Source organism: Psychrobacter sp. T6-5, assembly GCF_052258485.2.
GTDB lineage: Bacteria > Pseudomonadota > Gammaproteobacteria > Pseudomonadales > Moraxellaceae > Psychrobacter.
This window is the reverse complement of the sequence record NZ_JBQQEY020000001.1, coordinates 2537546-2652888: the sequence shown is the minus strand read 5'-3', so window position 1 is coordinate 2652888 and position 115343 is coordinate 2537546. Positions and strand designations below refer to the sequence as shown.

Sequence of the window (115343 nt, the reverse complement as noted above, 5' to 3'; positions counted from 1 at the left end):
TTTACGATGATTGAGGACGTTATTGAGCAATATTTTCCTCAAAATTTAGGGCAAGAGATATTATGAATTGTATATTACTGCCCGTTGAAAATTTCTCTGCAAACACGGCAAGTATCAATGCCCTAGCACAAGTCGACCATGTCAATAACATACTGGGCGCAAAAGTCGGTGACACACTCAAAATTGGGCAACTTGGTGGCAATCTTGGTACAGCTGTCATTGAGGGCATTGCTGCTGATAGCATTCAGTTATGTGACGTTCAGCTCACTATTACCCCGCCTGATAAACTGGATTTGACGGTTGTTTTAGCGCTGCCACGGCCAAAAGTATTGCGGCGTTTAATCATGGATATGACGGCGCTTGGCGTACGTGATATTGTGCTTGTCAACAGCTATCGCACGCAAAAAAGCTATTGGCAAAGTCCGATGCTCGAGCGTCTTGATGAGTTTGTATTAGAAGGGTTGCAACAAGGAGTTGATACCATTGCACCTCGCATTACGCTACAAAAACGATTTAAGCCATTTGTCGAAGATACGCTTACCAGTTTGGTGAGTAATCAAGCCATCGTTGCACACCCTTATGCTGAGCAGTCATTTTCTGAATTTCGACAATTAGATGCAGCATTAGAATTACCCAGTTTGCTCTGCATCGGCGCTGAGGGCGGTTGGATCGATTATGAGATAGCGCTACTCGCCGCGCACGGGTGCACGCCAGTACATATAGGGCCGCGTATATTGCGTACAGAAGCGGCGGTCAATGTTATGTTAGGGCAGTGGTTGCTCTAAATTGGTTTGGCATTCGTTACTATATTGGCCATTCACAAGATTATAGGAGTACAAAAACACAAGAGCTGTTTTTGGCACAACTTAGCTTTAGAAAATGACTAATAAGCCAAATAATTTCAGCATCTTGGGTTAGATAAATGTATTGATAATTAATCTCATTTCTATTAGTATGTTGTTTCCATAATTATGGTCCAACGAATCCCAACAAACAGGGGCTTTGACCATTTTATCTCACTATTTGCCGTATCTTTTTTATCGCATTACTATGGGGAAAACCATGCCACTGAACACCGTCCGCACTAATCTAGTCACCACCAAGCCTGCATTGTCTGCTGCCATATTTGGCCTGATGTTGGGAATGGTTGGCTGTAGCAATTCTTCTACAACCGAAGACAGCGTGGAGACAGAGACAACAGAGGCTGGTACTGAAACTGAACAGCAAGCAGCGAATGATGACGGTGCAACCAGTGCAGATGGTCAAACAATTACTATTTATTCTTCACGTAATGAGCAGCTGATTAAGCCATTGCTAGACCGCTATACTGAACAGACTGGTGTCAAAATCGAACTTGTCACAGACAAAACTGGTCCACTGATGGCGCGCCTGCAAGCGGAAGGTCAAAACACTCCAGCTGACATGCTACTGACGGTTGATGCTGGTAACTTATGGCAAGCAGCGCAGCAAGGGTTGCTACAACCAGTAGCGTCGTCTGTGCTAGAGGCCAATGTCCCTGCAAAGTATCGTGATCCAAAAGGTCAGTGGACAGGTCTATCACTGCGCGCGCGTACGATCTTTTATGACCCAAGCAAAGTCAGCGCCGATCAATTATCGACTTATGCAGATCTGGCGGATCCAAAGTGGAAAGGCAAACTATGCTTGCGTACTTCTAAAAAGGTATATAACCAGTCGCTTGTCGCCAGCATGATAGAGCATTTGGGTGAAGAGAAAACAGAAGCTGTTATCCGTGGTTGGGTTGATAATCTTGCCACTGACGTATTCAGCGATGACACCGCCATGCTAGAGGCGATTGCTGCTGGTCAGTGTGAAGTCGGTATTGCCAACAGTTATTACTATGGCCGTCTATTAGACGAAAAACCAAACTTCCCTGTGAAAATATTCTGGGCAAACCAAGGCACCACTGGTACACACGTAAACGTTTCAGGCGCGGGCGTGGTTGCAGGGTCAGACAATCCAGACGGTACGCTTAAACTGATTGAGTGGTTGTCATCTGATGAGGCGCAAGGTCTTTATGCCAGCTCAGACAAAGAATTTCCAGTCAAAGAAGGGATTGATGAGTCAGAAATGCTGAGATCTTGGGGTGAGTTCAAAAAAGACGATATCAACGTACAGAAATTTGGTGAGCTACAAACTCAAGCCATTCAAATGATGGACAAAGCGGGTTATAAATAAAGGACTGCCAGTCATCGTGATACCAAGCTCAAAATCATCTTTTTGAAGAACAGTTTTTAAAGAATAGTTTTTAAAAAAAAGCCTTTAAAGATAAGTCATTAAGAATTAGTTGCTAAAGTAATGACGATTTTGAGTTTGGTCTATGCTTAAAAAGCCTTGATGAGTGAGTATGACACGGTAATGATACTATGATCACAACGCCAGATGCGTCTGTTAGTCAAAACGATACAGTCAATGACAGTGCTAATGACACTCAGACGATCAGTCAAGACCATGCCCTTCGTAAACGTATTATCTCGAAATCAGTCTTAGGGCTGATTTCGTTGTTTATGCTGGTGCCGATTTTGATTGTGTTGTTATCGTGGACGCAACCAGTCGCAGACATTTGGACGCATATGGCAGAATATGTACTGCCACAAGTGCTCAAAAATACTGCGATTTTGTTGTTTATGGTGACTGTTATATCGGGCACTATCGGTACGGTTTTGGCTTGGATAACCAGCATGTACCGCTTCCCTGGTCAGCGGTTTTTTTCATGGGCACTCATGTTGCCGCTTGCCATACCGGCTTACGTATTGGCATTTGTCACCATTGGTATTGTTGATTTTAGTGGGCCGTTACAGACAGGGCTGCGCGATTTTGGTATCACGACAGCGATTCCTTCAATACGCAATGTATGGGGCGCTGGTCTCATTTTATCATTGGCATTCTATCCTTATGTGTATTTGCTGGCACGTCAGGCGTTTTTGTCGCAAGGTAGAAGGGCGATTGAAGCAGGGCAGATGCTAGGTTTGAGCCGTAGCCGTGTGTTTTTCCGGTTGGCATTACCACAAGCATTGCCGTGGATCATCGGTGGCTTATTGCTAGCAAGTATGGAAACATTGGCAGATTTTGGCGCGGTTTCGGTATTCAATGTCGATACTTTTACCACGGCTATTTATAAGGCATGGTTTGGTTTCTTTAGTCTAACCACTGCCGCGCAGCTGGCTGCATTGCTCATCGGTGTGATCTTTATCGTAGTACTGTTTGAGCAGTATTGGCAGGCCAAGCGCGGTAGTTCGATTACGCAAGGCAGCAATCAGCGTTTTGATGCCAGTACCCCTGCCAAAATAGGTATGAGCTTGCTGTGTACGTTTGTATTTTTGCTGGCTTTTTTAGTGCCGTTTTTGCAGCTGATTTATTGGACAGCGTTAAACTTTCGCCAAGATTTTGATGCACGTTATATTGATTTTGTCCTCAATAGCCTCATGATTGCTAGTATGACCACGCTTTTTATTGCCTTTTTGGCAGTGATTATTGCGTGGATAAAGCGGCAATATCCTGATAAATCGACCAAGCTAATGACCACATTGGCCAATTTAGGTTACGTTGTGCCGGGTACGGTATTGGCAGTGGGTATTTTTATCCCCATTGCGTGGCTAGACAATCAAATGATTGCTTTTGGTATTACCTCGACGCAAATACTCTCAGGCAGTGTCATCGTTATGCTATTGGCATTGTCGACGCGTTTTATGACGGTAAGTTTTCAGCCAGTAGATCGGCAGTTGCAACGATTGACCGTCAATCAAGAGGCGGCAGCTAAGTTGCTGAGTGACAGTGCTTACCAACGTTGGCGTCATGTGATGCTACCGGTGCTCAGCCCTGGGGTGCTCACAGCATTGTTAATGGGGTTTGTTGAAGTAATGAAAGAGATGCCGATCACATTGATGACACGCCGGCAGGGCTGGGATACGCTGGCGGTACGCGTGTTTGAAATGACAAGCGAAGGCATGTGGGGACGGGCGGCATTACCGAGCCTATTGATTGTACTGGTTGGATTGCTTCCTGTTTGGATACTATTGCGTCAAAGTGACAAACAAAGCTAACCGCGATTTCTTCGTATATATTTGCCATGTTTAATGGTGCTTGACCCAATTTATATTATAATTTTTACTGCTTTATCCAACATTGTATTTACTAATAGCGAACTGGGATTGTCTATGTACACTGATTCAATGAACGACTCATCAGACGCTCAGTCCGTAAAGACTGGAGCACGCATTACTCCTGTCAAACAATCACCAGTAGTGCAAACTCGGACAGCCCAATCTCAACATAACAAGCCTGTAGAACAAGCCGATACTGTGAGCACTATCGCGAGCAATCCTTATTTTAGCGTACAAAACTTAATCGTTGGCTATGACGATACCATCATCGTCAATGGTATGTCTCTAGTATTAGAGCAAGGAGAGATTGGATGCTTCTTGGGTTATAGCGGCTGCGGTAAAACCACGGCCTTACGAGCGATTGCCGGTTTAGAGCAAAGCCGCGGCGGTACTATTCATTTAAACAATCAGCGTCTAACGGAAAAAACAGCTCGCCAATCATTTGCCGTGGCGCCAGCCAAGCGCGGCATGGGGATGGTGTTTCAAGATTATGCGCTTTTTGGTCATTTAAGTGTGGCAAAAAACATTGCCTTTGGTCTTAATAAATGGTCATCTGCTGATAAAAAAGCACGAGTGGCGGAGATGCTAAGCCTAGTCGAACTGACTGAGCATGCGGATAAACGTCCAAATGAGCTGTCTGGTGGTCAGCAGCAGCGCGTGGCGCTTGCAAGGGCGCTTGCACCGAAGCCTAAATTACTACTACTTGATGAGCCATTTTCTAACCTAGACGTGGTATTACGCGAATCCTTGGCAATGAATGTCCGTGATATTCTCAAACGCACCAATACCACCGCAATCTTGGTCACTCACGATCAAAACGAAGCGTTTGCGTTAGCAGATAAAGTTGGGGTCATGAACAAAGGTAAGCTTGTGCAATGGGCGACCCCAAGCGAGCTGTATCATGAGCCAGTCAGTCCTTTTGTCGCTGAGTTCGTCGGCGAAGGCGCGATGATAGACGGTATCATCAAAGAAGGCCATGTGGAGACGGCGCTTGGCAATATTTATCGCCGTATGGAAGTCTACGATGAGTCAGGCCAACCGCAATATTGCGCGTATGATTATCCCAATGGCACACCAATCAAGGTACTCGTGCGCCCTGATGATATTATCCATGACGATGATAGTACGCAGACAGCCTTAGTTATTGGACGTGTGTTTCGCGGTGCCAACTATTTGTACCGTCTACAGTTAGATGATGGACAGACTGTGTTGTCATTGGTTGCCAGCCATCATAATCATGAAATTGGCTCACATATTGGTATTTTGCCGTTATTAGAGCATGTGGTGGTATTTGACGAAAAAGAAGTCAATGCCACCACTTGGTCAGAATACGATCGATCACTAAAGGTTGATGAGGATGTTTAGCACCCTTCAAAAATTTTGAGTGGTTGTCTAAATTTATCGTTTAGCCAAAATATGCAAATATCTTCCAAGCCATTTGTATGGCTCTAACTGTGAGTAACGTAACTCCATCCTTATCACCGCATCTGGGTCGTTATGACCGCCACGCTTAAGCGGTGCATAGTCATGAAATACTCGTAGACCACTGCTGCGTACCGTCTGATAATCATGCGCTTTGAGCCAAGACTCCACTTCTTCCTTAGCGACAGGATGATTGGGTGTCAGACTTTTTTTGTTGTCTGCCTTATAGTCTGTATTATCAAGTAAGTTAAAGTTGCCCATAATGAGGTTGCGATAATCAAAGCTTGCAGGGTTATAAAAGCACAAAGACAGCGCGCCATCATCGGTTAGATATTGATCAAAGAAGTCCATGACGGCAGCGGGCTCTGCCAACCATTCGAGTAGCGCGTGCGACATGATCAAATCAAACTTTTCTGTCTCTGTCTGAGCCAGTTTTTCTTCAAGCGCCTGATAAGGGCAGACGTACCATGTGATGTCTAGCGCTTGATCGATTTGTTCTGCACTCGCTTTTGCCTTTTCAAGCATATTTGCTGATATATCATTAATGACTATGCTATGACCTTGAGTAGCAAGCTCTATGGCAATTTGTGCAAGCCCTGCGCCCACATCTAAGATACGCAGCGGTCGTCCTAAGGCCTTACTCATCTGCGCACTGTATTCAAAAATGTCACGGCGTAATACCGCCAGTCTAATCTCTCCCTTTAATCCGCCGTAGACCTTTTTTTCAAAATGATCGGCAATGGCATCGAAGCTACGATCGGCACGTGTGTCTTCTTGCGCTGTGGCTTGGTTTAGGCCAAGTTGGTTGTTTTGATGTTCAGTTGTCATAAGGCGTTCAGATCAATAGATGAGAGGTTGAGAGCAATAAAAATATTCAGTATAGCCTAGCGTTTCAAACGTCTATTAATGACCCATTTAAAAACGACCTTGGCTAAAACAATAATGACAAATACGACGATAACAAATACCCACATACCGTTGCCTTGTAGGTTTTCTTGATAGGCTTTTGCTAAATATGCTGATAAAGCCATAGCGACTAAAAGTGTTCCCCAACGGACATAGGGTACAGCGCGATTGTTATGATTAGGAAAGCTAGCAACATAATCGCTCGAAAAGCTATATAGCACCATTGCTAAAATCCAAATAATCGCAAGAATGATATCCATAATAAAAGCAGCCTGTTAGGTCGTTATTTGAGTTCTATAAAAGATGAGTTAGTGTAACGCTTAGGATTTTTTTGTCCAGCGTCACTAAAAAAATAGCTTCATTGACATGATTTGAACCATAATATACTTATGAAAATAGTACGGTTATGAAAACCATTAGCTCATGTTAGAACAATTGGTAGGCTCTGTTCAGGTAGAATGGGCGGAGTATCTCATTGTTTCGCAGATGGTAAGTTTGTTTGCAAAAATAGCAAAATCAGTTAATCAAAAAAAACCTGCTACTAAAATTATTTTAATGTGTGTCAATAATTCAAAATATCACTGTGAATGAACCGCTTGGCTTGATTTTAATGGTAGCCAGAACCCCCTAAATCAGCAAATTTGTGCTAAAATAGCTTCTTTTATTAAACATTAAAACTATCGCTATTTTCCTATTGTTTTGCACGTGTAGCAGTGTTTTTTTATGGTATGTATTTTGGTCATGACTGCCCATTTATGTGGCAGTATTTTTATATGATCTATGGGTGCCATAAGCGATGTGTCAACGCTAGAAAAAAATGTGAGTGAAGGAGTGTATATGAGCGAATCGGTCAGTCCTATTGGCATCGTAGATGAACTAAAGCAGTCGTATTTGGATTATGCGATGAGCGTGATCGTCTCGCGTGCGCTGCCTGATGTGCGTGATGGGTTCAAACCTGTACACCGCCGCGTGATGTATGCCATGCACGTGCTATCAAACGACTATAATAAACCGTATAAAAAATCAGCACGTGTGGTCGGTGATGTGATCGGTAAGTACCATCCACATGGCGATAGTGCAGTGTATGACGCCATCGTACGTATGGCGCAGGATTTTAGCTTGCGCTACCCAATGGTTGATGGTCAAGGTAACTTCGGTTCGATCGATGATGATCCTCCGGCAGCGATGCGTTATACTGAAGTACGTATGACCAAGCTGACTCACCAGATGCTGGCAGACTTGGACAAAGACACGGTCGATTGGGAAGACAACTACGACGGCTCTGAGCGCATGCCAAGCGTGATGCCAGCGCGTATTCCTAACCTGTTGGTCAATGGCGCGACAGGTATTGCTGTTGGTATGGCGACCAATATGGCACCGCACAATCTGACCGAAGTGATCAATGCTTGTCTTGCCTATGCTGAAAACCCACAAGTCTCAGCTGAAGAGCTGATGTCACACATCTCAGGCCCTGATTTCCCTACCGGCGGTATTATCTATGGTCGCGCTGGCATTTTAGATGCTTATCGTACGGGTAAAGGTCGTCTGCATATTCGTGGTCGTTATCATATTGAGCCGATGAGTAATACTGGTGTCAACCGTGACCGCGAGCGTATTGTATTTACCGAAGTCCCTTATCAGGCCAATAAAGCCAAACTAATCGAGCGTATTGCAGAGCTGGTTCGTGATAAGAAAATCGAAGGCATTAGCGAGATTCGTGATGAGTCTGATAAAGACGGTATGCGTATCGCTATTGACTTACGTCGCGGCGAGACTGCCGAAGTTATTGTTAATAACTTGTTCTTGCAAACGCCGCTTGAGTCTAGTTTTAGTATCAATATGGTCGCGCTCGATAATGGTCAGCCAAAGCTATTGACTCTACGTCAGCTTATCGCTGCATTTGTCCGTCATCGTCAAGAAGTGGTGACTCGCCGTACGATTTATGAATTGAACAAAGCCCGTGTTCGTGGCCACCTGCTCGAAGGTTTAACGGTTGCACTAGCCAATATCGATGAAATTATTGCGACGATTAAAGCGTCAGCAAACCGTGGATTGGCACGCGAAAGCCTATTGAACAACACGTGGGGCTCAGGCAGTGTCGTTGCGATGCTTACCGCTGCTGGTAGTCAGTCTGTACGCCCCGAGTTTATCGAAGGCGAAGATCCTAAAGCGCCGTTTGGTCTGATCGAGGGCAAAGAGCGCTATCGCTTATCACTTGAGCAGGTCAATGCCATTTTAGACATGCAATTGCATCGCTTGACGGGTCTTGAGCAGGACAAATTGACCGAAGAGTACCAAGACTTACTGCGTGAAATCGCGCATTTAGAATCTATCCTTGGCGATTTTGATAAGCTAATGACTATTATCTCTAATGAGATGATTGAGATTCGTGATAACTTTGGTGATGAGCGTCGTACCGACATCATCGACTCACGTATGGATTTCAACCGCGAAGACCTTATTCCTGAGCAGACTGTTGTGATGACGGTGTCGCGTACTGGCTATGCCAAGACTCAGCCGATTGATGATTATGTCGCGCAAAAACGTGGCGGTAAAGGTAAGTCTGCAACCGCGATGAAAGAAGATGATGTGATTGACCATTTAGTCGTGACATCAACCCATTCGACTGTTTTGTGTTTCACGGACAGCGGGCGTGTCTTTAGCTTACGCGGATTTGAAGTGCCAATTGCCAGTCGCGGTGCTCGTGGTCGTCCATTGGTTAATTTGATTGGTTTAAATAGCGACGAAACCGTTACGACGATATTGCCAATTCCAAAAATTGTAGAAGATACATCAGTAGTAGCTGAGGTATCAGAGCATAGCAATGATGACGATTCGGTAGAAGATAGCAATCAAGCAGAGCCACCTTTCGTATTCTTTGCCACGGCTAATGGTACAGTGAAGCGCGTAGAGCTGAAGCAGTTTGCCAATATTCGTTCGAACGGCTTGATTGCGGTTGGTCTAGAAGATGGTGATAAATTGGTCAGCGCTCGCATTACTAATGGTAGCCAAGAAGTGATGTTGTTTGCTTCAAGTGGTAAAGCGATTCGTTTTGATGAGAATGATGCTCGCGCGATGGGCCGTACGGCGAAAGGCGTCCGCGGTATGCGTTTGGCTACTGATGAATTTATCAAATCATTGGTCGTTATCGAAGATGATGTACATGAAATCTTGATTGCTTGTGAAAACGGCTTTGGTAAGCGTACCCTTATCGAAGAGTTTAATACGCAAAACCGTGGCGGTGGCGGTGTAATCGCCATTAAGACCAGTGAGCGTAATGGCGCATTGGTACGAGCGACTAAGGTTGACGCTACCGATGACATTATTTTAATCTCTGACAAAGGAACGCTAGTACGTACGCCAGTTGAGCATGTCGCTAGCTCTGGTCGTAATACACAGGGTGTCACGCTCATTCGTTTGTCAAAAGATGAAAAATTAGTCGCTATGGCGCGTGTTGAGCACGAAGAGGGCGATGATGAATTAGTCGATGCGATGAAAGAAGATGGGACGTTTGATGTAGAAGGTCAAGAGCAGATAGATATCGATGCTGCAACTAACGATACCGCTTTGAGCGATGCCAACGACGTTATCGATATTGCCAACGATTATACATTGGATAATGATGCAGTAGACGATGACGAGTAATAGTCTTGGTAGTTAGCTTTTCAGTCTAGTTTCTGATCATTGTCCTAGAAAAAAGCCTCTGACGTTATCGTCGGAGGCTTTTATTTTTCATTCACTTTTTCTTAATAATGTACACAGGGTTTTACTTTTAAGGCTGTTGTTATGCTTACGACTAATCAAACTTTTCAGGGAACTGTCGCAGCGGTATCGTCGAGCTTTTTATTCTCGATGATGTTTTTGTTTGGGCTATTTATGCTGCCCTTAACGGGGACACAGGTAGCCTCATGGCGAGTGCTGATGATGTTGTTAAGTTTGGTCATCTTGCTCAGTTTGACCAAGCAATGGCAGCATGTCTTTGATTATATAAAGACACTTAAAACCTTGAAAGAATGGCTAATATTTATATTGCCTGCACCGATCTTGGGCGGCCAGATTTGGTTGTTTATGTGGGCACCCGTGAATGGATTTGGACTGGATGTCACCTTGGGCTATTTCTTATTGCCACTTGTGATGATTGTGCTTGGTCGATTTTTTTACCGTGAGAATATGAGTGTCTTGCAGTATGCGGCAGCGATACTGGCAGCACTCGGTATTGGCTACGACATTTTTCAATATGGTTCGGTGTCTTGGGTGACGCTATTTGTATGTTTGGGTTATCCGCCGTATTATCTATTGCGCCGCACGCTTGCTGTACCGCCCATTACTGGCTTGTTGTTTGATTTGACATTGCTGACGCCAGTGGTACTGATCATGCTTTATCTCACTGGTGGTTTTAGTGTGGCGGCACAAAATATGAAGTTTTGGTACCTACTGCCATTGCTGGGTGCATTTAGTGCACTAGCAATGTCCCTGACGATGATTGCGAGTAGCAAGTTGCCGGTCTCGTTATTTGGGGCACTGAGTTATATCGAGCCGCTGCTATTATTTGTGTTGTCCATTACCGTTCTGAGTCAAAGTCTTGATGAAGGTGGCTCGCTCTTTATGTACGGCATGATTACACTTGCTCTAGTAGTCATGATAATCGATAGTGCGATAGGCTATCTCGTTCGTCAGCGTAATGACCGCTTGCATGGATATAGAGAGCTTCAGATTGGCGGCTTTCCGCCGCGTCGTCATTTTATCAATCAGCGTATCGATGGTGTGCTAAAAGCGCATCGCTTTCGCAAAATTCGTCGTTATCAAAAAAAGATGGATAAGATACAGCAAAAACTCGAACAACTTGATGCAAAATAAGCACTTATATACATTAAATTTACTGGATGTAGAAATTAATGCACTAGATGCACAGTAGCATTGCTTATCTATGCCGACTTTGACATAATGCGGCCCATGATGTAGCAAGATACATTAAAAGCGTTTATCTTAGATTGCGCGACGACCTTATATGCAAAAGCCTCAGACGTTATCGTCTGAGGCTTTTGTTTTTTTTTAAAATTGCAAAGGATGTGCCCCCATCTCTAAAGGCTGTTGTGATGTTGACTACTAACCAAACCTCGCAGGGTACGATCACTGCTGTGGCTGCAAATTTTTTATACTCATTGCTGTTCCTATTTGGTTTGCTGTTGCAACCGTTATCAGGTACGCAAGTTGCTTCGTGGCGTGTGCTGACGATGTTTTTTAGTCTGGTGCTGCTAGTGAGTGTGCTAAAGCAGTGGCAGCATATTTTTGATTATCTAAAAACACTAAAAAACGCAAAAGAGTGGTTTTTATTTATATTACCCACTCCGATTTTGGGTGCGCAAATCTGGATGTTTATGTGGGCACCGGTCAATGGCTTGGGGCTTGAGGTGACGTTGGGCTACTTCTTATACCCGATGATCATGATCGTGGTTGGTCGCTTTTTTTATAATGAAGACATGAGCTTGCTACAGTGGGCTGCGATTATATGTGCAGGTCTTGGTATTGCTTACGATATCTTTGAGTATGGCGCAATCTCTTGGGCGACTTTGTTTGTGTGCTTGGGTTATCCGCCGTACTACTTGCTGCGTCGTAAACTGGCCGTACCACCTATCACAGGCTTGATCTCTGATCTTGTATTGCTGCTACCAGTCGTACTGGTTGCGCTATATATGAATGGCGGTTTTGAGGTGGCAATCACCAACCATAAGCTTTGGTATCTGTTGCCATTATTGGGCATCATCAGTACTGCTGCGATGTCACTGACGATGGTCGCGAGTCAAAAGCTACCTGTCTCGTTGTTTGGGACTTTGTGCTACCTTGAGCCAGTATTTTTATTCATATTTTCGATTGCGATTTTGGATCGCAACTTACATGAAGGCGGCTCCATGCTGATGTATAGTATGATTTTTATCGCACTGCTGATTATGATTGCTGATAGCGCCCTTGGTTATCTGGCGCGCAAACGTGAAGACCGTTTACATGGCTACAATGAGCCACAAGTGGGCAGTTTTCCACCGCGCCGCCGTCTCAAAAATCGCCGTATCAAAGGCGTGCTAATTGCGCACCGCTTTCGCCAAATCAAAAAATATCAGCAAAAGATAGATAAGATGACGCGCAAGATTGAAGCACTACATGTAGAATAATGCGGATGATGACCGTGTCCTAGATATATGTAGAGCTGACTTGTCAGGCCGTACTTTCGTCACAGTTCTACAAAGTTGCAGTGTCAAAGGGGCAAAAATTACGCTATTATCGAGAACAGTGGTGTCATGTTTAATTCAAAACGTGGCGCCATATCTAAGAGATTATGGCTGATTTAAAACAATATATAACTAGGACGGTTTATGTTAACTTTGCATCATTTAAACAATTCGCGCTCGTTTCGTATTTTATGGCTACTAGAAGAGTTGGAGCTGGATTATGAGCTGACAACCTATGAGCGTACTAAGGCGTATCTTGCACCTGAGAGCTTAAAAAAAGTGCATCCGCTTGGTCACACGCCGGTGCTTGAAGTGGGTGATCGCGCTTTGGCTGAGTCAGGTTTTATCATCGAATATTTGCTCAGACACTATGATAAAGAACATCAGTTTAAGCCCGCTGATGATAATGAAGCGGCGTGGGAAGATTATACTTTTTGGTTGCATTTTGCCGAAGCCACGGCGATGCCACAATTAGTCATGCGTCTGGTATTTAGTAAAGTCGTTGAACGATCGCCTATGCTCATCAAGCCGATCAGTAAAGGTATTCGTAAACAAGTTGAAGATGGCATGATCAACAACAATATTATCAACAACTTAAATCTGATGGAGCAGCATCTACAAAATAGTCACTGGTTTGCAGGGGAGACGTTTAGTGCCGCTGATATTCAAATGTATATCGTAGTCGCCGCATCTAATGCGCGTGCAGGTATGGATCAATCTAAATACGCCAATCTATTGAACTGGCTCAAACGCTGTCAAGAACGCCCCGCTTTTAAGCGTGCTGAGGCAAAGGGCGGAACACCGCAGTTTTAAAAGATACTTGTATAAACACTTAAACACCTCTCAATGCTTGAGGTGATATTAGATAAAAGGTTTTGTTTATTCATAAGCAAAGCCTTTTTTAGGATAAAACAATGACAGACTTGAATACATCGCATCATGCAAAAACAAAGAAAGACACAGATGCTAAGCAGTCGCTAGATCAGAACTTGCAAAGCAAGCAAACGGTTGATAACCAGCAAGTATCTATCAAATCTTGGTCACAGAAGCTGCTGGTTGTGATTTTGTGTGCCGCTAGTTTTTATGGTGGCTGGAAATCTTATGAATCTAATATGGTCAATGAATGTACAGCCAATGGTGGACAAATGGTTGACGGTCAAAAAACCATGATATGCCAACGGTCCTAACCCATGCCTCTGATAAATAGAAGACATGACCTATGCTAAAATTAACCTTTTTGGGCACCTCCGCAGGCGTGCCAACCAAGCAGCGCAATGTGACTGCTTTGGCAATCGAGTGTTTGAATCCTCATGCGTCTGGTTCATCAAAAGGCAACCAGCCGCATAGCAACAGTCAAAATAAAAAGTCGCGCCCGTGGCTGCTCATTGATTGCGGCGAAGGCACACAGCAGCAATTACTGCATACCAAGCTCTCCTTACGTCAATTGACGGCTATTTGTATTACGCACGTCCATGGCGACCACTGTTATGGCCTGCCAGGGCTGCTGGCGAGTGCCGCGATGTCAGGTCGCCGTGAGCCATTGACGCTCATCGCACCAAAAGCCATCTCGGCGCTGCTTGATGCCTTTATCCTACATACTGAACTATATCTGCCATTTACCCTCAACTTTGTGTCGATAGAGGATCTGTTGTCGCAAGAAGACAATAAGAGTAAAGTAAAAATTGACTTGGATAATCAACATCAGCTGATGATAGAGGTTTATCCGTTATCGCACCGTGTGCCATCTCATGGATTTGGTATCACGCAGACCATCAGCCGTCGCACGCTTAACACGGATAAGCTCGTAGCAAATGGTATCCCAGCAAGTGCGCTGTGGGGCAAGCTACAACAAGGTGAAAATGTCATCACTGAGGATGGTCAGCACTTGCATTCAGCAGACTATATTCATGATGATGTGCAGCGGACAAAAGTAGTAATAGCAGGGGACAATGACACGCCAGAGTGTTTGAGTGAAGCAGTTATGGATGCGGATTTGTTGGTGCATGAGGCCACTTATACGCACGAGGTCATGATGGCTATTCAAGCCCGCAACCCTGATTTTGATCCCATGCATAGCAGCGCGCACATAGTGGGCACATTTGCGCAAAAGATGAGCTTGAAAAACATCATTTTGACCCACTTTAGCGCTCGTTATCAGAACTTTGATAATCCAGATAGCGAAACGCCAAATATGGCATATATCCGCTTAGATGCGCAAAGTGTCTATCAAGGCAATCTATGGCTGGCAGAAGATTTTGCTCAATATACCGTCAATGGGTTTATCGATTTGGCAGATAATCAAGAGAGCAGTCAAAAGGAGAGTCGCGTGCAGTATGTAGGCTCTGCACGCAGCAATTAGGCATGACTGTAAAGAGGTAAGTTTAAAGATATGGCTTAGCGGCTATGATTTACGGTCTTCAATAGCCAATTGTGTTTTGCCGCTCCAATAACGACTGAATTGATAAGCAACCCGACCTGAGCGTCCACCGCGTTCAGATGCCCAGCGCAAGGCGTCCATTCTGATTTTGTCAGGTAGATTTTCGCCGTCCACATCCATTTCATTATCAGTATCAATGCGAGCTGAAATTTTCCGTTGCTCTAAACTTAGATAATGCTGCACAATCTGTAAGTAAGTCTGCTGATCCATAGGATGAAAGGTCAAGGACAAGCCAAATCGATCTGATAACGACACGGTCTCGTCAATGGTCTCGTAAGGATTGACTTCATCCGTCTGCCCATTATAAATATCAAGATTGTCCTTCATCATCTGTGGTAGCAAGCGGCGGCGATTACTGGTGGCATAGACCAGTAGCTTGTCTTGCTCAGAGTCTAGCGCGCCATCAAGCACACTTTTTAGCGCGCGGTAACTCTCATCTTGACCATTAAACGCCAAGTCATCACAGTAGACGATATAGCGACAAGCGCAGTCCGCTGGCAGCGCATTAATCGCGGCACGAATCTTGTCTAGCACCTGTAGATCATCACGCGCAATCTCGATAATCCGTAACCCCTCACTGTGATAGGCTTGTAGCAATGCGCGAATCAGTGAGGATTTGCCGGCACCGCGTGTCCCTGTCATCAGGACGTGATTGGCAGGATAGCCTTTTAGGAACTGGCGGGTGTTTTGTACCAGCTTTGCTTTTTGCACATCAATACCTTGCAAATCCTCCAAGCTCAAAAATAGATTGACAGACAAAGGCTGCAGGTGACCAGTACGTCCACCGACCCAGCGATACGCAAGCTGGCTTGGGTCAATCTCAATGGTAGGTGTGACGTGTTCTTGCAGATACTGACTGAGCAACGCTAATAAAGGGGCGGGCAGGGCGTAGTTGTTAGACTGTGACATAATGACTCTAGCGGTAAAGTGGCGGTTGGGTAAAACGATAGTGCGCGATTGCGACTCTATAATATGATGAGAGATGATACTTTGAAAAATAGTGCCAGTAATTTGCCTATTACACAAGCCTTGCAAGTACAATCTGGACAACTATTACCAGTCATCACCCAAGCATTGTCAGAGCGAGCATATAGTAAAATAGTGCATCAGCGTATCAGTCAGCAACAAATAGAGAAAGGGGCAGAACAAACCCAAGAGAGTCACACGCAAATTACCAAACAACGCAGCAAGCAAGGTTACTATCAAGGTCTAACGCGTGCACGCCATCTAGAGTATGGTAGTGTGATGATTAAATGGGAGCTGTGCGCCACTTCAGATAGACTTCAAAGTGTCTCAGATTTAACTCATGAAATAAGCGTGTTGCAAGCGTTATATACTTTGCAGAAAACGCAAGTTAGCTCTATCACACCACCTCTATTGGCCCATCACAATGTAGAGATCGATACATTAGGACAAAGCCAGCAGTTAACGGTATTGGTCATGCCGCATTATAAAAACGGCAGCTTAGCTAAGCTGTTGAATCACTATTTAGCGTTAACGGACAATCAAAAACATAACTTGATCAAAGAGTCTGCTCATTTAGTCTGCAACCTACACAACGCTGGCTGGCTTCATAATGATATTAAACCCAGTAATATCTTGCTCAGTGATAATCTAATGACTCACGCTGACAGTGATTGTATAGTGCCTGACTTACTATTGACCGATTTTGCATTAGCCCAAAGAAATGATCAACCAAACGCAATAAGTTTTTCTGGCGGAACACCAGCATATTTGGCACCTGAGCGCTGGCAAGGACAAAGAGCAATGATACAAAGTGACATCTATGCCTTCGGTATCATGATGGTTGAGATACTGATAGGGAAGCGACCATTTAATATAGACCCTCAAAGTCAGCAACCAATGACAGATTGGGCCATTCAGCACTGCCAACAGCCTATTCCAAAATTACCGTTAGAGTATATTTGCTATCAAAGTATCGTAGATAATGTATTGGCGAAGCGAGTAGAGAAAAGGTATCAAAGTATGGAAGCTGTATTAGGGGAGTTAGAAAAATTATAACTAGAAATGCTAAATGACAGACACAAAAAAACCTGCTAAAAGCAGGCTTTAATATTTGGTCTAAGATGTACTATCCGAAAATGGTGGGGCTGGAGAGACTCGAAACCTCTATGATTATTAATTTCAGGGTTTTGGGATTGTTAAGTACATGATATTGTTAGAATGTAGTGTTGAGTTAATCAGGTAGAGCTATCCCATAGTAATCCCACGTAAGATATAAGCAGATCGTGAGCGTGTCCAGCGCACCATCTTATTTTGATGTTTTTAAATTTTCTGGGGTGGTATGCAAACTAGGTAATATAGGTAATCATATTGATTTTATTAGGTTTTTTATGTAATTTAGAGGTAATTATTAAGTAATCCAATACACAGCTAAAAGGTATTAATCAAGAAACTATAAAATATATATAAATCATATACTTATACTATATATGTAATAATAATTACTTTTAATTACTATATTAAGGTATTTATAAATAATAATAATATCAAATACTTATATCTGATTTATTAAGCTATTACTATGATTACCTTCTATTGCTACCCCTGTGGTATTTTATTACTTAAACCTATAAATGAGGTATAAAAAAAGCCCTATATTTAGGGCTTTTTGCTGATTGCATTATTGGCTGTTGTCTAGTGCATTGGCTAAGTTGCGGATAATATGGCGCGTGTCACTGGGAATAAACTTTGCATAGTGTTTGTGGATCATGTCTGTATTTACGTGTCCCAGTTGATTGGCTAACCATTCGGCGCTGATAATGCCCGTTGATAGCACTTGGCTTGCATAAGTATGACGACCATTGTTTAAAGCGCGATAGGGTATGTCGCATTTATCCAGGTGGCGCTTCCAGCGTTTTTCAAGCTGAGGGTATGTGTAATGGCTGCCGGTGCGCGGGTTGTACCAAAGCCACGTTAGATGCTGCTCTTCATAGGTGTGATTATCTCGCTCAAGTACTTTGACTGCTTGAGGGGTTTGATCGGCTAACAATTTGCGTTGATTGTCCAAGGCATTCGCTACGATCGGTAGTAGTTCGATTTGCCGTTTGCGTCGCCGGTTTTTAGTTGCCTTATGAATGCCTTTCACAAAGCCACGTCTGATATATGCTGTTGCCTGATCAAAATCAATATCTTCTACGGCCAGTGGCATTAGCTCATGACTGGATAGACCGGACCATAACATGACTGTCCATAAGTTTCGAAAGGTTGTGTCCGTTTCGGTATTGATGATCAATGCGATCTCTTCACGAGTGAATGGCTCGATGTCTTTTGGGTCTTTTGCGTTAAGCTTGATGTACTGGCTTGGATCGTTAGGGTTTTTTTGATGACGTGCCCAGTAACTCCATATGGATCGCCATAAACCTAGTATATCGACAATCGTTTTCGGTGATAGATTGACTCTAAGCACTTTGTATACCCAATATTCAACATCTTCAGCACTGATTTTGCTAATTTGCTTATCTTGCCAGTATGGCGTGATGTGGTTGGCCACTTTGCTGGTGTAGGTCGTCCAAGTCGTTGGGGAGACTGTACTTTGCTCGGCATTCTCCCAAACGGGGATGTAATAGCCAAAATATGATGCTTGTCGCTTTGGTGATGATGGGAATACGGCATCACGGTTGAATATGCCCATTTGTATCTGTTGCTCAACCATATCCGCTATTTTTTGGGCGTTAGCCTTGTTTGCTGCGGTTGGTGGCGTGTTTAATAAGGTTTCGCTGTCTTTTTCACCGTTTATGTACCAAATAATGCGAATACTGGTTTTGAGTGGTTCAATACTGGCCACTTTGGATGCTCCTATGCGTAAAAACGTGTGTAGATAGATCTTAAAATGCTGATATAACTAGCTTTTACACGGATTTGACGCTATAATAAAGGTCTGGTTTGGTAACTATTGAGCCACTTAAAAGTTCTTGGTTTGGGGCTTTTGGCTCAAATGATTTGACGAAACAGCCCTCACAATTGTGAGGGCTGTTTTTTTGTCCATAGTATATTCATTTGATAAACCTGTCATCAATGATGATTGAGAACGGGTTGTCTAGATCCAGTTTCATTGTTTTTGCCTTCTTATGCGCCAGTCTGGTCAGTTCGTCTATGCCGTAGGGCTTGTTGTTATGTAAGATAACGCTACCTTCTGGCATTTTATTTACTGGGGATTTTCTACCCATGCGATCACGGTTCAGATGCTCATTGACCATACTTTCATCAGTTGCTATGCAAACGCTGTCACGACAACGATATAAACTTAGTGGTAATGGCATGACTACCTCCGTCCCTCTATATTGTTTTGACAATCGATACAGCGGGTGACACCGCCTAAGCGCTGCCGGCGCTCAGGAATATCTTCGCCACAATCGATACACTCTGCCAGTGATGGCTGATCAAAACGTGCAGCCTTGGCTAAGTTACGTTCTAACTCTTCTTGCGCTTGGTCGTTGGCGCGGTCAATAATGTCGCTCATTTAGTTTATTCCTATTTTGATTTCAGTTAATTTTTCGTATTTACGTTCTTGGTAGACTTCGACCTTGCAGCGCATTTCAATCTTGTCTTTGTTGATACTGTAATGCTTGCCTTGATAGAGGCCTCGCTGCTTGTGCGTTGGGTGCATCGAGCAGTCAATCATTTGACCGCTCACCGTGTCGAAGGTTAGCCAATGTAAAGGGCTTTCACGGTTGTAAGGGAATAGGGCGCGGACTAGGTTCATTTACTTAGCCTCACGCACTGGTACAAATAGGTCTTTGAACCTAAAAATATCGGTACTACTGAATGAGTATTCTTTTGGCACGCCATCTATACGAAAAAGGACTCTTCCAATTCTTACTTTAATATCAGTGACACGAATCGTATGCCGACTACCAATAGATTCCCATTGACTACCTTCAGTTATTTCTGCAAGCAAATCATCAAGGTTGATAAACTCGTTAAAAAACTGTTTTTGGCTCATATATTTTGTATGACCATTAAGGAATTTAATTGTTAGTCTCTCTGGATCATTCCTACAGTGACCTGGCCCAAGACATCTAACCTGCACGTTCTTATTTTTTCTGATAAAAAATCCTGTTAACGCTTTCATCGACTTGCCTCCGTTTTAATTGCCATATCAATAACTATGTTTTTTGCATTACCCATCAGCTCGAGGAATATCTCTTTTTGCTCGTCATCAAGATAGCCAGCGTTGGCGATGACTTCTTGCATGGAAAGAGCTAATTCGTGCTCACGTTGGACTGGTGGAATGATTCGGATAAAGGTTAAAGCCAATAGTTCAAAACTTGCGTTGTACTGAAGCTTTGATGCTTCTTGCTGCTGGTGATGTTCCATCGCCATTTGCATTAATTTGTTTAAGTTCATTTGCTAATCCTCTTTCTTTACTAGTTCATAATCGACCGTAAAATTGACTTTTACCGTGAACTCTTCCTTACATTTTTCGCAGTCCTCGATCCAATGATCACCGTCATAAGCCCAGTACTCAAACCAGTCAGTTGTATCATGTTGATGTCTACAGTGAGGGCATCTAAAAAATTGACTCATATGATTTTCCTTTTAAGTGAGACTTAGGTTTTTAGGCATTTCAAACACCCAGCAACGAATGCTACGGCCTGTGATTTGAGACGCTACCGTCTTGTTTGCTGCCACAAACTTGAATTGCCTAGACTGGCGTAGCGCGTGGTGCATGTCTGATTGTGGCGGTAGGTCATAGCGGTACTCATTCGCAAGCTGATAGATCTCTGGCATACTGATCGCCAATAGTTCTGGGTTTTTGCTGTGGTTGATATGCAAACGGCGGATATGATGACCAGCACCTTCGATTGCGTTGGGCGCTGCATTCAATCGTTCGAGTACATCAAAGAACTGGATATTGAGCGGATGCTCGGTTTCAAGCGTCTGATCGCGTTCGGTTGCCATATTGAATACTTCCTGCTTAACGGCCCCGTCCAAGCGTTGCAAATCTGGCAATACCAGTTTCATCGCATCAAACATGGCGAGTATCTGCGCGTGGCAATGAGCAACACGGAAAGCTTTGACACCGCTATCTTTTAACCAATTCTCATGCGCTATTTTGGTATCAAAAAACACCTGCAGTATCTTGTCTTCCATCTTGAGAATATCGACTAAAAAATGACTGACATCTTCGGTCTGTAGAGCCTCGATGCGTCTGGCTGCTGCTTCAGAATCTCGGGTCTGGTTGTCCAATGCAAAGAATAGGTGGCAGATACGGCTTAGCACTGCCTTGGACGCCACCACGGGCAAATTTTGACTGATGACGATAGTGCCGCGGAATGGTGGCTCGTAGACTTCGTTGCCGGCTGACTTGACGCCGCGTGTACCAATTGTGCCGCCGTCATATAGGTTTTTTAGTTCGTCCCAGTTGAACTGGCTATTGCGACCAGTGCCGGCACCGTCACGGTCAGACTCAATAAAGACGCTAGGCATATTTGAGGTTTGTGATAATGAGCGCAGACGACCAGCCTTGGTGGTTTTGTTGGGATCGATACCCTCATAGCCGTCACGACCTATCAAGCGCCAAAAAAAGCTAAGTAGGGTTGATTTACCAGTACCAGGCTCACCAACGATTTCTAGAAAAGGAAAGGACTTTTGACGGTCGCGTACTTGCTGGGCAAACAAGCTGCCCATGAAGCCGACTAGACTAATGACGCCTTGAACACCCCATCCAGATATGATGTCTGCCAACCAGTTAGCTGGATCTTTGGGGCGGTCACTGATTCTGATATTTGGACTGGCCGCTAATGTCTTTAGGCTCTTATTATTTGGCAGGTCAAAATAATCATCAGCATTGAGCGGGTAGCTCTGACCGTGACGAATAGCGATATCGTTAAAAATGTAAGTCTGATGGTCTTTGCTATAGCCGATAAAATCGATGGTTTCTACTGTCTTGATACCGTTAATCATGCGTCCCAACATGATGTCGAGCTGCTTTGAATTGCCTTGATAGATGACGCCAGGCGCGACTGATAATAGGCGCTTTTTAAATTCACCCGCTGCAGAGAGTTGGCTACCGGTAAAGGTATTTTTGGTGTCTGCTTGTGGTGTGCGAATACGAAAAAAGTACCATGACTCATCGGTGACCAGGTTTTGCTGATAGTAAAGAGCCTGCGGTTGACAGTTCATGATCTGAGTGACGGTCATGCAGGACTGCATCAAGTCGTCATGCCATAGCTGTACGGCTTCTTTTAATTCTTCTTCAGTATTGAATAGATCCTCTGTCGGTTCGCTGTCTGCATCCATTTGCTTGGCTTTATCAAAGCTCTCGCTGTCTACTTTTACCCAGTAGGTGCAACTATTGAAAAACATATAAAAGCTAGTGGTGCCATACTGGTTGTACGTCAGTAGCGCCTTATCCTTTGCTGTCTCAGCAATAAGCAGCTCACCATAAAAGCGGTAGCGTTCAAGGTCTGACTTGGTAAGTTTTCCCGCTTTGTGTAGGTCGTTCCAGTCATCACCGTTACTGTATTCGCTCGACTGAGCGGCGGTAGCGTCCCAACCGTTTTGACGTGCGGTAGCTACCAGTTTGTCAGTGGCTTTGCGTCCGGCATTATCAGGATCTAATGCGATTACCAGCTTGGGTAGGGGCTTGCCAAGCTCAATCATTCGCGCTTTGATCTGCGCTAATGTATGCGCTGGGAAGTTACCAGCGGTGATATTGCTGATAGCATGTAGACCGTTCTCAGTCAGTGCCATGGCGTCAAAGATGCCTTCGACTATCCATAGCTCTTTCACATATGACCAGATGCCATGCTGTAGGTGCAGCTTTGGCGGTAACCAAGCATGACCCCCAAACTTAAAACCGTCTTGAACTCTTGCTTTTTTTATTCCTGCGGCGGGTTCAATCAGGCGTTGCCAATAACCAATAGTGTTTCCTTCGCTAGTAACGTTAAAGCGCACAGTTGGGCAAGTAAAACCTGTCTTATAATCTTTGAATACTTCTTGAGTGTAAGCGCCTTGCCATTTGACAATATCAAAGCCACGTCCCGACTGAAGGTAAGCGTCAGCCGTGGCATTTGGGTTGCTGGGTGTTGGTGGGTTTTTCTTCGTCCAATTGGCGAATATTTCAGGGTAGATATCACGAGTAGATGCTTGATAATTGCACTTATTAGCACGGCCACACTGAATCGTCCACGGTGCATCTGCACCGGTAAATAGTTCTTTTTTATTACATGATGGGCAGCGGCCATAACGCAAAAACTGACGGTCGCTGGAGAATTTAAGACCATAATCTTGTACGAGGCGAGTGATTAGCTCGCTACGGGTATCATCTTGCATGGGTTGCATAATATTGCTCGTCTGGTTTGGTATTTTGTTTAGGCACTTGCGCTGATTGGTTTGTCTTTCTGCACGTCTGGCTTGACTATCGAGCGTACATACTCTTGCTGAGTGACGAATATATGTCCGCATTCGTCGTTTTTGCAGCGGTGTTCTATGTCGCGTAAGTAGTCAGTAATGACGCGGGTACGCAGGATTAAACAGTTGGAATGACAAGCTGGACAGCGCATATAAGACCTCTTTTAGTGTTTGACGATGAGTTGTAACTCTTTATCTGTTTCAGCGAGTGCTTGTCTCAGTGCCCAAGCGACAAACTCATCGACGCTTACTCCATGCTCGGCAGCCTTACGTTCAAGTAAGCGCTGCTCTGCAGGGGTTGGGTGGATATAGACATCGTTAGGCATGGCTAGTGACTCCTGAGGTACTGACCGGTGCTTGCGTCATCGCCCAAAAGTGACCTAATGGCATCTCGACTGTGTTTTGTGATGGCAGTATCATAGCGATAGGTTGTTCACGAAATACCAGGTCATGGATCTTGCTCATGGCAAGCTGTCTGACCAGTGTGGCCATCTCGATACCCGAACGCTCGGAGTGGGCCAGTAATATCTGGTAGTCGTAGTGATCGACACTGATTTTGATCGGGTTATCGCGTAGTTTTTTGGTGTTTGGGTTCATGGTTTGGTTTCCTTCTGGGTTTGGTTTTAGTGTTGCTTTGACTGCTTTTTCGACTGCTCTAGCTCTAGACCAGCCTGATAGCGACGGTATGCAACATAGCTCATGGATCGAACTTCATTACCAGCTGTGCTTACCAACTCTTCATGTTCATTTGGCGTTAGCCGTAGCTGTATGGGTTTGCGTTTACCATCTTTTAGATGTGGCAGCTCTCCCTTGGGCGTTGCCTGTAATGTTGTTTCAGTCATTTGGTGGTATCCTATAGCTAATTGAAAGCGTGTTAACGTGGTACGGTTTAATAATACAGTCAAACGAACGTATTTGCAATCATATTATACATTCAAACGAAAATATAAGGGGTGTGCTGTGGAGTCAATTGAAGTGGGGAAGCGCTTAGAAGCAGAGCGTCAGCGTTTGGGCCTTATGGCAGTTGAGGTTTATGAAGAGCCAACTATCAGAATTGCTCAAACAACATATAAAAACTATGAGACAGGCAAGCGTGATATGCCTTCATCATTGTTAATTAAGCTATGGAATATTGGGTTTGATGTGATGTATGTCTTGACTGGTCAGCGTTTAGAGGATATTGCGCTTGATGTAAGATCTCATAAGGATCTGCCGTCATATCATCAGAGATTGATTAATCTACCCGACATACTGGATCTAGAAAGCCCTTCAGATAGGCTGTTGGGTGCGATGTATCATGCAGAGGAAGCGTTGGTACAAGCCGGGGCAAGTGCCAATGAAGACTATGACTATAAGATACTGGCAACATTGGGACTGGGTTTGATCGATACAGTCAAATGAGGCAATCGAGTAAATGGTAGGTACAAAAAAACCAGTCACTCGGACTGGTTTCTCATACTATTGAGCTATTAAAACGCATTGTCTGACATATCTTTTTGACTGTGTACCAAGTCAAGTAGGTCGCTGCTGGTCATACTGATACGGGCATTCGGGTCTGCTACGTGCAGTGTCTCTGCCATATCAATGATGATGGCTCGCAAAGATTGAATGGTATCTTGCTGCTCTATGTGCACTTCTTCAAGATGCATAGACCTTTCTATCCACCTCCTACTGGCATCGCATTTGTCTATTTCATCTGCTGTGTCGTTAAAAGTAACTTGGGATAGTTCGAGTGCAATCTCGTCTGTCTTAGACTTTTCTAGTGGAATTGCCTTGTTAGTATGACCATACTCTAAACGTATTGCATCAATTGTTTTACCATCCAATTCGGAATTAGAAGTGATGGTCGAAGGTTGTAGCAGCTTGGGTTCTTCTAAATCGTAGAGTGCATCAACAATCTCCATATGCGTGATAAGTTTGCCACAGTGTGACTGTATGAGCTGCTGTACCTGATAGATATCAAGTGTCATCATTGTTGGATGAGTAGGTGTATGGTCGGTTTTGATACTATGCTGACGTTCGCTGACAAATAGCGCATTAAACAAATTGCGTATGATGCGTTCGTGATTTTCACTGATGTCGGCTTTCATTATGTAGTCACGCAGACTTTTATTTGATTGTATAGTCATGATAGTACCCCTTATACCTTTGCTATGGCGGTTTGGCTAAGCGATCTGACAAATACCCAGACGCGACGAGACCGACCTATTAAAGCACTTGCGATTACTGTATTGGCACGATAAAAGCGTGGTGTGTCGCTCAGGCGTAGCGCCTTATATAACAGGCTGGTCTCTGGTAGCTGCCAAGATTCTGCTAACTCGTAAACCTCGGGGATGCTAATCGCTAGCTCGTGTTGCTTGTCACTATGATTGAGATTGGCGATGTTTTGTGTAGCGATAAAGCCCCAAAACTGATCAAGCGCGTGCTGTAGTTCTGGGGTCATGACTGGGGCTGGGTTGGTAGTACGGGCAGGGCTACCTATGATGTCATGTAGGGCATTGATTACTTGCTGCTCGCTGTGCCCTGTAAACTGTGCCATCTCGGGGATGGTCATCGAGCGTGAGTAGCGCATCCAGTCGGCATCGGTAATAGCGGGTGGCTGCTCGATAACTGGTGTACTGACCTCACGGTCTAGGATATCAAGTACCCACTTGCGGAAATCTTTGGCAATCTTGGTACGGGCAAACATAGCGATTAGGTGGCAGCCGCGTAGGGAGAAAATGCGAGTATCTTTTTCACTGTTGCCATTACCAAAACCCTTGGTGGTCAATTTGACCACCGTTGTCATCGCTGATGTAAACTCTTCTGCATTGCGACTATAAATTTTGGTTACAGAACGCACATCGGCATAATCTAATGCTTTCGCTATATCTGCTGAAGTCATCCAAATCTGTCCGTTCTTAGTGACGAGCTGTAAGGTGTTACCGTTGAATGACAATGTGGCAAGCGCTTGGCTGCTATTACCTTGATTACTTGCTGTGTTATACTGTTGCATACTAATTAACTCCTAGAGTTATTTGGTTAGGATAATCAACTTTAGTTAGGTTGATTGTTTGGTTGTTAAAGGTAGACCGAGTACTTTGGCGAGTGCGGTCTGCCTTTTTTATGCGCTTACATAATTGCAAATGACGATATAGCAACTGCTGACTGCATAGGTAAGTATTGATCTGCTGAGTGGTATTCGGTCTATTTAGCATTATCTTTTTCCTTTTGTGCGGCTTTACGTGCTTTGTCCAGATGCATCGTAATTTCGGCTGATAGCGTGCGGTAGTTTTCGGCGCCGTGGACTTTTAGCCAGTGGTGTAGCTCAGGGTCTAGCTTGAGCTTATAATCAACGGTTTTTTTTGCTGCCATTTTGATTTCCTTGTATTAGTGTTAATATTAAACCCTATAGGGTTGTTAAATGCCTACATTGGAGGCATAAAGGAATGTTACGCCTACAAAGGAGGCGTGTCAATATAATTGTGAGATAAATATGAGCGGCAACAGACCACCTGATTTTAGAGTCCGTATTCCTGAAGAGTTAAAAGAGAAGATAAGAGTGTCGGCTAAAGAATATAGTCGTTCAATGGGTGCTGATATCATTGCGCGTCTTGAAGCCAGTTTTGCCACTGAAGAGTCACCGCCAAAGCCCATAAGCGTACCGTTTGATGATAGCTTTCTTAAAGATGCGGGGCTGACTCGTGAGCAGTTCGGGGCGTTTGTGCGGAAAAGTATTTCCGATAGTCTAAAAGATGACAAAGGGAGTGAGTGATTGTGAGTTTTATTACTTATCTCGTTATTCTGCCTTTTACTTTTTTATGGCTATTCTTGATATGGTGGTTGATTAAGCCTAAATACTTTCCTTTTTACACTTTACAAAAGATTCCTAGTCGGGCGGTTGTGCTAGGAGTAAGTTTTATTGTTTACATCGCTTTAACGATGGTACTAGTATCAACAATCGATACATCCCAACCATCCGAAGAAGTTACCGCCACCGCCTCAGACGTTATGGCTGTTTTATTCTCATTGTTACTTATGGTGCTTTTGGGTTTTTGGAGTAGATACGCAGCCAATAGGCGCAAAAGACTTGACTACCAGTTGCCAGTTTCGCAACCTCCACAGCCACAGCCACAGCCACAGCCACAGCCACAGCCACAGCCACAGCCACAGCCACAGCCACAGCCACAGCCACAGCCACAGCCACAGCCACAGCCACAGCCACAGCCACAGCCACAGCCACAGCCACAGCCACAAGACAATGAACCACGCCAACGCGCTCCCAAAGAGGAAGCTAGTCATACGATGGTTTATGTAGATAGTAAAGGGAATTTGTCAGAACGTGAGATTAACTTGCGTGGCGTAGAAGCCAAGAACGGTAAGTTATATGTCAATGCGTATTGCTTTAAGCGTAAGCGCTTGCGTACCTTTGTCGCTAAAAATATCATATCACTACGTGATTATGCGACAGATAAGACATTTACTGATGAAGATGAAATTTATAATGAGTTACTGGCTTGGATAACTACAACCCAGCCTCACACTTAATGCCAGTACTATAACCACTGCCTGATAGGTCATGTGTCACTTCTACAACTGTCCATTGATGCTCATCGATATAAGGTCTAAAGCCTCTCACTGTCGCAGGGCTATCAGCAATAATATCAGGACGCGCTACTGCTAACGTCAAATCAAAGTTCGCCACTTGGCGGGCTTTTTTGTTGGCGCTCGCTTTTGCCTTGGATACTGCCTCTGATTTACTCTTAGCGGGTTTAGTCAGTACATGAGACTTGTCATTGGGTAGGGCGTCCATCGGTTTGGACTCACCATCTTTGACGCTGATATGCTTAGTCTTACCAGTTTTATCATCATGATAGCTCGATGTCGTCTCGTCATAGTCGCTGGTACGATCAGCACGACTATAGCGATGGCTGTCACCAGACTGACGAGTGATAGTGACTGCTCCCAATGCCGCCCCTGAAGGTGATCTTGCATTGGCAATCGGTTTGATAATCAGCCGTCCCGCCTTAATCGTACACATCAAATCATGGTCATCACAAAGCCTGGTCAATAGGTTGATATCACTCTCACGGTGCTGATCGATATGATCGATCATTATTGCTGACACTGCATTATCAATGGCCAATATCAAGTCATGACGTTTGGCCACACTCGATGCTATCTCCCCAAGCTTGTGCTGATGATAGCTGTCACTGCGCTTTACCTTCAGAGATGACTTGAAATCGGCTGACTTGGCGCGGATCTGCAGCTGGTCAGGTGTGCCACTGTGCTCGGCTTGGTCAATGGTAAATGTGCCTTTGTCTATCATATCGCCAGTATCAGGCATCGCGAGCCATAGCCTTATCTCATTGCCATTGGTAGGCAAGGGCAGCGCCGCGTCATGATCAGATAGCGTCAGTGATAATTCATCTGCTTCAGTACCACGCTTGTCTGTCATTGATAAACTAATCAGACGCTTCTCAACCTGCGCTGTACGATCGATGCCTTCGATTGTGAGTTTGAATAAGTTAGTCATACGTCTGCTCGATCCTGATCTAAGATGGCTACTTGCTCACGCTCGCTATCATCTGCCAGTTTGAGTGCTAAGCTAAAGCTAATTTTACGAGCAGTACCATCTGATAATAAGTGTGATTGAGTCTCGCTGATGTCAGTGATATAGCACATGCCATAGTAGTAACCATTGCCATTCATAAGCGCATAGGTTTTACCAGTTGCTGCCATATCTCGTAATTCATCTAATGAGACAATACCTTTTGTGATTTCTGGGTACAGCGTACCTGATAGTGATATGTCGTCGTTATCTTGGCCAATATACTGCATATGCGGTCTGGTACCGACAGCGTTGCCGGTGCCAAAACGATAGCCAGATTTGCGCGATATCTCATCAAATGCGGCACTGGTGGTCTCAAATACAAACAATCCTAAACTGGCTAACATAAAATAATCCTTATATGCCCTTAATCAATATCAGATAAGCGGCTACTCTGACGTGCCATTTGATTGCGTTGCTCTGCTGCCAATGCGCGCTGGACTTCACGCGCTACGGCTTGCGGATCGGTTGCGCCATGAATGTTGATAGTGATATTGCCACTACTCATACCGCCCATCATCGCCATACTAGACTGGCCACGAGGCGGCAAGATAGATTTTCGGCTGTCGATACTGATCGGTGCATAATCATTGATTTGGCCAGCGATAGATTTGGTGGCACTGACGGGGATGCCAGCATTGGATAATATGCCACGTCCCAAGCCTTGCATCATATAACCGCCATAGCTGTCAAAGACTCGGCTAGGGCTGTGAATGTCCATTCCTTTTGAACCAGTAAATGCACCTTTGATACGTCCAACGATATTACTGATTGAGTTGATCACCGCTTGCGCCCTGCCTAAGATGCCGTTTTTTAGCCCTTCGAGCATATTGGCGCCGTACTGTCTGAAGGTCGCACCCAGTCCAGCCAAGTAACCCCAGACGGCAGAAAACGCTGCCGTAAAGGCACTGACTGGACTAAAATTCGATATAAAGGATCTAAGCGCCTGAATACCCGTATTGAATATGGCTTTGATGCGCTCCCATAGCGCCGCAAACATCGGCCCTAGGGTGTCCCAGTTCTTATAAATGGTAAAAGCCAGTACTGCTAATGCTAGGCATAGTGCCAAAATAGGGTTGGCCATTAGCGTGAGCGTCAACGCTCTGACAGCACCACCAATCATACCGAATGCTTTGGCCAATAGCCCCAACGGTGTCAGTGTCGTCGGTAGTCCCATCGTGATCAGTGATGCACGTAGTAGTGCCATAGGTCCCAAGATGGTTAGCATGATCGCGCCTAGGCCACCAATGACGACTGCACCAATGGCTAACGTGGCGAACATTGTCCCTAGTACTGACATTAGCTGTGGATGAGCATTGGCGAACGCGGTCAAACGTTGGGTCATGATAGTGATTGTCTGAATAAACTCACGTAGCGCACCGCCGTTGGCATCAAAAATAGAGGTTCTAAGGGCATCAATGGCTGATGTCATTGACTTAAAGTCACCAACGGTATTGTCGCTCATGGTTTTTGCCAAGTTACCAGCTTCGCCTTGGGCGTTTTGTAACTCACCAATGAGATTTTGTAGCGCACCGCTACCAGCTTGATCAACGAGAATGGCTAAAGCACCACCGGCTTCTTCTCCTGCAATACCTTTGAACAATTCTGATTGCTCTGCATTACCCAAATTTTTACTTTTATCATGAATCTCTTTTAATATATCTGGCATTTGGCGCAAGTTGCCATTTGCATCGGAGGTCTTAATACCTAGTCTATCAAGTGCCTCAATCGTTGCTTTTGGGCCTGCTGCCATTCTAGACATAATAGCCCGCATAGCTGTACCGGCCATGCTCGCTTGGATACCTGCATCGCCAAGCTTACCAGCCATTGCTGCTGATTGCTCTAATGACACACCTAGTAGTGCGGCGCCTGGTGCGGCATACTTCATGGTTTCGCCAAGCATTTCAATATTTGTGTTTGAACGGGTGAAAGTACCTGCCAATACATCGCCAAGCTTACTCATTTTAGAGGGGTCAATCTTCATGCCTGAGAGGATATTTGACGCGATATCAGCTGTTCGGTCTAACTCCATGCCACCAGCTAAAGCAAGATCAAGCATCCCCGGCATAGCAGCTTTTACAGATTCAGGGGTAAAACCAGCCATTGCTAAGAATGTCTGTCCAGCAGCGGCATCGGCTGACGTAAAACTAGTAGACGCTCCCAACTCTTTAGCTTGTGCAACAAGCGCTTGATACTGTGGACTGTTTTTATCTAGACGAGTGACCGCCTGAACTTTACTCAGGTTCTGTTCTAATTCAATACCTGGTTGAATGAACCGTGCACCGGCATAGGTTGCTGCTGCACCGCCTACGGCTAGTCCTAGGGCTTTATTACGCATGTCACCCATTTGCTGTGATTGACGTTCAAGCTGTCGAACCTCGTTCATCCGCCGCCGCTGCTCTGCCAGCTGCTGATTGGTGCGCTCGATATTACGCGCAAGCTCACGCTCATGATCAGATAGATTATTGGTGCTAATACCTGCATCTGATAAACGACCACGTAGCTGCTGTAAATGCTGCCGTTGACTATCAAGGCGAGTATTCAAGCGCTGTGACTCACGCCCTGCAGCCTCGAATTGACGTACCAAGGCTGCGCTAGGATTGGCCGTATCGCGCATTTGCTGCTCTAACTGCTGTAGTCGGGCACGGCTACGGACAGCGGCCTCTGAGGTATCAGCTAAGGCTTGTTTTTGTTGTCTGAAGCTATTGATCAAGCCTTGCTGTGACTGAAGTTTACGCGCTGCTTGTGCTGTCTCACCAAACTGACGACCTAAGCGATCGGCTTGGCTACTGAGTGAGCGCATGGGTGCAGTCATGCGGTCGATAAGTTCTATCTGTGCTCGAAAGCTTAGGTCTGCCATGTATTTGCGCCCACTTTATTGTTGATATCAATGATGCTGATGTTGTCCTGGTTCCCTCATTCGTGAGGGAACCAAGCTATCATTCATCAGGGTTGTTACGGATACGCGCTCGTTCGCGCCAATCAGCAAGCTCTTCGATAGTCATGTGATACATCGCGTCTGGTGTCCAGCCGAACACCAAGGCGATGTCTGCCATGCAGTCTTCTACGCGGTTGGGATAGCTGCGGTTTCGGTTTCGGCTTGCAACTGATGTTTCGCTTTGGTAAAAAAACCTGCAATAGTTAACCCCACATCCATCAAATCAGCGGCATCCATGTTTTTAACTTCATGCTCATGGATGACAGGGTTACTGATGCGAGGGAGTACTACGGCTAGGGCATCGACTTTGGCCATTGAAATGTCAATGAGTGACTGGCCACGCAAGTCACCACCCATCGGACGACGCAGGGTAAATTCTTTAATCTCTTTTTGCTTGTCGCCAGTACCACGGATGATAGGGTAGTCAAGTTCGATAGTTGGCATTTCTACGTTGTTGCTCATGGTGTATCCTTAATTAGTCGTTTTAATAGGTGTTTTCATCAAATAGGTGTCTGGTTTGGCCACTTAATTTGTATGATCAGTTTAGACGGTGGCAAACATTCCCATGGCTTCACGGATCTCTTTTAGTCGGTCTTCGCCATTGACGATACACTTCATGGCCATGGCATCAATTTCAATGATGTCTTCACCGTCTACGACCAGCTTGTAGTAAGCCAGTGCATACTTGAACGACTCTTCTGTGTCGTCGCCTAGCTTGGCGCTACCAGGGTCGATTTCTTCTAAGCGACCACGGCAATAGATATCGACCGCTGACACACTGCAGTCATCATCACGCTGATACGCACCTGAATACGACAAGACGACCTTATCAACACCAGCACGCGCAAAGTCGCGGTACAAATCTGCTTCGTGACCACCGCATTTGATGGTCATCTCCATGGCTTCTTGGCCCAAGTCAACCTTGACCGGCATATCCATACCACCAGCACGATACTCTTCAAGCACGCGAGTCAGTTTGGGCAGCTCAATCTCTGGGATCTGACCTTGATAGCGTTTTTGGTTACCAAGGCCTTTGTAAGCCATGAAGTTCTTTAATTTACGAGGTAACATAGGGGTTCCTTTTTAGTAATAGGGTCGTCAGATGGCTATTAGGCCGCTGCTGCTACCAAGTCGGCAAAGTTGACCAGGTATGTATCTGTGATCGTCTGATTCAGGTTAAGGTTTTCGAGATTAGGCACTGGGGTAAAGTCATAATCTAGATACAGCTTGCCTTGCATGAGCAGCGTTTCGCTGTTTAGCTCGGTGTTGTACCAGCACTTTGCACCGATTAAATAACCGAAGTTGACCATCTCCTGCAGCTTGGTATTGATGGCACGAATGATGTCACGCACAGTCGTTGGTGAGAGCGGTTGATCTATGAACTGAAAGCAGCCATTGATGATCGTATCGAGCAAAAACTGCGAGGTACGCACGACCGGCTCAAACATATACTCAGGCTGATCAGAGCAGGTATGACTGCCCCAAAATCGAAAGCCATTGTGTTGAATGAGGCTGGTCACATCATTCGCGTTTAGGTAGCCGACTTCAGTATCAGGATCTTCTAGATCCCAGGTACGTGGATATTTGATACCACTAACAGTATCAATGGCAACGTTGGACAGCGACTTGACGAAGCTATACCGGTGCGTCTTGTCTAGGTGAGCGCGTAGAGCTGCGGCCACGGCGATGATTGGGGTTACGTTGGGCATTTTGGTTTCCTTTCAGTTATAAAGTTATTAATTAAAATCAAATATTTACTAGCGAATTAGACATACAAGGCCGCCCGCACGCCAACATTGTCGTAACTATCCGCGCGCGAATAATGGAAGTAGACAAACCAGACGCCCGAGAGCGCACCACTACCCCAAGCGCCACCCGACATAGGGCACAAATAATCCACGCGATCGTCATAAAAACGGTCATGACCAAATAGGTCTGTGCCAGACGTACTGCTAACGCCAGTAGCAAGAGGAATGCCCGCGCATGAGGCTTGCCATTCTTTACCTGTCATCGCACTTGAGAATACCTGCTGTATACCGTTGCCCATCTCCAAAACACGAAGCGTACCTGTGAGCGCACCAATACTAGCACCCAGTGACTCGTAGTTTGCTGCGATACCCGCTGCACCCCATGCGTCATTGGCAAGCGTCGCGCCACTGGTCAGCGCTGACGCCTTAGCAGACGTTTTCAGCGCGTAGAATGTACCTGACAGCTGCGTGACACCTAAGCAAATCTCGTACATATTGCCGTTTAAATCAGCCACACCATTGTTTTGACCGTTATGCGTGGTTTTAGCAAACTGAGTTGCTGAACCTGTTTTGCCTGCGTTTAGATAACCCGTTGCAGTATATTTAACGGTTGCATCATTAACGTCACCCAACGCGTCGTTGTTACAACCCTTGGGATAATTAGCGACGCCCGTTGGGTCATACCATGCACAGTTATCAATACTTGTTGCTGCTTGCGCATGAGCCATACTAAGTAGTGATAACGCACGTTGCACAAATAATGTCGTGACAAAAAATGCATTACCGCGCGTCTTAACCGCATCAATAGCACCTGCATACGTGTTCTTTGGTGAGCCTGTTAACGCACTAAATGGGGCATTTGAGCTAGACGATGATAAAGGGATGCCGTTTTTGATTGAGCTTGCAATGCCGCCGTTATTACTCGCTTGGTATTTATCAACAAAAAATCCATCTTTGATTTGTCCATTATCATAAAATGCGCGATGCAAGGCATACCCTGCGGCATTTGCTGCTGCCACGTCTGCAAAGTCATACTTAGACTTAACATCTAGCGAGTTTGCGTCGTACTTATCCGCGCGTGGACTATCCGCATGACCCCATCTGTAATAAAACTGTGGGATCCAGCACATAATAGAGCCGTCTGTATGCTGGTAGTTGCCGTAGTTTTCGTGTCCTACGGTTCGCGTACCTGTCATCTCTGACATGCCAAGCGGCAAGGTGTCCGTAATGCCTACGCCAAAATTAGCCGATCCTTGTATGCCAATATTGTTAACGGTTAGGTTGATATCAGGCTCCACTGGCACACTCGCTGCGCTTGTCGCGGATTCGTCATAACCATCGTTATCTGTAAATGAAGCTTTGGCGGTAATAGCTTTACCTACCTGAGCTGCTTTTAGTGTGTAACTCTTAGCAGTAGCGCCTGATATTGCTACATTATTAGCAAACCATTCATAAGATATATTATCAGGTACACCATTGGCATCTGTGACGGTGGCAGTCAGTGTTTCCCCAACCTTGAACGTCCCGTTGATAGTGATAACAGCGGGACGGGGTCGGGCTGCTACTTTCCCAGCTCACCAAAAGCCCCTTCAATCAACATCAACTCACGAGCAGCGAACGTATCGCGATAAGCGGCAATATCTTCTTTCACCGTAATCAACGTGCCGTCTTCAGCTCGCGGGGACGCATAGACAAATGCGCGGCGCTTTTTGGCGATCTCAATCAGCTTACGTGTCATATCTGGCGTATCAATTTCAGGTGCAATCAAAATCTTTGGCGTCACGCCAAGGCGAGATTGGCAGCTCAGTAGCGTATCTACTGTCGTCAAATCGACTGGCTCAGATACTCGCAATACGACCACACTTGTATTTTGGATAGATTTAATCGTACGTAAGCATTGATGCAATAACTGGTCATCGCTACCTGCGTTAGCGACATCAGTCGTGGTAATGCCAGTCAGTAGTACTGGCGTATCAAGAGGATAAGCGGTGTCATCAGCGTCAGCGCTAGTACTGATAAGTGCTATCGTGCTCGTGCTGACAGACTTGATAATTGGCGTGATATTACTGGTTTCAGTAGCAGTGACGCCGTGATGGTAAGTAGTTAATGCCATGGTCTAGATCCTTTTTTTGTCCAAAATAAATAATGTTTTAAGCAGTACGTAACCACTTGCCGACCACTTTTGATGGCTGAATGTTGTTGTGAGGTTTGTCGCCACCTGCCTCATCTACGTAACCAGTCTCATAGGTGCCCGTGGTGTCGACAGCTCGATCGGTTTCCTGTGAGTCATCATGAGCAATTTTGGTTCTAGTGGATATGCCCAACGTATGACCGTGACTTGCTGACTCTTCAAGCGTCAGCGTGTGCTCGTTTTCACCGAACTCATTACCAATAGTTTTATAGTCGCTAGGATCGCTTGCCTTTTTAGATAGTCCGACTAGCGTACGACCTTCTGCGAATCGCTCCCACGTACCATAGCCGTGATGGGTAGCCACAGCAGACGCGTCTGAATGATTGAGGGTTGTCTGGTAAATATCGCCAACTTTATATGGCTGTAAATCTAGAAGCCCGGCAATGCCATCTTCGATTTCTTTGATACGACCTGAAAGTATTTCAAACTGGGTGGCCATAAGCTCATCCTGTAATTGATTGATAATATCGTGTAATTCACTCACTAAAGATTTCAAAGCAAAGCGGTCGGTAACCCAATCGCGAGTAGCGATAACCACATTGCCATCCATTTCAATGACAACAGTCGCAAGGTTGTCTGCAGTAATCGTAAATATAAGCTCCATGTCACCGCCAGCGCCTTCAGTGAGCGTTGGGCGATAGCCGCCATGGAAGTTGCCCACATAGACAAGCTTGCCGCTACTATCTGCAATCCCAACTTCATGTAAGTTAAAGCCACCTACAGTGGACGGGACAACTGCAGATACTTCAGCTGTCGTGTCATTGACGATCTTGATAGAGGTTACGGCTACTTTTGCTCTTTGATTCACCAGGCTAGTCTGAGTCAAACGCGAATCAGGTAGATATGGCTGATCGTTAGCATCACCCAATACAACATCCGTTAATGCCAGCTGTGAACCAGCTTGGGCATTGGCAATAAATGACTTGCCATAGTCAGTGAGTAATACATAGTAGTTGGCCATTATTGTTACCTAAGCGTTTGGAGTTGATAGATAAGTGACATTGCCAGTCCGGCAAGCGCCAGCAACATAAAATTGCGAGCCATTGACCACACTGGCATCAATAGAGAACTGATCACGGGCAGATTTAACACTGTCCAGCGCGGTATAGATCTCTTGTTGCTGTTGAACGCTCACGCGACCGCTAGTGATTTTTACAGTAAAGGTATAAGGCGTGCCTTTTGGATATAGCTCATGCCATGCAAGCAAACTATGACCTATCCCTAGGTTTTCCATTGCTTGCGTCAGCGTGTTTTTAGTACCGCGCTGCGCGTTAAAAGCCCGTGCACCTTTTACTACGTCACGCTTTTTTGCTTCTGGCCATTGACCGTCCCAGTACTCGACGCGGCGTGACCAAGCAAGCCACGGTAAAAAAGCTTCAGGGCATCTATCAGCATCAATCAAACGAGCAAAAGTAACAGGTAACGCATCAATGCGCTGCGTCTGGTCATCCAATGCTTGTTCGAGCTTGGTGCTGTTTTTTGGTAGTAGCGCATTAGACATCACGGTACTCCACAGCACTGATCGTCACGTCGATACAGTTGGCATATTTGCCATCTGGTAAACTGATATCAGCAGTAGGTTGTAAGAGGCTGACACGTTGGACACCCGCTTGATGTAAGGCGTGATATAAGCCAGATAGCGTGACGTCATAACCTAAGTAGCGGACTTGCTCGATATATTTATCAAGCTGTGCACGGGCTGCATCAATCACCACGTCTTTATCTGGGCCCGGATAGAGTGTCAGTTCCGCTTGTAGGCTCCAATCCTCTGGCTGACCAGCCGCAATACGCACGCTATCGGTAAAAGGCCGGCGCTCATCCGTATCAACGGCCAGTCTTACTTGTTCACGTAGTGCATCGCTAGCGATAGCATCACTATGGCTTTGGACATAGACCGTCACGCGACCAGGGGAGGCAGTGACAACACTTGCATCACGAACATCACCATCAGCAGACAGTGCCCAAAATAAATAAGCGCCTTTACTACCTGCAGAGGCTCGTTCAGGCTCTAACTGGACACGGCGACGTAATGCAGTGTCAGACTCCGTGACATCAGGGATCGGTGGGACAGCATTAGGATTACCAGGCTCAACCAATAGACGAGTCACACCAACGCCAGCGGCAAGATGATCAAGCGTTGTACCAGTGGTATAAGCAAGCAGCATTGATTTCGCTGTCTGGTTAATATGATTGGTCTTAGACATCAGACGATAAGCAAACAGCTCAAGGATCTTGGTCAATGGCTCGCTTTCAAGCGTTAAAGCAGCGGCAAGCTGTGGATCTTTGGCTGTCAATTCAGCTTTAAGATCGGCAAGCTCTGCTTCAAAGTCTAAAGGCGTTAAAATATCAGGGGCAGGTAGTCCAGATAGGTCGATACGACTCATAGCGCACCGCCTAATGACAGATAAGTACGTTCAATCTTTTTGCTAATCACATAACGATATTCAATCATTAAACTGGCCACGCCTTGTGAGGCACTGTCGTCAGTCATCAGCTCAATGCGAGTTGGTGTAACACGAGTTTCCCAGCGCATGAGCGCATGAATAACAGAGGCGCGAAGCTGCATAATAAAATAGGCGTTAATAGGTGCGTCAATTAAGAATGGCAGTAATGAACCATAATCGCGGCGCATGACACGACTGCCGATAGGGGTCATCAATATGTCGCGGACGCTTTGTAAGATATGGTTGGTCTGGTCAATACGCTGACCAGTACTGCGTGACATGCCTTTGACATTGATCACAGTGACGTTGTTATCTTGATTAAGCATTAACGCCCCCAGTAGTGTCTGAGCCAGACTTAACGTTTTTATGACCGTGGTCTAAATATGGTTGGTCATTAATAACTAACTTTCCGTTCTGATTGATCGTTTGACCGTTCAAGGTATAAGACTGGCAACCAATAGAATAGGACTCGCAATTAACATCAAAGTTATTACAATCAAAAGAAACATCGCTAGCAGATACTTGCACGCGGTTGGAAATAAGCGTAGTAGTAGAATCATCAGGTAAAGTAACCCCTAGGTTATGTGTCGCGTGGTTATAGATAAATGTCGCGCCATCGTCACAATGGATCTCAAACGTATCAGCATTGGCAGACGGCATTGGCTGATCATCATAATCAAACGATGTCGTTACCAGTCCAGTCGACAGCTCACCAGTCTCGCTAATAACTAAGACTTGCTCACCAACACACGGTGGATTCCAAATTTTGACCTTACCGATGCGAGCTGCTGAAAACTTTAGCCAGTCAGTCTGTAGACCATCTATCTGCACCCGGCAACGAGCATTAGCATGATCAACGTCTGTGACAATGCCTCGATTGATAAAACTTTGGAGCCGGCGCTCGTTTTCGATAGGGGATGTATTCATGACGTTATCGTCACTCATTGCGATTTTTGATACAAAACAAAAAAGCGTGGATTGAGTAAATACACGCAAAAAAGAGCAGGGCATCTAATCAGCGGTTAATGACTCGCGTAGCACTCGAATAATGATATGTCTGTCAGCACGAGAGATACCGACCAGCTCGCGTTTGGGGTAGGGGAATTTCTTAGAACTATCAGGACGGACAGTACTGCGCTGGCCCTCGTGATGGATGCGTGCGATCTTAGCGGCACTGCCTTTAAAACCAATTTGGGCATAGCGACTGGTTGCATTAAATTTAAGATGACGCGCTTTGGTCAGCTCACGAAACATGGGATTGTTAGAAGCTTTCAGTGGATCTACAAAATCGCTACCATCAGGATCAGTTTGTGCGCGGATACGCTCTCGATTGACCGCTCGCATTTCCATAGCTAGGGTGCGATTGACTTTTTTTAACTGCTTATTATCTAGCTGACTCGCTATTGCGGTCGCCCATTCAGGTAATGCAGTGGCTAGTTCAGTTAAGTCACTCATTGCTATAGATTAGGATTATGTAAAGGTTTTGGCGGGTGTAGAATTGGACGTGGACAAGCATTAAACACGTAGTTGCCAGTGTCATCAGTAGATACCTGGACAACTTCTTCTACTTTAATAGTAAAGACTACTGTGGTTGTGTGGTTGCTCAACACATAGGATTCAAATTCAATCGGTGATGGCCCATTTGGGGGGACTGGATCTTGATTCTCTTGATACCATGCCAAAATAGCGACAATGACTAAATTGGCGTCAATGCTCTCAGGGAACTCATCAACCTCGACTAGCAATTGATAGTGTTGACGGTGGCTCAATGATTGACCAGTCCATTTCAGTGAGCCCTTTTCTACGCTAATGATTAACCGGTCAGGGTTCTGGGCAAAGAACTCGACTTTATCAGTTAAAAATCGGCGTAGGCTGTCATCAAATATCATGCGACAAGCTCTCTATCCCAGTATTTCTTGCGATCGCGCATTTTAGTATCGTACTGGTTCTTTTTATAACCAGGCCCATTGTATACTTCAGCGAATAGTGCCCAATCACCCGTGCGAATGGCATTTAATAAGCGAGGATCACTTTCTATAAATCTGACAAAAGCTTCTAACTGTTCAGGCTCGCCTTTGGACAGCGTTAGCACAAAATCAACAGCTGACTTATAGCCCAGTCGTTCCCAATGAAAGCCCATAATCTGAAACATGCCCCAACTTGCTGACTCTAAGCCTAGGTCTTTATCGATGCGACGTGCTTTCTTTAGACGGTCGTGCTCAGCAGTACCGCCACTATAACCACCAGTACGAGTATTGACCACATCGGGGCTAGTACGAACATGATCAAGCGCTTTGTCACGGCCAAACTTTTTGTCTAGCAATCGATGCATAATATGGCGCTCAAACAGTATTTTAATACGCCATTGTTTGTCATCTTTATCGAATAAGAACCCAGCACCGTGTGACTCTACGTCACTAACAGAACGTATAGAAGACTCATCACAACGTAAACGGCGAGCAGCGACTTTATAATCACAGTCAATCAGTGTCATCGGTTGGGTAGTGCTCATACAAGATTATCCTTTTTTGATTGATTAATAGCGCTAATGAACACGCCATAACGCGCCCAAAAGGCTCTTAATTTAAAATAAGTAGTAGCGGTTGCAGCAGCAGCAAGCATACGAAATATTGGTAGGGCCCACACACCGTCCCGACCAGTGGTCTCATCAAATGCCAAGCCGACACAGCTCAGCGCGAAAAATAAAATAGTGAGCGTAACCAGTGAGCCAAGCTCGCGATGATATTTAATGATTGTCATAGCACAAACGATGGCAATGACAATGATAGATAAAGTCGATAACGTCTCAAGAATGATCATGATTGTCCGCCTCGTTGGCTGGTTTATCTTTGAATAAAAAAGGGAAAAAATGACGCAAAGCCGCCATCAAAAGGGGCCGTACATTGTCATTCACAAAGTCATAAAAGGTGACAAACAACTCACGACCGACCATGCCATAAATGATGGCGTAGCCAGTGGCATAGTTACCACCCGTCAATAGTTTTGCAGTGATATCCGATAGCATCACTGCAAGCAATACGCCCGCCGTCGCATTTTGAGATCGCATCCAAAATGGCTCGGCGCGGATCAACAAGAGACGGATACAAGCGCCACCAGCAGCAGCCCAGATAACAGGCAAAGTAATCAACAACCATTGCAGATGGTTACTCATAACATCATCGATCGTTAATACCTGAATTTGAGTTACGTCCATAATTGAATGACCTGCTTTTGTGTACGTTCGGGCGCGTCTGGCAATTGGATATCAACACCGGTAGGCAATACAAGATCGTAACCAACCAGATGCGGATTGAGATCCATAACTTGTTCAGTAACGCCGCCAGTGAAGCTGAAATAGCGTAAGCAGATCAAATCTACTGTGTCGCCTTGCAATGTCGATATAACACGCATTAGATGAGCTCAATGGTTGAATGCGGCTCATCTTTGATATCAGCAATCGCATTGCGTGCATTGCGATAACACGTATCGATTTGCGGTGTGAGCTCTTTAGTACGGGCAGTAGCATCTTTGCCTGTGTCATAGTCACGATAGTGTTCAGTCAGTTGTGCCTTTGCTAAGTTATAGACGGCCTTTTTGAAGCTAAAACACTTGTCTGTATCATTAGTCAGGTCGTAATCTTCTAAAGTAAGAGAGCCGTGCTCGTGTAGTGCGTTGGCAGTCCAAGCCTTTAATTCACGACAGACGCTATTTGCAGAATCAGTCAACGCATATTCCATCCGCGCTGGTGTTACTGTTCCGTCGAGCTTCATGGCGTCAGCGAAGTCTTTGACAGAGATATCAGGCATAAATGCAGGAGTAATTACTATGTTATCTACGACTGGATTGGTAGAACTAAAACCCATAACAACTCCAAGGATTGATAAGGAAAATAAAATAGGTTGAGGCGGTGGTCATATCGGTCATATGCAGTATCAACTGAATGCGTCAATGAGCCGCCTCGGCTCGCGGCTACGAGTTGTTTTCGTCCGATTGCTCAGACAAATTTGGTTCTGGTACCGCTTTTTCTTCTTCCGGTACCGCTTTTTCGTTAACTGGTTCTGGTACCAATTCTGACGCTGGTACCGCTTTTTCTTTAAGCTGTTTTTCGAGACGTTTAATAGAGCCTTTTACACCACTATTTTCGTCAAACTTCAGCGCATTTTGAAAGTTATCTAATGCAAATACTGGATTGACAGCCTCAGTCAATTCACCGACTTGGCGTGATAGCTTTGCGCGTACCTGGTCAGGCATGTCAGCATCAGCGGTGATAGTGGATGCGCGTAGTACTTGAGCGATTTGCTCATCATCGATTTCATTGCTAGTTGCTAATTTCTTAGCAGTGTCAGCAATTTCTTCAGCGACGACAGTAGCGAGCGTACGTTGATGCGCGTCTGGCATTTTCAAATCATGCTTCATCGCGTATTCAGCGATATCAAGCGCACGGCCAAAGTTGCCAATGTCGATATGCCATAGCATTAAAGTAGTCAAGAGATTGTCTTGATCACCTTTGCCGGCTGTTAAAGTTGCATTGATCCATTCGTCATAATGACCAACCAATTCGCGCTTCAGCTCAATTTTTGCTTGGATAGATTGCTTAGACTTTAACGCCTGCTTATCTTCACGCAATTTTAGTTGCAACATGCGATAGGCTTGATTAGGTCCCGCAGTGATATTGGTTACTTCTTTTTGTGATAGAGCTTTCTGGCGGTGGCGAGCCGCTGGGCTTGTCTTGTCTGTCATAATTCCCGTCCTTCGTTAAATTTCATCCGTCCCATTGTTCAAAAATACGTTAACGCTTTTTTTTAGTGCGTCGGTTGTTACGTGGGTTATGAGGGATAAACATCCAATGTGCGTGTAAATCCAAAATACTTGATGGCCACATCTTATTTTCCTTATCAATAGTAGCTAGCAGAATGGTATTGCGCTCACATGCTTGTTCTAAATTAATCAGTGCCATTCTTAACGAGTCTGCCAAGCTCAATAATGTTTTATGTAGCTTGACAGTAGCTAAGAGCCACCGATTAATCAGAGATTCAAACATTTACACAAGCTCAACGTTTTCAATCAAGCAGCCTGCCTTATAGTTCTCAACCACATACGCTTCATTATCTGATTCATAAAAAGCAACGCGACTATATTCAGGCTCATCTTTATGATGACGGCGACGACTATCTTCTTGATAGTAGATAGACAAGTTGTCTAATGGAGTAATCAGGATGGCATCAGCCGGGAAGTTGGGCGGGGTAGATTCAATCTGCACACCACCGACTTTATCGAGCATTAATAGACTATTAACAGCAATAACCTCTGATGGGGTATTGTTGTCGTTGACCATGTTGAAGTCACGACTCTGTTTTAAGTCACGGCCGAGGATAACTCGCAATCCGCTATCATCGCGCACGATAGGGTCAATCAGCTGATCAACACAATCTTTTACTAGCGCATCAAGGTTTTTGTAGCTAGTTGCAGTCGCACCTACTGTCACTTGACCAGTACCAGCTTCAGATTCTGTCATCACTGACTCTGGAGCATTAGAGCGCCATTTTTGTAACCAGCCAATGTTAACGTCCTGCAATAAAGGATTAACATCAATGTCAGTCTCAACAGCTACTTCAGTACCGTTAAAGCCAATTGTGATACGGTCAAGTGCTTGTTGCTTTAATACAGCATCACGAATTTTCTCTTGGAATTTGGGATCACGTGCCCAGCTGTCAATTTTGTTGTACTGAATAGCAGTGTCGAAATCTGTGTGCTCACAGACATAAGTGTAAAGAAGACCGACTTCACCGACATTCTTTGGTTCACGACGCTTGCCAGATTTGGTATTTGTACGGCTTGCAATACCACCACTAATACCAAGCCCCAACGCCTCACCTTTTTGGTCAGTTACTGGCGTAATATTAATTTTTTTCAAAAACTCGCTTGATTCTTGAATTCGCTCTTCAACCTTCTGTTGAACTGAAGGGACGACGGTATATTGATCAGTTGCATTCGGTACGCCATTTAACTGTGCTTGGTTTTCAAGATAGCCGTTAAATTGCTGACGGGTAGTATTTTTCATATTGGGGAAGTCCTAATGTATTAGTAGTCAGTTATGTATTGCTTTTAGGCGTTATTAGCAGTCAGATTTGACGTAATCAGATGAGCCGGTTGCAGCTGGACGCTGGGTATAATTGTCTTCAGGCGTATTATCAAGATTGTCTTGCACGCTCTTCAAAGACGTTTCAACTTCGTTTTGCTTTTCAGCAAAATCAGATACCGTCGTGTTTAAATGCCCAACAGAGGCGTTGATCGTGTCAATAGAACTTGCCATTGTTTGCAGGACATCTTGGAAGCTTTTGATGGTTGCTGGCAGTTCAGCAAAAGCTTGTGCGGTGGCTAGCTCTTTGTCTTTATCTGTTTTAGGTGTGACAGGGGCGGCAAACATATCTTTGACGGTTGCAAAGACTGATTTTGGCTCTTCTTTATATTCCCAAGCGCTTTCGGCAGTGGAAATGTAGGTGTCAGGGTTTTGTTTGCGAGCAGATAAAGGGCTGTCGTCGGGGTTCTGTTGGCAAAACTTCATATAGCTGGTGCCAAGTGAGGCAGGACTATCGGTACAAGCTAAACCAACCATATAAGCTTCTTTGGTATCAGCAAATTCTGGATAGAACTCAATAGAGAAATAAACCTTTTGCTTCGACTTGGCGAGTGCGATTAGTTCAGGGGTTGGATCAACTTCTGCCAATAGATATAAATGATCATCAACTTCTTCAGTCGATAGCGATATCACATCGCCGTAACAACGAAAGTCAGAGTTTGGGAACATTGCACGGTAATGTTCTAAATTCACCCGTGCGCCGTATACTTCTGGATTATAGCCAGCGGCCATTTGAGTAATGTGGTCACGAGTGATTTCACGGCCGTCTGTAGTTTGGCCAGCTCGTGCAACTCGAAAAGTCTTGGTAGTCATAGACGGTCCATGATTCAAATAATGAGAGTTTAGGGGTCGTAATTTCAAAGCTTTACTTTGACCTATTGCGACAGGCAAAAACAAAACAAAAAAGCGTGGATTGAGCAAATACACGCAAAACAAGCATGATATAGAGAGGCTGATAAACCAAAGTAGCGTCATACCCTTATGAGCTGCGTTAATGTCTGCCCTTATCACCCTACCGACTGGCGAAAATCCAAAAACTGTTGCCCGTGGTCTCTATTGGCAGGGTTGGAGTATCAGCGCGATTAGCGAGATGGTCAGTACGCCGCGCACGACCGTAGATGGTTGGAAAAAATCAGACGGCTGGGATGAGGCAAAACCTTTAGATCGAGTAGAGTCCACGCTCGAAGCGCGTATGGTTCAGCTGATTAATAAGGACGATAAGACTGGTAAAGACTTCAAAGAAATTGATCTGCTTGGTCGTCAAGTAGAGAGAATGGCCAAGATCCATAAATATAAAGAGTCTGGCAAACAGTCTGACCTTAATCCAAATCTATCTAATCGTGGTCGCAAGCAGGGCCAAAAGAACCCTTCAAACGTCATTCAGATTGATGACATCGATAAATTCAAAGATTCATTCAGAGATTGTTTGTTTGATTATCAAAAAGTCTGGTATAGCGCAGGTCTCACTAATCGTATCCGTAACCTATTAAAGTCACGCCAAATTGGTGCAACCTGGTACTTCGCGCGTGAAGCTTTTCTTGATGCCATTGAAACTGGCCGTAATCAAATATTTTTATCCGCATCCAAGGCTCAGGCGCGAGTATTTCGCGAATATATCATTGCATGGGCGATGGAAACTGCAGGGATAGAACTGACCGGTGATCCGATCACGTTAAATATAGAAGGGCCCGAAAAAGACTACAGCGCGACCTTATATTTTTTAGGCACCAATAGCCGCACTGCACAGTCGTATCACGGCAACGTCTACATGGACGAATATTTCTGGATTCATAAGTTTATTGAATTTAGGAAAGTTGCATCAGGTATGGCTATGCACAAAAAATGGCGTCAGACATACATATCGACACCATCATCCAAGCAACATCAAGCATATAAGTTTTGGACTGGCCAACTGTATAACCGTGGCCGTAAAGGTGATGATCGCATCGAAATAGATGTGACGCCGCATAATCTGAAAAATGGCAAAGTCTGCGGTGACAAGCAGTGGCGTCAAATCGTCAATGTGTATGACGCGATGAAAGGCGGTTGTGATCTATTTGATATTGATGACTTGCGGATGGAATACAGCGAGGACGAGTTTAATAACTTGCTCATGTGTGAATTTATTGATGACACGTTGTCCGCTTTCAGTGTCAGCGAACTACAGTCATGCATGGTCGATACGTTAGAGATATGGGATGACTGGAAGCCTTACACGCCAAGGCCACTTGGTAATCAGCCAGTATGGCTTGGCTATGATCCGTCATTGAGCCGTGATAGCGCGGGACTTGTAATATTAGCAGCACCAAGTACACCAAACGGCATGATACGCGGTATAGAGCGTTTGCAGTTTAAAAACCCAGACTTTGAAGCACAGGCGAACGTCATCAGAGAGATGACAGAGAAATATAACGTTGAATATATAGCGATTGATGTGACCGGTCTTGGCATTGGTGTTTATCAGTCAGTGATTAAGTTCTACCCGCAAGCCGTCAAACTACACTATAGCCCAGAGCTCAAACAGCAGTTTGTTCTGAAGACTAAAGACGTTATCAAGAAAGGTCGTCTATCTTTTGATCATGAGTGGACTGATGTAGTAGGGGCTTTCACATCGATTCATAAAACAATTACCAATAGCGAAAGGGCAGTGACTTACAAGGCCGATCGCAATGAAGATACTGGCCATGCTGACTTAGCGTGGGCACTTATGCATGCACTACATAGAGAACCTTTGGCAATTGCTCAAGGTGATGACGAATCAGCACTGGAGATATATTAATGAATGAAACTGAAAACCTTGATGCAGTAGATATGCCTGGTATGGAGGCTTTCACGTTTGGCGATCCAATACCAGTTATGGAGCAGTGGCAAAGTCTGTACTGGGGTGAATGTCACAATCATCAACTATGGTATGCGCCGCCGTACGATCCAGATGCTTTGTCTAAGACAATGAGAGCATCGCCACATCATAGTAGTGCTATCTTTGTTAAGCGCAATATCTTAGCCAGTACTTTTATACCGCATCCTCTACTATCACATCGTGATTTCAGTAAGCTTGCACTAGATCATTTGACGTTTGGCAACGCATACGTTGAGCGAGTACAGTCACGATCTAAAAAAACTATGAAGCTAAACGTACCGCTTGGTAAGTACATGCGTGTGGGTACTGATGGCAAAAGCTACTACTTTGCGACGCATAGCTGGGCCGAACCCCATAAGTACAAAGCAGAGAATATCTGTCATATTATAGAGCCTGATGTTAATCAAGAAGTGTATGGTGCACCTGAATATTTGTCCGCATTGAATGCAGCCTGGCTTGATGAGTCAGCGACGTTATTTAGACGTAAGTATTACTTGAATGGTAGTCATGCGGGGTACATCTTATACATCAATGATCCAGCAACGAACAAAGAAGATATCGACGCAATTCGTAAAGCTTTGAAAGACAGCAAAGGCCCTGGTAACTTTCGTAATCTATTCATGTATTCGCCCAACGGTAAAAAGGATGGAATCCAAATCTTACCGATCAGTGAAGTCAGTGCCAATGATGACTTCTTTAAAATCAAAGAAGCGAGTCGAATAGATATTGCAGCTGCTCATCGAGTACCACCTCAACTGATGGGAGCGTCGCCGACGAATGCGGCAGGCTTTGGTGATCTAATCAAAGCAGCCAGAGTTTTCGCAGTCAATGAACTCATGCCTTTACAACAGACCATGCTACAAATTAACGATTGGCTAGGTGAAGAAGTCATCAGATTCAAAGACTACTCGCTACTCAAAGATGAAGATTAAATAACCAGTTTTAAGATCAATATATCCGCTCTAAATCGAGCGGATTTTTTTGGCTTTCAAAAAACGCAATCGAAGCCCCGCCTCGCCCACGATAAAAAAACATGGTTTTCGACGACCATGACGATCCTGGCGGTGGCTTTAGCGTAACTAGATTAAGGGCAGGTAACTAGCTGTTTGAAGTGACGAGATATGACGGATATTTATGCTCAATCCCACGCTAAAATATATGGGATGTAGAAGTTAAGGAGCTGTACGTGAATAAACACAAGGTTTGCGGGCGATAGGTCAGTTCTGTGCAATCCCACGGTCTATCCCATCGTGGGATTGAACTCAAATTGCAGACATAAAAAAACCTGCTCGAAAGCAGGTCTAGTATAGGTTTGAGAACTTTTATCACTATCCGAAAATGGTGGGGCTGGAGAGACTCGAACTCTCACACCTTGCGGCGCCAGAACCTAAATCTGGTGCGTCTACCAATTCCGCCACAGCCCCATTTTCCGTTACTCTATCATCAAAAGCGATTAATTTCAAACGCTATCTAGACAGTTAACTGATTCGGTAGTGCGTCTCAGTGGTTGGCTATTATATAGAGTTTGAATTTTTGGTCAACCCCTATTTGCGATTATTTTTAATTATTTTGCATTTATTTTTATGTATTTTTATAAATAATTGATATTAATGGATTTTTAATATTGCGTTTTAAGCCTTTATTTACTCTTTGGATGGCACTCTGGGTGCAGAGATATCTAATTGCTGCAATTTACGAGTTAGGGTATTGCGCCCCCAACCAAGTAAGCTTGCCGCTTCTATTTTTTTGCCACCACTATGGTTGAGTGCTGCTGTCAATAAAACTCGCTCAAACTCAGGCGTGGCCGTCTGTAGAATATCAGTTTCGCCTGTATTGAGAGACTGCTCAGCCCAGATAGCAAGCGCTTTTTGCCAATTTGGACTGGCAGGAGCTTGAGTGGCTTGATTATTTTGGCTGTGGTTATTCAGGGTATCGTTATTTTGCAGTTGAGGATTCACTGTATTTGCTTGTGGTGACGAGTCGTGTTCTTGATACAGCTCTGAGTCTAGAGGCGTGTTTTCTAATAGCTCTGGTGGCAAATCTGTCGCCATTACCGTGTCACCAGTTGCCATCACTGTCAGCCATAGGCAGACATTCTCAAGTTGACGCACATTGCCGCGCCAGTCAAAGGTCTGCATCATCTGTAAGGCTGCAGGATGCAAATGTTTCGGTGTTGTGTTCATTTGCTCAGCTGCAGACTGCATAAAGTAGGTCGCTAATGCAGGAATGTCTTCGGGGCGTTTGCGCAGTGGTGGTAGCGGTAGACGAATGACATTGAGACGATAAAACAAATCCTCACGGAAACGATTTTGTTTGACTAATTCTTCCAAGTTCTGGTGAGTGGCGGCGATGATACGGACATCTACTTGGATCGGCTGCTGTCCACCGACGCGGTAAAACTCGCCATTGGCCAGTACGCGTAACAGACGTGTTTGGGTACTAAAGGGCATGTCGCCAATTTCATCCAAAAATAACGTACCACCATTAGCCTGCTCAAAACGTCCTTGGCGAGTTGTCGTTGCACCAGTGAACGCGCCTTTTTCGTGACCAAATAATTCAGACTCAATCAAATCATGTGGGATGGCTGCCATATTGAGTGCGATAAATGGTTGCTGTTTGCGCGGTGAATGCTGATGCAAGGCACTGGCGACCAACTCTTTACCTGTTCCTGACTCTCCGGTGATTAAGACCGAGATAGGAGACTGTGCCAATCTACCAATAGCACGAAACACGGTTTGCATGGCTTGTGACTGACCAATGATACCGCTCGGATTGCTATTAGCTTTAGAGGCAGTTGTCACGTCAGCTTTATTTTTGCTGTGTTTAGAGGGTGTACTGGTAGGCGTTTCAGGTTTTATATCACCGTTGGCGCGCGCGTCAGTCGCGATATGGGTATCAGACTCGTTCGAATAATGGGCTATCGCCATATTTGGCTGGTAGTTGATCGCTTTATAGATAGTGGCAACAGCATCATCTAGGTCAAAGGGCTTTGGCAAGTATTCAAATGCACCCGTTTGATAGCTATTAATCGCAGAGGTGAGGTCTGAGTGCGCTGTCATGATGACAATCGGCATGTCCGGAAAGTGCTGGTGTACCCAGTCACTAAATGACAATCCATCCATCATTGGCATACGAATATCAGTCAATATTACATCTGGCAGCTGTGTGGCTGATTCTTGCTGTTTTAGCGCATCATTGAGCCGAGTCCATGCTGCCTGCGCTTGGGTAAAACTGATAACGGTCAATCCAGCATCTTCAAACGTATCTGCCAATACCATACGCAGCGCTGCATCATCGTCGATTAACCAGAGCGTTGCAGGCTGATCGCTGGGTGCATTATTGACGGTGACTATTGGAGAGTGTGCATCGCTTTTAGGGTTTTGGTTGTCACTGTATTGGGTCATGTATCGGGCCTAATGAGCAATTGTTATTGTCGGTTTGGGATTGGATGTCTTACAATTTAGCAGTTTTATGCCGCCGTGTGTTCTATGATTCAGTGACGGGCTGGGTAAAAGGCAGATATAGTGTAAAGCGTGTTTGTTTGCCGTTCGTCTCCTCTGTAGAGCTCACATCAATCATACCATGATGATGGCTGATAATATCTTGTACGATAGATAAGCCAAGGCCAGTACCTGCTGCACGACTGGTCACCATCGGGAAAAATATTTGTCCGATAAGTGCCGGATCAATGCCTGAACCATTGTCAGTAATAGTGATTTGTAGCACTTGCTTGTGCTGCTGCCCGACAATCGTGTGCTGAAAGGCAACGCGCGTTTGAATGTGCAAGGTTGGCTGATAAGCAGTCTCTCTATCGGTCTGTACGTCGGTTAATGATAACTCCTTAGACGCAGAGAGCTTGTTCTGCTGTAGCGTTTGCTCAAACTCAGTCATAGACTCACACGCATTATTCATAATGTTTAAAAATACCTGAATCAATTGGTCTTTGTCAGCACACAACTCAGGCAATGACAAATCATAATCTCTCTGTATCGTCACTTGTGGGTATTGACTGACTACCAAGGTCAAAACATGCTCTAGTGGCTCATGGACATTCAGCGTTTGCCAGTTTGGCAGCTGGTTTGAGCCAAGTAGCTGAGCAATCAGGTGCGTCAAACGGTCAGTTTCTGAGATGATAATGTCGGTATAGTTACGCAGCTTTTGATTCATTTTTTGCAAATCATCATTTGTGCCAGTGCTAGCGTCCTGTGAGATACCAAGCGCGTTAGAGTGACTGTTGGCCGCTGTCGTATTCGCATCACTGAATTTAATGAATTGCCTTTGCAATAACTGCGCTGCACCCCGAATGCCCGCAAGTGGGTTTTTGATTTCGTGTGCGACCGACCGTAGCATGTGACGAGCAACCGCATATTGCTGCTGCTGCCGCTGCTCCTCTGAGATGCGACTTTGGCGGTCTTTGCCCCACATCTCGATAATAAAATACGACTGCTGCTCGTAGATAACAGGTGTCACGCTATAATCGACTGAGAGTATTAAGTTGCCATTCAAAGGCGTTTGGATGACATGATCATGGTCAATAAAAGGCTGCTGGTAGTTTTGTGCTTGATTGAACCGTTCCGTCAAAGAGTAGAGGGGTTCATCCAGAGGTTTATTTTCACTGTCATCACTGACATTGTCGATAGAAGCGTTTTCTTTTAATTTTAATTCATCGGGTGCCAATAGCGTCAAGATAGACTGGTTGATTAACCTCCCACTACTAATAGCCAGTAATTGCTCCGCTTGAGCATTTAAACGGGTTATCGATAACTGATCATTGACCCACAAAATAGCAGTGAATAGATGCTGTGATACGAATGCTAAATCAGGGGTAGTTTTGGTGGTGATAAAATCAGCAGTCATGGATATTGCCCAGAAAAATAGGATGTTTGAGTCAATATTTAACCATAAATCAAGACTATAGAGCGGCAAAACTGGTGATTTTTGCAAAAAAAACGTACAATGCGCTCAGCCAATTTATCTCTAGCAAGGTCAGCCATGTCCAAAACTTCTACCGAGTCAGTGAATACGACAACGACAGCCCCCACGTCAGCCGTAAAAGACACTGCCACTATCTTTAATCCTGCAAAGCCATCAGTGGCACAAGAGCAGAGTCAGGCAGATATCAGTCAAGCACCTGCTGACCAGCCTTATCATCATAAAGCCAACCACAATCAAAACCGCAGTATTGCTCAAAGCAGCGATGCTACTATGTCAACCAGTGCAGCGCCAGTGAGTGCAGCGCCAAAGATTGGGTTTGTGTCACTAGGTTGCCCCAAAGCTTTGGTGGATAGTGAGCGTATTATCACTGAGCTGAGCCGTGACGGTTATCAAGTCGCCAGCGACTATGACGGTGCGGATTTGGTCGTGGTCAATACCTGCGGCTTTATTGAGTCAGCGGTGCAAGAGTCGCTTGATGCGATTGGCGAGGCCATTAGCAAAAACGGTAAAGTGATTGTCACCGGTTGCCTAGGCAAAGAAGCGGAAAAAATCCGTGAAATGCATCCCGCTGTACTCGCAGTGACAGGCGCGCATGCCTATGATGAAGTGATTACAGCCGTTGCACAGCACGTGCCAAGGCCAAATCGCAGCTTGGATGCCAACTATGATCCAAAAATAGATTTGATTAATGAAGCGGGTATCAAACTGACCCCAAGTCACTATGCATATCTAAAAATCTCAGAAGGCTGCAACCACCGCTGTACGTTCTGCATTATCCCAAGCTTACGCGGTGATTTGGTATCGCGCCCGATCGATAATGTGATGAACGAAGCACTGGCGCTCAAAAAAGCTGGCGTGAAAGAATTACTTATCATCTCGCAAGACACCTCTGCTTACGGTCTTGATCTCAAGTATAAGACCAGTTTTTGGAACGGCATGCCGCTCAAGTCTAAATTCTATGACTTATGCCAAGCATTGAACGATTTGGGCATTTGGGTACGCCTGCATTACGTCTATCCGTATCCACATGTAGATAAAGTCGTTGAGCTAATGGGCGAGAAGAAACTGCTTCCTTATCTCGATATTCCGTTTCAACATGCCAGTCATCGCATCCTAAAAGCGATGAAACGTCCTGCACACAGCGAAAACACCTTGGCGCGTATCAAAGCGTGGCGTGATATCTGCCCTGATATCGTGATTCGTTCAACCTTTGTGGTTGGCTTCCCGGGTGAGACTGAAGAAGACTTTCAATGCTTGCTTGATTGGCTAGTAGAAGCGCGCCTTGATCGCGTGGGGGCATTTACGTATTCAGAAGTAGAAGGGGCGGTGGCTAATGATTTGCCAGATCATGTGCCTGAAGACGTCAAGCAATCTCGCTATGAGCGTTTAATGGCGCTGCAACAAGATATCTCAGCACAAAAACTACAAGAAAAAGTAGGTAAAACCTTAATAGTATTGGTCGATGAGATTGATAGTGATGAGAATATCGCTATTTGTCGTAGTTATGCTGATGCGCCTGAAATTGATGGTCATGTCTATGTTGATGATATCACTGCTCAAGTTAAAGTAGGGCAGTTTCTCACCGTGACGATTGATGATGCCAGCGAATATGATCTATTTGCCAGTTATCAAGGTTAGATGTTCGACAAGATATACGAGTGAAAATTGCCCAATGGCGGGCAGTTTTTGCTACAATTAGCGCAATTTAGCCTGTTTAATACGCTTGTCTTTAAGCGCAGCGTTACGGGCAAACTTGATTTGTGTTTTACCCATAATTTTCTTTATAATTTCATGATAATAAGGTGACCTCATGTCTGACAAAAACCCGCGTTACGCTCGTATCTTGCTAAAACTCTCTGGCGAAGCCTTAGCTGGTAGCAAAGACATGGGTATTGATACCGAAGTGCTCGACAAAATGAGCCTGTCTATCGCTCACTTGCGCGGATTAGGTGTTCAGGTCGGTATCGTGGTCGGCGGTGGTAACTTATATCGCGGCGCGCAATTACAAAAAGAAGGTTTGGTTGGCCGTGTGACGGGTGATCAGATGGGTATGCTAGCCACTGTCATGAATGGGTTGGCGATGCGTGATGCGCTTGAGCGTCGTAATATCAAAACTCGTTTGATGTCTGCATTGCCAATTGGTGAAGTCACCGAAAGCTATAGCAGTCGTAATGCGATTCGTTATCTCAAAAATGGTGAAGTTTGTATCTTTGTTGCTGGAACAGGCAACCCATTCTTCACTACTGATACGGCTGCTTGTTTGCGTGGTATCGAGATTGAAGCTGGCTTGATTCTCAAAGCGACCAAGGTCGACGGCGTTTATGATAAAGACCCAAGCCTACACGATGATGCAGTCAAATATGACGGTCTGACCTTTGATGAAGTGTTAGAGCAAAAACTTGGCGTGATGGACTTAACTGCTATCGCGCTATGCCGCGAGCATAATGTACCGCTACAAGTGTTTGATATGACCAAACCTAATGCATTATTGAATGTCATCATGGGTGAAAACGAAGGCACACGCGTTTTTCATTAATTAATTCCCTGCATTGATGTAGCGTTGATCGGTCACTTTAATGAGTGGCTAATAACGAAAAGTAGCTAATAATAAATATCCCAATAGCAAATAAAAAATTTGTCGATAGCGATAAATAAGGACACACAATGATTAAAGAGATTAAGCAAGACGGCGAAGCACGCATGCAAAAAACGTTGGAAGCGCTTGAGAGTACTTTCAGTAAAGTTCGCACTGGACGTGCACACCCAGGCATGTTGTCAGGCGTGATGGTCAGCTACTATGGTTCTGATACACCGCTAAACCAAGTAGCCAGCGTCAACGTTGAAGACTCACGTACGTTATTGGTTCAACCGTTTGACCGTACGATGGTACAAGCAGTAGACAAAGCTATTCGCGAAGCAGATTTGGGCCTAAACCCGATGACGGCTGATGTGATTCGTGTGCCAATGCCAGCGTTGACCGAAGACACCCGCCGCGATATGCAAAAACTTGCTCGCGGAGAAGCAGAGAGCAGCCGTGTGTCTATCCGTAATATCCGCCGTGATATGATGAATGACATCAAAGACTTGGCTAAAGAAAAAGAAATCTCAGAAGATGATGAGCGCCGTGCTAACGATGACATCCAAAAAATCACTGACAAATACATTGAAACTATCGATAGTCGCCTGAGTAAAAAAGAAAGCGACTTGATGGAAGTTTAATAAGAGCAGTTTTGCCATCCATCATTTATGGCAAAACTTAGTTCAGAGTATTATCTACATTTTAACAGCCAATACCTTGCAGTTATTGGCTGTTTATTATGATATGGATAATATGATTTATTAATGTGAGTGCAGTTTACTGATATTTTTCAAATATACTGTAAGCTATGAAAATTTTGATCGCTAAGTTATGATAAATTTGTGAATTATTTACATGGCGCTTTTTAATCGCCACTGCACACGTTATTATTATTTTACCTTAACAATAAGCAAGTTTGCCTATGTCCACTTCAGCCGTTACGGCTCCTAACATTCTTCCTCGTCATATCGCTATTATCATGGATGGTAATAACAGATATGGCAAAGCCAATAATCTAGGTAAAGGTCAAGGTCACATAGCTGGTAAAACTGCGTTAGATCCTATCGTAGAATATTGTGTCGAGACTGGTATTGAAGTACTGACTGTTTTTGCTTTCTCTAGCGAAAATTGGCAGCGACCACCTAGTGAAGTTGCACTATTAATGCAGTTGTTGGCATCGACCATTAGTGAGCAAATGCCGCGTATGAAAAAATACCGCATTCGCTTACGTTTTATCGGTGATCGCAGTCAGCTTAGTGAAGAATTGCAAGCATTAATGACGGATGCCGAAGCAGAAACTGCAGGCTTTGATGCCATGACATTAGTCATTGCGATTAGCTACGGTGGACAATGGGATATTGCTCATGCAGCAAAACAGCTGGCACAACAAGTGCAGGCAGGTGAGTTGAGAGCTGAAGATATTAGTGCAGAAATCCTCGGTGAGCAAGTACAACTGGCAGACGCTCCAGCAGTAGACATGCTTGTTCGTACCGGTGGTGATTACCGAATATCGAATTTTTTATTATGGCAATCAGCCTATGCGGAGTTGTTCTTCACGCCAACTTTATGGCCAGATTTTGTTCCAGAAGAGCTGGCTTCGATGATTGCTGAGTTTGCACAGCGTCAGCGCCGGTTTGGTAAAACCAGCGAGCAGGTAGGGATAGAGCAGCATAGTCGCTGATGCAATAGTAGCCATAAAAATTCAGACAGTATTCTCTAGGTCGCTAATACCGCTTGCTTACGAGATGATAAACCGTTTTAATGAGGGTCAATGCTATTAATGGGCACAGGTCTATCAACTGTTATAATGCATTTTTTTTGACTGTACCTTCTTCATTACTATAAGGCTCGATAAGTATGTGGCAACGAATTAGAACGGCAATTGTTCTCGTTATTATCGTTGGTATTGCAATGTTTGCGAGCCAAACCCCTATTTTATTCGCACCGCTTTTAGCCGTTGGCGTCATTATCGCAGCTCACGAATGGGCGAAGTTGATGCCGAAGTGGCGTCAACCTATTGTCTTTGTGCTATTAGTTTTAGTGATAACTGTCGTATCGCTTATTTTTAAGGTGACTTGGTTATTCTGGTGGACGGCCTCGCTTATAATATGGCTGATGGCACTGTCTTGGGTGCGGGCATTCCCAACAAAGACAAAATGGTACGGAAAACATCTAGCGTTGTTGGGTGTGGTTATTTTGACAGCCTCTATTACTGCGATTTTTTACCTCTGGCAGCTATCAGCATGGTGGCTACTCTATGTATTTTTATTGGTCTGGTGTGCTGATAGCGGTGCTTACTTTGTTGGTCGTAAGCTTGGCCGCCGAAAAATGGCACCCAATGTCTCACCCAATAAGAGTATGGAAGGATTGGCCGGCGGTTTGATTACAGGTCTACTGGTAGTCGTTGCGATCAGTGTGTTTAAGCTACAACTGACGGGTGCAGCGCTAGTCGCCTTTGTGGCTCTATCGGCGCTAACGATTCTGGCTTCTGTGCTTGGTGATCTTTTTGAGTCAATGCTCAAGCGCCGTGCTGATGTCAAAGACTCTGGTACCATCTTACCAGGGCATGGTGGTGTACTTGATCGTATTGATTCATTGCTATCTGCAACTCCGATATTTGCGCTTGGCTTTTGGGCGATACAGCAGCTTGGTTTGATTGTGGTATAAGACAAAATCACTTAGCTGATTTTATAATGTGATAAGTAAGCTAAGTGATGGTTTTGGCTCATCTGTTACAGCAGTCTTATTTATTACTATATAGCCTTATTATCCTTTATATTTTTTAAACCTCATTTATTCTTTTCTTATTCTCTAAATATTAAATATCATAGGCATTAATGGTTATGACGCAACGCATCGCCGTACTAGGCGCGACAGGCTCGATTGGCGATAGCACGTTAGCAATATTAGCGGCGCAACCGCAATACTATGAAGTCTACGCATTGTCAGGCTACCACCGTTTAGATAAGCTGTTTGCGCTCTGTCAGCAGTTTTTGCCTAAGCGCGTCAGCGTGCCAACAGCAGCTGTGGATGATTTTGCCAAAAGGCTTAAAGCCGCAGGAATTGATAGTGATGTAGTAGGGGGCGAGGAAGGTCTAGTAGACATAGCCACTGATTCACAAACTGATACTGTCGTTGCTGCCATCGTAGGTGCGGCAGGACTGCCTTCTACTTTAGCAGCAGCACGCGCAGGTAAGCGTATTTTGCTCGCCAATAAAGAAGCGCTGGTGATGGCAGGGCAGGTAATGATCAATGCAGTCAAAACACATAACGCTACGTTGTTACCCCTCGACTCTGAGCACAATGCTATTTTTCAGTGCTTACCACTCGCTATTCAGCAAGACAACACCCAAATTCATCAGTCAAATCATGGTGTACGTAAACTGTGGTTAACAGCCTCTGGTGGGCCATTTTTACAGCAGTCTTTTGAACAGATGCAGCAAGCAACTGTCGCAGAGGCAGTCAAGCACCCTAACTGGTCAATGGGCCAGAAGATATCTGTCGACTCAGCCACAATGATGAATAAAGGACTTGAGCTGATCGAGGCTTGTCATTTATTTGATTTGCCTGAAAATAAGATAAATGTGGTCATTCATCCACAAAGTATCATTCACTCAATGGTAGAATATAGCGATGGCAGCTTTTTGGCACAGCTTGGCAGTCCAGATATGAAAACCCCAATTGCCCATGCGCTCAGTTACCCTAGCCGTATTGATAGTGGCTCGCAGCCATTAGATTTATATGCACTTAGTGGTTTAGAGTTCATCGAGCCTGATTTACAAAAATTTGCCTGTCTACGCCTTGCTCGTCAAGCAATGCAAGCAGGTACGCAGGCGACTATTGTACTAAATGCAGCCAACGAAATTGCAGTGGCAGCATTTTTAGACGGAAAAATTCGCTTGACTGACATTGCTGATATCAATGAGCGTGCCTTAAACGATATACATTTGCCACCATTAACTGAAACGGCTGATATAGAAGATATATTAGCCATTGACAAGATAGCGCGTCACCTTACTGATAAGCTTGTGGCAAATTTGGCATAATCGTAGCAATCATTAGCAATAGACAGCCTCTTGGTTAAGAGATGGTGCTAATAAACGGTATTAGCTACGATGTTAATGTTGATAAAAGATGCTAAGCAACAATACTGAGAAAAGATCATGACGTTTTTATTAACGCTTCTTGCGGCAATATTTGTCTTAGGTCCACTCATTGCCTTACATGAGTGGGGGCACTATATCGTGGCACGGATGTGCGGCGTCAAAGTATTAACATACTCTATCGGTTTTGGCCCTAAACTGTTTGGTTGGACCAGCAAAAAAAGTGGTATCGACTATCGTATCTCGGCATTGCCACTCGGCGGCTATGTCAAAATGCTTGATGAGCGTGAAGGCAATGTCGCAAAAGATGAACAGCATCTTGCGTTTAATTATCAGCATCCGCTCAAGAAGATTGCGATTGTCGCCGCTGGCCCTATCATGAATTTCATCATTGCTATTGCGCTCTTTTGGGTGTTGTTTATGACGCCATCTGAGCAGTTGGCTACCAAAATCGGACAAGTACTGCCAGATACCCCTGCTGCGATGGCGCAATTACCTGTCGGTGATAAGATTATTGCGATTGATGGACACGATGTACAGACGTGGGAAGGTATCAATTATCGCCTTGCAGGACGGATGGGCGAGACGGACAATGTGAGTATTACACTACAGTCAGATGCTCAAACCAATCAGTCGACTAAAACCTATCAAGCACCAGTCACACAATTTATGCAGGGTGATGCACAAGGTAAAGATGCACTAACCAGCTTTGGTATGTTACCGTGGCAGCCACAGATTGCCCCGATCGTCGGTGAATTGGCGCCTGATGGTGCGGCTAGCCGTCAAGGTCTACAGGTGGGCGATCGTATTACTGCCATCAATAATCAAAATATTGACGATTGGATTAGCGCCACGCGTATTATTCGTGATAATCCCGAGGTGTTACTTGATTTTACCGTATTGCGTGATGACAAGACGGTGCAATTGCAAATTATGCCGCAAGGTAAAAAAGACAATTTGGGTAATGATTACGGACAAATTGGCGCCATGGTTGATCAGACTGAGATTGTTATTCCTGATGCTTACAAAACCACCGTGGTTTATGGCCCTGGCGAGTCATTGGTTAAATCATTTGAGAAGACTGAGCAACTAGCCGTGATGACGGTAAGCTCGATGGGGAAAATGCTCTCAGGTATGATTGGTCTGGATAACTTGTCAGGTCCGATTACCATTGCCAAAGTTGCTAAGCAAAGCTTTGATATCAGTTGGCAGATGGTATTATCGACGGCTGCATTGATTAGCCTGAGTCTTGCTGTATTGAATCTTTTACCGATTCCAGTATTGGATGGTGGTCATATCGTTTATCATTTTATCGAACTGATTCGCGGTAAGCCGCTCTCTGAAGGGGTACAAATGGTGGGGTTAAATATCGGTTTACTCTTACTGGCAGGTTTCATGGTGTTAGCAATTGGTAATGACATCAGTAGGCTGTTTTGATCGGTTAATGAGTAATATAATCAATAAAGCACGATATACTAATGGTTTAATGGCGCTTGCGCTTTGATTGTTGCTATTATATGCAAGATACTTTGTGGCATATCCTCTGTACTAATCGTAATTTTTAGTTTATTTTGTGATGCTTTTTATATAAAGTGTTCTGAGTCAGCCATGCATGGAGTTGCAACTTTATGCAAATGGGCTAGACAACATGTGCTTTTTAACTTAACTTTAGCAAGTTTTTTATTGACGGATAGTGTTTATGCGTACGCCTTTATTTATGAGCGCGGCTGGGTTGCCGTTAGTTGTAGCGATGATGAGTATGCCGGTACAGGCTGCAGAATTTGTAGTGACTGACATCGGTTTCAATGGCTTACAACGCTTAACCCCTGATAGCCTCTATCCGGTTCTACCTATTACGGTAGGAGATACGGTAAATGACAGTAGCTTAGCTGCCAGTATCAAGGCACTGTATGCGACTGAAAACTTTGCTGATATTCAAAGCCGTGTCGAAGGTGGCAATCTAAGGTTTGATGTTATTGAACGTCCAACCATTGCCGAAGTGAATTTTGAAGGTAACAAGCTCATTCCTAAAGAAGGGCTTGAGCAAGGCCTTGGGAATGCTGGGCTGTCTGTCGGTAATGTACTGAAGCAATCGACCCTGCAAGGCGTTGCTAATGAGCTACAACAGCAGTATATCAGCCAAGGTTACTACAACAGTAATATTGAAGTAGATCAGACGGTACTTGATGGTAATCGCGTCAAGCTTGATGTGCGCTTTATCGAAGGTAAGCCTGCTAAAGTTGTTGATATCAATGTGATTGGCAACAAACACTTCAGTGATGAAGAAATCAAAGACGTCTTTGCCGTAAAAGAATCATCATGGACACGCTTGCTATCAAAATCTGATCGATATGCACAAGAAAAACTGGCTGCCAGTTTAGACAATTTAAAAGCGTTGTATCAAAACGATGGTTATGTGCGTTTCGCAGTAGATAACGCGGTACTTAATATTAGTGAAGATAAACGTAGTGTGTTCATCGAAGTCAGTTTGAGTGAAGGTGAGCAGTATCAGTTTGGTGACGTCAATTTCTTGGGTAAGCCCACTTTTGATAACAACGAACTCAAAGAGCTGGTTACTTTTGCGCCTAATGAAAAATACTCACAAGCCAAACTGGATGACACAACAGCCGCGCTCAAAAGACGCTATGGTAACGAAGGGTATTATTTAGCCCAAGTTAGACCCGTACCACGCATTAATGACGACACCAAAATGGTTGACGTGGATTATTATATCGATCCTGCACGTCCTATTTATGTTCGCCGTATCAACTTCACAGGCAATTTAAAAACTCAAGATGAAGTATTGCGCCGTGAAATGCGTCAATTGGAAGGTTCTCTTGCCTCTAGTGAAAAAATTCAGCTATCGCGTACACGTCTTATGCGTACCGGTTTCTTCAAAGCTGTTAATGTTGACGTAAAACCAGTACCCAATCAGCCAGATCAAGTAGATGTCAACTATACAGTAGAAGAGCAACCTTCTGGTAGTTCAACGATTGCGGCCGGTTACTCGCAGAGCGGCGGTGTTACTTTTCAGTTGGATTTAACCCAAAATAACTTTATGGGCACTGGTAACCGCGTTAAAGCCGCACTATCACGTTCAGAGACACGTGATTCGTATAGTTTAGGATATACCGATCCATACTTTACAGAAAATGGCGTCTCGCAAGGTGTGAGTGCTTACTATCGCGAAACCAAATATGATGATAGAAACGTCAGTAATTATGTCACTGATGCTTACGGTGCTACGCTAAATTATAGCTATCCTGTGGATGAGACCAAGCGTGTCAGTGCTGGTCTAAATGTCGACAATACGACAGTACGTGGTGGCCGTTTCCTCGGCATATCAAACGCACAAGAAATTATCGATGACGGCGGTACTGTTGAAGACTTCACTGGAGATTTCGAAGGTCGTACTGGCTTTAAAAATGATTATCAAACCTATAACTTACTATTGGGCTGGGACTACAGCACACTAGATCGCCCAGTGTTTCCGACCAAAGGTATGAGCCACACTGTTGATGCTACCATTGGTCTTGGCGATTCTAGCTATCAGAAACTCGTTTATCGCGGCAACGTGTATTATCCGCTTTATAAAGATTGGATCGCGCGCGGTTATACCAAACTGGGCTATGGTAATGATTTGCCATTCTACGAAAACTTCTACGCGGGTGGTTATGGTTCAGTACGTGGTTATGAGTCTTCAACGTTAGGACCTAAATCACAAGCTTATTATGATGCTATTAACGATCCCGCTAATCAGACGTATAGTACAGAAGAGGTTGGTGGTAATGCGTTAGTTAGTTTTGGTAGTGAGCTGATTTTGCCGATGCCGTTTAAAGGGGATTGGGCAGATCAAGTGCGTCCAGTACTATTTGCTGAAGGTGGTCAGGTATTCGATACGAGTGACAAAGAAGACCGTACCTTCGTTAATCCTGGCACCGGTGAGGATACAGGTGTACCACTATTGACCCAAGACAATAATTTCCGTTTTAGTGCAGGTGCAGGTGTGACTTGGTATACACCAATTGGTCCAATTTCACTCAGTTATGCCGTACCTTTTGGTGATAAAGAAGGCGACGAAACTGAAAAAGTCCAATTCCAGATTGGTAATACATTCTAGATCGCTAATATTATCTAAATATATCTAATCGTTCTCAAATATTTGTCTAAGTAAGTTAGAATGTCATTAGTTCCCAGTAGGTCGTCAAAACACATTGTTATTTTGGCGACCGTTTTATATATAACAATAGTCTATTAATAGTCATTATGATAACGATTGAGCAACTTATCACTCGGATTGAGCAGCGCCAGCCCATTATCAATAAGGCTGATATTAGTGCTGAGCAGTTACGTCACCCATTTAACAGTGTTGGAAGTTTAACTACTGCTGACCAAAAGCAGCTAAGCTTTTTGGCAGACCCTCACTATATCTCTAGTTTGTCCAGTAGCCAAGCAGGTGCAGTATTGGTCACCCAAGAGTATCGTGACCAAGTACCTGATTCGGCCTTAGCGTTGGTTGTCTCTAACCCATACCTAGCTTATGCCAGCGCTAGCCAACTATTTGCCCGTCAGTCACTATCTGCTGGAATCCATCCTAGCGCTGTGATCTCTGATAGCGCTGTGATTGGTGATGAGGTCAATATTGGTCCTTTTTGTGTCATTGGCGACTGTGTGCAGATAGGAGCGCGTAGCTCACTTGATGCCCATGTGGTGATTGAAGCGCATTCTGAGATCGGTACTGACAGTGTTATCAAATCGCAAGTGGTTATTGGCCATGATTGTGTCATTGGTAGCTACGCAAGATTGCATGCGGGTGCGAGCATTGGTGCCGAAGGGTTTGGCTTTGCTCCTACCAACAATCCTAGTGTTTCAGGCTGGGAGCGGATCGCTCAGCTAGGCCGTGTGATTATTGGTGATCATGTGCGTATTGGTAGCCACACCTGCATCGATCGCGGCGCCATTGATGATACGGTTATTGGCAATCATGTTATCATTGATAATTTGGTTCAAGTTGCCCATAACGTACGTATCGGCGACGGCACTGCCATTGCCTCCCAAACAGGTATTGCCGGTAGTACGACTATCGGTAAACGCTGCATTATTGGCGGTGCTGTCGGTATCACAGGGCACATCGAAATTACAGATGATGTGGTTTTATCAGGTATGACCATGGTTACCAAGTCTATAAAAACTGCTGGTTCTTACTCTTCTGGAACTGCTGCTATGCCAACTGCTAATTGGCGCCGTGCAGCGGTACGCTTTCGTCAGCTTGGTCGTGATTAATGCGAACACATACAAACAATAAACATCCAAAACATAGCAAGGAAGCCTCATTATGAGCAATAACCATATAGATATCCCAACTGATGAAGACATCAAAAGCTTGGCTGAGCAAGGTCTTACCCTGCCACTAACGTATCATACAATTAAGCATTATTTACCACATCGTTATCCTTTTATGTTGGTCGATAGAGTGGTCGCTTGTACACCAGGAGAGTGCATTACGGGTATCAAAAATGTGACCATTAATGAAGAGTTTTTTAATGGGCATTTTCCTGACGAGCCAATCATGCCAGGGGTATTGATGGTAGAGGCAATGGCACAGGTTTCAGGCATACTTGGGTTCATTAGCGCAGGACTGACTTCAGAAGATGGCTATCTGTATTTGTTTGCTGGTGTGGATAAAGTGCGGTTTAAACGCCGAGTGATTCCTGGTGATCAACTCATTATTCGTGCCAAAACAGTAATGCAGCGCCATGGTATTTATAAGTTTGATTGTACGGTACATGTCGAAGACGAACTTGCTGCGAGTGCTCAAATCATGATTGCGCGTCAAGAACAGCAAAAAATCAAAGACAGTAAAAGTGCCTAAGTTGGTAATAAGTTAGCATTCATTAGGCGCTATATCGAATCGATCTTCACAATTATAATGAGCTATTATATTGATATTTAACAAAGCAGCGGATATTAGCCTCATTCATGAAGCCAAACCAGCTGCATTTGGCTGACTATTTATTTGCATTAAATGATACAAGGGCCCACATCATGAGTCAGATTCACCCTACAGCACTCATCTCGCCATCTGCACAGATTGATGAGACTGCCATCATTGGTCCCTACTGTATCATTGGTGATGAAGTGTCAATTGGACCACATACTGTATTGCATAGGCATGTCGTTGTAACTAGGTTGACTCGTATTGGCGCGCACAACCAGTTTTATCAGTTTGCGAGTGTTGGAGAAGATCCTCAGGATCTAAAGTATGCAGGTGAGCGTACTTGGCTCGAGATTGGCGATCACAATACGATTCGCGAAGCTTGTAGCCTACATCGCGGTACTGCACAAGATAGTGAGCTGACCAAGATAGGTAGTCATAACTTGTTGATGGTCAATACTCATGTGGCGCATGATTGTGTGATTGGCGATCATAATGTGTTGGCAAATAATGTGGGCGTTGCAGGTCATGTGACTATCGGTAGCCATACAATCATCGGTGGTAATTCAGGTATTCATCAGTTTTGTACAGTAGATGATTACAGCTTAATTGGCGGTGCCAGTTTGATTTTAAAAGACGTCGCAGCGTTTACGATGGTGTCTGGTAATCCAGCAAAAGCTCATGGCCTGAATATCGAAGGCATGCGCCGAAAAGATTGGTCGAAAGAAACCATTGATGTCTTACGCCAAGCGTATCGTACCGTCTTTAGATCGGGTCTGACCACAGCAAAAGCGTTGGAGGTTCTGCAAGGTGAGCTGCTATCTCAAGAGCCAAAAGTTCAATTGCTGATTGATTCACTACAAAAAAGTCGTCGCGGGGTGGTGCGTTAAACGCATATTGAACCACTATAGAATCTAGGCTAGATAGTCGTTTTTTACAGTTTTAATCTGCCTAAATTCTATTAATAAAAGATAATAATGTTAAAAGCCATAACCAATTGTTATGGCTTTTTATATTTATGAGTACTTGACTTTTTTGGTCGCTTAGCAGAAACTGAGCGTTTATGATATTGTAAACAATTCTTTCTTAATGTTACGGGGCACTTCACATCGAAGTGTTCACTAAATAGTTTGATAGTAGTAGTCACTATTTATGATGATCAAGGAGGATTGTCAGTAGCGTTATTTGAAGTACGAGGACGCAAAAAATGGCTATCAATAAACAAGAACATGCACAATGGAGCTCAAGTTTTGGCTTCGTGTTAGCGGCAGTAGGTTCAGCAGTAGGTTTGGGAAATATATGGAAATTTCCATATATGGTGGGCGAGAGCGGTGGTTCAGCTTTCGTTATCGCTTATTTATTCTGTATCGCGCTAGTCGGTTTTCCGATACTAGTTGCTGAATGGCTCATTGGTCGCCGTGGACAAAAAAACCCAGTCAACACGTTTGCGGATGTGGCTGCTAGCGAAGGTAAATCTCGTAGCTGGACCATCGTTGGTGCTACTGGTATTTTGGGTGGCTTTTTAATTCTATCCTTCTATAGTGTCATCGGTGGTTGGGCACTTAACTATATTACCAAAGTTGCGTCAGGCAGCTTTACAGGCCAAGACAGTGACTCAGTGGCTGCGACCTTTGATGCGATGCTAGCATCAGCCGGTACATTGACGATTTGGCACACCGTATTTATGATTTTGACTGCTGTCATCGTTGGTATTGGTGTAACGAGTGGTATCGAAAAAACAGCCAAGATTTTGATGCCACTATTGGGTGTGATCCTTTTCGTTATCGTTGGTTATAACATAATGAATGGCGGTTTTGGTGAGGCAGTTGCTTATTTGTTCACGCCAGACATGAGCAAGCTGACGGCTGACGTTATGCTTGCAGCATTAGGTCATGCCTTCTTCACGCTATCGATTGGTATGGGCATCATGGTTGCTTATGGTTCGTATTTGGGCCGTGAAGTGAACTTGCTAAAAACTGCACGTACTGTTGTTATCTTGGATACGGTTATCGCTTTGGCGGCCGGTCTAGCCATCTTCCCAATTATCTTTAGTAATGGTCTAGATCCTGCATCAGGTCCTGGTCTGATCTTCGTCAGCTTACCGATTGCTTTTGGTAGCATGGGTGCGGGTACTATCATTGGTGCATTGTTCTTTCTGCTTATCACCTTTGCAGCTGTCACCTCATCTATCTCATTACTAGAGCCAACGGTTGAGCTGCTAGAAGAGCGTACGTCGATGAGCCGTACCGTATCGACTATCGTTGCCAGTACTGTGATTTGGCTATTAGGTATTGCCGCATTGCTATCGTTCAATCTATGGTCTGAATTTACTATCATGGGTAATGGTATCTTTGATGCGCTAGATAAGATTACCAGTAAGTTCCTGTTACCTCTAACAGGTCTTGCGGCCATCGTATTCGTTGGTTGGAAAATGGATCAGCGTAGCATTCAGCAAGAGCTTGGTTTATCTAATGCTACATGGCAGCTTTGGCAAATTGTTGCAAAATTCATCGCGCCAATCGCTGTGATCGTGGTATTTGTTACCTCACTGATGGGCTAATAGTTATTTATAATGATTTAGACATGTAAATCATCAAGCGATAAAAGCAGTTCATAGAAAAAGGGCTTAAGAATTATCTTAAGCCCTTTTTTATGTCTAATAATATCAATAAACACTAAAATGGATTAACGCAAGTTTAACTTAGGAACGGTTTGTCCACGCTTACTATAGAATTCATTGACGAATTCATCAAACTGATCTTGCTCAATGGCATCTCTGATACCTTGCATCAAACGCTGGTAATAGCGTAAGTTGTGAATGGTGGCTAGCTGAGCACCCAGCATCTCTTTACATTTATTAAGATGATACAAATAAGCACGGCTAAAGTTTTGGCAAGTGTAGCAGTCACATTCAGGATCTAATGGGCCTTCATCGTTACGATACTGGCTATTACGAATACGTACCACACCAGCATTGTCTGCATCGCCCGTCACGAAATAATGACCATTACGCGCGTTACGAGTTGGCATCACACAATCGAACATGTCCACACCGCGGCGTACGCCTTCAACTAAATCCTCAGGCTTACCAACGCCCATTAGATAGCGCGGCTTATCTGCTGGCATATCATCAGGCAGGTAGTCTAGGACGTCTATCATCTCTTCTTTTGGCTCACCAACCGAAAGACCGCCGATAGCGTAACCATCAAAGCTGATATCTAGCAAACCTTCGAGTGATTGCTGACGCAAATCGGGATACATACTGCCTTGTACGATACCAAATAATGCGTTGGTGCTGCCCAGTCTATTGTGCTCATCAACGCAGCGTTGTCCCCAGCGTAATGAAAGCTCTAGAGACTTTTTCGCTTCATCATGAGTCGCTGGATAAGGGGTGCACTCATCGAACTGCATGACGATGTCTGAGTTCAAGCTGTACTGGATTTGCATGGATTTTTCAGGAGAAAGGAATACTTTGGCGCCATCGATAGGCGATTTGAAGTTAACCCCTTCTTCGGTAATTTTACGCATGGCACCCAGACTGAATACTTGGAAGCCACCTGAATCCGTCAAAATAGGCTTGTCCCAATGCATGAACTTATGCAAGCCGCCAAATTTGTCGATCACTTCCGTACCTGGGCGTAACCAGAGATGAAAAGTGTTGCCTAAAATGATATCAGCACCGATGGCTTCGATATCACGTGGCAGCATACCTTTGACCGTACCATAAGTACCAACCGGCATAAAAGCAGGCGTTTGCACATCGCCATGATTGAGATGAACGGTGCCGCGGCGTGCACGAGTTGCACCGCTGGCTGTTTTATGTAAGACAAATTGCATATGTTAACCGATATATGAGCTATGAAAATGGCGCTAATTATAGCATTATTAGGGATTTTTTGGATATTGATATTCAGGCCGTCAATATAGCCAGTCAGTGCGTTTTTTTAATTAATGCAATATGTTCATAACCAAAAGACACAGACAGTGCTTCAAAACACACAGACAACCCCTGCGTTGCGCTGGTAAAGTAAAAGTCATAATGGTGACGTATTTAGAACCATCAGAGCATACTTTACGAAAATGGAGAGGTTATATGAAAAAGACAGGTTATTTATTATTAGTTGGCGGGATATTATTGATATCAAAAGGGGCAATGGCTGCTGATCCAGAAGAGCCGGAGTATACGTTATTGGCACAATCAGATGACTTTGAGTTACGTCGTTATGATGAGCAGTTAATCGCCCAAACGTGGGTAAGTGGTGATCAACACGCGGCGAGTCGTGCAGGTTTCAAAATCCTAGCGGACTATATTTTTGGTAATAATACCGCACCAACTGGTGGTAGTAGCAAAATTAGCATGACAGCGCCTGTCACTATGCAGCCTGATAACAAAGGGGATAGTGAGTCACAGAAGATCGCAATGATTGCACCAGTCAGTATGCAACAAGATGACGGAAAGTGGCGCGTACAATTCACGATGCCTAGTAAATACACGATGGAGACGTTACCAAAACCGAATAACCCAGACGTTGAAATCGTCGAAGTACCCGCTCAAAATTACGGCGTTATCAAATTCTCAGGATTTACTGGAAGTGATAAAGTAGATAAGAAGACACAAGAACTGCGAAATTGGATGCAAAGCAAAAATTTAACGCCTACAGGTGATCCCGAATTGGCACGTTATGATGAGCCATGGACACTGCCATTTTTACGTCGTAATGAGGTAATGATTGCGTATGAGCAAAAGTAATATAAGGGTATTAGGGCATATAGTCATTGTTCTTAGCCATTTATATTATTGACCGCAAAAAAAAGACAGCAATTGCTGTCTTTTTTTTATCTGATATTTTGGTTATTCGATTTAGTTTTTTTGCTCACGAATGATATTCAGCATACGGCGCAATGGTTCTGCTGCGCCCCATAGTAGCTGATCACCAACGGTAAAGGCACCTAAATACTCAGGGCCCATTTTAAGCTTACGTAAGCGGCCTAATGCAACTGTTAATGTACCAGTCACTGCGACTGGTGTTAAGCGGTTCATAGTGGCTTCTTTATCGTCTTCGACCAAGTCTAACCACTCATTGCCGCTATTTTTTAGGACGGCTTCAATCTCTTCTAGAGGGATATCTTTTTTGAGCTTGATGGTTAGACCTTGCGCGTGGCAACGCATTGCCCCGACGCGTACACACATACCATCGATAGGAATCGTGCTAGCTTCATCATTACCAAGAATCTTGTTAGTCTCAACGCCGCCTTTCCATTCCTCTTTTGACTGCTTATTTTCTAACTGCACGTCGATATAAGGAATCAAGCTACCAGCAAGCGGCACACCAAAGTACTGTGTAGGGAAGTCTGCTGAACGCTGTATCTGAGCGATTTTCTTATCAATATCAAGAATAGCGCTAGCAGGGTTGGCTAGTTCCTCTTGTACAGCGTCATGCAAAACACCCATACCTGAGATAAGCTCACGCATGTTATTGGCACCAGAGCCACTAGCCGCTTGATATGTCATTGCACTGACCCATTCGACCCAGCCTTTATTGAATAGCTCACCAATCGCCATTAGCATCAGTGATACGGTACAGTTACCACCGATAAAGTCTTTTTTGCCACTGGCTAGGGCATCGTCAATGACGCTGCGATTGACTGGATCAAGAATGATGATGCTATCGTCTTTCATACGTAACGTGCTTGCCGCATCAACCCAATAGCCAGTCCAGCCGCCATCACGTAGCGGTTGGTGAACTTTCGAAGTGTAATCACCACCTTGGCAAGTAATAATCACATCACAAGCAGCGAGTGCTTCGATATCATGAGCATCTTTTAGTTGGCCAGTTTCAATACCGTCAAATTTTGGCGCATCACCACCAGCATTGCTGGTTGAAAAGAAGACAGGCGTAATACCGTTAAAGTCATTTTCTTCTTGCATACGTTGAATCAATACTGACCCTACCATGCCGCGCCAGCCTACCAAGCCTACTGTTAAATTACTCATGAAATTCAGTCCTATTTACAATTATTTGTTGCATCACCAACCGATAACAATGCCGTGAATGGTACAAAAAAGCAAGGCGTTTTGGCTATTATTTACTCGTTTTCTATACACTATTAACTATGTGTACTATAACTTTACGTTATTATTAGAGTCGCGCTTAGGTATTGGCAAAATATATTTGGTTGTCCGTAAAGGATAAGGCTCTTGATAAAATACCTATTATTTTGATCGGGCAAGTATTGTAAATTTTTATGGCAGTTGTTGCAGAATCGCGACTCATATATAGGCGAAAATCTTATGAAATGCTAAAGTAAGCTTCTAGCATTAATACTTGACGTCAGTTCAGTTAAAACTCAGTTCAGTTAAGATAATGATGTGCGTTGTCATGGAATGAATGGCATATATCATCATTGGCCCCATTATCATCTCAATAAACGGTTATTACATACTATGGATCTCTCACTATTATATTACAGCTTACAATGGCTAGCAGGATTCATCGCATTTGTAACGATCTGGGGTTGGGTGCCACTGGATAATTGGTGGGTACGTGGCGTCGAATTCCCACGTATTCAGATAATGGTGCTTGGTGTCATTGCATGGGTTGGCATGATCATGTTTTTCTCAGAGTGGCAACTGGGTCAATGGTTATTATTTATAGTGCTTAGTATCACGTTAGCGTTCCAGTTAAGAATGGTATTGCCGTATACCAAGCTATGGAAAAAAGAAGTTCAAAAAGCAAAAGACAAGCCAGAAGGGCAAGTACATCAATTGAAAATCATGGTCTCAAATGTGTTGACACCCAATGATGAAACACAAAAATTGGTTGATTTGGTCAAGCATAGACAGCCCGATATTTTAATTACGCTTGAAACTGATAAAAAATGGGAGCAAGCCTTACAGCAAATTGAGTCTGATTATCCATATACAGTGAAGGTTCCACTGGACAATCTATACGGTATGCACCTGTACTCTAAGCTTGAGCTCATAGATCCTGAAGTGAAGTACCTAATGATTGATGACATACCTTCTATTCATACGCAGTTACGATTGCAAGGTGGTCGAGTGATTTGGCTATATTGTTTGCATCCTATGCCTCCAAGTCCAACTGAAGCTGATAAATCTACCACGCGTGATGCTGAGCTGTTGATGGTTGGCAAGCACATCAAAGAAAATGAGCAAACTGCGATATTGGCTGGTGATCTCAACGATGTGGCATGGTCAAAAACCACGCGCCGCTTTCAGCGTATTTCTGGGCTGCTAGATCCTCGTATTGGTCGACACTTTATCAACACCTTTCATGTCAAATATCCGTTTCTGCGTTGGGCATTGGATCATATTTTCCATAGTGCTTGCTTTACAGTAGTTGATATCAAACGTATGCCGTCTATAGGATCTGATCATTTTCCTGTGATGACAACTTTACAATATGAGCCAGAAGAAACGAGTAAGCAAGAAGGCAATGCGCCTACTGCAGAAGCAGAAGATGTGGCAGAAGCAGATAGCAAGATTGAAGAAGGTAAAAAAGAAGGCAAGAAAATGTCAGATGAACGCAGAGAAGCGCAAGGCAGTTTTAGTTGATGAGGAGTACGACGTATAGGTTAAAGTTTACTCTTATAACGTAAGCATATGCTTACGTCAAATAAGGTCTTTAGCTTCTATTCGTACCAAATTGATTGTCCTATAATACATTCATCAACACAAGGATACGCAAGGATGCAGTGTTGAGACGGTATCAATAAAAGAACAGGTCAGCCCGCTGTCTTATACGTTACTGTTTATGACTTAGGATGAGTCAACATGGAAGAGAGATAATAACAATAACATGAAGCACTGAAGCCCCGAACCAATCGCCCTAGGTTCGGGGCTTTTCTTTGTGCATCATTTTTCGGTTTGCAATATTCTTGCCATACACAGCTAAATAGATTGGTTTAACCGTCTATTAAGTTAATTGTACTTAGGCGGTTAGCTATCCATTATTCTAATTAACTGGCAGTCAATTTCTAAATAAAAAAAGGGTATATGCATTGGCATATACCCTTTTTCTGTGCAAGCTAATCAGTATTATTAGCGTTCAGTGTATTAACTTATTACTAAACAGTTGAGCGTAAGTCTTTAACCGAGTACTTGGATGTAAGCACCTGCACGCAATTCTTGCAACCAGTCTTCTTGTGCTTGAGGTGCTAGACGTTGATACAATGCTTGGCGTGCCATATTGCGACGATATTGCTCGCTCACATCCTGCTGACGCTTACCGTCAACTTTTAGGATATGCCAGCCGAATTGAGTTTTGAATGGAGCAGAGTAGTCACCAACGGCTGTGTTTTTCATTGTGGCCTCAAATGGACCTACCATATCTTCTTCACTGACCCAATCAAGATCACCACCGCGGCCAGCCGATCCTGGATCGTCTGAATAGGTTGATGCTAGGGAAGCAAAATCAGCGCCATTACGCAGTTGCTCATACAAATCATTAATTTTCTGTTCAGCCAGTGCATCTGTCTGTAACTCATCGACTTTTACCAAGATATGACGAGTATGCCACTGCGGAATCAGCATGGTATCACTGGCTTTTTTATCAGCCAGCTTAACGATATCAATACCTTCAGGCGTTAGTAACGGCTCACTGACTGCACCAATATCGAGATTGGTAATTTTGCTTGATAGCTCTGTCGGTAGAGAGGCCGCTTTGTGAAAGCCCATATCGCCACCTTGAATAGGGATAGGATAGCTACCTTGGCTTGCAGCAACAGCTTCAGAGACATTGACATTTGGTGCAAGTAAACGAGTACGCAAATCTTGTGCAACTTTTAGCGCTTCCTCACGTTGAGCTGCTGACAAACGACTGTAGTCATCTATATAAGGAACACGTACATGCACAGTTTGGTATTCACTTTGGTTCAAACGTTTTGCTTCAGGCGATGCCAAAAATGCATCAATATCTTGCTCGCTAATGCGTACTCGGCGACTGATTTGACGCTGCTGCAGCTCTTGAATAGCAGCATCTTCGATCAGTTGAGCACGTAATGCGGCATAACTACCAGGACGCGCGGCATCTAAGCGTTGCTGTAATGCTGAGATGCTATTGAGCCCTTGAGATTGAGCGATTTGAGCAAGGCGTTGATTGATCTCGGTTTCATCAGGAGATAAACCGACACGTTTTACCATTGATAGTTGCAATTCACGCAAGATAAGCGCGTTTAGTACCTCTGACTGCAGTTGCGCTGAGTTTGCAATAGGTTCTCCTGCTGCTCGTGCGCGGGCTTGGGTTTGTGTAATGGCATCGATCAATTCACTTTTTAGAATAGCGTTTTCATTGACTAAAGCGACAATACCATCGGTGCTATTGGCAGGTGTCAAGCGACTTACTGCATTCTGATTAGTAGTAGTCGAGGCTTGTGCTATGGCAGGTTTCACAGTCGCTGCTTGAGCACCTAATGTCAGTACAAGACTGGCACTCATAGATAGCAGTACAGCACGGCTGGTTTGACGTAAAGAAAAAAATCTCATGATGCTCCTCATCAATGTCATCGCATCGGATGGTAGTCGGTCAACGCAATCCAATACTCAATAATCAAATATTTGACAGCGTGGCCCATAGTAGGGTTATAGATAATATCTTATAAATATTTGTGCAAATAGTGCGGTAATCTAGCAAAAAATCTCGTTAGTCTTTCCATGCAGTTTGGACAGGTTCAAAGCCTAATATCTTATCAGAGAGCAACCGTGTTAGGCGGCTACTGCCACTGCCAAGCCCATTTAATCTAATTTCTGCCATAACAGCTTGTGTTGGCTCGTCTTTGACGTTTAAGTCATTATAGTAACGGCGACCGTAAACTGCAAAGCCAAAGCAGCAATCTTCATAATCAACACCGATGAGTGAATCGAGCATCTTGTTACGATTATAGTCATATTGACCTTGAGCCAATATCCGCCAGCTATTATTGATAGGGAAAACGGCAGAGGCGGTAAATGCGGACAATGGCAACTGATCCGTGTTTTCATCACGCTGACGCTTAACGTAGCCCACATTGAACAAGCTATTGTCTGATGGCTGATAACGTAGCTCAGTCGTGATATAGTTCAAATCGTAATCGTTAGTCAGCGCACCGCTCACATCAACCCAAAAATTGTTATAAGGTTGGGTGCTGGTATCCCATACCATGCCTGAGGAAGAAGAGTTGAATACTCTTTGTTCATCATCAAGCGTAACACGACCATCATCTATATAGAACTGTTCTGCAATGCTACCATCAAAACGTGTCACACCCGTTGCATCGATGTAACGATAATTGACACCAGGCGTGATAGAGTGCAAATCTTGCAAGCGATCATGGCCTAAAAACCAGCTGTCTGAAAATAGCTGCTCATAGTTAATAGACGCAATACGAGTATTGAAGTTAGGAATATCATTTTGGTTTTTATACGGTGAATAAGTGTATTTCACCCGCGGGCTAAGCAGGCGATAGCCACCCATGGTGTCATCAAAAGCACCGAAGGGTGAGCCTGCTTGGTAGAAATTCAGACCTGCATCAATACTGGCTTGCGGAACGAAGACTGATTGGCTACCGTCCTCTTCACTAATATTATTGTCTGCCAAGCTGTCTTCATCATATGAAGTATACAGGTGCTGTAGGCTTAGCTTCGGTCTAATGTAGCCCCAAGACTTCTCCATCGGATAGACGGCACTTATTTTATTATAAATGCGTGCACCGCTCTTTTCATCCTCAGAGCCATCATCAATAGACTTCTTAAAATAGGCAGAATCATGTACACCAGTGATATCGAAATTCTTCGCCCACGGCAGTCGATAGTTGAGCTTTAGTTGTGGTAGGCGTGAATAGGGTTTGTCTTTATCCTCTAGAGCCTCACCGTTGTCAGTAAACGCATCTAACGTTTGAAAGGTTTCTACTTTTAACTCACCATCGACGTAATCATTATAATAATTAACTCGGGCACGCCTTGGTAGATTGATCGTGTTATCTGATAAACCTAAAGTATCAAAATCATCAAGATAGTCTGCATCTGATACATAGCTGTATTTGGCATCACCACTTAACCGTGGAATACTTTTGGATGACCAGTAATGATCATAAAAAAAGCTTTTACGATCTTCGTCATTATATTCTTTGTCATTGGGCAAGTATGAACCGTTAAAGATACCTTCTCCATAGTTTTCGGTCAAATAACGGAACTCACCTGAGACCATAGGATTACGGTCGGTATATACATGCGTATTGAGCGTGGCATCGTAGTTGGGCGCTAGGTTGAAGTAATAAGGAACATCAATCTCAACACCGCTCTCACTACTCACGCTAGCACTTGGTAATAAAAATCCGCTACTACGACGACTGTCTATTGGAAAGTTAAAGTAGGGGAGATAAAAGACGGGCACGTCAGCAATGCGGAAGGTTGTATTATAGGCTTCGCCGCGTCCTGTATCAGTATTCAAATCGATACTTTTGGCATCAAATTGCCATTTACGGTTGGTGGGTGGACAGGTGCTAAACATCACCTCGTCCAGCTCGTACTCACTATCATTAGGCTTGTTCAAGCGCTTAGCATAACCGTGTGCTTGTAGCTCAACACTAGCAAAAGCCACATCATTGGCGGTTGATTGACCAGTTTCAGTATTATAGTTTAAGCTGTCTGCAACCCCAATCAGACCACCTTTTTTTGCTCTCTCATTAAAGCTGGTTTGAGCGTTGCTCGGTGCATTGCTACGTTGCAGTGATTGTCCTGTCGCCTGATCGGTAAACATGACTCTACCTTGTGCAGCAGCCACCCCATTGCTTAAATCAATCACAACTTTTTCTGCTTCGATATGCTGGGTACCTTGATCGACTTTCACATTACCTGATAGTTCAGCATAATTGATATTATTGTAATAACCGTAGTCTGACTCTGTGAATAGAGGTGCTTGATTGTTGGGAATACTGTCGACATCAGGTACGGGTTGTCCATTTGCACCGCCAGCCTCATTCACAGCACGCTGATAATTAGGGTTGCTCTTTGGATAGACCCATTGACCTTCACAGCGTTGTGCGCTATCTATAGCGTTTGGCAGTAATCGTAAGTTCTTACCGACTTTTGGAATGGTCTGAGCTGTAGGCGCTAAAGTACTCTGTATGTTATCTGACTCAGCATTTTTTGTATTATCCACGTCATTTGAGACAGGAGTCTCTGGTGTGAGCTCATAGAATTCTGCCAAACGCACTAGACTGTCTTGAATGCTCTCATCACTGATATCTAGCTGACGGTTATCCGCTACGGTATCTTGAGACGTGACCATAGCATTAGCGCGTGTGTCGCGGCTTACCTGACCACTATCCGTCATATTTGATGATTGTATCGAGGCGGTATCAGAAGACTCATTGATCTCTGTGATATTCAAAACATCATCGGAGGCGCTATCTTCTAACGTAGCATCGCTTACGAAACCTGTGTCATCAAAATCAGAGGCAGAAGTCGCTCTTTGAGAATTATCGACCTGTGAGCGGGCGTCTTTATAACGGATATCGTTGTAATTACTGCTTTGGGTGATATTACTGTTATTGGTATCAGAGAGGTAGCTGCTCGTACTACCAACACTTGATGGCTCAGTTGTCTGTGTGTCAGCATCGTTGATGGCAGCACTAACTGTTAGGCTAGATAAGCCTAAGGCACCAAATAAGATCAAACGAATGCTTTGGTAAAGCGGAGAATATAACAAGGGCACACCTATGATTGCAGAGCCTATTGGATTGCGATACTGAATTGCATAGTCGTATTATTCAACAAGACAGCGTTGTTAATGAACGGCTAAAAAATCACTCATCGATAGCGTCATCTCAAGAATTTGGCTGTTTTACATATAATGACGACTAATCATAGTCAAAAAAAACCAAATCAGCTACACTATTTACCAAAATTTATAATATAGCCAAGCTGCTTTTAAATGAGCTAAAAATTTCAGCTTAGCATTAAATTATTGAATGATATCTTGATATGTCTACTGACGCAGTTGTTGCGGCTTAAGATATGACCATTTTAGCAAGTATTTGCCTGACTTATCACTACTTTAATTATTTATGATTTATATTTAACCTACGATGCCCATTATGACTGATAAAACCACTATAGAGCCTGACATGACCGATAACAATAACGACAATCGCCAACAACAACTCGAGCATTGGTTACAGCAAGTATTTGTAGATAAGCCCTTTAATCTAGACAGCTTACCGGGTGATGCGAGTGCGCGCCGCTATCATCGCATTCAACTGCTAGAGGCTGATGGGTCAGGGGATATGCGTTATATCGTCATGGATTCTGCTGATGAGCAAGATGCCATGCGGCAGTTCATCAATGTTGCCAAGCTCATGTCGCCTGCAATCAATGTGCCGACGCTCATCGCACAAAATCTAGAAAAAGGTTTTTTGGTGCTACAAGACTTTGGTGCAGTAGAGTTTGCTCATTTGCTGAATGATGCAACACCAGAGCAAATAAATGACTATTATCAGCTCGCCATGCAGACGTTAGTAGCGCTGCAAACGGTACCAGTCGAGACTGCAAAATCTCAGTATCAGCTGCCAGATTACGATACGGCGTTATTAGATCGCGAGATAAACCTGTTTAGTGAGTGGTTTATCCCTTATATCGGCGTAGAGCTGAATGAGAAGGTATGGGAAAACTTGAAATCGGTACTTATCAATGAAATCCTGCTACAGCCACAAGTCATTGTGCATCGCGACTATCATAGTCGTAACCTCATGCAAGACCAAGCGGACACATCGCGCTTAGGTGTGATTGATTTTCAGGACGCCGTAATCGGCTCTTATACTTATGATTTAGTATCATTAGTACGCGATGCTTATGTTGAATGGCCAGAGAGTCAAGTATCTGCATGGATTAATGACTTTTGGCAACTACAAAAGCAACAATCGCTAACCACAGCCGATAATGTGGTTCAGCTTGAAAACGACGTCAATGTAATGGGTGTACAGCGTCATTTAAAAGTACTAGGAATTTTTATTCGATTATCTGAACGCGATGGCAAAGATCGCTATTTGGCCGATATTCCCAAAGTCATGCGTGATTTAATTATTGAATTAAACTGGCTGGCTGAACAAGGTAATGATGAGGTCAAGCATGCCGTCCTGCCTTTTAATCAATGGCTACAAGATGCTGTTCTACCTGCATACAAAGGTAAGTTTGCTTCAGCCTAGATGATGCTTAATCAAATTAATGATATAAATAATAAAAATAGGAGTAAGCATGTCTAGCTCTACGATTACACAAGCCATGATTTTGGCTGCTGGCAAGGGCACACGTCTGCGACCATTGACATTAGAAACGCCCAAGCCTTTGGTTGAAGTAGGTGGACAGCCACTTATTGTCTGGCATATTAAAGCACTACAAGCCGCAGGTATTACCGATATCACGATCAATGCATCATGGCTGGCGGATAAGCTGATGGATACCTTGGGCGACGGTACGCAATATGGAGTCAAACTACATTGGTCAGTAGAAGGTGATGAACCGTTAGAGACGGCAGGTGGCATTTTTCAGGCATTACAGTCAGGCAAGCTGCGAGACGAGCCATTTATTCTCGTCAACTCTGATGTTTGGACGACCTATGATTTTGCTCAGTTGCGAGACTATACATTAGGTGCGGATCAGCGCGCACATCTGTTGTTGATTGACAATCCAGAGCACAATGATGGTGGTGATTTCGCTATTAATAATGGTCTTGCCAGCGAGCAGCCAGTTGGCAATGCGGACAAATTCACTTTCGCTGGTATTAGCGTGATGTCTCCGGCGTTGGTAGAAGGACTGGTATCAGGACAGCCTGCCGCATTGGCACCATTACTTAAGCAAGCGATGCTCAAATTCCAGATTACTGCTGAAGTAATTACTGACAACTGGATCGACGTTGGTACAGCCGAGCGCTTGGCACAAGTGAATGAGTTTATTGAAAAAAACAATGTCGATAATCATAAAGGTCGGGTAAATTCATAGGATAAGCAAAAATACAAATACACTGGTAAACACAAAAAAGCAGCATTGATTATTCAACGCTGCTTTTTTACACAGATGATTTCTATATCGTATCCAGTCTTTATCAATAGAAATGAAGAGTGAATATAAGGGCTAGCAAATTAAGCGCGTAGCACACAGGTAACGACATTATCTGGTAACCGTATTGTCTGATAACCGTGTTAAACGCCCATTGCCAGCTTAATCAATTGGGCAATCGTAAAGATCGTCAAAAATCCTGCGGCATATAAGCCCAGAAACCAAGCCCATTGTCTTTGCTTTTTACTCAAATGTTTTTTGCTGAGATTTTTCATAAAGACCTCTTATCTGACAAATTGAGCATAGGTGCCACAAAAATATGTAGCACCTGCTTATCTCATCACTAGCTGCTTGTCATTTACAATGACTAGTACATATGTTCGTGATCAGTTTTACCCTTGAACACATAGTACGCATAAGCAGTATAACTTAAGATGATAGGTAACATGATTACCGCACCCACCAGCATAAATGATAGCGATGTATCGGCAGCCGCAGCTTCATGTAGCGTCATCTGATAGGGTACGATATAAGGGAACATCGCCACACATACACCAATATAACCCATCAAAAACAACGCGACAGTTAATAAGAAAGGACGGTATTCACGCTCTGTGGTCAAATCTTTACGCATAATAAAGAACAGTATGAGTGCAATAATCGGCATCGGCGCTAAGTAAGGTAAGCGTGCTAGTGTGAACCAATTCTCAAGCGCTTCAATGTCTGAGAAGTACATAAAGATCGTCACGATAATCATTGCGACAACCAGTGCTGACAATAACCACCCTGAGATTTTTCTTGCCCAGACCTGCAAGTCATGTTCTGTCTTTAAGATCAGCCACGTCGAACCTAATAGCGCATAACCAATAATGACCGCAATACCACTGACAATCGAAAAGGTCGTGAGCCAGTCAAAGGGGCCACCCGTGAACAGACGGTTACTGGCGTCAAGACCATGTACCAACGAGCCAAGCATCACCCCTTGAAAGAAGGCAGCAGTGATTGAACCGACAAAAAACAAAGAGTCCCATATGTAGCGATGCGTGCTAGATTTGAAACGAAACTCAAACGCCACGCCACGCAAGATCAGACCAACCAGCATCAAAAACACAGGTAAGTAAAGGCCTGTCATGATGATACCGTAAGCGACTGGGAAAGCTGCGAATAGACCGCCGCCACCCAATACCAGCCACGTCTCGTTACCATCCCAGAATGGGGCGATAGAGTTCATCATGCGGCTACGGTTTTTGTCTGAGCCTGCAAACGGAAATAAAATACCACAGCCTAAATCAAAGCCATCAAGCAGTACATAAATGAAGACTGCAAGCGCAATCAATCCACCCCAAATTAAGGGTAAGTCTAATACATCACCGAAATTAAACATTAGCGTAACCCTCCATCATCGATGTCATCTGCTGGTGTGTCGATATCTTGCTTGGTAGTATGACCAGCAGGATCATTATCTCCGCTCAGCGTACGACCTTGACCTTCGGTTACTGAATGCTCGTAGAAATTATCTTCGGCAGGATCGGTATAAGGTTTTGGCCCTTGACCAATCAAGCGCAAGATATAAAAGCTACCTGCACCAAAGACAAAGGTATAAACGATAATAAAGCCAATCAATGTGGTGGCAACTTGTTGGGCTGCTACGGGTGACATACTTTCAGCTGTACGGATTACACCATAGACTGTCCATGGCTGACGACCTGTTTCGGTGACAAACCAACCGGCAAGTAGCGCGATAAAGCCAAGCGGCGTCATCATCATCCATGCGCGGTGGAACAGCTTGCTGTCAGGATTGAACTGCTGTTTTTTGAAATATTTATAGACACTGAATAGACCCACAAGCACCATTAACATACCAATGCCAACCATAATACGGAAGGCCCAAAACACAATAATAACGTGTGGTTGATCTTCTGGTGCCCAGTTTTTGAGACCCTTCACTTCACCATCTAACGAATGGGTGAGAATCAAACCTGTGACATAAGGGATTTTTACTTCGTATTTATTGGTTTGATTTTCTTGATCAGGAATCGCAAAGAGACGTAGTGCTGCCCCGCGCTCATCTTCCCAGATACCTTCCATGGCTGCGACTTTGGCAGGCTGGTGCTCAAGGGTATTTAGTCCGTGCTCATCACCGATTAATACCTGCGCAGGTGCCACAAAAATCGCCATGATCATCGCCATGCCCAACATCACGCGGCCATGTTTTCGGTGTTCGATGTGTTTTTTGGATTGTAGATAATAAGCACCAATACCACCGACCACAAAAGCAGTCGTCAAGAATGCAGCGGTCATCATGTGTGCGTAGCGGTAAGGGAATGAGGGGTTAAAAATAATCTCAAGCCAGTTGGTTGGATAAAGCAGACCATCAGCACCCATCATGAAGCCTTGCGGCGTCTGCATAAAGCTGTTGGCGGCCAAGATCCAAAAACCTGAGATCAACGTACCGATAGCGACGGTTGCAGTGGCTACAAAGTGCATGCGCTTACTAACGCGGCCCCAACCAAAGAGCATGATGCCCAAAAAGGAGGCTTCTAAGAAAAATGCAGTCAGTACTTCATAAGCGAGCAGTGGGCCTAAGACGTTACCCGCCTTGTCGGAAAAGACTGCCCAGTTGGTCCCGAACTGGTAAGACATTACCACCCCTGAAACCACACCCATACCAAACACCACGGCAAATATTTTTACCCAGTGTTTGTAGACTTCCGCAAAAACAGGATTGCCTGTTCTTAACCAGCGAAACTCAAGTACGGTCAGCCAACTGGCAAGTCCAATAGAAAAAGCGGGAAAGACGATATGAAAAGAGACAACAAAAGCGAACTGGATGCGCGCGAGTGTCAGCGCATCGAGCTGGTCAATCATAAACGTAGCGAACATAAACGGTTACTCTCATCTGTTAGCTGAATAGCGCTGGCTTCCGTACAACGCTTAAGTAACTGTCCGTAACTGTACATAAATCAAGGTGACAAAGATTACGGGCAATGGCTCAATGACGCAAAACTTTACTTTAGCAACATTAGGCATAAATTGTGGCTAAGCTTGCGACTCACTGTTTAGCTGAATTGAATAATTTATGTCCCTATAAATTCATATATTACAGTCATGTGCTATATATATTATGCGCTTCCCTAGATATACACGCAACCCATGCCGTTAGACAGCTACATACCTAGGAGTCATTAAAACAATTGTAAAATACCCTTGAAAATAAAATTAACCTCATGAATAACAATGACTTGTAATTAGCGGATATTTTTCATAAAACATCTGTTCTATTTATTACTTGGTGTCCCATGCATTAAAATGTTCCCCAATAACAAAAACATACATCATTCTTGTAACTGTTTATGCAAAATCCGTCGCAGCGTCAAAATAGTTTGTGGATTGGTTTGAATACTATGACCACCATTGATAACTGTTTCAGAGGCGGCGCCATCTAGGTGAGCACTGGTATAGGGAACAATGCCATCTGATAAACGTTGGGTTAAGGCCTGACTGATATTTTTATCAACAGTAACGGCAGCGACCAGTGGCTCAGGAGGCAGCTCTGATGTGTCATCTGACACGCTGACACTTGCGCTTTCATCTTTAGCGTCTTCTTCTACCGCTTGCGATAAATCAATTTTTGCACCGTCAGGCTGTGCTTGAGCCAGTCCTTTGGTGATATCAGCATCATTGTTGGCAATAATTGAATGATAAGTCACACGGCTATTAATCGTCAGATCTTTGGTTAATTCGATAAAAGAAGATTTGTCACTGAGCTGACTGGCACCATTTTGTAGATATAAAGCGCCCAATGGGTTTTGCGCCAGATCCCCTTGCGTGGCAATCGTCGCTAAGTTATCTGTCACAGTCTTGACCAAACCGACTGGCAAATAGACGATACGGCGCAGCGCCCGCGTAAACCAGCGGTCTGCATAGTCAGTGCCGCGAAAAGGTGCAGATAAAAAGACAGCGGTGTCTACTTGTGGCAAGGATTGTAGCTCAAACCGTTTTTTTAATTCCTTTTCACCAAACGATTCTTTTAGTGCATCGCGGATTTGCCGTTTTTCACTACTAGAGAGAATGTCTTGATCATCAAGTCTGTCCAAATCATCGACCAAATTATCATCGGACAGCATCATGCGCGCGATAAGGGCACCCATGCTGTGGCTAATGATCACGCTGTTTTTACTGGCGCGATTTTGTCCTGTCGGGTCCGTCTGCTCGTAAGTAGTGTTGATTAATTGCTGAATCTGATAGCGGTTTTCTAAAATAGGCAAATTGGTTGGATAAAATATTTGCCAAACTTGGTAATTGTCGCGCAGCTTATCATCATTGAGAATATCGTTGGTGAGGTTGACCCACGTTGCCGGGCTAGAGGCCAAACCATGCAGCATAATGATGACACGCTTGTCAGGGTCATAAGGTTCGAGCATAAACAGTTTGGGTAGACGAGCATCTGGCTGGCGCGTGATGAGGTTCAAATAACCCACACTATCCAACTGGTTTTCTGCCAGCCACATTCCATACCCTGCTGAGAAGTTGGCTGCTAATGGATAGTTATCGTTAAGAATATTGACGGTTTCAGTTTGGTATGGATTGTATAGATGGATATCGAGCTTGCGACTGCTCAGCACATCCAGCACGCTATCACCACTTGGTTTGATCAAACCAGTCAGCAGTAGATGACCAGTAGGATAAATGCGTGAGCTTGGCTCGCTATCCTTTGTATTGTCAGTCTCATTGGCTAATCGACCCGATAGTGATGATGACAATAACTGGCGAATCGTGGTGGTGTAACGATCATCGAGAGAAGCAACTAAGCTGATACCTAAACCGGGACGTTTGCTAACAGAGTTCAGCCCAGAGAGACGTAGCTCGTAAGTAGAAACTAAGTCGGCTAGCGCAGAGTCTTGCTTATGAGCATTTTGCAAATAGTTGTTTTCATTGGGTAAATAGATGCCGAGGTCATAATCATCTACTTGTACTTTCATGACCTTAACTTGGTCGATCGCTTTACCTTTTAGCGGGGCTCGGTTGGCAATCGCTGCTTGATCGCTACTATCGCGCTTGGCAGAAGGGATGGTTAAGTACTCCACTTTTGTGCCATTCATCAATTTATCTGAGTTTTCGGTCGATCGATAAAGCTGCGTAATGACATCATTGCTGGCAGCGTTGTAGATATCTTGGGTCTGAATATCGTTGTCAGTTGGGATGCGGGTTTGCGTGTGAGCACTACTATAGCTTTCATCAGCACCCTCAAAATCATGAGTCAGACTGTCATAAAACAAATAGGTATAGCTATATTTAACCGCATCAAACAGTCTGTCCTGATAATTGTTTAAGCAAAGACTGGTCTCCTCTTGCTGCGTTTTGGCATCGTCGGCGCTCAAAGGCGCATTGGCGTAGTATGGGTCAAGTGGTGGACGGGCAAGTGCATTGCGGCAGTTTTGTGAGTCAGCAAGCTGGCGCGCTTTTGCGTAGTGCAGTTCTGCAAAAATCGCCAGTGCAGGTCGATAGTGTTTATTTAAAATACTATCCGTGAGCTGAGTCAAGCACAAGTCGAATTGCTGCATACAAGCTTGCTCGTTAAGACCTGCCGATAGCAAGGCAGATGCTGTATCGCTGCTTAGTTGATTATCAGTGACGATATTACCGCGCTGTGCTGAGATGGTCTTGGCCGATGCTTGTTTTTCCACCGAGACGACACTACAGGCTGGTAGCAGCATTGCCGCTGTCAATAATGCGACTGAGGCGATAGGCAGCATTTTTTTATTGGCTTGCATTACCGTGTTTTTGCTAGGGCTAGCAGAAGTCATAGGTCAGTCCGGTAAAAAAGTAGTTATGAGAAAACCAGCAATGGAAGTGCTCTTGGTTATAATAGAGTTTAGCGTAACTTTTGATATTAGACTATTTTATTTGAAGGGTTATAACCAAGCGCTATATATCGAACGACTTTTTCAAATGATAGTTATTGTTTTGAGATACACTTAAATTTTTGGTTAAAAGGGTATCCATTTAGATAAAGTAGAAAAAGACAAGATAGAAAAAGATGAGGTTCTGTGCAAGCAGGTTTCTATTAGGCACAAAAAAGCTAGACACAAAAAAGCGCCTTTGCTTTATATTCATAAAAACAAAGGCGCTAGGTATTCTAAGGCTATAAAACTATTTGTTTGTCTTTAGTATAAACAAACAGGACAAATTTAGGCACCTGGTTTGACATTGATATCTGGTGCAGGGATGTCCCAAATGTAGAATTTGCCATCTTCAACCAGTTTGATTTGCTGAGGAATAACGGTGTTGTTAGGGTATTTTGCTTCAAGACGACGTAGGCGCTCTAGGGCGTTGGCACGGCGATCACTGAGTAGGTCTGACTGTGCCAAGCTTTGCTCTGCTTCGGTATAACCTAAAGATACCGCGCGGTCTAGATATTTTTGGCCTTCTTTAAACCCGCCACCTTCTGATAGCATCATGCCATATAAGAAGTTGGCTTCACCGCTATCTGGTTGAATTTTGATAGCACGGTCAACATACTGTCCGCCGCGTACCGTGTAGTCTGAGCCCAAGTCTAGATTACGACCCATGCCGTTTAACTTGGCTGCGCGAATCAATACATCGTAAGACGCGTTTGGTGATTTGGCATAAGGCTCAATCCAATCAGCCAATACTTTGATTTTTTCGCGAGTGTAATGGCGCTGAGTGCGGTTAGGGAAGTTTGGTGGATAGTGACGAGCATTCGGTGAAACGTCTGCGATGAAATCATCAAGTAAGCTGACGTCGAGCTTGTCAGTACCTAGGCCTTTTTGTTGTGGGATCAAAACGGTTTTGATAAAGCTCACATCTGAGAGCTGTACTTGTGGCGTTGGGATATTCGAGAGCTGACCGCTGCGCAGATCGATACCAGTCGCAGTCATCGGACCTGGCTCATAGACGCGAGTGGTACCGCTGATCACAGGGGCGTTAGCGGGATTCATCATTTGCGATGCAGGTGGCTGAGCGGCGCTGACAGGTACACGATTTGGTTGAGTACTGCTTGATTGCATCATCTGCGCTGCCTGTGCCGTGCTCAAAGGGGTACGGTTAGGCTGAGTGTTGTTTGACGGCATCATTGGCTGAGTACCAACTGATTGAGCGCTATTAGAAGGCGTAGCATCTGTTGTGCTTTGTGCTGTACTGGCCGTTGCACCTGGCCTTGCCAGACGAATTACACGTTTGCTGGAATCTATAGCGCTCGGTACAGCAGGTGCTGATGTAGCAGCAGTGTCAGCTTCTGCGGCATTCACAGGCGCAGAAAGCATCATTGCACAGGCGGCCGCAAGCGCAGTCAAGGTTGCAAGCTTCGGTGACTTGGGAGACGCGCTATTAGAGAGAGTTGCTTTCATAAAAATCATTACCTTATTTAATTTATTTAGTCGTTATTTATTCATTAATCGGTTGATAGTCAGGATATATTTTTGCTGCAAAATCGTACAAATTTTTAATACCCTAGCAAATTAAGCTTTGCGCTATCTGTGGTAGGATTGTTACTCGCTAGCGTTGAGCAAATCTAGCAGTGTTAGTTAGACCAGCTATGCCATCGATGAACTTATTATATTTACCTCTACAAATGATAAGCGGTCGCCTTCATACGGTTGGCCATCCAGCGCATCGTCTGACGTACAGGTGGTGATAATGCAGCGCCGCCACTTGCCAGTGCTAGCTCGCGATGATGTCGCTCTTCGATATCCATTTGTGCCAGTATTTCTCTTGAGCGTTGATCATGTTCGGGTAGTTGATTGATATGATCTTGCAAGTGCTCGCTGACTTGTGCTTCTGTCTCCGCGACAAACCCCAAACTAAACTCATTTGAGATGGCGCCTGCAACTGCGCCTAGGCCAAAAGACATCCCATACCAAAGCGGGGTAAACACACTCGCATGGCTACCAAGTTCATTTAAGCGCGTCTCGCACCAGACCAGATGATCGACTTCTTCTTCAGCAGAGTTTTGCATGGCTTGCTTGACGCCACTGTCTTTGGCAGCAAATGCTTGTCCATGGTAGAGACCTTGCGCACACACTTCCCCAGTATGATTGATACGCATCAATCCTGCGACATGACGCGCCTCTGTGATGGTCAGTTCAGGAATCTCGTCACTACTGACTGGCAATGGGCGCGTACTGGGGTTGGAGTTTGGCACGACAGCTCGTAATGCTTTGTCGACCCCAAGCAATAGCTGATCGATTTTGGATAAGGGACGCAGGGCCATGGTTCACTCCTGATGGCGTTAAATTTTATCAATAAAATAAGACTAGTGACTGCTCTAGGGCAATATTTCTATGCACAGCTCTTATGTACATTACTATAGCAAACAATCCAAATTCTCGGCATCACTATTATTACCTTGATAACGCATCGATTGCTATCGTTATTTAAGCTCAATATGGCTTGTTTATGATATAGCTTATTTATATAACCACTTCATCATTGGTTTGGATAACCGCCTGTTTGATATGCCTATTTAGCTTAAGGTATAAGAAGATACCAAAAGCAATATTGAGCACACCTGTTACCAAAAATAGCTGCGGTAGACTTAGCCCTAATGCATTTAAGATGACAATCGCAAAAATCGCTGACGTGACCATAAATATCGCATTGAATATGTTATTGGCACCCACGATACGCGCGCGATGGCTCTTCGGCGCATAGGCCTGCATTGAGGCATATAAAGGCACAATATATAAACCGCCACTGAATCCCAATAAGAACAAATCAGCAAAGACGCGCCAGCTCCCACTGACACCAAATAAATCATTGATACCAAGTAATGTGTCATTATTCACGTTTATGTTTAGGCTTGAAAGTGAAAAGTACAAATCAATAGCAAAGATACTCAATCCAGCAATACCAAAAGGCAATAGGCGCAGGCTTACTTGGTTTTTGGTCAATGATTTGCATAATAGTGAACCTATCGACACGCCTACTGAAAATAGCGTTAATAGAAAAATCACGACCGACTCATCACCATGCAAAATGACTTTGCTAAACTCTGGCACTTGGGTCAAAAACGTCGCCCCATAGAACCAAAACCAGCTATTGCCAAGAATGACAAAAAACAAAAATGGTAGAGAGTAGAGATAGCGCACCGTAGACAAGCTGGTGGTGATAATATTCCAGTTAATCTTAAGATCTGGCTGCATGGCTGGCATGTTAGGGATATAACGTGCTGCTAGATAACCCAGCACAGCAACGACCAATACGGTGGCGCTAATCCAATACAACGAGTGTGACAGCTGAGTTAAGATGCCAGCGACAATCATACCAACAAGAATAGCCAGAGAAGTACCCATTTGAAACAGACCGTTGGCACCGACCAGCTCATCTTCTTTCATCGCCTGTGGTAGATAAGCGTACTTAATCGGTCCAAAAAAGGTCGAATGCGTGCCCATCAAAAACAATGCGACAAATAAAAGGGTGTACCATTCAAAAACAAAACCAACCGCAGCGATTGCCATGATGACCAGCTCAAGCACTTTGATAAACTGCGTGAGCTTGGATTTTTCATACTTATCAGCGATTTGTCCTGCTAATGCCGAAAACAAAAAGTAGGGCAGTATGAATAACATCGCGGCCAAATTGTTTAAAATACTGACTTCGACGCCCAATTGACTGGCAGCGGTATAAGTCAGAACCAGTATGAGTGCTTGTTTAAAGATATTGTCATTAAACGCACCCAAAAACTGGGTGAAAAACATGGCGCTAAAACGGCGGCGCTTAAATAGCTGAAACTGATTGGACATGAACGTTCCTACAGATGAGACGCGGCTGATAAAGTAAGAAGAGGCGCTGAACGCAGCTTATAATGCGATAGCAATCATCAATATTATCAAAAACTTATCGAAATACAGCATAGGTTTTATCAATATTAAGCCGTATAATAGCAAGGCTTAGGTAAAAATACATGAAACCTGCGCTATGATTTCATAATTAACTAAGTTATGATTTGTAAATTTTATATGGTTGCATTAAAAGGTGCGAGCGACGGTAAAGGTGAAGGCCTGCTATCAATCAAGACTGTTTGTATGGTGTCACCCATCGAGTGCTGAGATTTAATATGCGCTAGAGACTTCCATCATGACAAGCAACGTAGTAAACCATTAATTTCAGCCCACTGCTATAAGTTTATTCACCGGTCAGACTTGGCGATAGTCATCGTTAATAATAGTATGCCGCGTGAAGGGATAGGACGTAAACATGACCCAGCCGCCTTCAACTCGAGCACGCAACATATTAATGAGGCAGCGTGACAGCGTGAGTATTCAGAACGATATCAGCATCCAAAGCACTCATATCGGTACTCCCCGTATTCATTTTAAGCGCTCAGCGCTCTGTACCGCGCTAGCTACTAGTCTAGTCAGTGTTGCACCTGCGGCATTGGCTGAGACAACCAACACAAATATCACCAATCCATCGACCAATAATCAAGTCGCTAAGACTCAATTGGCTAACAATCAAACGGCCAATAATACATCAGGCGCACTATTAGACGATGATACCCAGCTCGATGCTGCTTTAGATGCACTACGTCTAAAAAAGGCAGTGGAGCAAGGCATCATTGATCAGTCGGTCTTGGATGACTATAGCGAACAAACACTAGGCATTAAAAAATCAGGCGCTAACTCGTTATCGTCTCAGAATGACAGTGCCCGAAATAATAACCAGAATAGTGGTCTGCAAGATTCAAATCGTTTCGACGAGGATATGTACGCAGAAGGCATGCAGGCAGATCTATCTAACGATGATTTGTTGCAACAAGCAACAGCGATACAGCAGCAAGGCTATCAGATGATGACGCCTGAGCAGATTGATCGTGAGTTGGCTGCGATGGATTTGCAAAACGCCCAAGATATCGACAGCATTAACAACGACAGTGCTTTTGATGCGCCAGTTGCCACATTGAACGACACAGCGCCGCCCATCGGCTTAGATGTTGAGCTAGATGCGACCGACTTATCTGCACCTAGCAATCTTGACACATTAGGCAAAACTGGAACAGCAGCAGAGCAGGCAGCCACAGCTGAAATTATGTCACGTCCCATTAACGTGAGTGACTCTGTCAGCAGTGGCAATGTCAATGCGGCAAATGGCATTAATGACGAGATAACAGCGGGTAATAGCGATATCACCGATGGCGGTAACATGCCTTTAGATGTGATTGATCCTGAAGACTATTTACCAGATTATCAGAATGATACTCAGGCCGTTAATCAAAGCATCGAGCAAGCTGACCAGTCAAAGCCACTCGCACGTAATAAAAGCAATATTGTTAAACGTCTTTATAACCGATTGTTCAATGGTGGCGCAATGGCATTGCCTAGTGTGGAGACCACGGTTTATATACAACAAGCTGCTGGCGAAGCCACGGCTAATGGTCAACCAAAACTCATCAAAGCTGACGACGATATTCAGCCAATGAAAAACATTAAAGCGGCCCTCGATGACACCTCAGTGCGATCAGTCATTGATTTTACAGCGGCGCTGCCACGTCTGCGCCAAACAGCACTGGATGCTGCCAAAGCAGTGGGTTACTATGATGTGACGCTCAGTCTACGTCAGCCTACGCGTGATACGATCAATGTGGTTATTGAAGAGCTGGGCGAGCCTGTTATTGTAGACAGCCGTATTGTTGATATCCGTGGTGAGGGCGGTGAGCAAGAAGAGTTTGTCGCGCTTGAAAAAGAATTACCACCGCAAGAAGGTGATATTTTTAACCACCGTGTCTACAAGAGTAGCAAAGCCGCGCTTGAGTCTTTGAGTAATACTTATGGATATTTCGATCAATATTGGTTGAACAAATCTGTCGATATTATCCTACCAGATAACAAAGCGGATATGTCTTTGGTCTATAACACAGGCGACCGCTACGAGTTTGATGATGTTGTTTTCTTTACCTATGACAAAGAAACCAACACGCTGACACAAGACCCTGACAAACTCCCAGTAGAATTGTCGTTATTGCAGCAGTTGTATGAGTTTGCGCCAGGCGATCCTTTCTATCGTCCGTCAGTGACAAAGTTTAGTAATGATTTATCAGCGACCCGCTACTTTAATATGGTCAATGTCGAATCGATATTACCGCCAGATGACCGGAGTGAGGCCAGTACATTGGCATTTGATAATGCACCTGCCAATAGCAATGCTATATTGGATGAGGATGTTGATAATGATGGCATCTCAGATATGACTGGAGATAATGCTACTCTAGCAGCATCCAATAATCGTTTGGCTAGTACAGAAGATACGGGTAGTAGCACTGGCGTAGCGAGTGAAAGTGCCTTGGGTGACGGTAGTGGAGAGACTGTCAATGAAGCTGATATTGCTGCTATCGAGTTTGAGGCTGACGAAGAAACGCTTGATAAGCTACAAGCCGTTAAGCAAAAAGCAGAGCGCCTAAGTAACTTACCTGATAATCGCGTGCTAGATGAAAAAGACCAAGAAGCTGATAACTTATTAGGCAAAATTAGTGATTCAATTAGCAATGTTGCCCAAAAAATATTCCCTGATGATGCAAACTTCACCGTTGATGAGGATTTCGTACCGCCAACGCTGGCAGGACGTAAAACACCGCAAGACGTTGTGACAAGCAAAAAAGTGCCGTTATACGTTTTTGTATACGCTGATAAGCCACGTGATGCTCAAGTTGGTTTGGGTTATGGTACTGACACAGGCGTTCGAGCAACCGCCAAGATAGATTATAATTTGCTTAATCGTCAGGGTTATCAAGCAGGCGCAGAAACGGAAGTGTCCAGAATCAGCAAAAACGTCGCTGTCTATGCAAGCCGCCCTTGGAATCACCCGCTCAATGACAAATTGGATGGGCGTCTTACTTATGAAGAAGAAGTCATTGACCAAGGCAAAGGTAACTTCGATTTATCTACCACCACATTAAAAGCGGCCTTGGCACGTAATATTCGCCGTGATAGTGGTTGGAATCGTAGCTACTCTATGCGTTATCGTTTAGATGAGCTAGAGACTGGCGTTGATGGCGCCGCGCGTGATGATTTACCTATCCGCTTTACCTCGTCAAACCCCAAGCAGCAAGCATTGCTGTTTGGCTATGGTATGAATAAAACCGACACGGATAGTGCGACCAATCCAACGCGCGGTATGCGTCAGTATTATTCGATTGAAGCAGGTGCTGACAAAGCGCTGAGTGATACTGATTTGGCCATCGTTCGTGCTGGTGTTAGCGGTATTTATAGCTTTGGCGATGACAAAAAACATCAAGTGCTTGGTAGTTTGAATGGTGGTTATATTTGGGCAGATGATTTCTATGATGTGCCCTATAAATTGCGCTTTTTCGCAGGTGGCGACCAAAGCATCCGTGGCTATGATTACGAGAGCTTATCGCCACTAAATGATAAAGGCTATCTGACAGGCGGGCAAGTACTGGCGGTTGGTAGTGCAGAGTATAACTATGAGTTTAAACCGGGCTTTCGCGGTGCATTCTTTACCGATGTTGGTAATGCGTACGACAAAGACTTTGATGCTGAAACCAAAGTTGGCGTAGGCGTTGGTGTGCGCTGGGCCTCTCCTGTCGGAATGGTGCGTGTCGATGTAGCCGCAGGGGTGACAGAAGACAATATTCCTGTGCGATTGCATTTCTTTATTGGCTCACCGTTGTAGATGCTCGTTTTATCAATGTACAAACAGATCGCCTAAACCGTTTTATTCATTACTTATCGTACCGATTGCTGGTCATCACTTTTTAACGTAGTTGAGTGTCATGCTGACAGAAAATACCCCGCCTAACCATGCACCAGATGAAGATCCAGCACAGCGCGATGCTCGTGCCGTTAGGCGCTGGTACCCGCTATCATTTTTACTCAAGCTACTGGTACTGGTTATTATCGTACTAGCGATTATGTTTGCGATATTTTTTTATGCTGCAGGCACGGACTCTGGCACCAAGTTTATTTTAGAAAAAATCAGTGCTGAGACGGGTATCGATTTCAAATATGGGCGCGGTAATTTGCGTGATGGTATTTGGCTGACCGATATCGATATCGAGGCAACTGAAGACCTTGAGGTATTAGTAGACAAAGCCTATGTCAAAATAGGCTGGCGTGCGGTATTTGCAAAAGAAGTGCATCTGAGCGATGCCGATATACAGACCATCGAAATTCTCAATAAGAAACCACCGACTGGTGAACCGTTTGATTATAAAACCCTAAAGCTACCAGTCAATCTACGTTTCGATCACGCAAAAATCGATAAAATTATTTATAAGCAAGTAACCAAAGATCCTATTGTCATCAATGATATTACAGCTCGTGATCTGACATGGGTTGGTAGTACCGTCACGGTAGGTCGCGGCGACTTACAGTATGCTGATATCGTCAAAGTCAGTGCCCTACAAGGCGAGATTGACTTGCAAGGCGACTATCCGTTGGATTTGAGCGCGATTGCAGAAGTCAGTGCGCTTGAAAAGGCATACATTGATCCACTGAATATTACGGCAACCGGTACGCTAAAACGTACGGTTGGGCAGGTGCGTAGCCGCTATAACGACAGCGATGTTAATGGCGATTTTGTCGTTCAGGCGCTGGATACAGGATCACCGTTTCAAGCAAAACTACAGTGGGATGATATTTTGGTCCCTTATGCAGACGACCAAAACATTCGTCTGCAAAGTGGTATGGCGACTGCATCAGGGGTCATCTCTGAGATACGACTTCGCATCAATACGGAATTGACTGCCAAAGACATTCCGTCCGGTCATTATCAAGGGCGCGCGGTCATTGCAGACAGTCAGTTGCGTATTGATCGTTTAGAAGCTGACGTTCCATCTGGGCGTTTGGTAATACAGGGTATATTAGGTTGGAAAGATAGCTTTAATGCGACGCTGCGTGCGGCTGGTAGTAACTTTGATATTCGCCGTGCTATTCCTGATGACTATGCTGATTTTAAAGCGTATGCTCCGCAAACCCTTAATGGCAGGTTATCGCTACGCTATCAGCAGCAGAACAGCAAAGGTAATACACAGATTGATGCAGATTTGCGTCAGCGCGATGGTGAACATATCAATGCCAATATGATCCGTGGTAAAACCTCTGCTAAGTCTAAGCAAGTGGCACCTTGGTACGTTGATGCCACATGGCAAAATTTGATCCGCCGTGATGTGCCCAACATCGGCAATATTGATAGTCCTCGCGGTCAGGCCGATGTCATCGTTCGTGGTTCAAACCTATCCGTTGATGCCAATGCCGTTATCAATGAACTCAATGCTGCACCTAAAGGCAACTATGATGTGCGCTTGCGTAAAGCAGGTGACGTTATTGATATCAACCGACTCAATTATGATGGCATCGTAGGCGATCTGTCAGGCACCGGACAAATTCAACTAGCAAATAAAAACCGCCCACTGACGTGGCAAATCGATGCAGCGACCAAGGGTTTATTACCTAAAAAGTACCGTAGCGATTTACCACTTGAGCGTTTAACAGGGCGCTTGAGTGCTCATGGTCGATTGCTAAATATCACCAAAAATGGGGTGAGCGGTCAGCGCCATGTGATTACTGTCAATAATACTGACTTGCAGGCACAGCTTGATGCCACGCAAAACGGTCGCGCGATTGGTATAACAGGTAGCGGTGATGCCAGTGTCGATATCGTGGGTAGTGAGTTATCTGTATTTGACGCACGTTTTGATGGTCAGATTGATACGGCAGACGTACCAAAAGGTCGTCTATCAATCGACGCAGCGGGTACGCCCGATCTGATTAGTATCCGCAAACTAAATTATAATGGTGAGGCTGGCGCAGTGAATGCCAAAGGCGTCATTGATTTGCGCAACAACATCGGCTGGACCGTCGATGGTCGCTTTGACAACTTCAATTTGGGTTACTTTTTACCCAATAATCCAGCCATCATCACAGGTGATCTAAAAACCAGTGGCGAGTGGCAGGCTGCGCCTAAAAACAGCCCAAATACCACAGGTACATTACAGCGTTTTGCCGTGAATTTTGATGGGGTCTTGGATGCCGAGCAATTACCAGCAGGTAAGCTCAATATTGAGGCAAGTGGTGATAGCCAACTGATTCGTATCAAGCGTTTCCGCCACGTGGGTGCAGCAGGTAGTATCGATGCCACAGGAACGGTCGATGTGCGTCAAGGCATTGCATGGAACATCAATGCAGTGATGGATCGCTTCAATATTGGATATTTCTTAAAGGATACCCCAAGCCTTATCACGGGTACTATCGATACGGATGGGCGCTGGGGCGATACACAGCAAACGATCAATATCAAACAAATTAATCTAAGCGGTATGCTGAAAGGCCAGCCACTTAGTGCTAAAGGTAGTTTGGCCGCAAAATTGCGCTTGCCAAAAGACTTAGCCAGTTATTTCAAACGTCTACAAACACAAGATGCCCAAGCACAGTATAAGCAAGTGAATGCATTGATCGATAGTTTAAATGCTGACAACTTGATACTGCGCTGGGGTGATAATTATGTCACTGCTAATGGTAATGCCAAACAGCTACAAACCAAAATTAATATCACAAGCTTAGATCAGTTATCGGACAAGCTTGCTGGCAAAGTAACTGGTGGAGCGACTTTGTCTCAACCAGCAGGTCAGGCACTACCAACGATTTATATCGATTTGGTCGGTGAGCGGATTGCACTACCGGGCTTTATTTTGCGTCAAGGTCGTATACGTGGCAAGTTGGTTAATCTAGCCAATAGTCCAAGCCAGCTTATCGTCAGCGCTGAAGGTCTGGATGCTGCGGGACAAAGCTTCGATAGTGTTAAAGCTTCATTTAACGGTACTGAAAAATCTCATGTGGTTGATCTCAATGTGGCCAATAAGCAACTGGACATTGGTGCCAGACTAAAAGGTGGGTTCGATCGAAATACGCTACGCTGGTCAGGAGTCATCGGTAAAGGCCGCGTTAAATCCAGATACGCTACCCTGAATCAATTACAGCCAGCACAGCTGATTGTGAATTTGCCCAATAATCAAAATGGCAATAACACAGATCTCAAAGTACAGTTGGCTGCACATTGTTGGCAGGCCACGGATCAAACGGGCAAACTATGCTTACGCAAGAACTTAGTGGCTTCTCCAGCCAGTGGTGAAGTCGATGTGGCATTGCAGAATTTAGATACGTCATTATTTTCAGTATTCTTACCAAAGGATATTGATTGGCACGGCAAAATTAATGGTAAAGCCATTGTCGGTTGGCAACGTGGTCGTCCGCCAACCATTAACACGACACTATATTCAGATAATGGCAAAATCGGCTTGATTCAAGACGGGGATAGCACGCCTGTGACACTGCCATATAAGCGTGTTTCACTAATCGCCTTGTCGGTGCCAGAAGGTATCAAGCTGCGTACCGACATCAATACGGGTCGCGGTGCTCGCGGTTATGCTGAAGTCGTTGTTGATCCTTATAAAACGCCGAAACCAATCTCTGGTGCACTCGTGTTGAATGAGCTTGATTTGGCCATCTTTAAGCCTTTCTTCCCGGGCATGCGAGTACTAAAAGGCAACGTTACGATGGCAGGAGGACTGGGCGGTACGCTAGATAAGCCGCAGTTCTATGGTGATGTGAAACTCTCTAATGGTCGCATCGCCATGCTAGACTTGCCAGTGAATCTGACCAATGTCAACACACAGGCCAAAATTCGCGGTACGCAGGCGACCATTGATGGTACGTTCAAAAGCGGTACAGGAACAGGCACACTGACAGGTACGGTCAATTGGCAGCAAAAGCTACAAGCCAAATTGAGTATTGTTGGTGAAGGGCTTGTCATTACGCAGCCGCCTTTACTAGTGGCTGAAATTAATCCTGATATTGACATTATCGTACGTCCAAGTGACCGCTATGTGGACATCAAAGGGGCAGTCAGCGTGCCGTCAGCGACCATTCGTCCACCAGAAGCCAGTGAAGACATTGTGACTCAGTCTGAAGATGTAGTTGTGCTGGATCGTCGTTTGATTGGTAACATCGATGATGTATTGGCAATGTCAAAACCTTGGTCTATCAATGCTGATATCGGTGTCGATTTAGGCGATGATATCAACTTCCGTGGTTTTGGTGCCGTCATTCCATTGGCTGGTGCGATTAATATCAACCAGAATGGTACGGGCATCATGCGCGCAAAAGGAGTGGTTCAGGTCTCACGTCGTACCAACATCAATGCTTTCGGTCAGAGCCTAGAGCTGAATTATGGTCAAGTTCGCTTCAATGGCGATGTCATGAAGCCTAGCTTGAGTATTGAAGCTGCAAAAACCATTAATGGTAAAACAGTGGGTCTGCGTGTGAAAGGTACGACTGAAAGCCCAAACATCATTGTCTTTAATAATGCAGGATTGACCCAGCAGCAAGCGATGAATGCGCTGGTGACAGGGCGAATTGATAACAAGAGTGCGACTCAAATCAGTGAGCAAGGGTTCAAGTCACAAGTGACCAATAATCTGGCAGCAGCTGGACTGAGCTTTGGTCTTAGTGGGACGCGTAGCCTTACCAATCAAATTGGACAAGTTTTTGGCTTACAGAGTTTGACCGTTGATGCCTCAGGCAGTAGTGAAGATACCAACGTCAATGTCACCGGTTACGTGACTCCTGACTTGTATATTCGCTATGGCGTAGGTGTTTTCAATGCTCAAAACAGTCTGTCTGTTCGCTATCAGTTGACTCGCCGTATTTACGTAGAAGCCAGTTCGGCCGCCGAGAATGCGGTAGACGTGGTCTATAGTTGGCAGTTTTAAATGACGTATTTAGTAGACGGTTAATCTATAACGGACATTATTTGAAAGAGATTTTTATTATTGCTACTCAACAAAAAACGCCTTGTAATGAAGGCGTTTTTTTATAAGTGCAGTGAGCTGGTTTAAAATTATTTGGTCAAAATCAAGCGATTGTTACGAGTCAAACGTAGTCGATACTCTTCGCCTTCATGCTCGATACGTACTTCTTTGGTCAGGGCAAATAGATGCTGTGACTGTAGCGTTGGCAGACGATTTTCACGGCAGTTTAGATAACGAGAGATAACCATACTCATGGTGAATTCCTTTTGGTAAGAAGTGGCTTAATAAATTAGCTATGTCGCAATGAACTTTAACGATAATAATTATCATTTAGATTGAATAAATTTGCAAGGTAATTGATAAAATAAAATGCAGTCATTGTGTAAACTTATATAAGGCTGGCGTCACAAACCGCCAATGCTTGAGTTTTTACCTATGTAAAAAAATATTGAGAGGCTTACTTGAATGATATGAAATCTCTGCAGGCTCACCAGAATATACAAGCAAATAATTAGAAAGCAGCCAAAACAGACTTAATAGTAGAGGACAATGCTATGCCAAGTGAAACAAACAATCAGTCAAAAATTAAAGACATAACCATCGTCAATGTTGCAGTTGCCGTTATTCATTATGAAAACAAGTATTTGCTTGGGTTCCGAGATGCGGCCCAGCATCAGGGCAATCGCTATGAGTTTGTAGGCGGTAAAATAGAGACTGAGGAGTCAGCAGAGCAGGCATTGATTCGGGAAGTCGTTGAAGAAACAGGTATTAGTATTGCTCAAAATGTTATCGTCAAGCTTGGACGTTTGCATCACGACTATGGTGACAAGCAGGTGAGCTTGGAGGTGTATAAAATTGAGCTAACCGCACAGCAGTATGAACAGCACAAAGACTGTGAATATGGCCTAGAAGGGCAGGCAATGACTTGGGTTGATAAGTTTAAGTTACTAGCAGGAGAGTATCATCTGCCCGCTGCCAATAAAACTATTTTGGAGTGGCTGAAACTTCCTGCAAAAATAGCGATTACGTATCCACTTGCCCATTTTTCTGTCCAGCCAAATTCCGCAGCAGCATGGGTACACTATCATCGAAAACAACTAGCACCAGAGTCTTGGGTTTATATCCGACTAAAAGCGTCTGAGTCAGAATATATTGCCGAGCAGCTAATGGATGTGCGTCCAGATATTCTAGCGATTTTGCCGTATGACAATGACTGTCAGCACTCCAAAACGACAAGTACAGGTGCAATGATAGAGGAAAAAACCAATCGTCCAATTGTCGCTAGACACCTGACGCATTCGGTATTAATGGAATGGTTCAATGTTACTCAAGATATTACAGAGTCTGAGCAGTTGCTCTACATTTCGAATGAGCATCCACTGATAGTCAGTTGTCATGATATTGCCAGCATTCTTGCCGCTAATAAACTTGCGAGTATGCGCATACAGCAGCAGTTACCGCCAGTGATTGGCGCTTTTTTGTCTCCTGTACTTACAACTCAGACGCATCCTGATACGGTACCACTTGGCTGGGAGGCGTGGTCAGCTTTGGCGCAGTTAGCTGACATGCCAGTCATTGGTCTGGGCGGCTTGGCCCCTGTCATGATTGACCAGACATTAGCGCACGGCGGTGTCAGTGTCGCAGGCATTCGTCAGTTCCACGAATAAAAAACCAGAAAATGAGTGCCAGTTAAGCAGCAATATCAGTCACTTGACTCTGTTCACTTATTAAAAAAAGTAAGTATAAATAACTGATTTTTAAGTTATTTATCCAGTCAGTAACTATGTGATTATGATGTGTGCATACCAATGCATAAACACATAGTTATTTACAAACCGTTGCGTTTCCCTACATTGCACTACTGTTTTAATAGTCCAGCTGTCCTTAATATATATTGCATATCTACAGCACATTGATTCTGATTTTTATCAGTGAATTGACTACTGACGCATTTATCAAAACTTATAATAAAAAAGAGCGTTTGTAGCAGCAGAGTTTGGATCGATAATTAATTTTAAAACTCAGACTCATTATAGAATCAATTCGGATAAATGATGCAGATAATGTATTTTAACAGTCACTATTAACAATGGTATCCCTATGAAAACCAATAAGTTACCTGATTCAGCATGGACTGACTCACGGGCAGCTGGTTCTCAATCTCAGCAGCCTATACAGTCAAACAGCTATAACAACGGTCGTCATGCACAACAGACAAAAAATGCCAGTAATGATGCAAACTATAGCCATAAAAAACTGAGCAATGAAAACTTGAACGGCGAATATTCGCACCATTTGGCAGAAGATATGTCTTCGCAAGACAGCTATTTTGGATACAAAAGCGCCGACAAAAGCCTTACTAAGGCAAAAGAGTCCGCTATGAGTAACAGTAAAAGCAATCAACATCTGAAAAATAGCGATAGTGATAAAGAACAATTCAACATTGCTAATGGCTACAAGCGATCAGCAACGTTGAATGAAGACGAGCCGCTGATATCTGAGCTTGTAGACGACCAAGCAAGTAATTTGCAAGACAGCACTAAGCAAATCCTCGATACATCATCAACCACTATCAACTCGTCATACAAAGACATACCGGAGCGTATATTTATGAATGGACTTATTAAGCATACAGGCATTGCGTTAGCGATCATCATACCGCTAGCGGCATTTTCAGCCTATGCTGCAACGCCGCCCACTAATATGGCTACTGCCAGTAATATGCAAGATAATGCGATGAGCGGTGAGATAACGACACAGATGTTATCTGTTAAGCCAAGTGATGTTATCTATAAGTCTGCAAGCACACCAACGACAGTGGATAGTGTCGATCTTAATGAATACGCTGGGACGTGGTATGAGATTGGACGTCTACCGATGTATTTTCAACGTAAATGCGCAGGTGATGTTACTGCCAACTATGCTCAGAAAGATAACGGTTCAGGAATCACGGTTACTAATAAGTGTGTGAGCGAGGATGGTTCAGGTATTGTTGCAGAAGGTTTGGCTAAGCCAGTTGATGAAAGCGGCAGTAAACTAAAAGTGACGTTTTTACCGAAGTGGATTCGCTGGATCCCAGTCGGCCGTGCTGATTATTGGGTATTAGCACGTGATGCAGATTATAAAACTGCGCTAGTAGGGACGCCTGATAAAAAATACTTATGGCTCCTAGCACGGTCGCCAAATATCAGTCAGGAAACGTATACTAAATATCGTCAGGTTGCTCAGCAGCAAGGTTATGACTTGAAAGAGTTTACGTTGACGTCGCAGAGCAACCAAACGGTGAATTTGACACCATAATAGATATAATGAAAATTACTGCTTCAATTAATTAAGCGCTATGGCAATTGTCATTTAAACGACGCCCTAATAAGGCAGCATATATGGCTGCCTTTATTTTTATCCTTGCTTGTATATGAGTCTGTATATAACGACAAAACCTATTATGCACATTAGCTAATCGGTTATTACTGGCAAAATGAGGCATTTTAGGCTAAAATCTAGGCGATTTGAATACTCTGACGTCAAGAACTGATATTGATAGTGGTTGATTATCCTATTACAGTCACCACCTAGAGCATACACGACCTATCTTATTTATATCTCTTCATATTTTATCGATCATACATTACTGACCATAAGGATGTTTCTCGTGAGCAACGCTGATACCTTACGCCAATTACATCAAGACCACTTAAAAAACTACAACAATCAAGAGCAACAAGCCATTGAGCTTATGGGGCTATTGAGCAAGCTCTATAATGAGCAAGACGTACAAGTGACTTTATTTGGCGAAACGCTAGACGCTACTTCAGTTAGTCAAATACTTGCGCTACATCAAAAAGCAGCATTACGCGACAACGATGCCAAAGCTATCGATATCGCTGATACTTTAGCGATGGTAAAAGTTATCTCAGAAAACGCTGATCTCCAAGCTACTCGTATCGATGTTGGTCAATTGATTGCTAATGATACTGATGTACAAGCCGCTCTACAGTCTATCAACAACGCTGGTGCCGTGAATGGCGCAACAGACGTTGTACTATACGGTTTTGGTCGTATCGGTCGTATCTTGACTCGTCTGCTATTGTCACAAGCGTCAAGCGCGAAAGGCTTGCAGCTAAAGGCAATCGTCGTACGTCCTGCGGCAGCTGGCGACTTGGCTAAGCGTATCTCATTGCTTGAGCGTGATTCGATCCATGGTAGATTCTTAGGCGGCATCAGCATCGATGAAGATAATAACGGCATGATCGTTAATGGTCGTTTCGTACAAGTTATCTATGCTAAAGACCCAAGCGAAATCGATTATACTGCTTATGGTATCGACAATGCGCTAGTTATCGACAACACTGGTATTTGGAAAGACGAAGCGGGCCTTGGCAAGCATTTACAGTCTACTGGCGTGAAAAAAGTACTATTGACTGCACCTGCTGGTGGCGATATCAAAAACGTCGTTTATGGTGTGAATAATGACACGGTTGGCGACGATACGATCGTTAGTGCTGCGAGTTGTACGACCAACGCTATTACGCCGACGTTGAATGTATTAAACGATGAATACGGTATCGAAAACGGTCATGTAGAAACGATTCACTCATTTACCAATGATCAGAACTTGGTTGATAATTATCATAAAGCAGATCGCCGTGGTCGTAGTGCGGTGATGAACATGGTTATCACCAGTACTGGCGCAGCAAAAGCCGTTGGTAAAGCATTGCCAGAACTAAACGGTAAGCTAACGGGTAACGCTATTCGTGTACCGACACCAAATGTCAGCCTAGCCATCTTGAACTTGAATCTAAAGACAGCACCAGCAAGCGCTGATGCGTTGAATGAGTTCTTGCGTAAGATTGCTAACAGCAGCACGTGGCAGTCGCAAATTGCTTATACGGATTCTACAGAAGCCGTATCTACTGACTTTGTTGGTACGACCCATGTCGGTATCGTTGATGCCCAAGCGACTATTTTGACTGATAACCAAGCTATCGTCTATGTTTGGTATGATAATGAAGTCGGTTATAGTACTCAGGTGTTGCGTTTGGCGACGCAGATGGCAGGAATCAGTTATACTCAGGTTCCAGCATAAAACTCTAAATACAGTAGAGCAATAACGTCATACTAAGCCTATCAAAGCATGATCCCTTTAAAGATTATGCTGCAATAGACTCTACTTTGCATAGCTTGGTATCACTTTAACTGTCATACTTAAACACCCGATAGTCCGATTGATTATCGGGTGTTATTGTCATCATGGGCACTAAGTAAAATTACTATTTATAAAGTGTTCGTTGTGCCGTAACAATATAGCAAAACCCTAAAATACAACCGTTGGTTGTAACCAGTTTATAGACTGGATTGTGAATTAAGGAACGTAAGATGCGATTTATTGATGAAGCCGTCGTAACGGTAAAAGCAGGTGACGGTGGTAACGGAATCGCCAGTTTTCGCCGAGAAAAATATGTCCCACGTGGTGGACCTGATGGTGGCGATGGCGGTAAGGGCGGTGACGTCTATGTCATTGCAGAGGATAACACCAATACTCTAGTTGACTATCGCTATACCCGTCGTCATGACGCTATGCGAGCCGAGAATGGCCACAGCAGAAACTGCTCAGGCAAGGGCTCTGATGATCTTTATTTACCAGTACCAGTTGGTACGACGGTCGTTGATACCGAAACCGACGAAGTATTGGGTGATTTGATTGAGATCGGCCAGACACTACTGATTGCCAAAGGTGGTGATGGTGGTCTGGGTAATACCCATTTCAAAAGCTCAACCAACCAAGCACCGCGTAAAGCCACGTCAGGTTTTGAAGGTGAGTTAAAAGTTCTTAAGTTTGAGCTAAAAGTTGTGGCTGATGTTGGCTTGATTGGTTTGCCTAATGCTGGTAAATCGACCTTTATTCGTCAAGTCTCTGCTGCTAGACCGAAAGTGGCTGATTATCCGTTTACCACGCTAGTACCAAACTTGGGTGTGGTCGATATTGGTCGTCATCGTTCGTTCGTGATGGCAGATATTCCTGGATTGATTGAAGGCGCATCAGAAGGTGCAGGACTTGGTATTCGCTTCTTAAAACATGTTGCACGTACGCGTCGTCTGCTACATTTGGTCGATGTTAAGCCTGTCGATGGGAGTGATCCAGTCGAAAATGCTCGCGTTATCCTAAATGAGCTTGAGCGTTTTTCACCTGAATTGGCCAACTTGCCGCAGATTTTGGTATTAAACAAAATTGATCAGGTCAATGATGAAGACTTGAACGCGCTTTGTACACATATCGTCGCAGAGCTTGGTTGGACAGGCATGGTCTTCCGTACAGCAACGCTGACTGGTGAAGGCGTTGATGCGGTAAAATATCATTTGATGAATGATATTGAGCTTGAGCGTGAGCGTGAAATAGAAGATCCTATATTCGCTGAAGCACAAAAAGAACGTTTTGAGCGTTTAGAAGCCGAAGTGCGTCTAAATACTGAAGCACAGCGTGAAGCGTATCGTGCCGCTCGTAAAGCGGCGCGTGAAGGCTTAGATTTGTCCGATTTGGATGATGACGACGATGGTGTTGAGGTAATGTACGTTCCTTAAGCTAGTATGCTTAAGCGGTTATACTTGAATTGTGAATTTAATCCCTACAATCAATTGATATGAAAAAAAGGAGTTTATATGGCAGATGGCATAGCAAACACGACCGAAGAAGCAAGATTTGTTAAACAATCTCGCAACTTTGATATTCAGCGCGTTATTGTCAAGATTGGCTCATCGTTATTGACAAATAACGGTCGAGGGTTGGATCGTACTGCCATATATGAGTGGGCAAAGCAGATTGCTAAGCTGCACAAAAAAGGTGTTGAAGTGCTGCTGGTATCGTCAGGTGCCGTTGCTGAAGGTGTGGTACGTATGGACCTTGAGGAACGCCCTAAAAAACTGGCAGCATTACAAGCCTGCGCTTCTATTGGTCAAATGGGGCTGATTGAAACATGGTGGTCAGCATTGATTCAGCATGGTATTCAAAGCTCACAGCTCTTATTGACTCATGATGACTTGTCCAATCGTAGCCGTTATCTCAATACCACAGGCGCGCTAACGCAACTATTAGAATGGCGTGTGCTACCGGTTATTAACGAAAATGACACCATTACCATTGATGAGATTAAATTTGGCGATAATGACACGTTGGGTGCGATGGCAGCCGCGATGGTTAACGCGGATTTGTACATCATCTTAACCGATCAAGAAGGTGTGTTCACTGATAACCCACGTGACAATCCTGATGCTAAGATGATTCGTCAAGAACGTGCTATGGCTGACTATTTATTTGATATCGCAGGAGACGGTGGCAAGCTTGGACGCGGCGGTATGTTGACCAAGATCCGTGCTGGTCGTCTTGCAGCAATGGGTGGTTGCCCAACCGTTATTGTGAGCGGTGCTATCGATGATGTGATCACTCGTGTTGTCTCAGGTGAGGCAGTCGGTACACTACTGACGACTAACGAAGAAGATAAAATCATTGCTCGGAAACAATGGCTTGCCGCGCATTTGCGTATGTCAGGTAGCTTGGTCGTTGATGCAGGTGCCGCAAAAGCATTGACTGAACATAATAGAAGCTTGCTACCCGTAGGCGTTGTAGAAGTTCGTGGCGGCTTTGATGAAGGTGATGTGGTAGAAATTGTTCATCAAGATACTGGTGAGCGTATAGCCGTTGGTCAGGTAAACTTCTCATCGCATGAGGCGCATCGTGTTGCTCGTGAGCGTACAGAGAAGTTTGACAAAATCTTTGGTAGTAACGAAGACCGTGTGGTGATGGTGCATCGTGACAATCTTGCGATAACCGTATAACGCATTCATGATATAGCACAGCTGTGGCTTTTATAGCTTATCTTATCTATGATTTTAGGTAAGCTATAAAAGGCTTTTGAGATTTGCTTCAAGCTTAAGCAAGACTGTTTATATCTTATAAATATTTATTATTATTTTATTCAACCTATTTTATCCAGCACAGTATCTATCCATAAATATGGATACTGTGTTGTTTTGGAGATTTGTACATGAGTGCTTCAGACAAGAGTGACTCGATTCAGCAGCAATTTGCACCGCTAAAAAATGACAGGCTGCTACGTGCATTACGCTTTGAGCCCATCGATACTACGCCAGTTTGGATGATGCGCCAAGCTGGTCGTTACTTACCAGAGTACAAAGCCACTCGCGCTGAAGCCGGCGACTTTATGAGCCTGTGCAAAGATACAGATCGTGCTACTGAAGTGACGCTCCAACCGTTACGTCGTTATGACTTAGATGCGGCTATCTTATTTAGTGATATCTTGACCATTCCTGATGCCATGGGCTTGGGTTTGTATTTTGAGACTGGCGAAGGTCCTAAGTTTAAGCATCCGATTCGCGAACAGGCCGATCTTGACAGATTGCCAGTACTTGAGCCTAACGATTCTCTTGACTATGTAATGCGCGCTGTGACCAGCATTCGCAAAGCGCTAAATGGTCAAGTGCCTTTATTTGGGTTCTCTGGTAGTCCATGGACGCTTGCTACGTATATGATAGAAGGCGGTAGTTCAAAGGATTATCGTTATACCAAAGGCTTTTTGTATAGCAATCCTGATTTTTTACATCAGCTATTAGACAAGCTTGCGACTTCGGTCATTGACTATCTTGATGCACAAATTGTTGCTGGTGCTCAGATCGTACAAATATTTGACAGTTGGGGCGGGGCGCTTGGTCATCGTCAATTTATCGAGTTTTCGCACACTTACAACAAGCGTATCGTGGCTGAGCTAAAGCAACGCCATCCACAAGTACCAGTAGTATTATTTACCAAAGGTGGCGGATTATGGCTTGATATTCAGGCTGATAGCGAAGCTGACGCTTTAGGTTTAGATTGGACGATGCCGCTTGACCGCGCGCGTCAAGTACTGACTGAGAGCCAGCGTGAGTTGACCAAAAAACATAAGAAGCTACAAAGCAGTAAAGCCATTCAAGGCAATTTAGATCCAGCAACGTTATACGGATCACCTGCCACCATCCGCTCTGAAGTGAATGCGATGCTTGATCGCGCCTATGCTAATGGCGAAAAAACTGGCTACATTGCAAACTTAGGTCATGGTATTACCCAGTGGGTGAATCCTGACAATGCCAAAGTATTTGTCGATGCGGTACATGACTACAAGATCTAAAAGCCACGGTATTCAAAGCTATGGTATTCAGAGACGGTAGGATTGACAGACTGGCCTTATGTTTATATGGCTTTGCGAGCTAGATAAAAATATAGAATTTATTAGATATAATGAGTGCTTACTAAGAATAAGGGATAATTTATGATTTCAGCAGCGATTGTCGGTGGTACAGGTTACACAGGTATTGAGCTTATTCGCTTACTATCTGCTCATCCTGAAGTTTCTATTGATTTGCTAACCTCGCGTAGCGAAGCTGGCACTCGCGCTGATGAAATATTCCCAAGCTTACGTGGTATCTCAGATATCGTTTTTAGTGACTTAGGTGACAATACGCTTGCGGCATTGCAAAAATGTGATGTTGTATTTTTTGCGACGCCGCATGGTGTTGCGATGAAGCAAGCAGAAGCATTGACCCAAGCTGGCGTAAAAGTCATCGATTTGGCGGCTGATTTCCGCTTACAGTCATTGACGGAGTTCGAGCACTGGTACAAACAATCTCATGCTTGCCCTGAGCTGTTGAAGACAGCAGTTTACGGTTTGCCTGAAATCAATCGTGATAAGCTTGCCAGCGCTTTATTAGTCGGTAACCCTGGCTGCTATCCGACTACTGCGATTTTGGGTTTAAAACCTGTTATCGAAGCACAAAATGAGCAAGCAGAAAGACTAGTCGAGTCTCGTATTGTCATCGATGCCAAATCTGGTGTGTCAGGTGCTGGTCGTCAAGCGTCACTGGCACTTAATTATGCGGAAACGACGGATAATTTTAAAGCCTATAGTGTAGAAGGTCATCGCCACTTGCCTGAGATTGAGCAGGGTGTGGCGCAGTTACTACACAGTCAGTTTACACATCGCATTCGCTTCTTACCGCACTTAGTGCCTATGATACGTGGTATGCTGAGCTCGATTCATATGGAGCTGACTGATGCAGGTGCGGCTATCGATTGGCAGCAAGCGTTCGAAGACAGCTATGCATCAGAAGGTTTTGTTGATGTCATGCCAAAAGGTATCTATCCAGACACGCGCAGTGTGCGTGCTAGTAATCGCTTACGTATCGCGGTACATCAGGATAATGAGCGCGCTGAGCTGACGGTTATTGTGGTGCAAGATAATTTGGTAAAAGGTGCTGCAGGGCAGGCTGTCCAAAACATGAATGTGATGTTTGGATTTGATGAATCGATGGGACTCAGTTTTGCACCTATCGTACCTTAATACTGGCTTTTTTGTCGCTAAGTCATTCATATTTATGGTACTAGGTATTGATTATAAATTCCGCTATAATAACTTGCCTTTACTCTTAAGAGATACCATCTAAATGCGTGTTAAGCTTGAACGACGCTTTTTTTTAAAGTCATCACGTCTATCGTGTCAAGATTCTGTTCTATATGATTTGGCGTGCAAAACGCATTCCGACAAAAATAGTAATGGTTTTATAAGTGATATCGGTAGCACTCAACGAGGCGCGTCTACATTAGTATTGGCCCTGTTTGTAGTGGTGATATTAGTGACTGCCGTGGCTGGATTGCTATTCGGACATAAGCTGGGCTATCAGCGCGGTTTTCATTCGATGGAAACACAAGCTCAGCAAGCGATTATCGATGGTACTGAAGCGACAAAAGCGCTAGAAGATTTGCGTCTTAGTAATAAAATCGCGACCAATCAAGCCGCGACAGCCAAGCAAGAGCTGGCCATAAGTCTTGCAAATCTAAAAGAGCTGCGTGAAAACCAGCAATCATTGACAGTAGAAAACAGACAAGTCTCACAGCTTAATGAGATATATGCTGATGTGATTACTGAGAAAGGTGGCATGCCGCTACAAATATTGGGCGCTAAGATTGAGCCGCTGCCCGAAAATGCTTTTGAGTATGGTTTTGATATTGGTATGCTCAGTAGCGACGGTCAAGCCAAACGACTCCAACCAACCTTGACGTTACTCAATAATGATGACCTTGTAGAAGTGCCTTTAGATCCTGCAAGCTATGTGATCGAAGGTATTGTTCGTATACGCGGTCGTTTTATGATGCCTTCAGGTTTTAAACCTTTACAAGCAAAGCTGAGCCTGCAAGCAGGTGGCCAAACAGTAGAGCAGTTGTACGATTGGAAGCTCGGTGATAATGTTGATAACATGCTACCATCACTTTTAGACTTGCCAGAAGTTGATGAAAGCCCAATTGTTCCCTAGCAAATACAAGTCTTAATAAATACCAAACAGCGATGATGTAGTTGAAAACAAAGCACCATGGCTATATATAGTCATAGTGCTTAATGTTTCATCGCCTGCCTAGCTAACCTCTCTTATTCCAAACTTACCTTATAATTATACTTTGATTATGATGAAAAAAATGATATTACAAGCTACGCCAACGGTTGCTGATTGGCATTTTCCAAATATGCCTGCCCATTGCGCACAGGACGGTGACACAGAGGCTGAAACGTCGCCGCAAGCAGATGTGCTGGTTGCTGAGCCAGAAGTTGCTAAACCGCCTATGTATGCGGTGGTTATGTATAATGATAATTACACGCCGATGGAATTTGTCGTCTATATTTTGCAGTCAGAGTTTCGCCATAGTATGGACTCTGCGGTAGAAATTATGCTGACTATTCACAATAGTAGCAAAGGTATTGCTGGTATTTACCCCAAGGATATCGCTGAGACCAAGGCCAAAAAAGTAAATAGTCTGGCACATCGTGAGGGCTATCCACTATTGACCCAAATCGAGCCACATCAAGGCGAGTAGAAAGAGAGTAAGACACTATATCTTATTCTCACATCAGTTTTCACTACCATACCCAATAGTTTTTTGTTCTCATCCAGTTGCTATAGTAGCTCACTCTCAAAGTGAGCTAAGCCATCTCTTTTTACAGCCTCGCTTTATATACCCGTATTTGAGCAAGCATGTCAGCAAGTATATCGCTCTTATAGTCTTGATTTTATTATAATATATCCTTATATACTAACTAGTCTTCTCAATAATTTTTACAACTTTTCGATCACTCGTTATTAATACCCTCGTTCATCTACTTACCTTTTATCCACATTGGCTCTTTAAGCTTCAATCGTCGCTCTCACATTCTTCTTTATGTGCTCATAGTATGCTTTGATACACTTTAGTCTGCGTTAATAGATTGACTCTGTCGAAGTATCGTGTTGATATAAAGAAAAGCGACTATGAATTATCACAATCACTGCTAACTGATAGATTACAGCATTCGTCAAACAGTCTATGGTCCAAATGATATATCCATGATTTTTAATTATACGAATCTTACCCTTGAACAATCGATCTATCGCCCTGATTTACTTACTAACTCATTCATAAAACTATCAATTATAAAGATAGATATAACCGTAGGAAGTTGTTATGTTAAGTCGTCATCTTGAAGTTTCTCTACGTTTAGCAATGACGCTTGCGCGCCAAAAATCGCATGAGTATCTTACTGTTGAACATTTATTATTGGCGCTATTAGAAAATACTCACGCTGCCAATACCTTGACTGCCTGTAATGCCAATGTATCGGCACTGCGTACTGAGCTTGAAGCGTATATCAATAAGCATACGCCAACCGTCGATGTAGACACGGAGCAGTCACCGCAGCCAACTCAAAGTTTTGATCGTATCTTGCAACGCGCTATTTTTCATGTGCAGTCTATAGGTGGCGGTCGATTGGTAGAAGGCTCTGATATTTTAGTCTCTATGTTTTCAGAGCATGATACTTACGCGGTTTATCTGCTTAAAAAACAGGGTATTAGCCGTCTTGAGCTGACCCAATATTTATCGCATGGTCAGGATAAAGAAGAGCCATCTGAGCAGCGTGCTTCTATGACTGGTGAACGCCGCAGTGCGTCTGAAAAAACCAGCAAAGATCCACTGGTTGAGTTTGCAACCAATCTAAACCAACGTGCTGCTGAAGGCAAAACAGACCCATTGATTGGACGCGCTTCTGAAATTGAACGTGCCGCTCAAGTTTTATGCCGCCGCCGCAAAAACAATCCATTGTTAGTAGGTGAGCCTGGCGTCGGTAAAACCTCTATCGCTGAAGGTTTGGCGTGGTTGATTATCAATGACAAAGCGCCAAAACCTCTTAATGGTTGCGTGATTTATAGCCTTGATATTGGCTCATTGATTGCGGGAACTAAGTATCGCGGTGACTTTGAAAAACGCATGAAGTCATTGCTTGATGCGCTTAAGAAAAAGCCAAATGCTATTCTTTTTATCGATGAGATTCATATGATCATTGGTGCAGGCTCGTCAATGAGCAGCAATATGGACGTATCGAATTTGATCAAGCCAGCGCTTGCCAACGGTGAGTTACGCTGCATTGGTTCAACGACCTTTACTGAGTACCGTCAAGTGTTTGAAAAAGATCATGCGCTATCACGTCGCTTCCAAAAAATCGATGTGAAAGAACCAAGTGTAGACGATACTATCGATATTTTACGTGGTCTCAAGCCTCGCTATGAGGAATTCCACAATGTTGAATATACAGATGAAGCGTTGGTCACGGCAGTACAATTATCAGCCAAGCACATACACGAGCGTTTTTTACCTGATAAAGCCATTGATGTGATCGATGAAGCAGGTGCATATAAGCGTTTGGGCGTCGTTCCTGATGTCGATGACATCGAAGCTGAGGAAAGTTTTATTGCGGATTTAGAGCAAGACTTTGATGCACAGATTGATGCTGATGTCGAAGGTATCGATAGCGATACAGACAGTGATAATGAAATGCAGGACGAAGCAAAAACTGCTAAAGCGAACGATCGTGCCAAGTCTACTGATGGTGCAAAAGCTTTTAAAGCGCAAAAACCACCGATGAAAATTGATGTGGCGGATATCGAAGCTATCATTGCTAAATTGGCGCGTATTCCACCAAAATCTGTATCGAGTGATGATAAGAGTATTCTGGAGCATTTGGACCGTGATCTTAAACACTTAGTGTTTGGTCAAGATGAAGCGATCGCGACGCTTGCCGATGCGATAAAACTGTCTCGTGCCGGACTAAAAGCACCGGATAAGCCAATTGGTTCGTTTATGTTTGCAGGACCGACAGGTGTGGGTAAGACAGAGGTTTCTCGTCAGTTGGCCAATCTATTAGGCGTAGAGCTGGTACGCTTTGATATGTCAGAGTATATGGAAGCACATACCGCATCACGTCTAATTGGTGCGCCGCCAGGTTATGTCGGTTATGATCAAGGTGGTTTGCTCACTGAAAAAATCAATCAACATCCGCATTGCGTATTGTTGCTTGATGAGATCGAAAAAGCGCATCCTGATGTCTTCAACTTGCTGTTGCAGGTGATGGATCATGGTACGTTGACGGATAATAATGGCCGTGTCGCTATCTTTAAGCAAGTCATCATTATTATGACGACGAACGTTGGTGCTGATAGTATCAGTCGCTCGTCAATGGGCTTTACTCAGCAAGATCATAGCCGTGATAATACCGAGTCGCTTAAGCGTGTCTTTACGCCAGAGTTCCGTAATCGTCTAGACGCGATTATCCAGTTCAATCCACTAGATACTTCAGTGGTTGTGTCAGTTGTCGACAAGTTCTTGGTTGAATTACAAGTACAGCTTGATGATAAGCAAGTGACGTTAGAGATTGATGATGATGTGCGTGATTATCTGGCTGATAAAGGATACGACCGTCTAATGGGTGCACGTCCAATGCAGCGCCTGATTCAGGATGAGATCAAAAAGCCATTGGCAAGTATGATTTTGTTCGGTGACTTGGTAAATGGTGGCGTCGTTCATTTGACCTTGGCGCCTAAAACCGACGATACGCAAGATACTGATACGGTGAAGTTAGATAAATCTTCGCAAAAAGGTTCACCTGATAGTCGGATTGTTTTAACTGTGGTCGAAACTCATGAGCCACGTTCAGACTCTGAGTCAGTGGCTAGCTAAAACATTTAGTTTGAATATAAGAGTAACGGCTATCGTAACATTACGGTAGCCGTTTTTTTGTTGCTATAATTCATCAACAAAGCTCATACGGTTTTTTGTTACTATTAGCTTTTAGAATAAGCCAATCACTGAGCATTCATTTCATAATAAATATAAAAGGATATACCATGGAGCTGTTTGACGAGCCGACAACCAAAACACCAGAGCAAAAACAAGCCATTTTAGACAACGTCCGTCTGCCAGAAGATTGGAAGGCGGCATTAGCAGATGAGTTAACGTCCGAAAATATGGACAATCTACGCGCATTTTTAAAAGAAGCTTATCAGTCAGGGGATAGCATTTATCCGCCCGCGCCGTTGATGTTCAATGCGCTTAATCTCACGCCTTTATCGCAAGTTAAAGTGGTGATTTTAGGTCAAGACCCTTATCATGGGCCAGGGCAGGCCATGGGATTGTCATTCTCTGTTCCTAAAGCCATCCCTAAGCCGCCATCATTGAACAACTTGCTTAAGGAGATGGCAGATGACATCGGTATCGCACCCTCAAAGCATGGTGACCTAACTTACTGGGCGCAGCAAGGTGTTTTGCTACTAAACAGCTCACTAACTGTGCGAGAAGGCGAGCCAAATAGTCATCAAAATAAAGGCTGGGAGCAATTTACCGATGCGGTCATTGACGCAGTCAACGAGCAGACAGAACATACCGTATTTATTTTGTGGGGCAGTAAAGCACAAAAGAAAGGTAAGTATATCGATACCGATAAACATCTGATTTTGACCGCTGTGCATCCTTCGCCGTTGGCTGCCAACCGCGGTGGATTTTTTGGGACAAAGCCATTTTCTAAAACCAATGACTATTTGGTGCAATATGGTCAAACACCCATTGACTGGCAGCTACCGCAATAAATGCTAAATATTATGAATAGAAGTTTAGCATCTTATTTTTTAGCGCCGAGCGAATTGAAGGATATACCATTTGCATCTCTTATGTTTTGGACATTGCAAGATAGTAAATGGATGCAAGAAGCGCTTAGACTAGCGAGCCAAGGCGCTAAGCTCGGTGAAGTGCCGGTAGGTGCTATATTGGTGCATGATCAGCAGATCATTGGTCAGGGGTTCAATCAACCAATTGGCTGTCATGATGCGACGGCACATGCTGAGATAGTTGCGTTGAGAGAGGCCTGTCAGCATCTACAAAATTATCGACTGCCACTACAGACAACTTTGTACGTGACACTAGAGCCTTGTACGATGTGTATTGGCGCACTCATTCACGCACGTGTTGATAGGCTAGTATATGCGGCAAGTGAGCCACGTGCTGGCATGGTAGGCAGCCAGATGGACTTATCAATGCAGCCTTTTTACAATCATAACATTCACGTGTATAAAGGGTTGTGCGGCGAGCATAGCAGTCAATTGCTAAAGACGTTTTTTCGTGAGCGCAGGCGATTAGCGAAACAGAATAAAAACAGCGCC

The 115343-nt window shown here is 44.3% G+C and carries 103 protein-coding genes and 1 tRNA gene (2 of these 104 running past the window's edge); 48 read left to right on the top strand and 56 right to left on the bottom strand.

Annotation, left to right across the window (positions count from 1 at the left end; translation table 11 throughout):
- The 5 genes from ACTXGK_RS25955 to ACTXGK_RS25935 all read left to right on the top strand — a co-directional run.
- Positions 1–66, top strand: partial view of a 3-deoxy-D-manno-octulosonic acid transferase gene (locus ACTXGK_RS25955; protein WP_443517634.1) — the end only. 1554 nt of this gene lie to the left of the window's left edge; 66 of the gene's 1620 nt are visible here — the last part of the coding sequence; its start codon lies beyond the left edge, outside the window; the stop codon is at positions 64–66.
- Positions 63–785, top strand: coding sequence for a 16S rRNA (uracil(1498)-N(3))-methyltransferase (locus ACTXGK_RS25950; RefSeq protein ID WP_443517635.1), 723 nt, complete (start codon positions 63–65; stop codon positions 783–785). The genes ACTXGK_RS25955 and ACTXGK_RS25950 overlap by 4 nt, the downstream gene beginning before the upstream one ends.
- A 277-nt stretch (positions 786–1062) precedes the next feature.
- Positions 1063–2196, top strand: coding sequence for an extracellular solute-binding protein (locus tag ACTXGK_RS25945; protein WP_443517636.1), 1134 nt, complete (start codon positions 1063–1065; stop codon positions 2194–2196).
- A gap of 188 nt (positions 2197–2384) precedes the next feature.
- Positions 2385–4061 (top strand): ABC transporter permease, encoded by a 1677-nt coding sequence (locus ACTXGK_RS25940; RefSeq protein ID WP_443517637.1) that lies wholly within the window; start codon positions 2385–2387, stop codon positions 4059–4061.
- 114 nt (positions 4062–4175) lie between these two features.
- Complete coding sequence (locus ACTXGK_RS25935; protein ID WP_443517638.1) at positions 4176–5486, top strand: ABC transporter ATP-binding protein; 1311 nt, start codon at positions 4176–4178, stop codon at positions 5484–5486.
- A gap of 33 nt (positions 5487–5519) precedes the next feature.
- Here ACTXGK_RS25935 and ACTXGK_RS25930 read toward each other — a convergent pair whose 3' ends face one another.
- A complete protein-coding gene (locus ACTXGK_RS25930) occupies positions 5520–6371 on the bottom strand; it encodes a methyltransferase domain-containing protein (protein WP_443517639.1) in 852 nt (283 codons plus the stop codon).
- A 56-nt stretch (positions 6372–6427) separates the two neighbouring features.
- Positions 6428–6709 (bottom strand): hypothetical protein, encoded by a 282-nt coding sequence (locus ACTXGK_RS25925; RefSeq protein ID WP_443517640.1) that lies wholly within the window; start codon positions 6707–6709, stop codon positions 6428–6430.
- A 174-nt stretch (positions 6710–6883) separates the two neighbouring features.
- On the opposite strand from ACTXGK_RS25925, the gene ACTXGK_RS25920 reads away from it, so the two are divergent.
- The 7 genes from ACTXGK_RS25920 to ACTXGK_RS25890 all read left to right on the top strand — a co-directional run bounded on the left by ACTXGK_RS25920 (position 6884) and on the right by ACTXGK_RS25890 (position 15032).
- Complete coding sequence (locus tag ACTXGK_RS25920) at positions 6884–6973, top strand: YdcA family protein (RefSeq protein WP_520883665.1); 90 nt, start codon at positions 6884–6886, stop codon at positions 6971–6973.
- Positions 6974–7286: 313 nt separating this feature from the next.
- On the top strand, positions 7287–10094 hold the full coding sequence (gene gyrA, locus ACTXGK_RS25915; protein ID WP_443517641.1) for a DNA gyrase subunit A: 2808 nt from the start codon (positions 7287–7289) through the stop codon (positions 10092–10094).
- Between the two features lie 141 nt (positions 10095–10235).
- A complete protein-coding gene (gene rarD, locus ACTXGK_RS25910) occupies positions 10236–11306 on the top strand; it encodes an EamA family transporter RarD (RefSeq protein ID WP_443517642.1) in 1071 nt (356 codons plus the stop codon).
- A gap of 239 nt (positions 11307–11545) precedes the next feature.
- Positions 11546–12616 (top strand): EamA family transporter RarD, encoded by a 1071-nt coding sequence (gene rarD / locus ACTXGK_RS25905; RefSeq protein ID WP_443517643.1) that lies wholly within the window; start codon positions 11546–11548, stop codon positions 12614–12616.
- Positions 12617–12817: 201 nt separating this feature from the next.
- Positions 12818–13486: a glutathione S-transferase gene (locus ACTXGK_RS25900; RefSeq protein WP_443517644.1), complete on the top strand. Its 669-nt coding sequence runs from the start codon at positions 12818–12820 to the stop codon at positions 13484–13486.
- Positions 13487–13587: 101 nt separating this feature from the next.
- Positions 13588–13860 (top strand): hypothetical protein, encoded by a 273-nt coding sequence (locus ACTXGK_RS25895; protein ID WP_201601324.1) that lies wholly within the window; start codon positions 13588–13590, stop codon positions 13858–13860.
- 32 nt (positions 13861–13892) lie between these two features.
- On the top strand, positions 13893–15032 hold the full coding sequence (locus ACTXGK_RS25890) for a ribonuclease Z (protein ID WP_443517645.1): 1140 nt from the start codon (positions 13893–13895) through the stop codon (positions 15030–15032).
- 42 nt (positions 15033–15074) lie between these two features.
- Here the strand turns inward: ACTXGK_RS25890 and ACTXGK_RS25885 are convergent, their stop codons facing one another.
- Positions 15075–16019: an ATP-binding protein gene (locus ACTXGK_RS25885; RefSeq protein ID WP_443517646.1), complete on the bottom strand. Its 945-nt coding sequence runs from the start codon at positions 16017–16019 to the stop codon at positions 15075–15077.
- A gap of 63 nt (positions 16020–16082) precedes the next feature.
- On the opposite strand from ACTXGK_RS25885, the gene ACTXGK_RS25880 reads away from it, so the two are divergent.
- Positions 16083–17132: a protein kinase domain-containing protein gene (locus tag ACTXGK_RS25880; RefSeq protein ID WP_443517647.1), complete on the top strand. Its 1050-nt coding sequence runs from the start codon at positions 16083–16085 to the stop codon at positions 17130–17132.
- A gap of 622 nt (positions 17133–17754) precedes the next feature.
- Here the strand turns inward: ACTXGK_RS25880 and ACTXGK_RS25875 are convergent.
- The 11 genes from ACTXGK_RS25875 to ACTXGK_RS25825 all read right to left on the bottom strand — a co-directional run bounded on the left by ACTXGK_RS25875 (position 17755) and on the right by ACTXGK_RS25825 (position 24331).
- Complete coding sequence (locus ACTXGK_RS25875; protein WP_443517648.1) at positions 17755–18918, bottom strand: tyrosine-type recombinase/integrase; 1164 nt, start codon at positions 18916–18918, stop codon at positions 17755–17757.
- A 208-nt stretch (positions 18919–19126) separates the two neighbouring features.
- Complete coding sequence (locus ACTXGK_RS25870; protein ID WP_348653345.1) at positions 19127–19393, bottom strand: hypothetical protein; 267 nt, start codon at positions 19391–19393, stop codon at positions 19127–19129.
- Positions 19394–19395: 2 nt separating this feature from the next.
- Positions 19396–19593 carry a TraR/DksA C4-type zinc finger protein gene (locus tag ACTXGK_RS25865; protein WP_160021621.1) on the bottom strand — a complete coding sequence of 66 codons (198 nt, stop codon included), beginning with the start codon at positions 19591–19593 and terminating at the stop codon, positions 19396–19398.
- On the bottom strand, positions 19594–19836 hold the full coding sequence (locus ACTXGK_RS25860) for a hypothetical protein (protein WP_443517649.1): 243 nt from the start codon (positions 19834–19836) through the stop codon (positions 19594–19596).
- Positions 19837–20205: a hypothetical protein gene (locus ACTXGK_RS25855; protein WP_201512324.1), complete on the bottom strand. Its 369-nt coding sequence runs from the start codon at positions 20203–20205 to the stop codon at positions 19837–19839.
- The gene (locus tag ACTXGK_RS25850; RefSeq protein ID WP_443517651.1) at positions 20202–20480 is read right to left on the bottom strand and encodes a hypothetical protein; all 279 of its coding nucleotides are present in this window, start codon (positions 20478–20480) and stop codon (positions 20202–20204) included. The genes ACTXGK_RS25855 and ACTXGK_RS25850 overlap by 4 nt, the downstream gene beginning before the upstream one ends.
- A gap of 192 nt (positions 20481–20672) precedes the next feature.
- Complete coding sequence (locus tag ACTXGK_RS25845) at positions 20673–23420, bottom strand: toprim domain-containing protein (protein ID WP_443517652.1); 2748 nt, start codon at positions 23418–23420, stop codon at positions 20673–20675.
- A 29-nt stretch (positions 23421–23449) separates the two neighbouring features.
- Entirely contained in the window at positions 23450–23641 is a 192-nt protein-coding gene (locus tag ACTXGK_RS25840; RefSeq protein WP_443517653.1) for an ogr/Delta-like zinc finger family protein, read from the bottom strand.
- A gap of 12 nt (positions 23642–23653) precedes the next feature.
- Entirely contained in the window at positions 23654–23815 is a 162-nt protein-coding gene (locus ACTXGK_RS25835; RefSeq protein WP_160021626.1) for a hypothetical protein, read from the bottom strand.
- The gene (locus ACTXGK_RS25830) at positions 23808–24086 is read right to left on the bottom strand and encodes a hypothetical protein (protein WP_075106283.1); all 279 of its coding nucleotides are present in this window, start codon (positions 24084–24086) and stop codon (positions 23808–23810) included. Before ACTXGK_RS25830 ends, ACTXGK_RS25835 begins: the two co-directional genes overlap by 8 nt.
- A 26-nt stretch (positions 24087–24112) precedes the next feature.
- Positions 24113–24331, bottom strand: a complete 219-nt coding sequence (locus tag ACTXGK_RS25825) for a hypothetical protein (protein WP_201512328.1) — start codon at positions 24329–24331, stop codon at positions 24113–24115.
- A gap of 118 nt (positions 24332–24449) precedes the next feature.
- Here ACTXGK_RS25825 and ACTXGK_RS25820 point away from each other — a divergent pair, with 118 nt between their 5' ends.
- Positions 24450–24890 carry a helix-turn-helix domain-containing protein gene (locus ACTXGK_RS25820; RefSeq protein ID WP_201512329.1) on the top strand — a complete coding sequence of 147 codons (441 nt, stop codon included), beginning with the start codon at positions 24450–24452 and terminating at the stop codon, positions 24888–24890.
- A gap of 68 nt (positions 24891–24958) precedes the next feature.
- Here ACTXGK_RS25820 and ACTXGK_RS25815 read toward each other — a convergent pair whose 3' ends face one another.
- From ACTXGK_RS25815 to ACTXGK_RS25805, 3 genes are all read right to left on the bottom strand, one after another.
- Positions 24959–25618: a hypothetical protein gene (locus ACTXGK_RS25815; RefSeq protein ID WP_443517654.1), complete on the bottom strand. Its 660-nt coding sequence runs from the start codon at positions 25616–25618 to the stop codon at positions 24959–24961.
- 11 nt (positions 25619–25629) lie between these two features.
- Complete coding sequence (locus tag ACTXGK_RS25810) at positions 25630–26484, bottom strand: BRO-N domain-containing protein (RefSeq protein WP_443517655.1); 855 nt, start codon at positions 26482–26484, stop codon at positions 25630–25632.
- Positions 26485–26675: 191 nt separating this feature from the next.
- Positions 26676–26843 carry a hypothetical protein gene (locus tag ACTXGK_RS25805; protein ID WP_443517656.1) on the bottom strand — a complete coding sequence of 56 codons (168 nt, stop codon included), beginning with the start codon at positions 26841–26843 and terminating at the stop codon, positions 26676–26678.
- Positions 26844–26964: 121 nt separating this feature from the next.
- On the opposite strand from ACTXGK_RS25805, the gene ACTXGK_RS25800 reads away from it, so the two are divergent.
- Together ACTXGK_RS25800 and ACTXGK_RS25795 are read left to right on the top strand one after the other, a co-directional pair.
- Positions 26965–27243, top strand: a complete 279-nt coding sequence (locus ACTXGK_RS25800) for an Arc family DNA-binding protein (protein WP_443517657.1) — start codon at positions 26965–26967, stop codon at positions 27241–27243.
- A gap of 2 nt (positions 27244–27245) precedes the next feature.
- Complete coding sequence (locus tag ACTXGK_RS25795) at positions 27246–28016, top strand: WYL domain-containing protein (protein WP_522910113.1); 771 nt, start codon at positions 27246–27248, stop codon at positions 28014–28016.
- On the opposite strand, the gene ACTXGK_RS25790 is transcribed toward ACTXGK_RS25795, so the two are convergent.
- The 24 genes from ACTXGK_RS25790 to ACTXGK_RS25675 form a co-directional block, all read right to left on the bottom strand.
- Complete coding sequence (locus ACTXGK_RS25790) at positions 27994–29004, bottom strand: contractile injection system protein, VgrG/Pvc8 family (protein WP_443514879.1); 1011 nt, start codon at positions 29002–29004, stop codon at positions 27994–27996. The two genes, ACTXGK_RS25795 and ACTXGK_RS25790, sit on opposite strands and share 23 nt — an antisense overlap.
- The gene (locus ACTXGK_RS25785; protein ID WP_075106271.1) at positions 29001–29426 is read right to left on the bottom strand and encodes a phage tail protein; all 426 of its coding nucleotides are present in this window, start codon (positions 29424–29426) and stop codon (positions 29001–29003) included. Before ACTXGK_RS25785 ends, ACTXGK_RS25790 begins: the two co-directional genes overlap by 4 nt.
- Before the next feature lie 20 nt (positions 29427–29446).
- Positions 29447–31939 carry a phage tail tape measure protein gene (locus ACTXGK_RS25780; RefSeq protein ID WP_443514880.1) on the bottom strand — a complete coding sequence of 831 codons (2493 nt, stop codon included), beginning with the start codon at positions 31937–31939 and terminating at the stop codon, positions 29447–29449.
- Between the two features lie 79 nt (positions 31940–32018).
- Complete coding sequence (locus ACTXGK_RS25775) at positions 32019–32135, bottom strand: GpE family phage tail protein (protein ID WP_075106269.1); 117 nt, start codon at positions 32133–32135, stop codon at positions 32019–32021.
- 8 nt (positions 32136–32143) lie between these two features.
- Entirely contained in the window at positions 32144–32479 is a 336-nt protein-coding gene (locus ACTXGK_RS25770) for a phage tail assembly protein (RefSeq protein WP_160021640.1), read from the bottom strand.
- Between the two features lie 81 nt (positions 32480–32560).
- A complete protein-coding gene (locus ACTXGK_RS25765; RefSeq protein ID WP_443514881.1) occupies positions 32561–33088 on the bottom strand; it encodes a phage major tail tube protein in 528 nt (175 codons plus the stop codon).
- A 38-nt stretch (positions 33089–33126) separates the two neighbouring features.
- Positions 33127–33726 (bottom strand): phage tail sheath C-terminal domain-containing protein, encoded by a 600-nt coding sequence (locus ACTXGK_RS25760; RefSeq protein ID WP_443514882.1) that lies wholly within the window; start codon positions 33724–33726, stop codon positions 33127–33129.
- Between the two features lie 56 nt (positions 33727–33782).
- On the bottom strand, positions 33783–35063 hold the full coding sequence (locus tag ACTXGK_RS25755) for a hypothetical protein (RefSeq protein WP_443514883.1): 1281 nt from the start codon (positions 35061–35063) through the stop codon (positions 33783–33785).
- Between the two features lie 263 nt (positions 35064–35326).
- Positions 35327–35878, bottom strand: a complete 552-nt coding sequence (locus ACTXGK_RS25750) for a phage tail sheath protein (protein ID WP_443514884.1) — start codon at positions 35876–35878, stop codon at positions 35327–35329.
- 37 nt (positions 35879–35915) lie between these two features.
- Complete coding sequence (locus ACTXGK_RS25745) at positions 35916–36917, bottom strand: phage tail-collar fiber domain-containing protein (RefSeq protein ID WP_443514885.1); 1002 nt, start codon at positions 36915–36917, stop codon at positions 35916–35918.
- Positions 36918–36926: 9 nt separating this feature from the next.
- Complete coding sequence (locus tag ACTXGK_RS25740; protein ID WP_443514886.1) at positions 36927–37457, bottom strand: phage tail protein I; 531 nt, start codon at positions 37455–37457, stop codon at positions 36927–36929.
- On the bottom strand, positions 37450–38340 hold the full coding sequence (locus ACTXGK_RS25735) for a baseplate assembly protein (protein WP_443514887.1): 891 nt from the start codon (positions 38338–38340) through the stop codon (positions 37450–37452). Before ACTXGK_RS25735 ends, ACTXGK_RS25740 begins: the two co-directional genes overlap by 8 nt.
- A complete protein-coding gene (locus ACTXGK_RS25730) occupies positions 38337–38726 on the bottom strand; it encodes a GPW/gp25 family protein (RefSeq protein WP_160021648.1) in 390 nt (129 codons plus the stop codon). The genes ACTXGK_RS25735 and ACTXGK_RS25730 overlap by 4 nt, the downstream gene beginning before the upstream one ends.
- The gene (locus ACTXGK_RS25725) at positions 38719–39327 is read right to left on the bottom strand and encodes a phage baseplate assembly protein V (RefSeq protein WP_443514888.1); all 609 of its coding nucleotides are present in this window, start codon (positions 39325–39327) and stop codon (positions 38719–38721) included. The genes ACTXGK_RS25730 and ACTXGK_RS25725 overlap by 8 nt, the downstream gene beginning before the upstream one ends.
- 84 nt (positions 39328–39411) lie before the next feature.
- Complete coding sequence (locus ACTXGK_RS25720; protein WP_371531145.1) at positions 39412–39855, bottom strand: phage virion morphogenesis protein; 444 nt, start codon at positions 39853–39855, stop codon at positions 39412–39414.
- A gap of 2 nt (positions 39856–39857) precedes the next feature.
- Positions 39858–40289, bottom strand: coding sequence for a phage tail protein (locus ACTXGK_RS25715; protein ID WP_201512347.1), 432 nt, complete (start codon positions 40287–40289; stop codon positions 39858–39860).
- Positions 40286–40912 carry an N-acetylmuramidase family protein gene (locus ACTXGK_RS25710; RefSeq protein WP_443514889.1) on the bottom strand — a complete coding sequence of 209 codons (627 nt, stop codon included), beginning with the start codon at positions 40910–40912 and terminating at the stop codon, positions 40286–40288. The genes ACTXGK_RS25715 and ACTXGK_RS25710 overlap by 4 nt, the downstream gene beginning before the upstream one ends.
- Positions 40909–41220, bottom strand: a complete 312-nt coding sequence (locus tag ACTXGK_RS25705; RefSeq protein WP_075106257.1) for a hypothetical protein — start codon at positions 41218–41220, stop codon at positions 40909–40911. The genes ACTXGK_RS25710 and ACTXGK_RS25705 overlap by 4 nt, the downstream gene beginning before the upstream one ends.
- A complete protein-coding gene (locus tag ACTXGK_RS25700; protein WP_201512349.1) occupies positions 41207–41614 on the bottom strand; it encodes a hypothetical protein in 408 nt (135 codons plus the stop codon). The genes ACTXGK_RS25705 and ACTXGK_RS25700 overlap by 14 nt, the downstream gene beginning before the upstream one ends.
- Complete coding sequence (locus ACTXGK_RS25695; protein ID WP_443514890.1) at positions 41605–41811, bottom strand: tail protein X; 207 nt, start codon at positions 41809–41811, stop codon at positions 41605–41607. Before ACTXGK_RS25695 ends, ACTXGK_RS25700 begins: the two co-directional genes overlap by 10 nt.
- Positions 41811–42263 (bottom strand): head completion/stabilization protein, encoded by a 453-nt coding sequence (locus ACTXGK_RS25690; protein WP_443514891.1) that lies wholly within the window; start codon positions 42261–42263, stop codon positions 41811–41813. The genes ACTXGK_RS25695 and ACTXGK_RS25690 overlap by 1 nt, the downstream gene beginning before the upstream one ends.
- Before the next feature lie 106 nt (positions 42264–42369).
- A complete protein-coding gene (gpM, locus tag ACTXGK_RS25685; RefSeq protein ID WP_443514892.1) occupies positions 42370–43140 on the bottom strand; it encodes a phage terminase small subunit in 771 nt (256 codons plus the stop codon).
- A gap of 301 nt (positions 43141–43441) precedes the next feature.
- A complete protein-coding gene (locus ACTXGK_RS25680; protein ID WP_201512352.1) occupies positions 43442–44461 on the bottom strand; it encodes a phage major capsid protein, P2 family in 1020 nt (339 codons plus the stop codon).
- Between the two features lie 54 nt (positions 44462–44515).
- Positions 44516–45352 carry a GPO family capsid scaffolding protein gene (locus ACTXGK_RS25675; protein ID WP_443514893.1) on the bottom strand — a complete coding sequence of 279 codons (837 nt, stop codon included), beginning with the start codon at positions 45350–45352 and terminating at the stop codon, positions 44516–44518.
- A 181-nt stretch (positions 45353–45533) separates the two neighbouring features.
- On the opposite strand from ACTXGK_RS25675, the gene ACTXGK_RS25670 reads away from it, so the two are divergent.
- A complete protein-coding gene (locus ACTXGK_RS25670) occupies positions 45534–47318 on the top strand; it encodes a terminase large subunit domain-containing protein (RefSeq protein ID WP_443514894.1) in 1785 nt (594 codons plus the stop codon).
- Positions 47318–48331: a phage portal protein gene (locus ACTXGK_RS25665; protein WP_075106249.1), complete on the top strand. Its 1014-nt coding sequence runs from the start codon at positions 47318–47320 to the stop codon at positions 48329–48331. The genes ACTXGK_RS25670 and ACTXGK_RS25665 overlap by 1 nt, the downstream gene beginning before the upstream one ends.
- A 407-nt stretch (positions 48332–48738) precedes the next feature.
- On the opposite strand, the gene ACTXGK_RS25660 is transcribed toward ACTXGK_RS25665, so the two are convergent.
- The 3 genes from ACTXGK_RS25660 to ACTXGK_RS25650 all read right to left on the bottom strand — a co-directional run bounded on the left by ACTXGK_RS25660 (position 48739) and on the right by ACTXGK_RS25650 (position 52256).
- Positions 48739–48823, bottom strand: a tRNA-Leu gene (locus tag ACTXGK_RS25660).
- A gap of 219 nt (positions 48824–49042) precedes the next feature.
- On the bottom strand, positions 49043–50803 hold the full coding sequence (locus ACTXGK_RS25655; RefSeq protein ID WP_443514895.1) for a sigma 54-interacting transcriptional regulator: 1761 nt from the start codon (positions 50801–50803) through the stop codon (positions 49043–49045).
- A gap of 82 nt (positions 50804–50885) precedes the next feature.
- Entirely contained in the window at positions 50886–52256 is a 1371-nt protein-coding gene (locus ACTXGK_RS25650; RefSeq protein WP_443514896.1) for a two-component system sensor histidine kinase NtrB, read from the bottom strand.
- A gap of 135 nt (positions 52257–52391) precedes the next feature.
- Between ACTXGK_RS25650 and rimO the strand changes: the two genes are divergently transcribed.
- From rimO to ACTXGK_RS25590, 12 genes are all read left to right on the top strand, one after another.
- Positions 52392–53972 (top strand): 30S ribosomal protein S12 methylthiotransferase RimO, encoded by a 1581-nt coding sequence (rimO, locus tag ACTXGK_RS25645; protein WP_443514897.1) that lies wholly within the window; start codon positions 52392–52394, stop codon positions 53970–53972.
- Positions 53973–54144: 172 nt separating this feature from the next.
- The gene (gene pyrH, locus ACTXGK_RS25640) at positions 54145–54870 is read left to right on the top strand and encodes a UMP kinase (RefSeq protein ID WP_057759121.1); all 726 of its coding nucleotides are present in this window, start codon (positions 54145–54147) and stop codon (positions 54868–54870) included.
- A gap of 128 nt (positions 54871–54998) precedes the next feature.
- Positions 54999–55553, top strand: a complete 555-nt coding sequence (frr, locus tag ACTXGK_RS25635) for a ribosome recycling factor (RefSeq protein WP_058023672.1) — start codon at positions 54999–55001, stop codon at positions 55551–55553.
- A 281-nt stretch (positions 55554–55834) separates the two neighbouring features.
- Complete coding sequence (gene uppS / locus ACTXGK_RS25630; RefSeq protein WP_443514898.1) at positions 55835–56593, top strand: polyprenyl diphosphate synthase; 759 nt, start codon at positions 55835–55837, stop codon at positions 56591–56593.
- Between the two features lie 176 nt (positions 56594–56769).
- Positions 56770–57579, top strand: coding sequence for a phosphatidate cytidylyltransferase (locus ACTXGK_RS25625; RefSeq protein ID WP_443514899.1), 810 nt, complete (start codon positions 56770–56772; stop codon positions 57577–57579).
- 170 nt (positions 57580–57749) lie between these two features.
- On the top strand, positions 57750–58958 hold the full coding sequence (gene ispC / locus ACTXGK_RS25620) for a 1-deoxy-D-xylulose-5-phosphate reductoisomerase (RefSeq protein ID WP_443514900.1): 1209 nt from the start codon (positions 57750–57752) through the stop codon (positions 58956–58958).
- Positions 58959–59075: 117 nt separating this feature from the next.
- Positions 59076–60452: an RIP metalloprotease RseP gene (gene rseP, locus ACTXGK_RS25615; RefSeq protein ID WP_443514901.1), complete on the top strand. Its 1377-nt coding sequence runs from the start codon at positions 59076–59078 to the stop codon at positions 60450–60452.
- Positions 60453–60714: 262 nt separating this feature from the next.
- The gene (gene bamA / locus ACTXGK_RS25610; protein ID WP_443514902.1) at positions 60715–63135 is read left to right on the top strand and encodes an outer membrane protein assembly factor BamA; all 2421 of its coding nucleotides are present in this window, start codon (positions 60715–60717) and stop codon (positions 63133–63135) included.
- A 146-nt stretch (positions 63136–63281) separates the two neighbouring features.
- Complete coding sequence (lpxD, locus tag ACTXGK_RS25605) at positions 63282–64298, top strand: UDP-3-O-(3-hydroxymyristoyl)glucosamine N-acyltransferase (protein ID WP_443514903.1); 1017 nt, start codon at positions 63282–63284, stop codon at positions 64296–64298.
- 52 nt (positions 64299–64350) lie between these two features.
- Positions 64351–64887, top strand: a complete 537-nt coding sequence (gene fabZ / locus ACTXGK_RS25600) for a 3-hydroxyacyl-ACP dehydratase FabZ (RefSeq protein WP_201601351.1) — start codon at positions 64351–64353, stop codon at positions 64885–64887.
- A 173-nt stretch (positions 64888–65060) separates the two neighbouring features.
- Positions 65061–65840 (top strand): acyl-ACP--UDP-N-acetylglucosamine O-acyltransferase, encoded by a 780-nt coding sequence (lpxA, locus tag ACTXGK_RS25595; RefSeq protein WP_394212567.1) that lies wholly within the window; start codon positions 65061–65063, stop codon positions 65838–65840.
- Between the two features lie 317 nt (positions 65841–66157).
- On the top strand, positions 66158–67510 hold the full coding sequence (locus tag ACTXGK_RS25590; protein WP_443514906.1) for a sodium-dependent transporter: 1353 nt from the start codon (positions 66158–66160) through the stop codon (positions 67508–67510).
- 125 nt (positions 67511–67635) lie between these two features.
- Here the strand turns inward: ACTXGK_RS25590 and tgt are convergent, their stop codons facing one another.
- Positions 67636–68787, bottom strand: a complete 1152-nt coding sequence (gene tgt, locus ACTXGK_RS25585) for a tRNA guanosine(34) transglycosylase Tgt (protein WP_443514907.1) — start codon at positions 68785–68787, stop codon at positions 67636–67638.
- Between the two features lie 256 nt (positions 68788–69043).
- Between tgt and ACTXGK_RS25580 the strand changes: the two genes are divergently transcribed.
- Positions 69044–69700 (top strand): SOUL family heme-binding protein, encoded by a 657-nt coding sequence (locus ACTXGK_RS25580; protein ID WP_443514909.1) that lies wholly within the window; start codon positions 69044–69046, stop codon positions 69698–69700.
- 111 nt (positions 69701–69811) lie between these two features.
- Here ACTXGK_RS25580 and asd read toward each other — a convergent pair whose 3' ends face one another.
- Positions 69812–70945 (bottom strand): aspartate-semialdehyde dehydrogenase, encoded by a 1134-nt coding sequence (gene asd, locus ACTXGK_RS25575; protein ID WP_443514911.1) that lies wholly within the window; start codon positions 70943–70945, stop codon positions 69812–69814.
- A gap of 450 nt (positions 70946–71395) precedes the next feature.
- Between asd and ACTXGK_RS25570 the strand changes: the two genes are divergently transcribed.
- Positions 71396–72526: an endonuclease/exonuclease/phosphatase family protein gene (locus tag ACTXGK_RS25570; RefSeq protein ID WP_443514913.1), complete on the top strand. Its 1131-nt coding sequence runs from the start codon at positions 71396–71398 to the stop codon at positions 72524–72526.
- Between the two features lie 534 nt (positions 72527–73060).
- Here ACTXGK_RS25570 and ACTXGK_RS25565 read toward each other — a convergent pair.
- Both ACTXGK_RS25565 and lptD read right to left on the bottom strand, forming a co-directional pair.
- Positions 73061–74455, bottom strand: coding sequence for a peptidylprolyl isomerase (locus ACTXGK_RS25565; protein WP_443514915.1), 1395 nt, complete (start codon positions 74453–74455; stop codon positions 73061–73063).
- Positions 74456–74612: 157 nt separating this feature from the next.
- Positions 74613–77657 carry an LPS-assembly protein LptD gene (gene lptD / locus ACTXGK_RS25560; RefSeq protein ID WP_443514917.1) on the bottom strand — a complete coding sequence of 1015 codons (3045 nt, stop codon included), beginning with the start codon at positions 77655–77657 and terminating at the stop codon, positions 74613–74615.
- Between the two features lie 379 nt (positions 77658–78036).
- Here lptD and ACTXGK_RS25555 point away from each other — a divergent pair, with 379 nt between their 5' ends.
- A complete protein-coding gene (locus tag ACTXGK_RS25555) occupies positions 78037–79152 on the top strand; it encodes an aminoglycoside phosphotransferase family protein (protein ID WP_443514919.1) in 1116 nt (371 codons plus the stop codon).
- A gap of 49 nt (positions 79153–79201) precedes the next feature.
- Positions 79202–79945: an N-acetylmuramate alpha-1-phosphate uridylyltransferase MurU gene (gene murU, locus ACTXGK_RS25550; protein WP_443514920.1), complete on the top strand. Its 744-nt coding sequence runs from the start codon at positions 79202–79204 to the stop codon at positions 79943–79945.
- Positions 79946–80145: 200 nt separating this feature from the next.
- On the opposite strand, the gene ACTXGK_RS25545 is transcribed toward murU, so the two are convergent.
- From ACTXGK_RS25545 to ACTXGK_RS25515, 7 genes are all read right to left on the bottom strand, one after another.
- Positions 80146–80277 (bottom strand): hypothetical protein, encoded by a 132-nt coding sequence (locus ACTXGK_RS25545; RefSeq protein ID WP_263281220.1) that lies wholly within the window; start codon positions 80275–80277, stop codon positions 80146–80148.
- Positions 80278–80369: 92 nt separating this feature from the next.
- Positions 80370–81386 (bottom strand): cytochrome d ubiquinol oxidase subunit II, encoded by a 1017-nt coding sequence (gene cydB, locus ACTXGK_RS25540; RefSeq protein WP_201599754.1) that lies wholly within the window; start codon positions 81384–81386, stop codon positions 80370–80372.
- Positions 81386–82885 (bottom strand): cytochrome ubiquinol oxidase subunit I, encoded by a 1500-nt coding sequence (locus tag ACTXGK_RS25535; RefSeq protein WP_443514923.1) that lies wholly within the window; start codon positions 82883–82885, stop codon positions 81386–81388. Before ACTXGK_RS25535 ends, cydB begins: the two co-directional genes overlap by 1 nt.
- 452 nt (positions 82886–83337) lie before the next feature.
- Positions 83338–85809 carry an esterase/lipase family protein gene (locus ACTXGK_RS25530; RefSeq protein ID WP_443514925.1) on the bottom strand — a complete coding sequence of 824 codons (2472 nt, stop codon included), beginning with the start codon at positions 85807–85809 and terminating at the stop codon, positions 83338–83340.
- A gap of 384 nt (positions 85810–86193) precedes the next feature.
- Positions 86194–87372 carry a tetratricopeptide repeat protein gene (locus tag ACTXGK_RS25525; RefSeq protein WP_443514927.1) on the bottom strand — a complete coding sequence of 393 codons (1179 nt, stop codon included), beginning with the start codon at positions 87370–87372 and terminating at the stop codon, positions 86194–86196.
- A gap of 218 nt (positions 87373–87590) precedes the next feature.
- Positions 87591–88229 carry a 2-polyprenyl-3-methyl-6-methoxy-1,4-benzoquinone monooxygenase gene (gene coq7, locus ACTXGK_RS25520; protein ID WP_201599869.1) on the bottom strand — a complete coding sequence of 213 codons (639 nt, stop codon included), beginning with the start codon at positions 88227–88229 and terminating at the stop codon, positions 87591–87593.
- Positions 88230–88434: 205 nt separating this feature from the next.
- Positions 88435–89766, bottom strand: a complete 1332-nt coding sequence (locus tag ACTXGK_RS25515) for an MFS transporter (RefSeq protein WP_443514928.1) — start codon at positions 89764–89766, stop codon at positions 88435–88437.
- A 454-nt stretch (positions 89767–90220) separates the two neighbouring features.
- Here ACTXGK_RS25515 and ACTXGK_RS25510 point away from each other — a divergent pair, with 454 nt between their 5' ends.
- On the top strand, positions 90221–93652 hold the full coding sequence (locus ACTXGK_RS25510) for an autotransporter assembly complex protein TamA (RefSeq protein ID WP_443514930.1): 3432 nt from the start codon (positions 90221–90223) through the stop codon (positions 93650–93652).
- Positions 93653–93752: 100 nt separating this feature from the next.
- Positions 93753–98747, top strand: a complete 4995-nt coding sequence (locus ACTXGK_RS25505) for a translocation/assembly module TamB domain-containing protein (protein ID WP_443514931.1) — start codon at positions 93753–93755, stop codon at positions 98745–98747.
- 128 nt (positions 98748–98875) lie between these two features.
- Here ACTXGK_RS25505 and hemP read toward each other — a convergent pair whose 3' ends face one another.
- Positions 98876–99034 (bottom strand): hemin uptake protein HemP, encoded by a 159-nt coding sequence (gene hemP / locus ACTXGK_RS25500; protein WP_227672156.1) that lies wholly within the window; start codon positions 99032–99034, stop codon positions 98876–98878.
- 306 nt (positions 99035–99340) lie between these two features.
- Here hemP and ACTXGK_RS25495 point away from each other — a divergent pair, with 306 nt between their 5' ends.
- From ACTXGK_RS25495 to tadA, 12 genes are all read left to right on the top strand, one after another.
- The gene (locus tag ACTXGK_RS25495; protein WP_443514933.1) at positions 99341–100453 is read left to right on the top strand and encodes an NUDIX domain-containing protein; all 1113 of its coding nucleotides are present in this window, start codon (positions 99341–99343) and stop codon (positions 100451–100453) included.
- Positions 100454–100886: 433 nt separating this feature from the next.
- Positions 100887–102086, top strand: coding sequence for a lipocalin family protein (locus ACTXGK_RS25490; RefSeq protein WP_443514935.1), 1200 nt, complete (start codon positions 100887–100889; stop codon positions 102084–102086).
- Positions 102087–102429: 343 nt separating this feature from the next.
- Positions 102430–103872: a glyceraldehyde-3-phosphate dehydrogenase gene (locus tag ACTXGK_RS25485; RefSeq protein ID WP_443514936.1), complete on the top strand. Its 1443-nt coding sequence runs from the start codon at positions 102430–102432 to the stop codon at positions 103870–103872.
- Positions 103873–104162: 290 nt separating this feature from the next.
- The gene (cgtA, locus tag ACTXGK_RS25480; RefSeq protein WP_201599774.1) at positions 104163–105365 is read left to right on the top strand and encodes an Obg family GTPase CgtA; all 1203 of its coding nucleotides are present in this window, start codon (positions 104163–104165) and stop codon (positions 105363–105365) included.
- Between the two features lie 78 nt (positions 105366–105443).
- A complete protein-coding gene (proB, locus tag ACTXGK_RS25475; RefSeq protein WP_075106986.1) occupies positions 105444–106616 on the top strand; it encodes a glutamate 5-kinase in 1173 nt (390 codons plus the stop codon).
- 209 nt (positions 106617–106825) lie between these two features.
- The gene (hemE, locus tag ACTXGK_RS25470; RefSeq protein ID WP_443514939.1) at positions 106826–107962 is read left to right on the top strand and encodes a uroporphyrinogen decarboxylase; all 1137 of its coding nucleotides are present in this window, start codon (positions 106826–106828) and stop codon (positions 107960–107962) included.
- Between the two features lie 141 nt (positions 107963–108103).
- Positions 108104–109171 (top strand): N-acetyl-gamma-glutamyl-phosphate reductase, encoded by a 1068-nt coding sequence (gene argC / locus ACTXGK_RS25465; protein WP_443514941.1) that lies wholly within the window; start codon positions 108104–108106, stop codon positions 109169–109171.
- Between the two features lie 103 nt (positions 109172–109274).
- Positions 109275–110141, top strand: coding sequence for a hypothetical protein (locus tag ACTXGK_RS25460; RefSeq protein ID WP_443514943.1), 867 nt, complete (start codon positions 109275–109277; stop codon positions 110139–110141).
- Positions 110142–110301: 160 nt separating this feature from the next.
- On the top strand, positions 110302–110697 hold the full coding sequence (locus ACTXGK_RS25455; protein ID WP_443514945.1) for an ATP-dependent Clp protease adaptor ClpS: 396 nt from the start codon (positions 110302–110304) through the stop codon (positions 110695–110697).
- Positions 110698–111321: 624 nt separating this feature from the next.
- On the top strand, positions 111322–113868 hold the full coding sequence (gene clpA, locus ACTXGK_RS25450; RefSeq protein ID WP_443514947.1) for an ATP-dependent Clp protease ATP-binding subunit ClpA: 2547 nt from the start codon (positions 111322–111324) through the stop codon (positions 113866–113868).
- Positions 113869–114035: 167 nt separating this feature from the next.
- Positions 114036–114773 carry a uracil-DNA glycosylase gene (locus ACTXGK_RS25445; protein WP_423609346.1) on the top strand — a complete coding sequence of 246 codons (738 nt, stop codon included), beginning with the start codon at positions 114036–114038 and terminating at the stop codon, positions 114771–114773.
- 81 nt (positions 114774–114854) lie between these two features.
- A protein-coding gene (tadA, locus tag ACTXGK_RS25440) for a tRNA adenosine(34) deaminase TadA (RefSeq protein ID WP_443514949.1) crosses the window boundary here: on the top strand, positions 114855–115343 show its 5' portion. Its footprint extends 3 nt past the window's final position; the window shows 489 of its 492 coding nt (coding positions 1–489); it begins with the start codon at positions 114855–114857; its stop codon lies beyond the right edge, outside the window.

Bases quoted from the DNA above. Each gene is read 5' to 3' on its own strand.
- ACTXGK_RS25810 (WP_443517655.1), bottom strand. From the start codon at position 26,484: ATGCAACAGTATAACACAGCAAGTAATCAAGGTAATAGCAGCCAAGCG.
- hemE (WP_443514939.1), top strand. From the start codon at position 106,826: ATGAGTGCTTCAGACAAGAGTGACTCGATTCAGCAGCAATTTGCACCG.
- fabZ (WP_201601351.1), top strand. From the start codon at position 64,351: ATGAGCAATAACCATATAGATATCCCAACTGATGAAGACATCAAAAGC.
- ACTXGK_RS25570 (WP_443514913.1), top strand. From the start codon at position 71,396: ATGGATCTCTCACTATTATATTACAGCTTACAATGGCTAGCAGGATTC.
- ACTXGK_RS25765 (WP_443514881.1), bottom strand. From the start codon at position 33,088: ATGTTACCTCGTAAATTAAAGAACTTCATGGCTTACAAAGGCCTTGGT.
- ACTXGK_RS25715 (WP_201512347.1), bottom strand. From the start codon at position 40,289: ATGATATTTGATGACAGCCTACGCCGATTTTTAACTGATAAAGTCGAG.
- ACTXGK_RS25460 (WP_443514943.1), top strand. From the start codon at position 109,275: ATGCGTGTTAAGCTTGAACGACGCTTTTTTTTAAAGTCATCACGTCTA.
- rarD (WP_443517642.1), top strand. From the start codon at position 10,236: ATGCTTACGACTAATCAAACTTTTCAGGGAACTGTCGCAGCGGTATCG.
- argC (WP_443514941.1), top strand. From the start codon at position 108,104: ATGATTTCAGCAGCGATTGTCGGTGGTACAGGTTACACAGGTATTGAG.
- ACTXGK_RS25490 (WP_443514935.1), top strand. From the start codon at position 100,887: ATGAAAACCAATAAGTTACCTGATTCAGCATGGACTGACTCACGGGCA.
- ACTXGK_RS25885 (WP_443517646.1), bottom strand. From the start codon at position 16,019: ATGTCACAGTCTAACAACTACGCCCTGCCCGCCCCTTTATTAGCGTTG.
- gyrA (WP_443517641.1), top strand. From the start codon at position 7,287: ATGAGCGAATCGGTCAGTCCTATTGGCATCGTAGATGAACTAAAGCAG.
- ACTXGK_RS25655 (WP_443514895.1), bottom strand. From the start codon at position 50,803: ATGACCCAATACAGTGACAACCAAAACCCTAAAAGCGATGCACACTCT.
- ACTXGK_RS25505 (WP_443514931.1), top strand. From the start codon at position 93,753: ATGCTGACAGAAAATACCCCGCCTAACCATGCACCAGATGAAGATCCA.
- ACTXGK_RS25745 (WP_443514885.1), bottom strand. From the start codon at position 36,917: ATGGCCAACTACTATGTATTACTCACTGACTATGGCAAGTCATTTATT.
- ACTXGK_RS25710 (WP_443514889.1), bottom strand. From the start codon at position 40,912: ATGAGCACTACCCAACCGATGACACTGATTGACTGTGATTATAAAGTC.
- ACTXGK_RS25790 (WP_443514879.1), bottom strand. From the start codon at position 29,004: ATGACTAACTTATTCAAACTCACAATCGAAGGCATCGATCGTACAGCG.
- ACTXGK_RS25780 (WP_443514880.1), bottom strand. From the start codon at position 31,939: ATGGCAGACCTAAGCTTTCGAGCACAGATAGAACTTATCGACCGCATG.
- tgt (WP_443514907.1), bottom strand. From the start codon at position 68,787: ATGCAATTTGTCTTACATAAAACAGCCAGCGGTGCAACTCGTGCACGC.
- ACTXGK_RS25680 (WP_201512352.1), bottom strand. From the start codon at position 44,461: ATGAAAAATACTACCCGTCAGCAATTTAACGGCTATCTTGAAAACCAA.
- ACTXGK_RS25750 (WP_443514884.1), bottom strand. From the start codon at position 35,878: ATGGCATTAACTACTTACCATCACGGCGTCACTGCTACTGAAACCAGT.
- ACTXGK_RS25840 (WP_443517653.1), bottom strand. From the start codon at position 23,641: ATGCGCTGTCCAGCTTGTCATTCCAACTGTTTAATCCTGCGTACCCGC.
- ACTXGK_RS25805 (WP_443517656.1), bottom strand. From the start codon at position 26,843: ATGGCAGCAAAAAAAACCGTTGATTATAAGCTCAAGCTAGACCCTGAG.
- lpxD (WP_443514903.1), top strand. From the start codon at position 63,282: ATGATAACGATTGAGCAACTTATCACTCGGATTGAGCAGCGCCAGCCC.
- ACTXGK_RS25695 (WP_443514890.1), bottom strand. From the start codon at position 41,811: ATGCGTGTTATATCGACATTGCAAGGCGACACAGTAGATTTGATCTGC.
- rseP (WP_443514901.1), top strand. From the start codon at position 59,076: ATGACGTTTTTATTAACGCTTCTTGCGGCAATATTTGTCTTAGGTCCA.
- ACTXGK_RS25825 (WP_201512328.1), bottom strand. From the start codon at position 24,331: ATGACTGAAACAACATTACAGGCAACGCCCAAGGGAGAGCTGCCACAT.
- ACTXGK_RS25890 (WP_443517645.1), top strand. From the start codon at position 13,893: ATGCTAAAATTAACCTTTTTGGGCACCTCCGCAGGCGTGCCAACCAAG.
- ACTXGK_RS25900 (WP_443517644.1), top strand. From the start codon at position 12,818: ATGTTAACTTTGCATCATTTAAACAATTCGCGCTCGTTTCGTATTTTA.
- ACTXGK_RS25530 (WP_443514925.1), bottom strand. From the start codon at position 85,809: ATGACTTCTGCTAGCCCTAGCAAAAACACGGTAATGCAAGCCAATAAA.
- ACTXGK_RS25720 (WP_371531145.1), bottom strand. From the start codon at position 39,855: ATGAGTGACTTAACTGAACTAGCCACTGCATTACCTGAATGGGCGACC.
- ACTXGK_RS25555 (WP_443514919.1), top strand. From the start codon at position 78,037: ATGCCCATTATGACTGATAAAACCACTATAGAGCCTGACATGACCGAT.
- ACTXGK_RS25815 (WP_443517654.1), bottom strand. From the start codon at position 25,618: ATGACTATACAATCAAATAAAAGTCTGCGTGACTACATAATGAAAGCC.
- gpM (WP_443514892.1), bottom strand. From the start codon at position 43,140: ATGACAGACAAGACAAGCCCAGCGGCTCGCCACCGCCAGAAAGCTCTA.
- rarD (WP_443517643.1), top strand. From the start codon at position 11,546: ATGTTGACTACTAACCAAACCTCGCAGGGTACGATCACTGCTGTGGCT.
- ACTXGK_RS25625 (WP_443514899.1), top strand. From the start codon at position 56,770: ATGTGGCAACGAATTAGAACGGCAATTGTTCTCGTTATTATCGTTGGT.
- ACTXGK_RS25670 (WP_443514894.1), top strand. From the start codon at position 45,534: ATGTCTGCCCTTATCACCCTACCGACTGGCGAAAATCCAAAAACTGTT.
- ACTXGK_RS25880 (WP_443517647.1), top strand. From the start codon at position 16,083: ATGATGAGAGATGATACTTTGAAAAATAGTGCCAGTAATTTGCCTATT.
- ACTXGK_RS25940 (WP_443517637.1), top strand. From the start codon at position 2,385: ATGATCACAACGCCAGATGCGTCTGTTAGTCAAAACGATACAGTCAAT.
- ACTXGK_RS25950 (WP_443517635.1), top strand. From the start codon at position 63: ATGAATTGTATATTACTGCCCGTTGAAAATTTCTCTGCAAACACGGCA.
- ispC (WP_443514900.1), top strand. From the start codon at position 57,750: ATGGTTATGACGCAACGCATCGCCGTACTAGGCGCGACAGGCTCGATT.
- ACTXGK_RS25775 (WP_075106269.1), bottom strand. From the start codon at position 32,135: ATGGCAGACATCGCCTTGGTGTTCGGCTGGACACCAGACGCGATGTAT.
- ACTXGK_RS25740 (WP_443514886.1), bottom strand. From the start codon at position 37,457: ATGTCTAATGCGCTACTACCAAAAAACAGCACCAAGCTCGAACAAGCA.
- ACTXGK_RS25895 (WP_201601324.1), top strand. From the start codon at position 13,588: ATGACAGACTTGAATACATCGCATCATGCAAAAACAAAGAAAGACACA.
- ACTXGK_RS25525 (WP_443514927.1), bottom strand. From the start codon at position 87,372: ATGAAAGCAACTCTCTCTAATAGCGCGTCTCCCAAGTCACCGAAGCTT.
- ACTXGK_RS25675 (WP_443514893.1), bottom strand. From the start codon at position 45,352: ATGACTACCAAGACTTTTCGAGTTGCACGAGCTGGCCAAACTACAGAC.
- rimO (WP_443514897.1), top strand. From the start codon at position 52,392: ATGTCCAAAACTTCTACCGAGTCAGTGAATACGACAACGACAGCCCCC.
- ACTXGK_RS25565 (WP_443514915.1), bottom strand. From the start codon at position 74,455: ATGAGATTTTTTTCTTTACGTCAAACCAGCCGTGCTGTACTGCTATCT.
- ACTXGK_RS25855 (WP_201512324.1), bottom strand. From the start codon at position 20,205: ATGAAAGCGTTAACAGGATTTTTTATCAGAAAAAATAAGAACGTGCAG.
- frr (WP_058023672.1), top strand. From the start codon at position 54,999: ATGATTAAAGAGATTAAGCAAGACGGCGAAGCACGCATGCAAAAAACG.
- cgtA (WP_201599774.1), top strand. From the start codon at position 104,163: ATGCGATTTATTGATGAAGCCGTCGTAACGGTAAAAGCAGGTGACGGT.
- murU (WP_443514920.1), top strand. From the start codon at position 79,202: ATGTCTAGCTCTACGATTACACAAGCCATGATTTTGGCTGCTGGCAAG.
- ACTXGK_RS25590 (WP_443514906.1), top strand. From the start codon at position 66,158: ATGGCTATCAATAAACAAGAACATGCACAATGGAGCTCAAGTTTTGGC.
- ACTXGK_RS25945 (WP_443517636.1), top strand. From the start codon at position 1,063: ATGCCACTGAACACCGTCCGCACTAATCTAGTCACCACCAAGCCTGCA.
- ACTXGK_RS25735 (WP_443514887.1), bottom strand. From the start codon at position 38,340: ATGAGTCGTATCGACCTATCTGGACTACCTGCCCCTGATATTTTAACG.
- ACTXGK_RS25925 (WP_443517640.1), bottom strand. From the start codon at position 6,709: ATGGATATCATTCTTGCGATTATTTGGATTTTAGCAATGGTGCTATAT.
- ACTXGK_RS25700 (WP_201512349.1), bottom strand. From the start codon at position 41,614: ATGGACGTAACTCAAATTCAGGTATTAACGATCGATGATGTTATGAGT.
- ACTXGK_RS25850 (WP_443517651.1), bottom strand. From the start codon at position 20,480: ATGAACTTAAACAAATTAATGCAAATGGCGATGGAACATCACCAGCAG.
- ACTXGK_RS25860 (WP_443517649.1), bottom strand. From the start codon at position 19,836: ATGAACCTAGTCCGCGCCCTATTCCCTTACAACCGTGAAAGCCCTTTA.
- ACTXGK_RS25495 (WP_443514933.1), top strand. From the start codon at position 99,341: ATGCCAAGTGAAACAAACAATCAGTCAAAAATTAAAGACATAACCATC.
- ACTXGK_RS25845 (WP_443517652.1), bottom strand. From the start codon at position 23,420: ATGCAACCCATGCAAGATGATACCCGTAGCGAGCTAATCACTCGCCTC.
- ACTXGK_RS25545 (WP_263281220.1), bottom strand. From the start codon at position 80,277: ATGAAAAATCTCAGCAAAAAACATTTGAGTAAAAAGCAAAGACAATGG.
- ACTXGK_RS25445 (WP_423609346.1), top strand. From the start codon at position 114,036: ATGGAGCTGTTTGACGAGCCGACAACCAAAACACCAGAGCAAAAACAA.
- ACTXGK_RS25455 (WP_443514945.1), top strand. From the start codon at position 110,302: ATGATATTACAAGCTACGCCAACGGTTGCTGATTGGCATTTTCCAAAT.
- hemP (WP_227672156.1), bottom strand. From the start codon at position 99,034: ATGGTTATCTCTCGTTATCTAAACTGCCGTGAAAATCGTCTGCCAACG.
- ACTXGK_RS25800 (WP_443517657.1), top strand. From the start codon at position 26,965: ATGAGCGGCAACAGACCACCTGATTTTAGAGTCCGTATTCCTGAAGAG.
- ACTXGK_RS25515 (WP_443514928.1), bottom strand. From the start codon at position 89,766: ATGTCCAATCAGTTTCAGCTATTTAAGCGCCGCCGTTTTAGCGCCATG.
- ACTXGK_RS25760 (WP_443514882.1), bottom strand. From the start codon at position 33,726: ATGCCCAACGTAACCCCAATCATCGCCGTGGCCGCAGCTCTACGCGCT.
- ACTXGK_RS25770 (WP_160021640.1), bottom strand. From the start codon at position 32,479: ATGAGCAACAACGTAGAAATGCCAACTATCGAACTTGACTACCCTATC.
- cydB (WP_201599754.1), bottom strand. From the start codon at position 81,386: ATGTTTAATTTCGGTGATGTATTAGACTTACCCTTAATTTGGGGTGGA.
- ACTXGK_RS25725 (WP_443514888.1), bottom strand. From the start codon at position 39,327: ATGAATACATCCCCTATCGAAAACGAGCGCCGGCTCCAAAGTTTTATC.
- ACTXGK_RS25690 (WP_443514891.1), bottom strand. From the start codon at position 42,263: ATGGGTTTTAGTTCTACCAATCCAGTCGTAGATAACATAGTAATTACT.
- pyrH (WP_057759121.1), top strand. From the start codon at position 54,145: ATGTCTGACAAAAACCCGCGTTACGCTCGTATCTTGCTAAAACTCTCT.
- ACTXGK_RS25665 (WP_075106249.1), top strand. From the start codon at position 47,318: ATGAATGAAACTGAAAACCTTGATGCAGTAGATATGCCTGGTATGGAG.
- ACTXGK_RS25785 (WP_075106271.1), bottom strand. From the start codon at position 29,426: ATGTTAGCCAGTTTAGGATTGTTTGTATTTGAGACCACCAGTGCCGCA.
- ACTXGK_RS25580 (WP_443514909.1), top strand. From the start codon at position 69,044: ATGAAAAAGACAGGTTATTTATTATTAGTTGGCGGGATATTATTGATA.
- ACTXGK_RS25870 (WP_348653345.1), bottom strand. From the start codon at position 19,393: ATGCCATTACCACTAAGTTTATATCGTTGTCGTGACAGCGTTTGCATA.
- ACTXGK_RS25535 (WP_443514923.1), bottom strand. From the start codon at position 82,885: ATGTTCGCTACGTTTATGATTGACCAGCTCGATGCGCTGACACTCGCG.
- ACTXGK_RS25835 (WP_160021626.1), bottom strand. From the start codon at position 23,815: ATGCCTAACGATGTCTATATCCACCCAACCCCTGCAGAGCAGCGCTTA.
- ACTXGK_RS25705 (WP_075106257.1), bottom strand. From the start codon at position 41,220: ATGATCATTCTTGAGACGTTATCGACTTTATCTATCATTGTCATTGCC.
- ACTXGK_RS25830 (WP_075106283.1), bottom strand. From the start codon at position 24,086: ATGAACCCAAACACCAAAAAACTACGCGATAACCCGATCAAAATCAGT.
- clpA (WP_443514947.1), top strand. From the start codon at position 111,322: ATGTTAAGTCGTCATCTTGAAGTTTCTCTACGTTTAGCAATGACGCTT.
- uppS (WP_443514898.1), top strand. From the start codon at position 55,835: ATGTCCACTTCAGCCGTTACGGCTCCTAACATTCTTCCTCGTCATATC.
- ACTXGK_RS25930 (WP_443517639.1), bottom strand. From the start codon at position 6,371: ATGACAACTGAACATCAAAACAACCAACTTGGCCTAAACCAAGCCACA.
- ACTXGK_RS25865 (WP_160021621.1), bottom strand. From the start codon at position 19,593: ATGAGCGACATTATTGACCGCGCCAACGACCAAGCGCAAGAAGAGTTA.
- lpxA (WP_394212567.1), top strand. From the start codon at position 65,061: ATGAGTCAGATTCACCCTACAGCACTCATCTCGCCATCTGCACAGATT.
- ACTXGK_RS25510 (WP_443514930.1), top strand. From the start codon at position 90,221: ATGACCCAGCCGCCTTCAACTCGAGCACGCAACATATTAATGAGGCAG.
- ACTXGK_RS25730 (WP_160021648.1), bottom strand. From the start codon at position 38,726: ATGCTTAATCAAGATAACAACGTCACTGTGATCAATGTCAAAGGCATG.
- ACTXGK_RS25485 (WP_443514936.1), top strand. From the start codon at position 102,430: ATGTTTCTCGTGAGCAACGCTGATACCTTACGCCAATTACATCAAGAC.
- asd (WP_443514911.1), bottom strand. From the start codon at position 70,945: ATGAGTAATTTAACAGTAGGCTTGGTAGGCTGGCGCGGCATGGTAGGG.
- bamA (WP_443514902.1), top strand. From the start codon at position 60,715: ATGCGTACGCCTTTATTTATGAGCGCGGCTGGGTTGCCGTTAGTTGTA.
- ACTXGK_RS25650 (WP_443514896.1), bottom strand. From the start codon at position 52,256: ATGACTGCTGATTTTATCACCACCAAAACTACCCCTGATTTAGCATTC.
- ACTXGK_RS25935 (WP_443517638.1), top strand. From the start codon at position 4,176: ATGTACACTGATTCAATGAACGACTCATCAGACGCTCAGTCCGTAAAG.
- proB (WP_075106986.1), top strand. From the start codon at position 105,444: ATGGCAGATGGCATAGCAAACACGACCGAAGAAGCAAGATTTGTTAAA.